The 115,343-nt window shown below is 66.5% G+C and carries 89 protein-coding genes, 1 tRNA gene and 1 pseudogene (1 of these 91 running past the window's edge); 44 read left to right on the forward strand and 47 right to left on the reverse strand.

Annotated features, from left to right (window positions below; all coding sequences use genetic code 11):
* Positions 1-256: 256 nt before the first annotated feature.
* The 3 genes from D7S86_RS23815 to D7S86_RS23825 form a co-directional block, all read right to left on the reverse strand.
* A complete protein-coding gene (locus D7S86_RS23815) occupies positions 257-610 on the reverse strand; it encodes a hypothetical protein (protein WP_147432449.1) in 354 nt (117 codons plus the stop codon).
* A 328-nt stretch (positions 611-938) separates the two neighbouring features.
* Positions 939-1,418, reverse strand: coding sequence for a hypothetical protein (locus D7S86_RS23820; protein WP_121090100.1), 480 nt, complete (start codon positions 1,416-1,418; stop codon positions 939-941).
* 315 nt (positions 1,419-1,733) lie between these two features.
* A complete protein-coding gene (locus D7S86_RS23825) occupies positions 1,734-4,904 on the reverse strand; it encodes a bifunctional diguanylate cyclase/phosphodiesterase (protein WP_121090103.1) in 3,171 nt (1,056 codons plus the stop codon).
* Between the two features lie 566 nt (positions 4,905-5,470).
* On the opposite strand from D7S86_RS23825, the gene acuI reads away from it, so the two are divergent.
* Positions 5,471-6,454, forward strand: a complete 984-nt coding sequence (acuI, locus tag D7S86_RS23835; protein WP_121090357.1) for an acrylyl-CoA reductase (NADPH) — start codon at positions 5,471-5,473, stop codon at positions 6,452-6,454.
* 408 nt (positions 6,455-6,862) lie between these two features.
* On the forward strand, positions 6,863-7,267 hold the full coding sequence (locus D7S86_RS23840) for a DUF302 domain-containing protein (RefSeq protein ID WP_121090107.1): 405 nt from the start codon (positions 6,863-6,865) through the stop codon (positions 7,265-7,267).
* On the opposite strand, the gene D7S86_RS23845 is transcribed toward D7S86_RS23840, so the two are convergent.
* The 3 genes from D7S86_RS23845 to D7S86_RS23855 form a co-directional block, all read right to left on the reverse strand.
* Positions 7,245-8,129 (reverse strand): helix-turn-helix domain-containing protein, encoded by an 885-nt coding sequence (locus D7S86_RS23845; RefSeq protein ID WP_158602073.1) that lies wholly within the window; start codon positions 8,127-8,129, stop codon positions 7,245-7,247. The two genes, D7S86_RS23840 and D7S86_RS23845, sit on opposite strands and share 23 nt — an antisense overlap.
* Before the next feature lie 205 nt (positions 8,130-8,334).
* On the reverse strand, positions 8,335-9,060 hold the full coding sequence (locus D7S86_RS23850) for an amino acid ABC transporter ATP-binding protein (protein WP_121090111.1): 726 nt from the start codon (positions 9,058-9,060) through the stop codon (positions 8,335-8,337).
* A 130-nt stretch (positions 9,061-9,190) separates the two neighbouring features.
* Positions 9,191-11,035 carry a monovalent cation:proton antiporter-2 (CPA2) family protein gene (locus D7S86_RS23855; protein ID WP_121090113.1) on the reverse strand — a complete coding sequence of 615 codons (1,845 nt, stop codon included), beginning with the start codon at positions 11,033-11,035 and terminating at the stop codon, positions 9,191-9,193.
* A 450-nt stretch (positions 11,036-11,485) separates the two neighbouring features.
* On the opposite strand from D7S86_RS23855, the gene D7S86_RS23860 reads away from it, so the two are divergent.
* The gene (locus D7S86_RS23860) at positions 11,486-11,884 is read left to right on the forward strand and encodes a hypothetical protein (RefSeq protein ID WP_121090115.1); all 399 of its coding nucleotides are present in this window, start codon (positions 11,486-11,488) and stop codon (positions 11,882-11,884) included.
* A gap of 9 nt (positions 11,885-11,893) precedes the next feature.
* Here D7S86_RS23860 and D7S86_RS23865 read toward each other — a convergent pair whose 3' ends face one another.
* Both D7S86_RS23865 and D7S86_RS23870 read right to left on the reverse strand, forming a co-directional pair.
* Positions 11,894-12,997: a flagellar brake protein gene (locus D7S86_RS23865; RefSeq protein WP_158602074.1), complete on the reverse strand. Its 1,104-nt coding sequence runs from the start codon at positions 12,995-12,997 to the stop codon at positions 11,894-11,896.
* 132 nt (positions 12,998-13,129) lie between these two features.
* Positions 13,130-13,936, reverse strand: coding sequence for an AraC family transcriptional regulator (locus D7S86_RS23870; RefSeq protein WP_121090359.1), 807 nt, complete (start codon positions 13,934-13,936; stop codon positions 13,130-13,132).
* Positions 13,937-14,197: 261 nt separating this feature from the next.
* Here D7S86_RS23870 and melA point away from each other — a divergent pair, with 261 nt between their 5' ends.
* The 12 genes and pseudogenes from melA to dxs all read left to right on the forward strand — a co-directional run.
* Entirely contained in the window at positions 14,198-15,694 is a 1,497-nt protein-coding gene (melA, locus tag D7S86_RS23875; protein ID WP_205962886.1) for an alpha-glucosidase/alpha-galactosidase, read from the forward strand.
* A 179-nt stretch (positions 15,695-15,873) separates the two neighbouring features.
* Entirely contained in the window at positions 15,874-17,130 is a 1,257-nt protein-coding gene (locus D7S86_RS23880; RefSeq protein ID WP_121090361.1) for an ABC transporter substrate-binding protein, read from the forward strand.
* 44 nt (positions 17,131-17,174) lie between these two features.
* Positions 17,175-18,140: a carbohydrate ABC transporter permease gene (locus D7S86_RS23885; protein WP_121090121.1), complete on the forward strand. Its 966-nt coding sequence runs from the start codon at positions 17,175-17,177 to the stop codon at positions 18,138-18,140.
* A complete protein-coding gene (locus tag D7S86_RS23890; RefSeq protein ID WP_121090123.1) occupies positions 18,137-18,982 on the forward strand; it encodes a carbohydrate ABC transporter permease in 846 nt (281 codons plus the stop codon). The genes D7S86_RS23885 and D7S86_RS23890 overlap by 4 nt, the downstream gene beginning before the upstream one ends.
* A 294-nt stretch (positions 18,983-19,276) precedes the next feature.
* Positions 19,277-19,993, forward strand: a complete 717-nt coding sequence (locus D7S86_RS23895) for a CDP-alcohol phosphatidyltransferase family protein (protein WP_121090125.1) — start codon at positions 19,277-19,279, stop codon at positions 19,991-19,993.
* Complete coding sequence (locus tag D7S86_RS23900; protein WP_121090127.1) at positions 19,990-20,757, forward strand: HalD/BesD family halogenase; 768 nt, start codon at positions 19,990-19,992, stop codon at positions 20,755-20,757. Before D7S86_RS23895 ends, D7S86_RS23900 begins: the two co-directional genes overlap by 4 nt.
* A complete protein-coding gene (locus D7S86_RS23905) occupies positions 20,754-21,746 on the forward strand; it encodes a lysylphosphatidylglycerol synthase domain-containing protein (protein ID WP_121090129.1) in 993 nt (330 codons plus the stop codon). Before D7S86_RS23900 ends, D7S86_RS23905 begins: the two co-directional genes overlap by 4 nt.
* 34 nt (positions 21,747-21,780) lie before the next feature.
* On the forward strand, positions 21,781-22,557 hold the full coding sequence (locus D7S86_RS23910; protein ID WP_121090131.1) for a phosphocholine cytidylyltransferase family protein: 777 nt from the start codon (positions 21,781-21,783) through the stop codon (positions 22,555-22,557).
* Positions 22,554-24,272, forward strand: a complete 1,719-nt coding sequence (gene aepX, locus D7S86_RS23915) for a phosphoenolpyruvate mutase (protein WP_166444159.1) — start codon at positions 22,554-22,556, stop codon at positions 24,270-24,272. The genes D7S86_RS23910 and aepX overlap by 4 nt, the downstream gene beginning before the upstream one ends.
* On the forward strand, positions 24,265-25,467 hold the full coding sequence (aepY, locus tag D7S86_RS23920) for a phosphonopyruvate decarboxylase (RefSeq protein WP_121090133.1): 1,203 nt from the start codon (positions 24,265-24,267) through the stop codon (positions 25,465-25,467). The genes aepX and aepY overlap by 8 nt, the downstream gene beginning before the upstream one ends.
* 14 nt (positions 25,468-25,481) lie before the next feature.
* On the forward strand, positions 25,482-26,573 hold the full coding sequence (locus tag D7S86_RS23925) for a 2-aminoethylphosphonate aminotransferase (protein ID WP_121090135.1): 1,092 nt from the start codon (positions 25,482-25,484) through the stop codon (positions 26,571-26,573).
* A gap of 363 nt (positions 26,574-26,936) precedes the next feature.
* A pseudogene (dxs, locus tag D7S86_RS23930) lies at positions 26,937-28,784 on the forward strand (1-deoxy-D-xylulose-5-phosphate synthase); the annotation flags it as partial.
* A gap of 266 nt (positions 28,785-29,050) precedes the next feature.
* Here the strand turns inward: dxs and hpnN are convergent.
* Entirely contained in the window at positions 29,051-31,705 is a 2,655-nt protein-coding gene (gene hpnN / locus D7S86_RS23935; RefSeq protein WP_121090137.1) for a hopanoid transporter HpnN, read from the reverse strand.
* 287 nt (positions 31,706-31,992) lie between these two features.
* Here hpnN and D7S86_RS23940 point away from each other — a divergent pair, with 287 nt between their 5' ends.
* The 5 genes from D7S86_RS23940 to D7S86_RS23960 all read left to right on the forward strand — a co-directional run bounded on the left by D7S86_RS23940 (position 31,993) and on the right by D7S86_RS23960 (position 37,552).
* Positions 31,993-32,604, forward strand: coding sequence for an MlaC/ttg2D family ABC transporter substrate-binding protein (locus tag D7S86_RS23940; protein WP_121090139.1), 612 nt, complete (start codon positions 31,993-31,995; stop codon positions 32,602-32,604).
* A gap of 437 nt (positions 32,605-33,041) precedes the next feature.
* Positions 33,042-33,980 (forward strand): 4-hydroxy-3-methylbut-2-enyl diphosphate reductase, encoded by a 939-nt coding sequence (gene ispH, locus D7S86_RS23945; protein ID WP_121090141.1) that lies wholly within the window; start codon positions 33,042-33,044, stop codon positions 33,978-33,980.
* Between the two features lie 56 nt (positions 33,981-34,036).
* The gene (gene hpnH / locus D7S86_RS23950; RefSeq protein WP_121090143.1) at positions 34,037-35,194 is read left to right on the forward strand and encodes an adenosyl-hopene transferase HpnH; all 1,158 of its coding nucleotides are present in this window, start codon (positions 34,037-34,039) and stop codon (positions 35,192-35,194) included.
* Between the two features lie 191 nt (positions 35,195-35,385).
* Entirely contained in the window at positions 35,386-36,384 is a 999-nt protein-coding gene (hpnA, locus tag D7S86_RS23955) for a hopanoid-associated sugar epimerase (protein ID WP_121090145.1), read from the forward strand.
* Positions 36,385-36,394: 10 nt separating this feature from the next.
* A complete protein-coding gene (locus tag D7S86_RS23960; protein ID WP_121090147.1) occupies positions 36,395-37,552 on the forward strand; it encodes a glycosyltransferase in 1,158 nt (385 codons plus the stop codon).
* Positions 37,553-37,554: 2 nt separating this feature from the next.
* On the opposite strand, the gene D7S86_RS23965 is transcribed toward D7S86_RS23960, so the two are convergent.
* The 4 genes from D7S86_RS23965 to D7S86_RS23980 form a co-directional block, all read right to left on the reverse strand.
* Positions 37,555-38,259 (reverse strand): phosphorylase, encoded by a 705-nt coding sequence (locus tag D7S86_RS23965; RefSeq protein ID WP_121090149.1) that lies wholly within the window; start codon positions 38,257-38,259, stop codon positions 37,555-37,557.
* Between the two features lie 4 nt (positions 38,260-38,263).
* Complete coding sequence (gene shc, locus D7S86_RS23970) at positions 38,264-40,255, reverse strand: squalene--hopene cyclase (RefSeq protein WP_121090151.1); 1,992 nt, start codon at positions 40,253-40,255, stop codon at positions 38,264-38,266.
* Between the two features lie 104 nt (positions 40,256-40,359).
* On the reverse strand, positions 40,360-41,217 hold the full coding sequence (hpnD, locus tag D7S86_RS23975; RefSeq protein WP_420813303.1) for a presqualene diphosphate synthase HpnD: 858 nt from the start codon (positions 41,215-41,217) through the stop codon (positions 40,360-40,362).
* A gap of 89 nt (positions 41,218-41,306) precedes the next feature.
* On the reverse strand, positions 41,307-41,801 hold the full coding sequence (locus tag D7S86_RS23980) for a hypothetical protein (protein WP_147432450.1): 495 nt from the start codon (positions 41,799-41,801) through the stop codon (positions 41,307-41,309).
* Between the two features lie 94 nt (positions 41,802-41,895).
* Here D7S86_RS23980 and D7S86_RS23985 point away from each other — a divergent pair, with 94 nt between their 5' ends.
* Positions 41,896-43,476: a UxaA family hydrolase gene (locus D7S86_RS23985; RefSeq protein WP_121090155.1), complete on the forward strand. Its 1,581-nt coding sequence runs from the start codon at positions 41,896-41,898 to the stop codon at positions 43,474-43,476.
* A 35-nt stretch (positions 43,477-43,511) separates the two neighbouring features.
* Positions 43,512-44,270: an SDR family NAD(P)-dependent oxidoreductase gene (locus tag D7S86_RS23990; protein WP_121090157.1), complete on the forward strand. Its 759-nt coding sequence runs from the start codon at positions 43,512-43,514 to the stop codon at positions 44,268-44,270.
* A 92-nt stretch (positions 44,271-44,362) separates the two neighbouring features.
* Here D7S86_RS23990 and D7S86_RS23995 read toward each other — a convergent pair whose 3' ends face one another.
* The 3 genes from D7S86_RS23995 to selD all read right to left on the reverse strand — a co-directional run bounded on the left by D7S86_RS23995 (position 44,363) and on the right by selD (position 48,205).
* Positions 44,363-45,793 carry an MDR family MFS transporter gene (locus tag D7S86_RS23995; protein ID WP_121090159.1) on the reverse strand — a complete coding sequence of 477 codons (1,431 nt, stop codon included), beginning with the start codon at positions 45,791-45,793 and terminating at the stop codon, positions 44,363-44,365.
* Between the two features lie 95 nt (positions 45,794-45,888).
* Positions 45,889-46,863: a ketopantoate/pantoate/pantothenate transporter PanS gene (gene panS / locus D7S86_RS24000; protein ID WP_121090161.1), complete on the reverse strand. Its 975-nt coding sequence runs from the start codon at positions 46,861-46,863 to the stop codon at positions 45,889-45,891.
* 274 nt (positions 46,864-47,137) lie between these two features.
* Entirely contained in the window at positions 47,138-48,205 is a 1,068-nt protein-coding gene (gene selD / locus D7S86_RS24005; protein WP_121090163.1) for a selenide, water dikinase SelD, read from the reverse strand.
* A 502-nt stretch (positions 48,206-48,707) separates the two neighbouring features.
* Here selD and D7S86_RS24010 point away from each other — a divergent pair.
* Complete coding sequence (locus D7S86_RS24010; RefSeq protein WP_158602075.1) at positions 48,708-50,066, forward strand: DUF3443 family protein; 1,359 nt, start codon at positions 48,708-48,710, stop codon at positions 50,064-50,066.
* 122 nt (positions 50,067-50,188) lie between these two features.
* On the opposite strand, the gene D7S86_RS24015 is transcribed toward D7S86_RS24010, so the two are convergent.
* The 8 genes from D7S86_RS24015 to D7S86_RS24055 form a co-directional block, all read right to left on the reverse strand.
* Positions 50,189-50,281, reverse strand: a tRNA-Sec gene (locus D7S86_RS24015).
* A gap of 5 nt (positions 50,282-50,286) precedes the next feature.
* Positions 50,287-52,239, reverse strand: a complete 1,953-nt coding sequence (gene selB / locus D7S86_RS24020; protein WP_121090167.1) for a selenocysteine-specific translation elongation factor — start codon at positions 52,237-52,239, stop codon at positions 50,287-50,289.
* Positions 52,236-53,693 (reverse strand): L-seryl-tRNA(Sec) selenium transferase, encoded by a 1,458-nt coding sequence (gene selA / locus D7S86_RS24025; protein ID WP_121090169.1) that lies wholly within the window; start codon positions 53,691-53,693, stop codon positions 52,236-52,238. The genes selB and selA overlap by 4 nt, the downstream gene beginning before the upstream one ends.
* A complete protein-coding gene (locus tag D7S86_RS24030; protein ID WP_121090171.1) occupies positions 53,690-54,826 on the reverse strand; it encodes a formate dehydrogenase accessory protein FdhE in 1,137 nt (378 codons plus the stop codon). Before D7S86_RS24030 ends, selA begins: the two co-directional genes overlap by 4 nt.
* Before the next feature lie 230 nt (positions 54,827-55,056).
* Positions 55,057-55,794: a formate dehydrogenase subunit gamma gene (locus D7S86_RS24035; protein ID WP_121090173.1), complete on the reverse strand. Its 738-nt coding sequence runs from the start codon at positions 55,792-55,794 to the stop codon at positions 55,057-55,059.
* Complete coding sequence (fdxH, locus tag D7S86_RS24040; protein WP_121090175.1) at positions 55,787-56,746, reverse strand: formate dehydrogenase subunit beta; 960 nt, start codon at positions 56,744-56,746, stop codon at positions 55,787-55,789. The genes D7S86_RS24035 and fdxH overlap by 8 nt, the downstream gene beginning before the upstream one ends.
* Positions 56,747-56,757: 11 nt before the next feature.
* Positions 56,758-59,829 (reverse strand): formate dehydrogenase-N subunit alpha, encoded by a 3,072-nt coding sequence (fdnG, locus tag D7S86_RS24045; RefSeq protein WP_147432451.1) that lies wholly within the window; start codon positions 59,827-59,829, stop codon positions 56,758-56,760.
* A 155-nt stretch (positions 59,830-59,984) separates the two neighbouring features.
* Entirely contained in the window at positions 59,985-60,467 is a 483-nt protein-coding gene (locus D7S86_RS24055) for an Lrp/AsnC family transcriptional regulator (RefSeq protein ID WP_121090182.1), read from the reverse strand.
* A 229-nt stretch (positions 60,468-60,696) separates the two neighbouring features.
* On the opposite strand from D7S86_RS24055, the gene D7S86_RS24060 reads away from it, so the two are divergent.
* Entirely contained in the window at positions 60,697-61,326 is a 630-nt protein-coding gene (locus tag D7S86_RS24060; RefSeq protein WP_121090369.1) for a LysE family translocator, read from the forward strand.
* A 115-nt stretch (positions 61,327-61,441) separates the two neighbouring features.
* Here the strand turns inward: D7S86_RS24060 and D7S86_RS29275 are convergent, their stop codons facing one another.
* A complete protein-coding gene (locus D7S86_RS29275) occupies positions 61,442-61,903 on the reverse strand; it encodes a TonB family protein (RefSeq protein ID WP_147432452.1) in 462 nt (153 codons plus the stop codon).
* Here D7S86_RS29275 and D7S86_RS29280 point away from each other — a divergent pair.
* Positions 61,902-62,219 (forward strand): hypothetical protein, encoded by a 318-nt coding sequence (locus D7S86_RS29280; RefSeq protein WP_147432453.1) that lies wholly within the window; start codon positions 61,902-61,904, stop codon positions 62,217-62,219. The genes D7S86_RS29275 and D7S86_RS29280 overlap by 2 nt on opposite strands.
* Before the next feature lie 183 nt (positions 62,220-62,402).
* Here the strand turns inward: D7S86_RS29280 and D7S86_RS24070 are convergent, their stop codons facing one another.
* From D7S86_RS24070 to D7S86_RS24080, 3 genes are read right to left on the reverse strand one after another with little or no spacing between them, the layout of a single operon-like run.
* Positions 62,403-62,804, reverse strand: a complete 402-nt coding sequence (locus tag D7S86_RS24070; RefSeq protein ID WP_121090186.1) for an ExbD/TolR family protein — start codon at positions 62,802-62,804, stop codon at positions 62,403-62,405.
* Positions 62,801-63,646: a MotA/TolQ/ExbB proton channel family protein gene (locus D7S86_RS29855; protein WP_121090188.1), complete on the reverse strand. Its 846-nt coding sequence runs from the start codon at positions 63,644-63,646 to the stop codon at positions 62,801-62,803. The genes D7S86_RS24070 and D7S86_RS29855 overlap by 4 nt, the downstream gene beginning before the upstream one ends.
* 22 nt (positions 63,647-63,668) lie before the next feature.
* Positions 63,669-65,915, reverse strand: coding sequence for a TonB-dependent receptor (locus D7S86_RS24080; protein WP_121090190.1), 2,247 nt, complete (start codon positions 65,913-65,915; stop codon positions 63,669-63,671).
* Between the two features lie 514 nt (positions 65,916-66,429).
* Between D7S86_RS24080 and D7S86_RS24085 the strand changes: the two genes are divergently transcribed.
* The 12 genes from D7S86_RS24085 to D7S86_RS24145 all read left to right on the forward strand — a co-directional run bounded on the left by D7S86_RS24085 (position 66,430) and on the right by D7S86_RS24145 (position 82,036).
* A complete protein-coding gene (locus D7S86_RS24085) occupies positions 66,430-66,960 on the forward strand; it encodes a MaoC family dehydratase (RefSeq protein WP_121090371.1) in 531 nt (176 codons plus the stop codon).
* Positions 66,961-67,642: 682 nt separating this feature from the next.
* Positions 67,643-68,596 (forward strand): sugar ABC transporter substrate-binding protein, encoded by a 954-nt coding sequence (locus tag D7S86_RS24095; RefSeq protein WP_121090193.1) that lies wholly within the window; start codon positions 67,643-67,645, stop codon positions 68,594-68,596.
* Between the two features lie 251 nt (positions 68,597-68,847).
* A complete protein-coding gene (locus D7S86_RS24100; protein ID WP_121090195.1) occupies positions 68,848-70,419 on the forward strand; it encodes a sugar ABC transporter ATP-binding protein in 1,572 nt (523 codons plus the stop codon).
* Entirely contained in the window at positions 70,416-71,426 is a 1,011-nt protein-coding gene (locus tag D7S86_RS24105) for an ABC transporter permease (protein ID WP_121090197.1), read from the forward strand. Before D7S86_RS24100 ends, D7S86_RS24105 begins: the two co-directional genes overlap by 4 nt.
* Before the next feature lie 40 nt (positions 71,427-71,466).
* The gene (locus D7S86_RS24110) at positions 71,467-72,510 is read left to right on the forward strand and encodes a LacI family DNA-binding transcriptional regulator (protein ID WP_121090199.1); all 1,044 of its coding nucleotides are present in this window, start codon (positions 71,467-71,469) and stop codon (positions 72,508-72,510) included.
* Positions 72,511-72,512: 2 nt separating this feature from the next.
* A complete protein-coding gene (gene rbsK / locus D7S86_RS24115) occupies positions 72,513-73,454 on the forward strand; it encodes a ribokinase (protein ID WP_276313558.1) in 942 nt (313 codons plus the stop codon).
* A gap of 151 nt (positions 73,455-73,605) precedes the next feature.
* Positions 73,606-74,004, forward strand: coding sequence for a D-ribose pyranase (rbsD, locus tag D7S86_RS24120; protein WP_121090374.1), 399 nt, complete (start codon positions 73,606-73,608; stop codon positions 74,002-74,004).
* A gap of 228 nt (positions 74,005-74,232) precedes the next feature.
* The gene (locus tag D7S86_RS24125; RefSeq protein WP_121090201.1) at positions 74,233-78,123 is read left to right on the forward strand and encodes a DUF748 domain-containing protein; all 3,891 of its coding nucleotides are present in this window, start codon (positions 74,233-74,235) and stop codon (positions 78,121-78,123) included.
* 323 nt (positions 78,124-78,446) lie between these two features.
* Positions 78,447-78,722: a phosphopantetheine-binding protein gene (locus tag D7S86_RS24130; RefSeq protein ID WP_240648385.1), complete on the forward strand. Its 276-nt coding sequence runs from the start codon at positions 78,447-78,449 to the stop codon at positions 78,720-78,722.
* Positions 78,723-78,837: 115 nt separating this feature from the next.
* Positions 78,838-80,211, forward strand: a complete 1,374-nt coding sequence (locus D7S86_RS24135; protein WP_121090205.1) for an NAD(P)/FAD-dependent oxidoreductase — start codon at positions 78,838-78,840, stop codon at positions 80,209-80,211.
* Positions 80,211-81,221, forward strand: a complete 1,011-nt coding sequence (locus D7S86_RS24140) for a chorismate transformation FkbO/Hyg5 family protein (protein WP_158602076.1) — start codon at positions 80,211-80,213, stop codon at positions 81,219-81,221. The genes D7S86_RS24135 and D7S86_RS24140 overlap by 1 nt, the downstream gene beginning before the upstream one ends.
* Positions 81,221-82,036, forward strand: coding sequence for a glycosyltransferase family 2 protein (locus tag D7S86_RS24145; protein ID WP_121090376.1), 816 nt, complete (start codon positions 81,221-81,223; stop codon positions 82,034-82,036). Before D7S86_RS24140 ends, D7S86_RS24145 begins: the two co-directional genes overlap by 1 nt.
* Here D7S86_RS24145 and D7S86_RS24150 read toward each other — a convergent pair.
* The 15 genes from D7S86_RS24150 to D7S86_RS24225 form a co-directional block, all read right to left on the reverse strand.
* On the reverse strand, positions 82,033-83,382 hold the full coding sequence (locus D7S86_RS24150; protein ID WP_166444158.1) for a cation:proton antiporter: 1,350 nt from the start codon (positions 83,380-83,382) through the stop codon (positions 82,033-82,035). The two genes, D7S86_RS24145 and D7S86_RS24150, sit on opposite strands and share 4 nt — an antisense overlap.
* A gap of 28 nt (positions 83,383-83,410) precedes the next feature.
* Positions 83,411-83,881, reverse strand: coding sequence for a hotdog family protein (locus tag D7S86_RS24155; protein WP_121090378.1), 471 nt, complete (start codon positions 83,879-83,881; stop codon positions 83,411-83,413).
* A gap of 146 nt (positions 83,882-84,027) precedes the next feature.
* Positions 84,028-84,846: a beta-ketoacyl synthase chain length factor gene (locus D7S86_RS24160; RefSeq protein ID WP_121090211.1), complete on the reverse strand. Its 819-nt coding sequence runs from the start codon at positions 84,844-84,846 to the stop codon at positions 84,028-84,030.
* On the reverse strand, positions 84,843-86,096 hold the full coding sequence (locus D7S86_RS24165; RefSeq protein WP_121090213.1) for a beta-ketoacyl-[acyl-carrier-protein] synthase family protein: 1,254 nt from the start codon (positions 86,094-86,096) through the stop codon (positions 84,843-84,845). Before D7S86_RS24165 ends, D7S86_RS24160 begins: the two co-directional genes overlap by 4 nt.
* Before the next feature lie 10 nt (positions 86,097-86,106).
* Entirely contained in the window at positions 86,107-86,934 is an 828-nt protein-coding gene (locus D7S86_RS24170) for a polysaccharide deacetylase family protein (protein WP_205962888.1), read from the reverse strand.
* On the reverse strand, positions 86,934-89,405 hold the full coding sequence (locus D7S86_RS24175) for an MMPL family transporter (RefSeq protein ID WP_121090217.1): 2,472 nt from the start codon (positions 89,403-89,405) through the stop codon (positions 86,934-86,936). Before D7S86_RS24175 ends, D7S86_RS24170 begins: the two co-directional genes overlap by 1 nt.
* Complete coding sequence (locus D7S86_RS24180; RefSeq protein ID WP_158602077.1) at positions 89,402-90,064, reverse strand: outer membrane lipoprotein carrier protein LolA; 663 nt, start codon at positions 90,062-90,064, stop codon at positions 89,402-89,404. Before D7S86_RS24180 ends, D7S86_RS24175 begins: the two co-directional genes overlap by 4 nt.
* A gap of 155 nt (positions 90,065-90,219) precedes the next feature.
* Positions 90,220-91,218 (reverse strand): LpxL/LpxP family acyltransferase, encoded by a 999-nt coding sequence (locus D7S86_RS24185; protein WP_121090221.1) that lies wholly within the window; start codon positions 91,216-91,218, stop codon positions 90,220-90,222.
* An 88-nt stretch (positions 91,219-91,306) separates the two neighbouring features.
* A complete protein-coding gene (locus D7S86_RS24190; protein ID WP_121090223.1) occupies positions 91,307-93,118 on the reverse strand; it encodes an AMP-binding protein in 1,812 nt (603 codons plus the stop codon).
* Positions 93,119-93,134: 16 nt separating this feature from the next.
* Positions 93,135-93,812: a COG4648 family protein gene (locus D7S86_RS24195; RefSeq protein WP_147432455.1), complete on the reverse strand. Its 678-nt coding sequence runs from the start codon at positions 93,810-93,812 to the stop codon at positions 93,135-93,137.
* A 593-nt stretch (positions 93,813-94,405) separates the two neighbouring features.
* Entirely contained in the window at positions 94,406-94,783 is a 378-nt protein-coding gene (locus D7S86_RS24200; RefSeq protein ID WP_121090227.1) for a hypothetical protein, read from the reverse strand.
* A gap of 409 nt (positions 94,784-95,192) precedes the next feature.
* Complete coding sequence (locus D7S86_RS24205; RefSeq protein WP_121090230.1) at positions 95,193-96,722, reverse strand: methyl-accepting chemotaxis protein; 1,530 nt, start codon at positions 96,720-96,722, stop codon at positions 95,193-95,195.
* Positions 96,723-97,258: 536 nt separating this feature from the next.
* Entirely contained in the window at positions 97,259-97,681 is a 423-nt protein-coding gene (locus D7S86_RS24215; protein WP_121090234.1) for an ExbD/TolR family protein, read from the reverse strand.
* Positions 97,682-97,698: 17 nt separating this feature from the next.
* Positions 97,699-98,472 carry a MotA/TolQ/ExbB proton channel family protein gene (locus D7S86_RS24220; protein WP_121090236.1) on the reverse strand — a complete coding sequence of 258 codons (774 nt, stop codon included), beginning with the start codon at positions 98,470-98,472 and terminating at the stop codon, positions 97,699-97,701.
* Between the two features lie 39 nt (positions 98,473-98,511).
* Positions 98,512-99,312, reverse strand: coding sequence for an energy transducer TonB (locus D7S86_RS24225; protein ID WP_121090237.1), 801 nt, complete (start codon positions 99,310-99,312; stop codon positions 98,512-98,514).
* 477 nt (positions 99,313-99,789) lie between these two features.
* Here D7S86_RS24225 and D7S86_RS24230 point away from each other — a divergent pair, with 477 nt between their 5' ends.
* The 6 genes from D7S86_RS24230 (at position 99,790) to D7S86_RS24255 (ending at position 107,431) form a co-directional block, all read left to right on the forward strand.
* Complete coding sequence (locus D7S86_RS24230; RefSeq protein WP_121090239.1) at positions 99,790-100,842, forward strand: sugar phosphate isomerase/epimerase family protein; 1,053 nt, start codon at positions 99,790-99,792, stop codon at positions 100,840-100,842.
* 141 nt (positions 100,843-100,983) lie between these two features.
* Positions 100,984-102,192, forward strand: coding sequence for a Gfo/Idh/MocA family protein (locus D7S86_RS24235; protein WP_121090241.1), 1,209 nt, complete (start codon positions 100,984-100,986; stop codon positions 102,190-102,192).
* A gap of 295 nt (positions 102,193-102,487) precedes the next feature.
* Entirely contained in the window at positions 102,488-104,110 is a 1,623-nt protein-coding gene (locus tag D7S86_RS24240; protein ID WP_121090380.1) for a sugar ABC transporter ATP-binding protein, read from the forward strand.
* Positions 104,070-105,128: an ABC transporter permease gene (locus tag D7S86_RS24245; RefSeq protein WP_240648386.1), complete on the forward strand. Its 1,059-nt coding sequence runs from the start codon at positions 104,070-104,072 to the stop codon at positions 105,126-105,128. The genes D7S86_RS24240 and D7S86_RS24245 overlap by 41 nt, the downstream gene beginning before the upstream one ends.
* Before the next feature lie 77 nt (positions 105,129-105,205).
* Positions 105,206-106,171, forward strand: coding sequence for a substrate-binding domain-containing protein (locus D7S86_RS24250; RefSeq protein ID WP_121090245.1), 966 nt, complete (start codon positions 105,206-105,208; stop codon positions 106,169-106,171).
* Positions 106,172-106,351: 180 nt separating this feature from the next.
* The gene (locus D7S86_RS24255) at positions 106,352-107,431 is read left to right on the forward strand and encodes a hypothetical protein (RefSeq protein ID WP_147432456.1); all 1,080 of its coding nucleotides are present in this window, start codon (positions 106,352-106,354) and stop codon (positions 107,429-107,431) included.
* 106 nt (positions 107,432-107,537) lie between these two features.
* Here D7S86_RS24255 and D7S86_RS24260 read toward each other — a convergent pair whose 3' ends face one another.
* Both D7S86_RS24260 and D7S86_RS24265 read right to left on the reverse strand, forming a co-directional pair.
* Positions 107,538-108,458, reverse strand: a complete 921-nt coding sequence (locus D7S86_RS24260; RefSeq protein WP_240648387.1) for an aldo/keto reductase — start codon at positions 108,456-108,458, stop codon at positions 107,538-107,540.
* Positions 108,459-110,299: 1,841 nt separating this feature from the next.
* Entirely contained in the window at positions 110,300-110,644 is a 345-nt protein-coding gene (locus tag D7S86_RS24265) for a hypothetical protein (RefSeq protein WP_147432457.1), read from the reverse strand.
* A gap of 280 nt (positions 110,645-110,924) precedes the next feature.
* Here D7S86_RS24265 and D7S86_RS29640 point away from each other — a divergent pair, with 280 nt between their 5' ends.
* On the forward strand, positions 110,925-111,701 hold the full coding sequence (locus tag D7S86_RS29640) for a hypothetical protein (protein ID WP_158602078.1): 777 nt from the start codon (positions 110,925-110,927) through the stop codon (positions 111,699-111,701).
* Here the strand turns inward: D7S86_RS29640 and D7S86_RS24280 are convergent.
* Positions 111,683-115,042, reverse strand: coding sequence for an efflux RND transporter permease subunit (locus tag D7S86_RS24280; RefSeq protein WP_121090256.1), 3,360 nt, complete (start codon positions 115,040-115,042; stop codon positions 111,683-111,685). The genes D7S86_RS29640 and D7S86_RS24280 overlap by 19 nt on opposite strands.
* Positions 115,043-115,051: 9 nt before the next feature.
* A protein-coding gene (locus D7S86_RS24285; RefSeq protein WP_121090258.1) for an MdtB/MuxB family multidrug efflux RND transporter permease subunit crosses the window boundary here: on the reverse strand, positions 115,052-115,343 show its final stretch. The gene runs 2,828 nt beyond the window's last position; only the last 292 of its 3,120 coding nucleotides appear in the window; its start codon lies beyond the right edge, outside the window; the stop codon is at positions 115,052-115,054.

A 115,343-nucleotide genomic window follows, 5' to 3' on the forward strand; every position in this document is an offset into this window, starting at 1 on the left:
CGAACAGGACCGTGAAACGACTCCACGCCGATGATAGTGCGGGTTCCCGTGTGAAAGTAGGTAATCGTCAGGCTGTTTAACACCAGAAAGCCCTGCCCAATCGAGCAGGGCTTTTTGCTTTTAAGCGCCGTTTTGCGCACCTGAGTCGCGCGCGCCACCTCGCTCAATGAGCCGCAGTGGTCCTACGTCGCATCACGCGCACGACAAACCGCTCGCGCGCTAAACCGCTAAACCCCAAGCGCCTCGCGATTCTCCATCACGCACGCGGGAACGCATACGCGATGCCCGCCGCGATCGGACCGGCGATCGAACCGAATACGGCTCCGACTTGCGCACCCGTCACCGCAGCGAGAGCGTGCAAGACACCGATCTCGACGCGATCCCTTTCCTGCGCATCCCATGTCGAAAAGCGTGCGAGGCTGCCGGCCAATCCGCACAATGCGCCGCCCAATGCCCCTTTGCACGCACCGATGAACGCAGCGGTCACGATACCCTCAGGACCCTTGGCCGACATGGCTTCTCCCGTTCGGATCGTCCACACGACCGTGCTTGCCGCGATCGCGATCGACGCCGCGGCGAATCCCACCACACACGCCGTCTTGAAGTTCAACCCGCTCCGCACTGTTGACGCCCGTACGTTGCTGATGCGTCTCGGGCCCAACGGCGGCGGACGTGTGGCATAAGCTCGACGCGGTGCTCCGTGTGCTCTCTTGAGGTGCCGCTGTTGACTCGATCGCTCGAGCTGAATGATGTTGTGCATGCTTGAATAAGGCCCGTGTTGCGTGATCCGGCGATCGGCGTCGCATGTCGCCGGACACAAAGGAACGGAGACCGGGTCGAGCGCCGCGTATAGGCATACCTCGTCGCAACGCGCCATGCCGCAGATCGATCCGGTGAGACTCCGTGATTCGACGCGCCGCAGGGTGTCGGGCGCGCGCTCAAGTCTCGCTCGTGTGCGAGCCGTTGTCCGCGAACGAGAGCGAGACCGCGTCGCGCTGCGATTCCCATCCCGAACGCGCGAGCAAGGGGCCTGCGATCATGCCGGTCGCAATGCCCGCGGCGCCGCCGGCCGCCAGTACCGCATACGCCACCTGAGGCGAGCGCATGCGCACGGCCAATGCGCTCGCGCCGATCAACGTGAATGCAATCAGGCCGCCGGCACCGCCGATGGCCGCGCCGGCGCTCATCGCGTGATGCAGCGACACGCGGCCTGGCGATCCGAACCGCATGCCGAATGCCGTTGACGTCTCGACCGCGATCCAGAGTGTGGTCGCCGCGAGACCGTTCAGCGCTGCGGCGGCGAGATTACGTACGCTCAGCAATCTCCGCCAACACGGCTGCGGTGCGGGCGCCGCGCGCTCGACGCGCGACCGCGAACGGCCCGATAGCGGGCGCAACTCGATTGCAATTTGATCCATGGCGACTCCGGCTTCGAAAGGGAAGCGCCAGCATGGATGCCCGGCTCTGAACGGCGCTTGCCGATTTCGCGTCGCCACTCGCGTTGCGCGCCGGGCGAATCCTCGCAATAGGGATCAAGCGCCGATGTCCTGCGCGAGATCACGCGCACAAGGGCGATGTCTTCTTAGCCGCACGTCCCCTTCGAGATCGGATCGTGCCGCGTGCGTGGACGGCATGCGTCTCGAGCGCGTGAGCCAAGGCCTTGCATCGAGATCGCATGCCTGCTGACCCGGTCCGTTGAGCGGTATCCGCGGATACGTGCGAGCTCGCGCGTGTCACGCAAGCGATTGCGCATTGACCCATGCCGCGAGTTGCGCGGCGTGCAGCGGCTTGGCAAAGAAATACCCCTGCAGTTCATCGCAGCCGGCGTCGCGCAAAATACTGACTTCCTGCTGCGTCTCGACGCCCTCGGCTACGACACGGAGTCCGAGCGTGTGACCGAGGCCGATGATGGCCCGCGTGATCGCGAGATCCGTCGGATCGTCGAGCATGTCATGCACGAAGGACCGATCGATCTTGAGCCGATCGATCGGGAATCGATTCAGATAATTGAGACTCGAATAGCCGGTGCCGAAATCGTCGATCGATAACTTGACGCCGAGCGCCCGAATTGCCACGAGCTTCGGCAAATAACTCTCGACACTATGCATGAGCGTCGATTCCGTGATCTCGAGTTCGAGCTTCCCCGGTTCGATCCGATGGGTTTCGATGCTCGTGCGCAAGGCCTCGACGAGTCCGCTGTCGCGAAGCTGTACGGCCGACAGATTGATCGATACCTGCACATCCCCGAGCCCATCCTCACGCCACTGCGCCATTTGGCGGCATGCGCGATCGATCACCCAGGCGCCGATCGGAATGATGAGCCGCGTTTCCTCGGCAATCGGAATGAAGCGGCCCGGCGGCACGTCGCCGAGCTCGGCGTTATGCCAGCGCAACAGGCCTTCGACGCCGACCAGCTGACCCGTCTGCGCATCGACGTACGGCTGATAGACGAGTTCGAAGGCGTCGTCATCGAGCGCTTCGCGCAGATGCGCTTCGAGCGTCATGCGGCTGCGCACGCGCTCGGTCATGTCGGCCGAAAAGAATTGCGACACATTGCCGCCGCTTTCTTTCGCGACATACATCGCGACGTCCGCATGCTGAAGCAGATCGTCGATATCGCGGCCGTCGTCGGGATACATGGCAATTCCGACGCTGCACGACACATGGATCGCGGACCCGTCAACATCGTGCGGTTCGCGGATCCAGGGGATCAGCGTCTGGTCGACCATCCTCGATACGTCTTCGCGATGCGCGACGCCATCGAGGATCACGATGAATTCGTCGCCGCCGAGCCGGCTAACTGTATCGTTCGCGCGTACGGATCGCGAGAGCCGGCCGGCCACGGATCGCAGCAACGCGTCGCCGACATGATGTCCGAGCGAATCGTTGATGTTCTTGAAACGGTCGAGATCGATGAAGAGCAGGGCGACGCGTTCTCCCGTTTCCTGCGCGCGCGCCATCGCGACACCCAAGCGTTCCGTGCACAATGCGCGGTTCGGCAGTTCGGTCAGCACGTCGTGATGCGCGAGAAATTCGATGCGCGCTTCGCTCTTCTTGCGATCGCTGATGTCGATCGACGTGCAGATGTAGTACGAGACGTCGCCCTGTTTTTCGCGCACGAGGCTGACCATGAGCCAGGCCGGATATGTCTCGCCGTTGCGCTTGCGGATTCGCGTCTCGCCTTGCCATGCGCCGCGTCGCGTCGCGCTCGCGGCGAGCGTGTCGAACGTATCGCCGCCCGGCGGATTCGCGGCGAGAAACTGAGGCGACTTGCCGAGCACGTCGGCCGCGTCGTAGCCCGTGGCGCGATAGAACGCGGGATTCACGGTCAACACGCGACGGTCGCTATCGACGATGAGGATCGCCTCGGACGACCCTTCGAACACCTTGGCCCACAGTTCGAGCCGTTGTTCGAGGACCTTGAGGTGATTGATCGGCGCAAAGGCGGTCAGGATCGCATCGCGGCCCTGGAACTGAAGCCTTCGCGCCGACAGCACGGCCCAGGCGGGCTCGCCGCCGGCTTTCCAGCGGACTTCGAACTCGTCGACCGCACCACGATCGGATAGCTGCTGAAAGAAGCGTGCGCGCACGGACGAGTCGAGTCCGACGCCCCACGGATCGGTCTCGAGGCCGTCGAGCCAGCGCGCCGCGGGCTGGTTCGCGTGCAGCACTTCGTGGCCCGGAATCGCGGTGACAACCATCGGAAACGGTGTCGCTTCGACGAGCGCGTGCTGGGCCTCGGATGCCCGCGCGCTTGCCGCGCGTTCCTTCTGGGCTTCGCGTTCGCGATCGAGTTGTTCGAGCATGCCGTTGAAGCCGAGCACGAGCCGGCCGATCTCGTCCTGACTGTTCCAGATCGCGCGTCGTGAATGATCGCCCGTGCGACGCACGGTTTCCATGACGCGCGCGAGCGTGCGCAGCGGTCGCGCGATCTGGCCGGCGACGAAATAGACCATGCAGAGAATGCCGCAGAGGAGCGACAGCGCGGTGCCGAGATGCAGCCACATGCGCATATACAGTTCGTGGACGCGCGCGTGCAGCAGGCCGTCGAGCGAGACGGCCGAGGCTTGCCAGCCGGCTTCGATCGCATCGACGAGGGCCCGTTGCGCGTCGTCGACTTGCGCGAGCGCGCGCGGATCGTCGTAGCTCGTGTCGACGGTCGTGCGCGCCGCTTCGCGATACGCATCGACGGCCGCGAACATGCGCCGCTTGGCCGGGCCGAGCGCGCGCTCAAGTCCGGGATTCGCGGCGACGGCTTCGTTGAAGTCGGATTGGAATCCTTGCGTCGTCGCGTCGAGCTGGCCTTCAAGGATCAGATAACGCGTGCGTGCTTCGTTGCGTTCGGTGCGCCGGAGCGCGGACGCGTGAAGCCGCTCGCCGATGCCGTTCGTCACCTGGATCAAGGCCGGATAGCGCAGGATCAGCAATGACATCGTGTAGTAGCTGTCGAGGTCGGGATCGAGGATCAGATTCGACTGGTTGCCCACGCGCGTGATGAGCTCGCGGCATGCGCCGATCGCGGCGTCGACCTTGGTTTGCAGCAAGCCGCCGGGTTCGACGAGCGCCGATACGGATGCGATCGCGCCCGCACTGACGTCGTCGCTATGCATGTCGGCGCCATGTTGTGCCTCGGCGTTCGACAATTCGGTTTCGAACGCGCGCAGGCGCGCGGTCACATCGGATTCTCCGGCGCCCACGCGCGCAATATCGATGAGACCGCCGCGCACCGCGCTTACATAGACATTCCCCGCGATTTCCTTTTGCGCGAAATCGATCGCGATGTATTTTTCGTGAATCAGAATGCCGCTGATGTAAATCACGGCAGTCAGGTCCAGCAGGTAAATCAGCAGCAGCTTTCGACCGACGCTCAGCCGCGCAAGCAGCCGTACAAATGGATTCCGCATGCTGGGTTCACCGACCGCTCAGGATTCGGCCGGCCCAATTTCTAGAAATAGGGCGCAAATACGGGTGAGGCGCTGGCGCTTGACACCGCCCGTCCTGTATTGACGTTGTAAATTAAGTATAAGGTGAAAAAAAATCGTGAAAGGTCGCAGTGCATTTTGCATACACCTGAAAATCGAATGAAAATCGCTCGCTAGAGGCTAGAGGCTAGAGGCTAGAGGCTAGAGGCTAGAGGCTAGAGGCCGAGTGCCGAGTGCCGAGTGCCGAGTGCCAAGTGCCAAGTGCCAAGTGCCAAGTGCCAAGTGCCAAGTGCCAAGTGCCAAGTGCCAAGTGCCCAACGCCAAGGGCAAGGGCAAGGGCAAGGGCAAGGGCAAGGGCAAGGGCAAGGGCAAGGGCAAGGGCAAGGGCAAGGGCGCGGCGCTAAGGCCGAGCATCTAGCGGGCCGACGCCTCATGTTCGGACGTATTCAAGGCGCCTCCTAGAACGCCGCTTTTGCGGGGCCGGAGTAACCTGTGCCTTTCGCGCGGCCACCGGCGACGGGCTGCGAATGACGACGGAGACGGATGCGATGTTTAAGGCCATTTTGCTAAACAAGACCGACACGGGCACGTCGGCACACATCGAATCGCTCGACGAAGCGGCGCTGCCCGAAGGCGACGTGACGGTCGAAGTCGATTATTCGACGCTCAACTACAAGGACGGCCTCGCGATCACGGGTGCGGGCCCCGTGGTGCGTCAATTTCCGATGGTCCCCGGCGTCGATTTCGCGGGGCGCGTGCGCAAGAGCGCCAGCCCGCGGTTCAAAGCCGGCGACGCGGTCGTCCTCAATGGCTGGGGTGTCGGCGAACTGCATTGGGGCGGGCTCGCCGAACTCGCGCGCGTGCGCAGCGAATGGCTGATGCCGTTGCCCGCGGGCATGAACGCGGCACAAGCGATGGCGATCGGGACGGCCGGTTATACGGCGATGTTGTGCGTTCAGACGCTCGAACGCCACGGCGTCCGACCCGGCGACGGCGAGATCATCGTGACGGGCGCCAACGGCGGCGTCGGCAGCATTGCGATCATGATTCTCGCGCAGCGCGGCTATCAGGTCGTCGCCTCAACCGGACGCCCGGCGGAGCGCGAACGCTTGCTCTCGCTCGGCGCGCACGAGGTGATCGACCGCGCGACGTTGTCGGGACCCGGCAAGCCGCTCGCGAAAGAACGATGGGCCGGCGCCGTCGACAGCGTCGGCAGCCATACGCTTGCGAATGTCTGCGCATCGGCGCGGCGCGGCGGTGTCGTGACCGCGTGCGGCCTTGCACAGGGTATGGATTTTCCCGCGACCGTCGCCCCGTTCATCTTGCGCGGCGTCACGCTCGCGGGCGTCGACAGCGTCTACGAGCCCATGGACACCCGCCTCAGTGCGTGGGACGCGCTCGCCGAACCGGCGCTGCTCGCACGGTTGGCCGGCAATACGCGCGAGATCGGATTGACCGAGGCCATCGACGTCGCGCGCGGCCTCTTGGCGGGACAGATCGCGGGGCGCGTGCGCGTCGACGTTCGCCGGTAGCGTGCGGCACGTGCCGCGCGCCGATTCAACGGCGGTGCGCCGACTGTATTCGAAACAGATACAGATCGGGCGCCGCATGCGCCTCGTATGCATGGATCATCCGCGATTTGCATTGCGCGCGAAGCGTACCGTCCGCCGGACACCGTGCATCTGCGCCGCATTGGTGCATCCGAGACATAAGATCAGCGCTCGTGCGATATGAACGTTGCACGTCATGGCGAACACACACGAGCCGACCTACAATCGTGGCAAGCAAGAGAGCGGACGGCCCCGAACGGCCGTTGTGAATCGAAGTCCCACTGAGGTCGTCCCACACGGGTCGTCCCACACGGGTCGTCCCACACGGGCCGTCCCGCACAAGACGCTCCACATGGACACGCCCACGCGGGCCGTGCCGAGTTCAAAGCCATGAATGACGAAGATATGTACACCTGGCCGAGCCCGCTCGGCGTGTCCGAAACCGTCGATCTGATCGTCGCGACGCTCGCGCATGTCGGTGCGAAGGTGTTCGCGGTGATCGATCAACAGGCCGAAGCGCGCGCCGTCGGTCTCGACATGCAGGCGTTGACGTTGATCCTGTTCGGCAATCCGCGCGCGGGCACGCCGCTCATGCAGGCCGATCCGACGTGCGCCTTCGATCTGCCGCTCAAACTGCTCGTGCATGCGCATGACGACGGACGCGCGCGCGTGCAGATGCTGCGCGCCGAAACGTTCGTGAGCCGCTACGACGTGCCGGCGAATGCCGCCGGCGTTTTCACGGGGGCCGCGGCGCTGCTCGAATCCGCTTTGCTCAAGGCGCCGCGCGCGCCTTGAACCACTCGGCCGTCGCGGGATCCGCGGGAAAGAACGTTTCAATCCGGAGTTCGTGAACCGTCACGTCGTGAGGCGTCCCGAGCGTCGTGATGGCCGAGAAAAGATTGAGTTCGACGCCCGCCTTGCCGATGCGCAGCGGCACGAACGGCAGCGCATTCGATTCGAGATTCGGCGTGCGCGACGCGGCCTCGATACCGGGCAATGCAAGCAGCGTGTCGAGCAGCGCCTGCGCCTCGCTTTGCGGGCCGTCGCCCATCGCTTCACGCTGAATCCAGTGCAACGCGTCGCTCGCGATCGTTTGCCAATTGAGCAGATGCCGGCGTGCTGCGGGATCGAGCGTCGCCTGAATCACATTGAATTCGCCGTCGCCGGGCAGCGGGCCATGCGCATCGATATCGAGCAGCCAGCGAAAGAATCCCGCCGCGGACGCATTGGCCATCACGAGATTCCAGAGCCGGTCGACCACGATCGCCGGGTAGGGCGTTTGTTGAGCGAGCATGAATTCGAGCGCCTGCCGGACCGCGGCCATTTCCGGATCCGACAGAGTGCGCTCCTGATACGCGGGCGCGAAGCCCGCGCAAAGCAGCATGACGTTGCGTTGCCGTAGCGGCATGTCGAGCACGGTGCCGAGGCGCAAGATCAACTCGCGGCTCGGCTGCGAACGTCCGCTTTCGAGAAAGCTGATATGCCGCTGAGAAATATCAGCCTCCGCGGAAAGCCGCAATTGACTGAGGCCGCGCTTGTCGCGCCAATATCGGAGCGCGGAACCGAAATCGCTGAAGTAGCGCTCATGCGCGAGCCGCGCGGGCGCGGTGCGCGAATCGGCCGGCTTGCGCGCGGCGTCTGCTAACGCGGAACTCATGGGCGGTCTCCTCGACGGCGATTCGCAACGACACGATGCGATCCATGTCATGCGCACGATACGGACAGTGCGGAGATTGTCGGCCCGAACGCGCGCGACGTCGATTACCTCGGACGTCATCGGCGTCAGACGCAGGATCGCACGCGCCGAACGACAGCCGGGAGGTCGCGCGCGGCCGCATGTCTTGCGACCGCGCGCTGCGCGTTCAATGCAGAATCTTGGCGAGGAATTCCTTCGCGCGGTCGGATTTCGGATGCGCAAAGAACGCGTCCTTCTGATCGTCTTCGACGATCGCGCCGCGGTCCATGAAGATCACGCGATTCGCGACCTTTCTCGCAAAGCCCATTTCATGCGTGACGCACATCATCGTCATGCCTTCCTGCGCGAGCTCGACCATCACGTCGAGGACTTCGTTGATCATCTCGGGATCGAGCGCCGACGTGGGTTCGTCGAACAACATCGCGATCGGGTCCATCGACAGTGCGCGCGCGATGGCCACGCGCTGCTGCTGCCCGCCCGAGAGCTGCGCCGGATATTTGTCCGCGTGATCCTTGAGCCCGACACGATCGAGCAACGCCAGCCCTTTTTGCGTGGCTTCGTCGCTCGAACGGCCCAGCACCTTGATTTGCGCGAGCGTCAGATTCTGCGTAATCGACAGATGCGGGAACAATTCGAAATGCTGAAACACCATGCCGACTTTCGAACGCAGCTTGGCCAGGTTCGTGCGCTTGTCGGTCAACGATAGACCGTCGATCGTGATGTCGCCCTGCTGAAACGGTTCGAGGCCGTTGACGGTCTTGATCAAGGTCGACTTGCCGGAACCCGAGGGTCCGCATACGACGACGACTTCACCCCGCTGGATATCGGTCGAGCAGTCGGTCAGCACCTGAAACTGGCCATACCACTTCGATACGTTCTTGATTGAGATCATCGAGTGACCTTTATTCCCCAGTGTCCTAACGATATTCGATGCGGTCGTAACGGCCACGGCGACACGACGTGGCGCGATGCGCAAAGGATCGAGGATACTTGAAGCCGTGGGCGGCCGCTCGCGCGTCGACTCAGTTAGGCGATCGAATGTCGGCGTGCTGTTCCTTGCGCATTTCCTCGAGATCGGCGGCGAGCAGCTCCTGCATGCGCGCGCTCGTTTCGCGCGTGGCGATCACATAGCGCTCCTCGTCTTTCCAGACGGTTTCGAGCGCGCGGAACATTTCTTCGTCGTGCAAGCGGAACAGACGGCGCGCACGCGCGGCAAGATGGTCTTCGAAACCGAGGCTCTTGAGCGCTTCCTCGCCGAGTTTCAAACCGGCTTCGAAGGTTTCGCGCTCGACGATGTCGGCGCCCTTGTCGAGCAAGCGGTACGCATGACGCCGGTCGTAGGCGCGCGCGAGAATCTTGAGATGGGGAAAGTGGCGCGTCGCGACTTCGACGAGCCTTTCGGCCGCATCGCGATCGTCGATCGCGACGACGAGCAGCTTCGCATCGGCGGCGCCCGCGGCGCGCAGCAACGCAAGACGCGTCGCATCGCCGTAGTTGACGCGCCGGCCGAAGCGCCGCATCAGCGCGACTTGTTCGGCGCTGGCTTCGAGCGTCGATGTCCGGAATCCGTTGACGATCAACAAGCGCCCGACGATTTGCCCAAAACGCCCGAAACCCGCGATCAGCGCATCGGGCCGCAGATCGAAGGCTTCGTCTTCGGGCGCGGGTCCTTGCGCCGCTTGCGGACGCGCGCTCAAACGCTCGAACGCGATCAGCGCGACAGGCGTGAGCGCCATCGACACCGCGACACCGACGGTCGCCAGCGCGGCGACGTCGCGCGTCATGATGTCCGCGGCCGATACGATGCCGAGCAGCACGAACGCGAATTCGCCGCCCTGCGACAACGCGACGCCGACATGCGCGGCGGTGCGCGTGTCGGAACCCGACGCGCGCGCGATGACGAAGATCACGACCGCCTTGACGATCATGGCGCCCGGCACGACGCACGCGAGGAGCACCGGATGATGCGCGACGAGCTGAAGATTGACGCTCGCGCCGATCGAGATAAAGAACAGCCCGAGCAACAAACCGCGGAACGGCTCGATATCCGCTTCGATTTCACGCCTGAATTCGCTTTCGGCGAGCACGACGCCCGCGAGAAAGGCGCCGAGCGCGGCGGATTGACCGACGGCCTGCATGAGCAGCGCGACCGCGACGACAAGCAGCAGCGCGGCGGCCGTGAAGATCTCGCGCTGTCGCGTGTTCGCGATGAAGCGGAACACGGGGCGCACGAGAAAGTAGCCGACCGCGATGATCAGCCCGACGGCGGCGATCACGCCGAGCGCGCGAATGCCGGCCGGATAGCCCGCGAGCACGCCGTGACGGATCGGCATCGCGCTGCCGCCATGCGATGCCGCGAGCAGCGGCACGAGCGCGAACATCGGAATGATCGACAGATCCTGAAACAACAGAATCGCAAACGAGGCGGTGCCCGTCGCGGTCTGCCGAAGATGGCGTTCTTCAAGCGTTTGCAGCACGATCGCCGTCGACGACAGCGCGAGGATGAAACCCAACGCAAACGCTTCTTGCCAGAAGAGTCCGAGCGCGAGTGCAATCGCACCGAGTACGGCGCCGCTGACGAGCACCTGTGCTCCGCCGAGCCCGAAAAACGATCGGCGCATGCTCCATAGAATCGAAGGTCGCACTTCGAGCCCGATCAGAAACAACATGATGACCACGCCGAATTCGGCGAAATGCAGCACGCTTTGCTGATCGGCGACGAGCCCCCATGCATACGGTCCGATGATCGCGCCCGCGATCAGATAGCCGAGCACCGAGCCGAGCCCGAGTCGTGTCGCGATCGGCACCGCGATCACGCCGGCGCTCAGATAGATGACTGCGTTGACGAGCAGGCTTGCGCCTTCCATGAATCGCGAATCCTTGTAACTAGGGTTGTCGATGACGCGCGGATCGTTGGATTCCTCTCACGCCGCACTGACGAACGGGTTCTGAATGCGTATGCTATCCGAACAACGCGTAACTTCTATTTCGACTCACACGCGATCGAAGCGGATCGTGCCCGGTTTTGGGCCGTGGGCCGCCGCCATGCTGAATGTCTTTCAGCGGCGGTTTCGAAAGACGGGGCGTTTCTGCCACCGGACGATATTGCAATGCGTGTGAAACAGGCTGCCCGGCGTTCGCATGATCTCGCCGGGATTCGACGGGCCTGACACACCGGCTATCAGGTGAGGACGTGTATGTGGACCTTCTCTTTCCGCGATCGGCATCCGAGCGTGCTGCGGACACGGGGCGCACACCTGCAGGACACGCGTGCGGCGGGTCGGAACGATCTTCTTGGGCGGGCGAGGACGGACGGCATGATGGTGCCGGGCCGTGCGTCGTCAAGGCTCGCTCAGGCATCGGTCGTCGCGGTCTGGCTCTGGTCGATGGTCGAACTCCCGGCCGAATTGACCGTCGATGCCTCGATTGTTCAGACGTTTGCGCTGGCCTTCTCGAAGATCTGCCTGACGATGCTCGCGTATGCGGTGCTCACGGGCCGGAGTTATGCGCGCCGGATCTTTCTGTTCGTCTGCTGGCTCAGCATTCTCGCGATCGCGCCCGATCTGACCTTGCAATTCCGCGTCGACCGCACGGGCTTTTATCTGTCCGCGATCGAATGCGCGCTCAAGGGCCTCGCGATCATCGCGTTCGCGCTGCCGAGCCTTGAATACAAGGTCCGCTTCGACGATCCCGCGCACGCCGAAGGCGGACGTTGACGCGCGATTTCAGAGCGCGTCGGCTTGCGATTGTTCGAGCACGTAATACGACAACAGCAACCGATCGTTCGCGCTGAGGTCCTGGAGCTGCAGTCCGTAGCTCACATGACCCGGCGTGTCGTCGCGCCGCACGTGACGCACGCGTCCGCGCACTTCGAGCGGTTGATCGTGCCCGATCGTATGCAGGCAGAACGACAGGCGCACGACGTCGTTGATCGCCGCGAGGCCTTCGCGCGCGGAGACGTTCATGCCCGATGCGCTGAGGTTGCGGATCACGCCGGCATCCGCGAAATCGTGCGCCGTGCGATGGCCTTGATCGGCGTGCTGACGTTCGGCGTTGTCCTGCGCGCCGGCGTGTTCGCGTGCCATCAACGCAAAGAAGCGCACGCGCGCGCGCAGCGCCGAGCGGGCGCGCAAGCGCGAAATCGGTCCGGGCGCCGACAGCAGCGCATATTCAAACGGCTGTCTGAATGTGCTCTGGACCGTGCACACGAAACCGTAGACCGCGCGACGCGACACGTAGACCGCGCTGAGCCGCTCGCCGACGACGAGATCGACGACGCGGCCGTCCGATGTCGGCGGCGTAATGAAGATCGAATGATTCGGCGCGACGCCGATCACGCGGCATCCGAGCGCGCCGATCCCGGTGTTCTTGGGCGGCTGCAGGCGGAGCAGGGCGCCGATCTCGAGGCCGAGGTCGGCGTGCGTGATGACGGATGCTTTCGCGCCGGCCCCTTCTGCGTTCGCGCTTTCCAGGCGCGCGTGTGCCGAATCGGCGCCGTCGGACGCATCGGCTGCGTCGGCGGCCACGGAGGGCGCGGCGTCATCGGCGCCCTCGGCGGCGTGGACTTCGCGTGCCGCGTCGGACGGCGCGTGCGCACGCGTGCGGATCGGCCCGAAGTGCTCGACGAGCAGCGCGCGCGCGGCGTCGGACGGGATGATCGATCCGGCCATCAGCACGATGACGCCGTGCGAATCGACAAGGTCGGCGTCGAGCGGCTCGCCGAACGGGACGCCCGGGTCGTCGTGTTCGGCGGCGTCGAGCGTTGCGTTGGATGTAGGTTCGATGACAATCCCCGGCTGCGGTCGATGGTGTGCACCACTGCGAAGCATGCAGTTAACCACGACGGGCCGATGCTCGACAAGACAGCCCCGCATCGGCACGCGACGGCCGTGCGGCGAGCGAAGCGCTTCGGCACGCGTTTCGACGACGTTTGCGACGACGTTTGCGACCGCCATCACGCGTCAAGCCGCCCCTCTCGGCGCCGAATACATGCCGGTGCTGCGGAACTGCGAGGGGCTGATCCCATACGTGCGCCGAAAGACCTTCGCGAAGTAGTTCGGATCTTCGAACCCGCAATGCGTCGAGATCGCCTTGACGCTCAACGTGCCGCTCGTGAGCAGCCGCGCGGCGAGCCGCATGCGTTCGAGCAGCACGAATTCCGCGGGTGAACTGCCTTCCGACGCGGTGAACACGCGCGTGAAATGCGCGCGCGAGAGACCGGCGAGATCGGCGAGCGCCTGCACGTCGAGATCGCGTCCGAGATTGCGGCGGATATGCGCGACGACGCGTTCGGTCGGACGATGCGCGGGCCGGCCGCGCTGCGTGTCGTGCGGCCCGAGCACGTCGTCGTAGAGCGCCATGGTCGCCGTATAGGCGAGCGCGGACGCGCGGCCCGGCGTTTCGAGCGCGACGTCGCCGAGCGCGAGGCAGCATTGCGCGAGATGATCGATCGTCGCGGGCTTGAGCCGGAACACGGGACCGACCGCGCCGAGGATCGCCTGATGCAGGCGCAGCGCCTCGCGACCCGTCATCGCGATCCAGAAGAACTCCCAGCGTCCGCCTTCGTCGACCCAGTACCGGTGAGGATGCGGGATCACGACGAGCATCGTCTCGCCGGGCCGGATACGCCAGTGGTGCCGCTCGTAGTTGAGCCGGCCTTCGCCCGCGATGCAGTGCTGGAGCACGGAGAACGGCACCGAGCCGCGCCGCCGTCCGTCCCAGTCGTAGCTCGGGCCCTCGGCGATTTCATACCCGGTGCTCGTCGGCATCACATGCAGGCGATCGCGTCGCTGCGGCAAGGAAATGGGCCGCCCGAACGGGCCGCGCTCGATCAATTTCGGTAGCACAAAATTACCCCTATCCGCACAGTTTCCCTCTGGTCAGGCACCGGGCCGCGCGCTCAGAATGACGTCAGACCCGTTTCGCGCGGACGCAGGGTCCGCACGGGCACCGCAAGCATGCATATAGCGCCAGGCGCTGATGGACCGCACCGGCGCGCTATCTGCCTCACCATTTCGAGGGAGCGTATTTTGACGGCTCGATTCAAGATTGCGATTATCGGAGCGGGAAGCGTCGGATTTACCCGCACGCTTGTCAAGGATTTACTCAGCGCACCCGCGCTGCAGGACATCGAGATCGCGCTGACCGATATCAATGAACACAATCTGTCGATGATCCGGCAGATTCTCGACCGCATCGTCGAGGTCAATCACTTTCCGACGCGCATCACGGCGACGACCGACCGGCGTCGCGCGCTCGACGGCGCGCGCTACGTGATCAATTGCGTGCGCACGGGCGGGCTCGAAGCGTTCGCCGACGATATCCGGATTCCGCTCAAGTACGGCGTCGACCAATGCGTGGGCGACACGATCTGCGCGGGCGGCATCATGTACGGCCAGCGTTCGGTTCGCGCGATTCTCGATTTCTGCGCCGATATCCGCACGATGGCCGAACCCGGCGTGCGGCTGCTCAACTATGCGAATCCGATGGCGATGAACACGTGGGCGGCGATCGACCACGGCGGCGTCGACACGATCGGCCTCTGTCATGGCGTGCAGCACGGTTGGCGCCAGATCGGCGAGGTGCTCGGCGCCGAGAACCCGAACGACGTCGAGTACATTTGCTCGGGCATCAATCACCAGACCTGGTATGTCGACGTTCGCTACAAGGGCCGCCGGGTCACGCGCGACGAACTCATCGAGGGGTTCGAGCGTCACCCCGTCTATTCGCAGCAGGAAAAGGTCCGCATCGACGTGCTCAAGCGTTTCGGCGTGTACTCGACCGAAAGCAACGGCCACCTTTCGGAATACTTGCCGTGGTATCGCAAGCGCCCCGAGGAAACGAAGCGCTGGATCGATCTGTCCGAGTGGATCCATGGCGAGACGGGCGGCTATCTGCGCGTCTGCACCGAAGGGCGCAACTGGTTCGAGGAAGAGTTCCCGCGCTATCTCGCGGAAGCCGAAACGCCGCTCGATCCGTCCAAGCGCAGCGACGAACATGCGAGCCACATCATCGAGGCGCTTGAAACGGGCAAGGTCTATCGCGGGCATTTCAACGTCAAGAATCGCGGTCTCGTCACGAATCTCGCGCAGGATGCGATCGTCGAGACGACGGGCTTCGTCGATCGATTCGGCCTGAACATGGTCGCGGGCATCACGCTGCCCGATCCGTGCGCGACGATTTGCGAGGCGTCGATCAACGTCCAGCGCATGGCGGTCAAGGCAGCGGTCAACGGCGACGTCGACCTGCTCAAGCTCGCGATGCTCAACGATCCGCTGACGGGGGCGATCTGCACGCCCGATGAAGTCTGGCAAATGGCGGACGAAATGCTCGTCGCTCAGGCTAAATGGCTGCCGCAGTATGCGCATGCGATCGATGCGGCCAAGGCGCGGCTCGCGAAGCATTCGGTCGCGACGCGCGACTGGCAGGGCGCCGCGAGTCTGCCCGTGCGTTCGGTCGAGCAGATGCGCGAGGATCGCGCGAAACGGCATGGCGGCGTCGCGCCGGATCAGCAAGTGGTGGCCTGAGAGGGCGGCCGGAACACGATGCGGTCGTTCACGCGCGGTCCCCGCGTGCGAACGACCGCATGACATCGCATCGTGCGGATGCGATCGCATCGAAGCAGACGGCATCGCGCGGGCTCGCCGCCTCGAACGGCGCCGGCCGGCACGGTGTCACGACACGACAAAAACACGGAGACAACACAATGAGACTGTTCAAGATCGGGCTGCTCGTCGGCTCGTTGCTCGCTTCCTTGCTCGCGACCCGGGTCTACGCGGATCCGGTCACGCTGCGCTTCTGGGTGGCGTGGGACCCGCAGCAGGCCGACGCGATCGCGGCGACCAAGCAGATCGAGGCGTACGAGCAGGCTCATCCGAACATCAAGATCGATATCCAGAACATCGCGTTCGGCGCGCTCCACGACAAGCTCATCACGTCGATCGCGGGCGGCGATGCGCCCGACGTGAGCTGGGGGCTCATCGAGTGGCTCGGCGAACTCAACCGCATGAACGCGCTCGCGGACCTCACGCCGTACGCGGCCAAGTGGCCCGACCGCGCGCAGATCTATCCGAACGCGCTCGACGCGGTCACGATCGACGGCAAGCTCATGGCGCTGCCGCATTATCTGGGCATTCGCGGTCTGCTCTATCACGAGGACATGCTGCAGAAGGCCGGCATCGCCACGCCGCCGAAGACGTGGGACGAACTCGTCACCGACAGCCAGAAGATCAAGCAGGCGACCGGCAAATACGGTTTCGGTATCGCGGGCACGGGCGTGCGCGCGCCGCAGGAACTGTTGATGTATCTCGCACAGAACAACGCGACGCTCGCCAAGCGCATGCCCGACGGCAAATACCGCAATACATGGGGCGAGGATCCGAAGGAGCTCGCGAACGCGGCGCAGGTGTTCGCGTTCTACAAGACGCTGCAGGACAAGCAGGTCATCGCGCCCGAGGCGAGCAGCTGGGGCTGGGAGGAGGAAGACACGAACTTCTCGCTGGGCCAGTATGCGATGGTCGTCGACGGGTCGTGGATGAAGAATCGCGCCGAGCAGAACCCCGACACGATGAAGGACGTCAAGATCGTCGCGCCGCCGTATGGTCAGAAGCCCGCGACGTTCTTCGAGATCAATCCGTTCTTCGTCTACAAGGGCAAACATCAGCAGGAAGCCTGGGACTTCGCGTCGTTCATGCTGAGCAAGGGATATCAGAGCGCGGTCCACGGCGAGCGTTCGCCGCGCATGGACGTCGTGAGCCAGACGAAGTGGGGCAAGGACTTCACGGGGCTCGCGCCGACCGGCGTCGGCTTTCCGCCGGTGGCGCTCGGTTCGATCACGCGCGCGATGGAAGAATCGATCGGACGCGTCCTGCTCAAGAAGGAAGATCCGCAGTCGGTCGCGACGTGGCTCTCGAAGGCCGTCAATCGCGCGTTGCGGCAATCGGGTGAGTTGAGCGGCAACTAAATGGCGAACACGGTCGGATCGTCTGTCGTAAGGAACGAGATGTCATGAGACGCGTTACCCTCGATGTTCAGGTCGGCCTGCCCGCGCGCGAGGCGAGCGCGCCGCGGCGGCCGGCGCCGAGCCGCACGGCGCGCATGCGCCGCGCGGCCTGGTTGTTCGTGAGCCCGGCCGCACTGTTCTTTCTGGTGCTGATCGCGTTTCCGCTCGTCAGCGTGCTCTGGCGCAGCGTGCATTTCGCGAGTTTGACGAACCCGACCGTGACGGGCTTCGCGGGTCTCGAGAACTACCGCACGATTCTCGACGACGACACGTTCTGGCCCGCGCTGCGTAACACGACGGTCTGGACCGTGCTGTCGGTGGCGGGCGAATATCTGCTCGGCATCGTGTCGGCCGTCGCGCTCGCGCAGCCCCTGCGTGGCCGCGCGCTGTTCCGCGGCGCGATCATCATCCCGTGGGTCATTCCGATCGTCGTCGCCGGGCTCGACTGGACCTGGATGCTGACGCCCGACTACGGCGTCATCAATCTCTGGCTGGTCAAGATCGGCGTGCTCGATCACGCGCGCTTCTGGCTCGGCGATATGAGCACGGCGCTGCTGACGGTCACGTTCGTCAATATCTGGCGCAGTTTTCCGTTCTATACGATCAGCTTGCTGGCCGCGCTTCAGGCTGTGCCGCAGGAACTCCACGAAGCCGCGGCGATCGACGGCGCGGGACCCGTGCGCCGTTTCGTCTCGATCACGCTGCCGCATGTGAAGACGGTCTCGCTGACGCTGATCTTCATTCACGTGATCTGGACCGCGATCAATTTCGACTTCATCTGGGTCATGACCGAAGGCGGACCGCTCAATGCATCGGTGACCGTGCCGATCATGATCTATCGCTACGCGATGCAGGATTACGACATCGGCGCCGCATGCGCGCTCGCGAGTCTGTCGATGGCGTTCATGGCGAGCGCGTTCTTCGTCTACTACTACGGCGCGCTGCGACGCGCGAAAGGAGCCGCGCGATGATCGTCGGAAAGACCGAACGGATTGCGCAGACGTCGATCACGTACACGACATTGGTCGCGCTCGCGATCTTCTGCCTGTTTCCGTTTCTCTGGATGCTCGATACGGCGTTCAAGCCCGTCGAGGAAATCCGCAGCGTCGCGCCGAGTTTCTGGATCGTGCATCCGACGCTCGAAAACTTCAGGCACGTCGTCGTCGACAGTCCGTTCGTCGCGTACTTCCGCAATAGCGCGATCGTCGCCGTGTTCGCGACGCTGCTCACGCTGCTCGTCTCGACGTTCTCGAGTTATGCATTGAGCCGTTGGCCGCGTCTGCCCGCGTCGCGCACGGTCGGCGCGGCGCTGCTCGTGTCGCAGATGATTCCCGGCGTGCTGCTGCTCGTGCCGATCTACGTGCTCATGCGCACGCTCGATTTGCTGAGCACCTATGCGTCGCTGATCATCGTCTATTGCACGTTCATGATTCCGCTCGCGACATTCATGCTCAAGGGTTTCTTCGACGACGTACCCGGCGAAATCGAGGAAGCGGCCGAGATCGACGGCTGCAGCCGCCTCGGTTTTATCTGGCGCGTGCTGCTGCCGCTGTCGTTGCCGGGCATCGTCGCGACGGGCGCGTTCGCATTCGTCGCGGCCTGGAACGAATTCATGTTCGGTTACGTGCTGATCAATGACGATGCGCGCCGCACGTTGACGCCCGGCATCATGATCTTCAAAGGCTCGCACGTGACGGATTGGGGCTCGCTGATGGCGGCTTCGGTACTGGCCGTGGTCCCCGTCGCATTGTGCTTCGTCTATATCCAGCGTTTTCTGGCGGGCGGTCTGTCGGCCGGCGCCGTCAAGGGATAATCGTTCGAAAGGGGCCGTTCTTTAGGGCGTGCTTAAGCACGGTTCAAGCGACGCGGCGCGACTTCTTAATGCTTTCAATTGTCTTTCCAAGCATCGCCAAATCCGAGGCGCGCGCATGCCAAGCGCATGCAAAGCGCCTGCCATGCCGCGTGTAACACGTCCGTAAAACGGCGAAAATCTTTTGTAAATCCAAGGTGTTGCCCAATTCGTTCCGATTAAAACTAGATGCCTAACGGCGTGCCTTCTGGCACCATTCGGTCTGCAAGAAATTTTCCAAGGGTATATATTCCCGGGATGAAAAACCTACCGGATCCGTTGTCCTCTACCGCAGTAGCTGCAGCCGCCACCGCCCGGCCCTGGGATGCGCGCCTTGCGCGGTGGCTCGTGACACCCCTCATCGATACCCGTATCACGCCGAATCATCTGACCACGCTGCGTTTGCTGATCGGCGTGCTGTGTGCGATCGCGTTCGGCGTCGGCGGTTATCGCTATGCCAATCTCGGCGCCGCCTTGCTCGTGCTGTCGAATTTCGTCGATCACACGGACGGCGAACTCGCGCGCATCAGCGGCAAGACGAGCCGCTTCGGTCATTTTTACGACCTCGCGTGCGATGCGCTCGTGACGATCGCGCTGTTCGTCGGGATCGGCGTGGGAGTGGCGACGATGCAAGGCGCGACGCATGGCGCGTTCGCGCTCGCGGGCGTGACGATCGCGCCGCAGGCGCTCGGATGGCTCGCGGGCATCGCGGTCGCGCTGATTTTCTTTCTGCGCATGCAGATCGAGGAACGCGAAGGCAAGGCCGGCACCAAGCAGGCCTCGGTCGCGGGCTTCGAAACCGAAGACGTGCTCTATCTGATGCCGCTCGTCACGCTGTTCGACGGGACGCAGGGCTTTCTCGTCGCCGCGTCGATCGGCGCGCCGCTGTTTGCGCTATGGGTCGTCTGGGACTATGTGCGCATGCTGCGCCGCGCGTCGTCGGCCCAGGCAAGCGGTTATGAGGGCGCGCGATGAACGCCGCGCTCGACGATACGCGCGTCGCGCCGCGCGACCGCGCCGCGCCGATTCTGGCGTCCTTGCCCGAGCCGGTCCCGGTCGATGCGTTCCGCGAGCAGGGTGCGTTCCTTTATCTCGACACGTTTCTGCCGCGCGACGTGACCGATGCGCTGATCGCGGGCGTGCGCGCCGTGCAGGGCTCGGTCAATCGCAACTATCTGCCGGGTCACAAGCAGGGCGGCAGCGTCAGCCGCTACACGATCGATGAGCTCGCGCCCGCGATCGCCGAACTGTATCGTTCGCCGGTACTGATCCGCTGGCTCGAGACGCTCTGCGGCGAAGCGCTGCAGCCGTCGCCCGACGACGATCCGCATGCGTACGCGCTCTACTTCTATACGAAGCCGGGCGACCATATCGGCTGGCACTACGACACCTCGTATTACGAGGGGCGCCGCTATACGCTGCTGCTCGGCGTGATCGACGATTCGTCGTGCTTTCTCGAATACCGGCTGCATACGCGCGAGCCGAACGTGCCGATCGTCGAGGACGCCGTGCAGATCCCGCCCGGCGGTCTCGTGTTTTTCGACGGCGACAAACTCCATCACCGGATCACGCCGCTCGGCGAGAACGAGGAGCGCGTGTCGCTGACGTTCGAATACGTGACGAACCCGCATATGCGGCCGTTCCAGCGGTTTATCTCGAACATGAAGGACGCCGTCGCGTACTTCGGATTCCGCCAGGTGTTCCGGCAACTGCTCGGCAAGCGGACAGGGCGGGCATGACACGCGCCGCGCTGGTTTCGCTGTCCATCGGCCTCGCGCTGTTTATCGGCCTGCTCGTCTGGCAGGGCGCGGGTCCGCTCGTCTCCGCGCTCTCGCTCGCGGGTTTCGGCGTCATCGCCGTCGCGGTGTTCCACCTCGTGCCGCTCGTGCTCGACGCGGGAGCCATCCATGTGCTCGCGCCGCGCGGACTGTCGCTGTCGAACGCGATTCTCGCGCGCTGGTCCGGCGAGTCGGTCAACAGCCTGCTGCCGGCCGGGCAGATCGGCGGACCCGTGCTGATGGTCCGGCGTCTCGCGCAGCTCGGCGCGTCGACGGTCGAAAGCGCATCGGTCATCACCGTCAGCACGACGTTGCAGACGGGCGCGCAGGTCGTGTTTTCGCTGATCGGGCTCGTCGTGCTCGGCGCGCATGCGGTATCGCACGCGTCCGACGTGCTCTGGATCGCGGGCGCGGCCGTGACCGCGGTGCTCGCCGCGATGATCTACGGGTTCTACCATGCGCAGCGGCGCGGCCTGTTCGGCTGGCTCTCGCGGCGTGTCGCGAAGTTCGGCGCGGGCCGCGACTGGTCGACGCTGCTCAACGGCGCCGACGCGGTCGATGCGCGCGTGCACGCGATCTACCGCGAGCGCGCGCAGGTCGTCGCGAGTTTCGCATTGAGTCTCGTCGGCTGGATCGTCGGCACGGCCGAAGTCTGGATGGCGCTGCGCCTGATCGGCCATCCGGTCGGCTGGAGCGACGCGCTGATGCTCGAAAGCCTCGGGCAGGCGATTCGCGGCGCGGCCTTCGCGATTCCCGGCGCGCTCGGCGTTCAGGAAGGCGGGTACCTGCTGCTCGCGCCGCTCGTCGGGTTGCCGCCCGACGCCGCGCTTGCGCTCTCGCTGATCAAGCGCGCGCGCGAACTGATACTCGGCATTCCGGGCCTCGTCTTCCTGCATTTTTCGGAGCGCGGCTCGCGACGCGGCGCCGCGCGCCTGCAGACGACCGACTAGCGGCTCACACCCAACGAATCAAGAGGACATACCAATGCGCGCGATTATTCTCGCGGCGGGTCGGGGTTCACGCCTGTTGCAGACCGACGATCGCATCAGCCCGAAATGCCTGCTGCGTTTCGACGGCGTGACGCTGCTCGAACGCCATCTGCGCTTGTTGCGCACGCTCGGGGTCGAGGAGGTCGTGCTCGCACTGGGCTTCGAGCATCAGCAGATCGAAGCCGAACTCGACCGGATCCAGGGCTTTGCGCGTCCGTCGATCGTGATCAACCCGCAATACACGCTGGGCAGCGTGCTGACCGTGCATACGGTCGCCGACGCGCTCGTCGCGGGCGGCGACGTGCTGCTCATGGACGCCGACGTGCTTTACGACGAACGCGTGCTCGCGCCGCTCGTCGTCGATGCGTCGGCCAATCGTCTGCTGATCGACCGCGCCTTCGAAGAAGGCGACGAGCCCGTCAAGCTCTGCGTGCGCGACGGCGTGCCCGTCGAACTGCGCAAGCAGGTCGCGGCGAACCTCGCGTTCGACACGATCGGCGAATCCGTCGGTTTTTTCCGCTTCACCGAATCCGCCGCGCGCCGCCTGGCCGACATCGTCGCCGACTATGTCGAGGGCGGCCGCGCGAACCTGCCTCATGAAGAGGCCGTGCGCGATCTGCTGCTCGAGCAGCTCGACGATCCGCGCCACCCGTTCGACGTCGCCGACGTCACGGGCGCGCCGTGGATCGAGATCGACTTCCCGAACGACGTCGTCCGCGCCGCCGACGAGGTCCTTCCCCAACTTGAACCGCTTCCGCTGGTGACTCCATGAACGCTCCCGATACCTTCAAGCCTGTTCCCGCGACGCGCGCCCGCCGGCTGCGCGAGATGCTCGTCAGCCCGCAGCTCGAATTCCTGATGGAAGCCCATAACGGCCTGTCGGCCCGTATCGTCAAGGAGGCGGGTTTCAAGGGGATTTGGGGCTCGGGTCTCGCGATCTCCGCGCAGTTCGGCGTGCGCGACAACAACGAGGCGAGCTGGACGCAGGTCGTCGACAACCTCGAATTCATGGCCGACGCGAGCGATCTGCCGATCCTGCTCGACGGCGACACGGGCTATGGCAACTTCAACAATATGCGCCGCCTCGTGCGCAAGCTCGAGCAGCGCGGCATCGCGGGCGTGTGCATCGAAGACAAGGTGTTCCCGAAGACGAACAGCTTCATCGGCGGCGAACGCCAGCCGCTCGCCGAGATCGACGAGTTCTGCGGCAAGATCAAGGCCGGCAAGGATTCGCAGGGCGACGACGATTTCTCGATCGTCGCGCGCGTCGAGGCGCTGATCGCGGGCTGGGGCATGGAAGAAGCGCTCAAGCGCGCCGAGGCCTATCGTCAGGCCGGCGCCGACGCGATCCTGATCCACAGCAAGCTTTCGCGGCCCGACGAGATCCTGACGTTCGCGCGCGAGTGGGGCGGCCGCGCCCCGATCGTCATCGTGCCGACGAAGTACTACAGCACGCCGACCGAAGCGTTCCGCAAGGCGGGCATCAGCACGGTCATCTGGGCGAACCATCTGATCCGCGGCGCGGCGTCGGCGATGCAGTCGGTCGCGAAGGAAATCCACGACAGCCAGACGCTCGTCAATATCGAAGACCGCGTCGCGTCCGTCGACGAAATCTTCCGTCTGCAGGACGCCGACGAGTACACCGAAGCCGAGCGCGTCTATCTGACGTCGTCGCAGGCGCCACGCTCGGCTGTCGTGCTCGCGGCGAGCCGCGGCAAGGGCCTCGAAGCGCTGACCGAAGACAAGCCGAAGGTCATGCTGCCCGTCGCGGGCAAGCCGCTGCTGCGCTGGATCGTCGACGGCTTCAAGAAGCAGGGCGTCAACGACATCACCGTCGTCGGCGGCTATCGCGCCGACGCGATCGACACGGCGGGCATCAAGCTCGCGGTCAACGAACGTCATGCGGAAACGGGCGAACTCGCATCGCTCGCGTGCGCGATCGACAGACTGCGCGACGACACGGTCATCTCGTACGGCGACTTGCTGTTTCGCAGCTATATCCTGCGCGATCTGCTCGACTCGGAAGCCGACTTCTGCGTCGTCGTCGATTCGTCGGCCACGCAACCCGGCGGCGAAGGCCTCGCACAGACGAGCAGCGCGACGCGCGATCTCGCATTCTGTTCGAGCCCCGACACGCGCGATCTGTTCGGTCAGCGCGCGACGCTGCAGCGTGTCGCGCCGGCGGTCAATCCGATGGAGCCGCAGCGCGTCGACGGTCAGTGGGTCGGTCTGCTGAGCGTGCGCGGCACGGGTCTCGCGCGCATGCAGGCGATGGTCGCGAAGCTGCGCGAACGCAAGGACTTCGACAAACTCGACGTGCCGGCGCTGCTCAACGCGCTCGTCGCCGCGGGCGAGCAGGTCGACGTGATCTATGTCCACGGTCACTGGCGCAACGTCAACGATCTCGACGACTTCCGCCGCGCGGGCGATTTCGCGCACGCGCAGACACCGTTCTCGGATACCGCGGCGGGGCAACGCAATGATTGAGGCGCATGAATTCGTCGACGCCGCGCGCGAGCGCGGATTCGACTGGTATGCGGGCGTGCCGTGCTCGTACCTGACGCCGTTCATCAACTACGTGCTGCAGGATCCGAAGCTGCACTACTACTCGGCGGCGAACGAGGGCGATGCGGTCGCGCTGATCGCGGGCGTCGCGCTCGCGGGCAAGCGCGGCGTGACGATGATGCAGAACTCGGGTCTCGGTAATGCCGTGAGCCCGCTGACGTCGCTGACCTGGACGTTCCGCCTGCCGCAGTTGCTGATCGTCACGTGGCGCGGCCAGCCCGGCGTGCCCGACGAGCCCCAGCACCAGCTCATGGGGCCGATCACGCCGCAGATGCTCGAGACCATGGAGATTCCCTGGGAGACGTTCCCGACCGACGCCGCGGAGATCGGCCCGGCGCTCGATCGCGCGACCGCGCATATGGACGCGACGGGCCGGCCTTACGCGCTCGTCATGCAGAAGGGCAGCGTCGCGCCGTATGCGTTGAAGTCCGAGGGCAATCGTACGCGTCCCGCGCACACACCCGCCGTGACGACGTTGACGGGTGCGGCGCCCTCGGCGCTGCCGACGCGCACCGACGTGCTCGCGCGCGTGATCGAACGTACGCCGCTCGAGAACACGGTCGTGCTCGCGTCGACCGGTTTCTGCGGGCGTGAACTCTACGCGCTCGACGACCGCGCGAACCAGTTGTATCTCGTCGGTTCGATGGGCTGCGTGACGACGATCGCGCTCGGTCTCGCGCTCGCGCGTCCGGATCTGCGCGTCGTCGCGCTCGACGGCGACGGCGCGGCGCTCATGCGTCTCGGCGCGATGGCGACGCTCGGCGCCTACGGGCCGCGCAATCTCGTGCACCTGTTGCTCGACAACGCCGCGCACGATTCGACGGGCGGTCAGGCGACGGTGTCGCCGAACGTCTCGTTCGCGGGCGTCGCGGCCGCGTGCGGCTATGCGTTCTCGATCGAAGGCGATGCGCTGTCGGTCGTCGACCGGCTGTTCGATGCCGAGTCGGTCGACGGCGTACGCTTTGGCTGCGTGCTCACGCGCCCGGGCTCGCCCGACGGACTGCCGCGTCCGAAGGTCACGCCCGTCGACGTGCAGAAACGCCTGGGCCGCCATATCGACGATACCGGCGCCCGTCCCGATGTCACGCCGCAGGCGAGCGCGCCTGCGGTTTCCTAGTCTGGAGCGTCTCGATGCTGTTATTGAATCCCGGTCCCGTCACGCTGTCCGAACGCGTGCGCCAGAGCCTGCTCCGGCCGGATCTGTGCCATCGCGAAGACGAGTTCTTCGATCTGCAGGATGAAGCGCGCGCGCGTCTGCTCGGCGTCTACGGTCTCGATGCGCAGGATTGGGCCGCCGTGCTCATGACGGGCTCGGGCACGGCCGCCGTCGAAAGCATGATCGCGTCGCTCGTGCCCGAGAACGGCCGTCTGCTCGTCGTCGAGAACGGGGTCTACGGCGAACGCATCGCGCAGATCGCGAAGCAGTACCGGATCGACTACGAAGTCATGCGTCACGACTGGATGAGCGCGCCCGATTTCCATGCGATCGTGGGGCGTCTGGACCGCGCCGAGCGTCCGTTTACGCATATCGCCGTGATTCATCACGAGACGACGACGGGACGTCTGAACGATCTCGCGAGGCTCGCCGATGCGTGCGCCGAACGCGGCGCCGGTCTGCTCGTCGATGCGGTCAGCAGCTTCGGCGCCGAAGCGATTCCGTTCGCGCACGCGGGCCTCGCGGCCGTCGCGGCGACCGCGAACAAATGCCTGCACGCCGTGCCCGGCGCCGCCTTCGTGATCGCGCGGCAGGCCTCGATCGCGCGCGCCGCAAGCCGCACGTATTACCTCGATCTCGCGCGGCTCGCGAAGCTGCAGGCGCAACGCAACACGCCGTTTACGCCGTCGGTCCATGCGTACTACGCGCTCGTCGAGGGCTTGCGCGAGCTCGAAGATCAGGGCGGCTGGGAAGCGAGGCATGCGCACTATCGCGCGCTGGCCGAACGCGCCGCGAGCGGCTTCGCGACGCTCGGCATCGAGGCGGCGGTCCCCGCCGCGCAGAGCTCGGTCGTGCTGCGCGCCTACCGCCTGCCCGCGAACCTCGACTATGTGCAGCTGCACGACGGTCTCAAGGCGCGCGGCTTCGTCATCTATGCGGGCCAGGGCGGTCTCGCGTCGGAGATCTTCCGGATCTCGACGATGGGCAGCATCGCCGCCGCGGATATCGACCGTCTCGTCGACTCGGTCGCGCAACTCGTCGGGAAGAACGCGTCCGCGATCGCGTGAGTCTCGCGTTCGCGCGCGGGGTCTGCGCGGGCGCCGCGTATCGAAGACCGGATGTTCGGATTTCGTAACGATTGATTCGGGATGTGACGCGCGGGCGTTGTCCGAACACAACGCTCGCTGCGTCGCCGATGCCCGCACGCCGCGGCGCCGCATGGGCCCCGGCGCGATGCCGCGACGATTCGCCGCGATCGGGCGCGCGCGGCGCGTCACAGCCGTGTCATCAAGATGGAGCACGCGGGGCTGGGCATGCGCGCTTTGGACGTATAGGCTTGGGGTCATCGAGCGAGGCGCCGACGTCTCGCCTCGATCCAATGGGCTCGCGGCGGTCTGCTCGGCGCCGCCTTGCAAGGGATGAATAAGACCATGCACAAGGTGCTTCCCACGATCGACGACCCGGCTCAGCTTCACGGGCTTTCGCGCCCGGAACTCAAGCAACTCGCCGGCGAACTCCGTGATTTCGTGCTCGACAGCGTGTCCCGAACCGGCGGACATCTGTCCTCGAATCTCGGTACCGTCGAGCTGACGATTGCCTTACATCATGTCTTCAGCGCGCCCTATGACCGCATCGTCTGGGACGTCGGGCACCAGACCTATCCCCACAAGATCCTGACGGGCCGGCGCGAGCGGATGTCGACGCTGCGGCAACGCGGCGGCATCTCGGGCTTCCCGCGGCGCTGCGAATCGGAGTTCGACGCGTTCGGCACGGCCCATTCGAGCACGTCGATCTCGGCGGCGCTCGGCATGGCGGTCGCGGCCAAGCTCAACGGCGAGGCGCGCCGCGCGGTCGCGGTCATCGGCGATGGCGCCCTGACGGCCGGCGAGGCGTTCGAGGCGCTCAACAACGCGGGCGTCAGCGACGTACCGCTGCTCGTGATTCTCAACGACAACGAGATGTCGATTTCGCCGCCGGTCGGCGCGCTCAATCGCTATCTCGTGCGTCTCGTCTCGGGACGTTTCTATACGGGCGCGAAGGAAGGCGTGCGCAAGATGCTGCGCAAGTCGCCCCCGATGCTCGAACTCGCGCACAAGCTCGAGGAACATGCGAAAGGGCTCGTGACGCCCGCGACGATGTTCGAGGAATTCGGCTTCAATTACGTCGGACCGATCGACGGGCACGATCTCGATTCGCTGATCCCCGCGCTCGAGAATCTCAAGCGTCTCGACGGCCCGCAGTTTCTTCACGTGATCACGCGCAAGGGGCAGGGCTACAAGCTCGCCGAGGCCGACCCCGTGCTCTATCACGGACCCGGTAAATTCAACCCGCTCGAAGGCATCCAGCCCGCCGCGCCGCGCCGGACCTATACGGCCGTCTTTGGCGAGTGGCTCTGCGACGAAGCCGAGCGCGATGCGCGCGTGATCGGCGTGACGCCCGCGATGCGCGAAGGATCGGGGCTCGTCGAATTCGAACGACGCTTTCCCGATCGCTATTTCGACGTCGGCATCGCCGAGCAGCATGCGGTGACGTTCGCGGGCGGCCTCGCGACCGAGGGGCTGCGGCCCGTCGTCGCGATCTATTCGACGTTTCTGCAGCGCGCCTACGATCAACTGATCCACGACATCGCACTGCAGAATCTGCCGGTGCTGTTCGCGATCGACCGCGCGGGACTCGTCGGCGCAGACGGCGCGACGCATGCGGGCGCCTACGATCTGCCGTACCTGCGCTGCATCCCGAACATGACGGTCATGGCGCCGGCCGACGAGAACGAATGCCGGCAGATGCTGCATACGGGCTTGCAGATCAGCGGCCCGTCGGCCGTGCGCTATCCGCGCGGGGTCGGCCCCGGCGTGGCCGTCTCGGCCGCGTTGACCGCGCTGCCGGTCGGCAAGGGCGAGGTGCGTCGCGAATCGGGGGCGGCGGGCGGTGCGGGCGGCGCGCGGATCGCGATCCTCTCGTTCGGCTCGATGCTCGCGCCGAGTCTCGCGGCCGCCGCGCATTTCGACGCGACGGTCGCGAACATGCGGTTCGTCAAACCGATCGACGCGGCGCTGATCAAGCGGCTGGCGCAGACGCACGATCTCGTCGTGACGGTCGAAGAGGGGGCCGTCATGGGCGGCGCGGGATCGGCGTGCCTCGAAGTGCTCGCCGCCGAAGGCATCCGTGTGCCGGTCGTGCAGCTCGGTTTGCCCGATACGTTCGTCGATCACGGCGACCCGGCCGAGCAGCTCGCGTCGTGCGGACTCGACGCGGACGGCATCGCGGCGTCGCTCCGGCGCGCGATCCGCGACAAGCTTGCGAACGCCGTTGTCGCGAATGTCGCCCCGGTTGCGCCCGTCGCTCCGGTTGCCCCTGTTGCATCTGCACGGCAGGCGACCGCGAAGAGCGTGTCGCCGCGCGTCAAAGCCGGCTGACGTAGACGTTCAGACGCGCGACCGTCTCCTGGCACGGACTCCATCCATGCGGACGATCCTCGCGTATGGCCTTGTCGCGAGCGTGCCGATACGCGCACGCGGCAGCCGGAGCGCGGCTTTTTTGCCGCTTATTTGCTGACCGAACTTTCGCGCTGTTGACGCAGACGTTCGCGCTGCAGGCGTTTGCTGCGCGCGGCCTTGCGCGGCTTGCCCATGAGCACGGGCTGGAAGAACACCGCGCCGATCAGCGTACAAAGCAGCGCGAGCGCGAGCAGCTTGCCCATGCTCGACGTGCCCGGATGGTGCGAGAGCCAGAGGCTGCCGAACGCGACCGCCGTCGTGCCCGCGGACAGGATCACGGCCTGCGTGAGGCTCGACTGGAGCAGCTTCGTCTGGCCCGCGCGCCACGCCATCACGTAGTAGATCTTGAACGCGACGCCGACGCCGAGCAGCAGCGGCAGCGCGATGATGTTCGCGAAGTTCAGCCGCAGGCCGATAAGCTCCGAAATCTCGAGCGTCACGGCCGCGGAGACGAGCAGCGGCACCAGCGTGCGCAACACGTCGCCGAAGCGCCGCAGCGCGATCCAGAGCAGGATCGTGATCGACACGAGCGCGAGCAGCGCGGCCTGGATAAACGCATGCACGATGACGTCGGCCGAATGCAGGATCGAGATCGGACCGCCGATCACGCTCGGCTCGGCCTTGAGGACCGCCTTGCTGAAGCGGCGCAGCATCTCGGTATCGTTCGGGTTCGCGCCCGGCGCGACGCGCGGCGCGATGTCGACGAGCGCATGCCCGTCCTTCGTGATCCAGAGCGCGGCGAGGTCGGGCGGCAGCGTGTCGATCGTGATCGACGCCTGCGGCGTCAGCGCCGCGCGCAGTTGCGCGAGCGCGGTCTGCAGCGGCAGCGCGATCGCGCGGTCGGCGCGGTCGCGCGTCGCCGGGTCGCTTTTCGCCAGCTTGCGCAATGCGTCGGCGAGGTGGGTCGCTTGTTGCGCGCCCGGGCCCGGATGATCGAGCGCCGCGTTTTCGAGCTGACCGGCCGCGAGCCGCAGCGCCGACACGCGCGCGGGGTCGCTCATCGGCTGCGCGCGCGGCTGGTCGAGCACAGGCAGCAACTGCGACGCCGCATCGGCGATCGCGGCGCGCTTCGCATCCTGATCGGCGGGCACGAAGTCGCTGAGCGTCATCACGCGGCCGACCTCGGGCACGCCGCGCAGCCTCTGCGCATCGGCATCGGCCGCCGCGAGCGACGGCGCGAGCACCTGTACGTTGTTGACGCCGGCCTCGGGCGAATCGGCGAGACGCTGCAACGTGCGCATCGACTCCGTATGCGGGTCCTTGAGGTCGAGCGGATTGAAGTCGAAGTGCAGATGCGTGAGCAGCGGCAAGCCTGCCGCGACGAGCACGAGCGTGCCGATCAGCAGCGGATTGCGGTAATGCGCCGTGAACTTGTCGACGGGCGCGAGCCAGTGGAAGCCCGGGGCCGCGCGTTCGCCGCTCGGCTTGAACACGCAGATCAAGGCGGGCAGCAGCGTCACGCTCGACGGGAAGGCGACGAACAGGATGCCGACGCCCGCGATCTGTCCGAGTTCGGACACGCCGCGATAGGCCGTCGGCAGGAACGAGAAGAAGCTCGCGGCCGTGGCGGACGCCGCGAGTGCGAGCGGCATCGCAATCGAACGCGCCGCCGCGAGCAGCGCCTGATCGAGCGCGCCGTGGTGATGACGTTCCTCGCGATAACGCACGCCGAACTGAATGCCGAAATCGACGCCGATGCCGATGAACAGCACGGCGAACGCGACCGAGATCATGTTGAGCGCGCCGACCATGAGCAGGCCCGCCGCCGCCGTGATCACGAGCCCGACGATCAGCGTCGCGAACACGGCGATGACCATGCGCCGCGAGCGCACGGCAAGCCAGAGGATCACGAGCACGCAGAGCAGGGTGCCGATCGCGTTCGGGATCGCGCCTTCGCGGACCGAACCGAACTCTTCGTCGGCGAGCGGGCGCGGACCCGTGAGGTTGACGCTCGCGCCATAGCGTTCCTTCAGATGGAGGGCCTCGGCTGTCGCGCGGATCCGGTCGGAACTCGCGGCGCCCGCTTCGAGCGCGCTGAAATCGAGTACGGGCTGGACTTCGACGAAGCTGCGCGCCTTCGTGTCGGGATCGACGAGCGCGCGCCACGACATCGCGGCGGGGCGGCCCGCGAGCACGGCGTCGATCGTGTCGGCGCTCGTGCCGAGCAGCTTCGACATGTCGCCGAGCTGGACCTGGCCCGTCGTGAGCGGGATCTGCAGCGTGACCGACAGCAGACTCGCGAGGCCGCCGAGCGTCGGATCGCGCGCGAGGCGGTTGACGAGCGGCTTCGAGTCCTTGAGTTTCGAGGTCAGCGTGTCCACGTCCTTCGCGGACGCGAAGAGCAGTCCGTTGTGCTCGAAGAACGCGCCGGCGCCGGGCTCGCTGACGCTGCTGAATGCCTGGGTATCGGCGGCGAGCTTCTGCGCGAGCTCATGCGCGGCGAGGCTCGCGAATTCGGCCGCGGGCGCTTCGACGACCGCGAGCGTGATATCGGAGCGTTGCGGGAACGCGGCGTCGATGGCCTTGCCGCGCGCGCTCCACTCGGGGCTCGAATCGATCAGCGAACTGACGTCGGTGTTGATCGCGAAGTGGGTGGCGGCATACCAGCCGCTCAGTAGGGCGAGCAGCAGCCACGTCGCGATGACCAGGTAAGCGTGACGCATCGAAATACGGACGACGCGCACGATCAACGAAGTCAGCATGCAAGAGATCCTGGGTTAATGAGGTTAATGGGCTTAAAGGCAAGGGGCTTAAAGGCGCCAAAGCGCTTAAAGGAGCCGAAGACGTTCAAGGGCGCGGCACGGCGCGTGCGCATTGTACGGGGGGCGCCGGGTTGGTCCGCGGCTGTTAAAATGGCGGCCCCGCCTTCGCCGGGAACCGGTGTCGCCGCCTCGGCATCGATCGATGCGCGCCGCCATCCGGCCGACGCCGCGATCGAGACGCGCACCGGCTCCGCGAAGGCCGACCGTATTGTGCAGGGAAGGACGTAATGAAGAAACTCCTCGTAGCAGTGCTCGCGTTGTGCGTGATGACCGTCGCTTACGGTCAGTCGGCCAAGTCCGGTCCCAACGACGTCGTCAAGGACGCCGTCGAGGCGACGGTCAAGGCCGCGAAGGCCGATCCGGCCGCGCGCGACGGCGATCTCAAGGCGACGATCAAGGTCGTCGAGACGAACTTCCTGCCGTACACGGACTTCCGCCGTACGACGCGCATCGCGGTCGGCCAGGCCTGGAACACCGCGACGCCCGACCAGCAGAAACAACTGTTCGAACAGTTCCAGCAGTTGCTCGTCAACACGTACGCGCTGCAGCTGACCCAGGTCCGCGGCCAGGCGGTCAAGTTCAAGATCGATCCCGCGCAGCTCGGCGCCAACGGCAAGGACGCGGTCGTGCAGAGCGACGTCAGCGGCATCAACGACGATCTGCAGGTCGGCTATCGGCTCGGGCTGACCGACGACGGCTGGAAGATCTACGACATCGACATGGGCGGCGCGTGGCTGATCCGCGTGTATCAGCAGCAGTTCGCGGGCCAGCTCGCCCAGGGCGGCGTCGACGCGCTCATCAAGTTCCTCGTCGATCACAATGCGCGCGTGGCTCAATAGCGTCTCGCTCCGGTTGGACCGTCGAATCGGTTTCGCGGCCGGCATGTCGGGCTTTTGATTACGTTTTCATTGCACATGCGGCCGAAACGGCGCGGCGCGGATCATGGCGTTCGAATATCGACACGATGATCGCCGCGCTGTCATCCTGCAAGGTGGGTCGTGCGCTAATAGCAACAGGCGTGATTCGCGAATCCGGCGCGCGGCATGCGCGCTCGACGCGGCGGGCCCTTGCGGCGCATGTGCCACGCCAATATTGACGTGACCACGGAATGCCGAGCGCGCGAATCAATATCCCCGCGAATCACCATACGACCGGCAACATTTGACGCCGGGCGTTACAATCGCGGTTATTTCTGAAAACCGGGTTCCAAATGAAACGCGCATTTCACGCGCGCCGCCGGTGTATCGGGCTTTAATGAATTTCAGCGGAGACCTTAATGCAGGTTATTCTTGCTCAACCTCGTGGCTTTTGTGCGGGAGTCGTGCGCGCCATCGAGATTGTCGAGCGCGCGCTCCAGAAGTTTGGCGCGCCGGTCTATGTGCGGCACGAGATCGTTCACAATCGCCACGTGGTCGAGTCGCTGAAAGCAAAGGGCGCCGTCTTCATTGAAGAGCTGTCCGAGGCGCCGGCCGGCGCGGTGACGATCTTCAGCGCGCACGGCGTCGCGAAGGCCGTCGAGCAGGAGGCCGAGGAGCGCGGGCTCAAGGTGCTCAACGCGACGTGTCCGCTCGTGACCAAGGTCCATATCCAGGGCAAGAACTATCTCGCCAACGGCCGCCAGGTCATTCTCATCGGCCACGCGGGACACCCCGAAATTCTCGGCACGATGGGCCAGATCGACGGTCCCGTGCATCTCGTGCAGACCGAGGACGACGTCGAAACGCTCGGACTCAAGGTCGACGAACCCGTGTCGTATGTGACGCAGACGACGCTGTCGGTCGACGAGACGAAGGGCATCATCGGCAAGCTCCAGAACCGCTTCACGAATATCGTCGGCCCCGACACGAAGGACATCTGCTACGCGACGCAAAATCGCCAGACGGCGGTGCGCAGTCTCTGCGAGCGCGCGGACGTCGTGCTCGTCGTCGGTTCGCCGAACAGCTCGAATTCGAACCGCCTGCGCGAGATCGGCGAGGAAGTCGGCGTGCCGAGCTACCTGCTCGCCGACGGCAGCGAACTCAATCCCGAATGGGTCAAGGGCGCGAAGACGGTCGGCATCACGGCCGGCGCGTCGGCGCCCGAAAGCATGGTCGAAAACGTGATCGATGCGCTGCGCCGGCTGGGTCCGGTCGACCTGTCGATCATGGACGGCATCGAAGAAACCATTCAGTTCCGCCTACCGGCCGAATTGATCGAGGTGGCCCCGGCTGCCTGAGGCGGGACGCGGTCCGACCGGGCCGCGAAACGCGAACTGAAACACAAGGAGTCTCTGTGGGTATTCCCTTTCTGCAACAAGCCTATGTCGGCGCGTATCTGATGAAGCAGCGCCTGACGGGCGTCAAGCGCTATCCGCTCGTGCTCATGCTCGAGCCGCTGTTTCGCTGCAACCTCGCCTGTAACGGCTGCGGCAAGATCGACTATCCCGACGAGATCCTCAATCAGCGGATTTCGTACGAGGACTCGATGGCGGCGGTCGACGAATGCGGCGCGCCGGTCGTCTCGATCGCGGGCGGCGAGCCGCTGTTGCACCGGGACATGCCCCGGATCGTCAAGGGCATCATCGAACGCAAGAAGTTCGTCTATCTCTGCACGAACGCGCTGCTGCTCGAAAAGAAGATCGACGACTACGAGCCGAGCCCGTTCTTCGTCTGGTCGATCCACCTCGACGGCGACAAGGAGATGCACGATCACTCGGTGAGCCAGGAAGGCGTCTACGAGCGCGCGGTGTCGGCGATCAAGCTCGCGAAGGCGCGCGGCTTCCGCGTCAACATCAACTGCACGTTGTTCAACGATGCCGAGCCCGCGCGCGTCGCGGCGTTCTTCGATACGGTCAAGGAGATCGGCGTCGACGGCATCACGGTGTCGCCCGGCTATGCATACGAACGCGCGCCGGATCAGCAGCACTTCCTGAACCGCGAAAAGACCAAGCATCTGTTCCGCGACATCCTGCGCCGCGGTCATGGCGGCAAGGACTGGGCGTTCAGCCAGTCGGGCCTGTTCCTCGACTTCCTCGCGGGCAACCGGAGCTACCACTGCACGCCGTGGGGCAACCCGACGCGGACCGTGTTCGGCTGGCAGCGTCCGTGCTATCTGCTCGGCGAAGGCTATGCGAAGACGTACACGGAACTCATGGAGACGACCGACTGGGACAAGTACGGTGTCGGCAACTACGAGAAGTGCGCGGACTGCATGGTCCATAGCGGCTTCGAGGCGTCGGCCGTCAACGAGACGATCTCGCATCCGCTGCGCGCGCTCGGCGTCGCGTTGCGCGGCGTGAAGACCGAAGGCGCGTTCGTCGAGGACGTCAAGCTCGACGGCGCACGGCCGGCCGAGTACGTGTTCTCGAAGCACGTCGAGATCAAGCTGTCCGAAATCAAGAACCGCAAGGCGGCCGCGAAGCAGGCCGTCGAGGAAGCGGTCGAGGGCTGATCCGCCTCCGGCCCGCTTTCCGGTTCAACCGCTGCGGTGCGGCGCTTCGAGCGCCGCACCGGTTCCGATACGGCCGCATCTGCGGCCGTATTGCCGTCCGAGCCGTCCCGCCGTCTGACTCGTCTGACCTGCTTGACTCGTCTCACCGTGCCATTCATCCCCCTCATTCGCCCATCTCACTTCGCACACCCATGACAGGCCCTCGTGTACTGGTGACCGGTGCGTCCGGTTTTGTCGGCTCGGCCGTCGTACAGGCCGCGCTCGCGCGCGGCTATCGCGTGCGCGCGATGGTGCGCGCGACGAGCCCGCGCGAGAATCTGCGCGGCCTCGATATCGAGGTCGTCGAAGGCGATATGCGCGATCCCGCGTCGATGGACCGCGCGCTCGACGGCGTCGAGGTGCTGTTCCATGTCGCGGCCGACTATCGCCTCTGGGCGCGCAACCCGGCCGATATCATGCGCGCGAACGCCGACGGCACGCGCGTGACGATGGAGGCCGCACTGCGCCGCAAGGTCGAACGCATCGTCTATACGAGCAGCGTCGCGACGCTGCGCGTCAAGGGCGCGACCGCGCCCGTCGACGAAACCTCGCCGAGCGACGAACATCAGACGATCGGCGTCTACAAGCGCAGCAAGGTCGCGGCCGAACGCATCGTCGAGCGGCTCGTCGCCGAGCAGGGCCTGCCGGCCGTCATCGTGAATCCGTCGACGCCGATCGGGCCGCGCGACATCCGCCCGACGCCGACGGGGCGCATCATCGTCGAAGCCGCGCAGGGCAAGATCCCGGCCTTCGTCGATACGGGCCTGAACCTCGTGCACGTCGACGACTGCGCGCAAGGGCATCTGCTCGCGCTCGATCGCGGCCGTGTCGGCGAACGCTATATCCTCGGTGGCGACGACGTGCCGTTGCGCGATATGCTCGCCACGATCGCGCGTCTGTGCGGACGCAAGGCGCCGACGATATCGTTGCCGCGCTGGCCGCTGTATCCGGTCGCGCTCGCGGCGCAGGGCATCGCGTCGTTGACGGGCAAGGAGCCGTTCGTGACCGTCGACGGTCTGCGCATGTCGCAGTACCGGATGTTCTTTTCGTCGGCGAAGGCGCGGGCCGAGCTCGGCTATGCGGCGCGTCCGTTCGCCGAAGGGTTGCGCGATGCGGTCGAGTGGTTCCGCGTCGCCGGTTATCTCGATTGAGTCGACGACTATGGCAGGCGTGATCGCATTCGTTTCCCTCGTCATCTGGGTCTATCTGCTGACCGCGCGCGGCGGCTTCTGGCATGCCGCCGAGCGCGACGACACCCCCGAGGACGAAGCCCGGCTCGGCGCACTCGCGTCCTGGCCGTCGGTCGCCGTCGTGATTCCCGCGCGCAATGAAGCCGATTCGATCGCGCAGACGGTCGGCAGCCTCTGCCGGCAAGACTATCCGGGCGAATTCCGGATCGTCGTCGTCGACGATCAAAGCACCGACGGGACGGCCGAACGCGCGCGCGCCGCGGCCGCCGAGGCGGGCACGCCGGACCGGCTGACCGTCGTGACGGGGGCCCCGTTGCCCGAGGGCTGGACCGGCAAGCTCTGGGCGCTCAAGCAAGGCGATGCGATCGCCTGCACGCCCTCGAAACCGGACTGGCTGCTCCATACCGACGCCGATATCGCGCATACGCCCGACAACCTGCGCAAGCTCGTCGCACGCGGCGTGCACGACTCGCTCACGCTCGTGTCGCTGATGGCGAAGCTGCGCTGCGACGCGTGGTTCGAACGGGCGCTGATTCCCGCGTTCGTGCTGTTTTTCCAGATGTTGTATCCGTTCCGCTGGGTCAATCAGCGCGGTCATCCGCTGGCCGCGGGCGCGGGCGGTTGCATGCTGATCCGCCGCGCGGCGCTCGAAGCGGCCGGCGGCATCGATTCGATTCGCGACGAGATCATCGACGATTGCGCGCTCGGGCGGCAGCTCAAGCTTCAGGGACCGATCTGGCTCGGACTCACGAATCGCGCGCACAGCGTGCGGCCGTATGACGATCTCGGCGAAATCCGCCGCATGGTGTCGCGCACGGCGTATGCGCAGCTCCAGTACTCGCCGTGGCTGCTCGCGGGCACGCTCGTGTCGCTCTGCCTGACGTTCCTCGCGCCGCCGCTGATGGTGCTGTTCGCGCACGGCTGGGGACGGTTCTTCGGTCTGCTTGCGTGGATCGGGATGAGTCTTGCGTATCTGCCGATGTTACGGTTCTACGGGCGCGCGGGGTGGTGGGCGCCCGTGTTGCCCGCGATCGCCGCGCTCTATACGGCGTTCACGCTCGATTCCGCGATCCAGCATTGGCAGGGGCGCGGCGGCATGTGGAAGGGGCGGGCGCAGGCAAAGAAGTAACGCTACCGCGCATCGAATCCGAAGCGCGCGCCGACGGCCTTGCGGCCGCGCGCAAGCGCCTTCTGCGCATGCGCCGCGTCGCGCGCGACGCGCAGCAGTGCACCCAATTGCATCGGCCGTCGGAGCAGCGACCGGATCACCGCGCCGACGTCGGTCGAACCGTCGGGCCGCATGCCGGCCAGCGCGGCATCGGGCAGCGAGCGCTCGGCCGGATCGATGACGACGCGGCAGCAGACGAACGGAATCTCGCGCGCCGTCGCGAGGCGCGCGACGACCTGCGACTCCATATCGGCCGCGATCGCGTGCGTCGCGCGATGCAGCGCGGCCTTGTCCGATGCGGTCACGACAGGCTCGGGCACGCCCGCGATGTCGCCGTACATCGCGCCTTGTGCCGCACCTTGCCTCGCATCCCGGGTCGCTTCCGGCGTCGCGCCGGACAATGCGGCGCGCAGCGCGGCCGACCAGCGCGCGTCGGCTTCGAAGCGGCGCGGGCCCGCGATCACGTCGCGCGCGACGACCCAGTCTCCGGGACGCAGCCGCGCGTCGAGACCGCCGGCCGTGCCGAAGCTCACGACGCCTTCGCATCCTTCGGCAATCGCGGGCACGAGCACGTCGGCGAGCGTCGCGTTCTGCTGGCAGATCACGCGCACGCCGTCGCCGGCCGCGATGCGCGCCTCGAACGCGAGCCCCGTGACGACGATGATCACGCGTCTACATCCCGCACGGAATCGGACACGCGTTGCGCACCGTCAGGTTCCGGTACCGCGCGAGCGCCCAGAGCGGGAAGAACTTCCGATAGCCGTGGTAGCGCAGATAGAACACGCGCGGGAAGCCCGTCGCCGTGTAGAGCGCTTCGTCCCAGAGGCCGTCGGCATTCTGCGTGTCGAGCAGATACCGGACGCCGCGCGCGAGCGCCGGATGGTCCGCGTAGCCGGCCGCCATGAGGCCGAGCAGCGCCCAGGCCGTTTGCGACGAGGTGCTCGGAAACGCTTCGTAGCCGTGATAGTCGAGCTTGTAGCTTTCGCAGTCCTCGCCCCAGCCGCCGTCGGCGTTCTGGATCGAGAGCAGCCACTGCGCGCCGCGTTCGAGGATCGGCGAACCCGGCTCGATGCCGCCCGCGCGCAGACCGCAAAGCGCCGACCACGTGCCGTAGACGTAGTTGAGGCCCCATCGGCCGTACCAGCTGCCGTCCTTCTCCTGATCGTCGATCAGGTACTTGAGCGCCAGTTCGGCCGACGCATCGCGTTCCTTGTGCTTGGGCAACTGCGCGAGCATCGACAGGCAGCGCGCCGAGACGTCGACCGTCGGCGGGTCGAGCAGCGCGCCGTGGTCCGAGAACGGAATGTTGTTCAGGTACAGATGCGTGTTCTCGGGCTCGAACGCGCCCCAGCCGCCGTTGCTGCTCTGCATGCCGATGACCCATTCGCAGGCGCGGTCGATCGCGGCGTCGTAGCGCGTGTCGCCGTGAATGCGCTGCGCGCGGTCCATCGCCATCGCGACGACGGCCGTGTCGTCGACGTCGGGGTAGTGCGGGTTCGCGAACTGGAACGCCCAGCCGCCGGGCCGTACGTCGGGACGCCGCGAGATCCAGTCGCCGCGCACGTCGAGGATCTGCAGCGGCACGAGCCAGTCGAGGCCGCGCGTCGCGTGCTCGATCGCGCGGGCGTCGCCGGTCTCGATCAGCGCGTGCGCGGTCAGCGCCGTGTCCCAGACGGGCGACAGACAGGGCTGGCAATAGGCCTCGTCGTCCTGGATCGCGAGCAGCTTGTCGACGGACCGTCGCGCGATTGCGCGGTTCGGATGGTCGGCCGGATAGCCGAGCAGGTCGTACATCATGACCGAGTTGACCATCGCCGGGAAAATCGCGCCGAGGCCGTCCTCGCCGTTGAGCCGTTCGTCGACGAAGGCGACGGCCGCATCGATCGCTTTCTTGCGCGAGCGCTTCGGGAACAGCGATTCGGTTGCGCGCAGCACCGTGTCGGCGATGTTGAAGAACGTGAACCACGCGCGGCTCTGGTGCCCGGCGCGCGGCGTCGGGCCGACGTCGCGCGGCGAGCCGATAAACAGCTCGTCGATCGTGACGCCCTTCGGATTGCGCGCACGCGCGCGCAGCGTCTGAAGCACGAGCAGCGGCACGATGACCGTGCGCGCCCAGTACGAGACCTTCGACAGATGGAACGGGAACCAGGTCGGCAGCAGCATGATCTCGACCGGCATCATCGGGACCGCTTTCCAGTCGACGACGCCGAACATCGCGAGCATCGCGCGCGTGAAGACGTTGCTCATGTTCGCGCCGCCGTGCGCGAGGATCGCCTCGCGCGCGCGCCGCATATGCGGCGCGTCGGGCGATTCGCCGGCCATCTTGAGCGCGAAATACGCCTTGACGCTCGCGCTGACGTCGAGCCTGCCGTCGTGGAACAGCGGCCAGCCGCCGTGCTTGCCCTGGATGCGCTTGAGATACGCGACGATCTTCGCTTCGAGTGCGAGGTCCGGCGTTTCGCCGAGGAAGTGGACGAACAGGATGTACTCGGCCGGAATCGTCGCATCGGCTTCGAGTTCGAACAGCCAGTAGCCGTCGTCGTGCTGCAGATCGATCAGCGCGTCGCGCGCGGCCGCGATGCCGCGTTCGAGATCCGCGTGCGCGGGTGCGGCGGCGTCGGGGGGCTGCGCGGCGGCGCCGGCGGGCGGGGTGCCGAACGGCATATCAAGCGAGGTCCCAAGCGAGGTCCCAAGCGGGGCGTCAGGCGGCGTCGCCAGGTCGGAAGTCATGGTCATCTTCAATCTTTGAAACGGTGAATCTTCGCGCGTCAAAAGTATTTGTTCTTGATGAGCAGCGCGATCAGGCGAAGCTTCGAGACACGTACGCGCGCGCGCGGCGTGTCGAAGCCGCGTGCGATGAGTTTGTCGAGGATCGCGCCATAGGCTTCGGCCATGATCTTCGGTGCGATGACGACGCCGCGCGGATAGCGCTTCATGATCGTCGTCGATACGGCGAAGTGTTCCTTCGCCTGCGCAATCAGCGGCGCGCACGCGAGATCGAGGCGGCTTGCGCGCACGGCTTCGGGCGTCAGCGTCGTGACGCCCGCGGCGAGCAGCGATTCGCGCGGCAGATAGACGCGGCCGATGTCCGCGTCTTCGTCGATGTCGCGCAGGATATTCGTCAACTGGAGCGCGCGCCCGAGATGGTGCGACAGCGCGATGCCGTCGTCATGCGCCATGCCGAAGATGCGCACGCACAAGCGGCCGACCGCGCTCGCGACGCGGTCGCAATAGAGATCGAGCGTTGCGAGGTCGGGGGCGACGATCGTCGAAACGACGTCCATTTCCATGCCGTCGACGACCGCGAGGAAGTCGGCCTTGTCGAGCGCGAACGTCGTGATCGTGCGCGCAAGCGGACGCAGCCGCTCGGGCGGCAGCCCCGCGTAGACGTCGTCGAGATCCCGGCGCCATTGTTCGAGCGCGGCCTGGCGGCCGTCGCGCGGGCCTTCGGCGTCGGCGATATCGTCGACCTGGCGGCAGAACGAATAGATCTCGAACATGCCGTCGCGCTGCGCGGGCGGCAGGATCCGCATCGCGGCGTAAAACGAGCTGCCGGCGGCCACGCGTTCGCTGCTGGTCTCCGGGGATGGGTTCGACATGGATCGGCGTGCCGCGCTGTCGAGCATGACGGGGGCCTCGGCCGACGCGGCGGCGGGGACCTCATGCTCGGGGGACTGACGTTTCGTATTTTGGGTTTCGATGGGTTCGGCGACGCTCACGGAGCTCCTTCATGCGCAATGAACGTGACAGGCGGCGTTTGAGGCGCGCGAAACCGCTTCGACAAGCGCGCGCCCTGAAGGCGCCGGCCGGAGCGGCGCCCGATGCGCCCGGCACCCTTGGCAAAAACAGCGCAAAGGTAGCACAGATCGGCCCTGAAGGCATCGGCGAGGCGGGTCGCGGGCCGGCTGTCCGATCGCGAATCGGAGAAGGAAACGCGCGTGTTGGGTGCGACATTCGAAATAATCGACTCAAACGGGCGGCCTGTGCACGGCATGTCCTTCGGGCGTTCGCGCCCGCCGGCGCCGACGCTCGCCGGAACGATCCCCGATGCGGGATTCGCCGACTCGAAGCCGATGCCGACACGTTTGACAATATGTGCGCGGCGGCGCTTCGCAGCGGGCGAATTGATTAGTATATTAGTCGCCATCGCCCGAGACAGGCGTTCAGGCGGCACGTGCCTGCGTGATGCGACCGGTTGCGATACCCGCATCCGATACGCGTGCCGAGGGTGCGCGCCGCACGCGCCGGATTTTCCGACGCGCGCGCGACGCGGGCTTGCGCCGCATTCCAACTAGAGATTCCCCATGAATTCGACCCTGCTTCATTCCGGTACCGAGACGGCCCGCGCGCCGATCGAAGGGCTCTCGCCGCAGTTGATCCTGCTGCACGCGCGCGACGACGTCGCGATCGCGCGCCAGCAATTGTTGCCCGGTGCGCCGCTGATGGCGGGCGCGGTCGTCGGCGGCTTGATCCCCGCGGGTCACAAGGTCGCCGTACGGGCCGTCGCCGCGAATCAGGCCGTGCGCCGCTATGGGCAGATCATCGGCTTCGCGAAGCGCGATATCCGCGTCGGCGAGCACATTCACACGCACAACATGGCGATGGGCGATTTCGAGCGCGACTACGCGTACGGCGTCGACGCGCATCCGACGCCGCGTGTCGACGCGCCGCGCACGTTTCTCGGCATCCGTCGCGCCGACGGCCGCATCGCGACGCGCAATTACATCGGCATCCTGACGTCGGTCAATTGTTCGGCGACGGTCGCGCGCGCGATCGCCGACCATTTCCGCCGCGACATCCATCCCGAGGCGCTCGCCGACTATCCGAACGTCGACGGCGTCGTCGCGCTCACGCACGGGCAAGGGTGCGCGCTCGACTCGGAAGGCGAGGCGATCGGCCTGATCCGGCGCACGCTCGCGGGCTATGCGCGGCATGCGAATTTTTCGGCCGTGCTCATGATCGGTCTCGGCTGCGAGACGAACCAGATCGATGGTCTCGTCGAGTCGCAGGGCCTCAAGCGCAGCGAGACGCTGCGCACGATGACGATCCAGCAAACGGGCGGCACGGCGCGTACCGTCGCCTCGGGCATCGAACAGGTCAAGGCGCTGTTGCCCGAAGCGAATCGCGTGACGCGCGAGCCCGTGTCGGCCGAGCATCTGATCGTCGGCCTGCAGTGCGGCGGCTCCGACGGGTATTCGGGCATCACGGCCAATCCCGCGCTCGGCGCGGCGGTCGATCGGCTCGTCGCGCACGGCGGTACGGCGATCCTGTCCGAGACGCCCGAAGTCTATGGCGCCGAGCACTTGCTCACGCGACGCGCCGTGTCGCGCGACGTCGGCGAAAAGCTCGTGGCGCGGATCCGCTGGTGGGAAGACCATTGCGCGCGCATGAACGCCGACATGAACAACAATCCGTCGGCGGGCAACAAGGCCGGCGGCCTGACGACGATCCTCGAAAAATCGCTCGGCGCGGTCGCCAAGGGCGGCACGACGAACCTCGTCGACGCGTACGAGTATGCGCAGCCGGTCACGGCGCACGGGCTCGTGTTCATGGACACGCCGGGCTACGATCCCGTCTCGGCGACCGGACAGGTCGCGGGCGGCGCGAATCTGATCTGCTTCACGACGGGGCGCGGTTCGGCCTACGGATGCGCGCCGTCGCCGTCGCTGAAGCTCGGCACGAACACCGCGCTCTGGATCCGGCAGGAAGAGGACATCGACCTCAACTGCGGACGCATCGTCGAAGGCGAGCAGAGCATCGACGAAGTCGGTGCGCAGATTTTCGAGCTGATGCTTGCGACCGCGTCGGGCGCCGCGACGAAGAGCGAACTGCACGGGTATGGGCAGAACGAGTTCGTGCCCTGGCATATCGGCGCGACGATGTGACGTCGGGCCATCCATTCATCGAAGAGGACAGACGCATGCAGGATCTGAAGGGCAAGGTCGTGTTGATCACGGGAAGCGGCTCGGGCATCGGCGCCGCGGCGGCGCGCGCGTTCGGCGCGGCCGGGTCGCGTGTCGCGATCCACTACCGGAGCCGCAAGGCGGAAGCCGAGCAGCTCGTCGAATCGATCGAGGCGGCCGGCGGCGAGGCGCGCGCTTTCGCCGCGGATCTGACGATCACGTCCGACGTCGATCGGCTCGTCGCGGACGCGCACGCGCATTTCGGCCGCATCGACGTGCTGATCAACAACGCGGGCGGTATGGTCCGGCGCTCGCCGGTCGTCGATATCGACGACGCGTTGATCGACGAGGTCTTCCAGCTCAACGCGCGCTCGGTGATCGCCGTGAGCCGGCGCGTGATCCCGCTGATGGCCGCGCACGGCGGCAGCATCATCAACGTGACGTCGCAAGCCGCGCGCACGGGCGGCGGTCCGGGCGCGAGCCTTTATGCGGGCTGCAAGGGCTTCGTCTCGACCGTCACGCGCACGATGGCCAAGGAACTGGTCCCGCAGAAGATTCGCGTCAATGCGGTCGCGCCGGGCGTCATCGAGACGCCGTTCCACGACGGCATCTCGAGTCCCGAGATCATGCGCACGTTCACGCAGTCGATCCCGATGGGCCGGCTCGGCACGGCCGACGAGTGCGCGGGCGCGTTTCTGTTCCTCGCGAGCGAGACGTTGAGCGGCTATGTGACGGGGCAGGTGCTCGAGGTCAACGGCGGGCAGATCATGCCCTGAGCATGCCCTGAACATGTCTTGCGCATGCCCCGAGCCGGGCGGCCATGTGCGGCCGCCGCGGCGTATGCGGTCAGGCGGGTGATCGATGCGGCTTATTTCGCCGCGTCCGTGCCGCGCGTGACCGCGTGGCCGGCATTGCGCGCCATGCGCAGATAGCCGGGCAGCGAAAGCAGCGTCAGGATGCCGCAGACGACGAACGCCCAGCGGAATTCGACGACCGTGTGCGGATGCGCGGGGCCGCCGTGGCCGTTATGGAACCACGTCGCGCCGCGCAGCGCGAGCGCGCCGAATGCGATGCCCATGCCGATCGTCATCTGCTGGGCCGCGCTCCAGAGCGTGCTGGCCGCGCCCATGCGCGGCTTCTCGATATCGACGTAGGCGAGTGTCGCGAGCGTCGAAAAGAGCAGCGACCGCATCGCCCCATAGACGAACACGACGACGAGCGTCCAGATCAGCAGGACGCCGGGATCCATCCATCCGCACGCGAGCGTCGCGATGCCCGCGCCGCCGACGCTGATCAAGCACGTGGGCCGAAAACCGAAGCGTTGCATGATCGGCGTCGTGAGCGCCTTCATGCCGAAGTTGCCGATCGCGCTGACGAGCAGCAGCAGACCCGAATTGAACGCCGATAGCCCGAAGCCGATCTGGAACATCAGCGGCATCAGATAAGGCACGGCGTTGATGCCGATGCGGCTCAGCGTGCCGCTGACGACCGTCACCGAGAACGTCGGCACCTTGAGCAGCGCATAGTCGATCAGCGGGTGCGCATGATGCCGCGCGTGCCGGAACGATACGACGCCGACAAGCAGCCCGGCGGCCATCAACGCGAGCGGCCACGCGAGCCCCGTCGATTCGCGGCTCGCGAGTTCGGTGCCGTACATGAGGCAGATCAGCGAGGCGCCGCTGAGCACGAAGCCGACGACATCGAGTCCGCGATGCGCGGGGTCGCGTTCGTTCTTGACGAGCATGATCACGCAGACGATCGCCGCGATGCCGAACGGGACGTTGAGCAGAAAGATCCAGCGCCACGATGCGACGTCGGTGATGAAGCCGCCGAGCGGCGGTCCGACGACGGGCGCGAAGATCGCCGGCCATGTGATCGTCGAGATTGCCTGCATGAGGCGGCTTTTGTCGGTATTGCGCACGACGATCATGCGTCCGACGGGCACCATCATCGCGCCGCCGATGCCCTGGAGCAGGCGCGCGCCGGTGAACGTCTCGACGCCGTTCGACAGCCCGCAGAGGATCGACGCGATCGTGAAGACGCCGATGGCGCCGCCGAACACGGTGCGCGCGCCGAAGCGGTCGGCGATCCACCCGCTGACCGGGATGAACACGGCGAGCGCGAGCATATAGGCCGCCATGCCGAAGCTCAGATCGTTCGGGCCGACGTGGAACGACGTGGCCATCTGCGGCAGCGCGGTCGCGACGACCGTCGTGTCGAGATACTCCATGAAGAACGTGGCGGCGACGAGCAGCGCGAGATGGTGGGCGCGGCGGTCGTGGGCATTGAGCTTCGTCATCGATGCAAACTCGTACTCGTATTCATACTCGTATTACGTGCGGCCGGGTGCCGGACATGCGCCGCGCGGGCGGGCGCGCTGTCCGCAGGCGCGCCCTAGGCGGTGCGGTCGTTGCGCGGATCGGCCGAGCCGAGACCCGCGGCCCGCCGGCCGCCGGCCGGATTGACGGGACGCCCGGCCCAGACGCCGGCGAGCAGCGATCCCGACAGGTTGTGCCAGACCGAGAACAAGGCGCCGGGCAACGCGGCGAGCGGCGAAAAATAGAGCTTGCCGAGCGTCGCCGCGAGGCCCGAGTTCTGCATGCCGACCTCGATCGCGAGCGTCCGGCAGACCGATTCGTCGAAGCCGAGCAGACGGCCGCCCCAATATCCGCCGAGCAGGCCGGTCGCGTTGTGGAGGATCACGCCGACCAGCACGATGGGCCCGACTGTCGCGATGCTGTGCGCGGTGCCCGCGACGACCGACGCGATGATCAGCACGATCGCGATCATCGAGAGCAGGGGCAGAAAGCGTTCGATACGCGCGATCGTGCGATGGAAGAAGTGATGGAGGAGCAGACCGGCCGCGATGGGCAAGCCGACGATCTGCACGATGCTCAGCAGCATGCCGCGCACGTCGACCGCGATCGACGCATCGATATAGAGCCGCGTGAGCAGCGGCGTCGCGACGATGCCGACCACCGTCGACAGCGCGCTGATCGTGACCGACAGCGCGACGTCGCCGCGCGCGAGGTAGATCATGACGTTCGATGCCGTGCCGCTCGCGACGCTGCCCACGAGCACCATGCCGGCGACGAGGTCGGGCGGCATCCGCAGCGCGTGCGCGATGACCCAGGCGGCGAGCGGCATCACGAGATAGTGGAGGCCGATGCCCGCGATCACGGGAGCCGGACGCGTGATCACGCGTTTGAAGTCGTCGAGCGAGAGCGTGACGCCCATCGACAGCATGACGAGTGCGAGCAGCGTGGTCACGTGGGGCGCGATCGGGCCGAACGTGGCGGGGCGCGCGTAGGCGGCGAACGAGATCAGGACCGCCCAGAGCGGGAACAGACGGGTGATGCGCGCGAGCATGTGCCTTCCTGTAAGAGAACGGAGCGCGACGGCGCGAGGGGCGTCGCGTGTGCGTGTCGGGAACGCGGGCCCAGGGTGGAGGGGCCGACCGGAACGGCGCGCTGTCCGGGGTGTCGTCGACGCGCTCGAGGTCCCGCAGCGAGGTGCCGATGCGGTGCAGAGGTGCGGGCGATTATAACGTGCGCGGGTCGGCGCCCGCTGCGCCCGAGTCGTGGCGCGGTCGTCGTCGTGATCGATGCCGTCGCCTCGATCGATGCCGATGCCGCGCGTTCGATCAGCGTACGTGGATGCGCGGTGGGCCGTCCGTGATGGCGCCGATGACGGCCGCATCGCCGAAGCCTTCGCCGCGCAGCACCTCGAGCACGCGCTCGGCCGCGTGCCGATCGCAGGCCACGAGCAGGCCGCCCGAGGTCTGCGGATCGGTCAGCAGCGTCTGCGCGCTGCGCGGCAACGACGCGGCCAGATCGACGGCGTCGCCGTACGACGCCCAGTTGCGCGTCGACGCGCCGGTCAGGATGCCCGCGTCGGCATGCGCGACGGCGCCGTCGATCCAGCGCAGCGCCGCATAGTCGATCGACGCGCCGAGCTTTGCGCCGCGGCACATTTCGAGCGTGTGGCCGAGCAGGCCGAAGCCCGTCACGTCGGTCATCGCGTGGACGCCGTCGAGGGTCGCGAGCGCGGCGCCGGGCCGGTTCAGGCGCGTCGTCGTCGCGATCAGCGCGCGATAGCCCGCGTCGTCGAGCCGCTGTTTCTTGAACGCCGCCGACAGGATGCCGACGCCGAGCGGCTTGCCGAGGATCAGGACGTCGCCTGCGAGCGCGCCGCTGTTGCGCATCACGCGGTCGGGATCGACGAGGCCGAGCGCGGCGAGGCCGTAGATCGGTTCGACCGAATCGATCGAGTGGCCGCCCGCGACGGGAATGCCCGCGTCGGCGCAGACGGCTTCACCGCCTTCGAGAATGCGCGCGATCGTCGCGTGCGGCAGGACGTTGACCGGCATGCCGACGATCGCGAGCGCGAGGATCGGCGTACCGCCCATCGCATAGACATCGGAGAGCGCATTGGTCGCCGCGATGCGGCCGAAGTCGAACGGGTCGTCGACGATCGGCATGAAGAAGTCGGTTGTCGCGACGATGGCCTGCCGGTCGTTGAGCCGATAGACGGCCGCGTCATCGGCGGTTTCGGTGCCGACGAGCAGATCCGCGAAGGGGCGCGCGACGCGCGCATCGCGTTTGAGCAGATCCGCGAGCACGCCGGGCGCGATCTTGCAGCCGCAGCCGCAGCCGCCGCCGTGCGCGAGCGAGGTGAGGGTCGGGACGGCGGCGTGGGCGATGGGTTCCATTTGGGTTCCATTGTCGTGACCGTGGGCGTGTCTGACGTCTGCGCTGCTTGGACGTCCTTTGTGCGTCCAAGCAGCATACACAGTGGATACGCTCGGCACTCACGATTTCATCCGCACGTGTCGATGGATTCATGCGGGCGCCGCCGGCAGCGAAGCACGTGGGTCGGGCAGAGCCCCCTATGCGATGCGTTTTCTCAACCTTCCCGATCCAGGCGGACGCGCTGTACGCGCTTATCCACGCGCCGCGCACGGCCTTCCATGTCCCGCGTATGCAGCGTGCCCATGTCGTGAACATTACATTTCCTATGCATTTAAATCATTCCCGTTACAATTCACGCCGATGCGCGTGTCAGCGATAGGAGGGGCGCGCGCCGTCGTGCGCGTTCGTGACGCGTCCTCCTGTTGCGATTGCCTGGGTGTAGTGCGCGTTTGTTGCCGTTCTCTTCGACACGGTTTGCCGATGACAATCCCAATTGCAGTCCTGATGACGCTGGCAGTGCTGATGACACTGACACTCGGCGTCCTGTTTGCGATGCTTGCCACGCCCATTGCCGCCGATCGCGCGCGATTGCGCGTTCACGCCACCCCGCGCACGTCAGGCCGCGCCGCGGCCTCGGCGGTCGCATGCACGCTGATGCTCGCGCTCGCCGGCTGCGGCGGCGATTCGTCGAGCACCGCATCAAGCACCACGACCTCGGGCGGCGGCACCACGAGCACGGCGCCGACGGTGCCGCAGTCGACCGCAGCCAATTCGGTGTCGTTGGCCGTCGACTCGACGCTCGGTACGTCCACGTTCAATCAGGCCTATGTCACCGTGACGGTCTGCGCGCCCGGCACGACGAGCAACTGCACGACCGTCGACCACATCATGATCGACACGCATTCGACAGGACTGCGCGTGCTCAACACGGCGCTCAGCCTATCGTTCATCAATGCCCTGACGCCGGTTCTCCAACCGTCGACGAGCGATCCCATCGACGAATGCGCGCCGATCAATGGGGGGTATCTATGGGGTTCGGTGCGTGCGGCCGACGTCTATATGTCCGGTGAAATGGCGCCGGCTCAGTCGGTCGAGATTGTCGGCGATACGACGGCGGGCAACGCGCCCACGACATGCACGACGCAAGGGGGCAGTCTCGGCAGCCAGACCGCGCTCGGCGCCAACGGCGTGCTCGGTATCGGGCCTGCGATCTATGACTGCGGAGTCACCTGCACGACGAGCACGAGTGCGAGCTCGCAGCGCTACTACGTCTGCGCCGATGCGTCGTCATGCTCGACGCCGGGCACCGTACCCGAAGACCAGCAGGTCAAGAACCTCGCGAGCGGATTCGGCAGCGATGCCAACGGCACGGTGATCGAATTGCCGAGTATCTCGAGCAGCGGCGCGTCGAGTGCAACGGGCTTGCTGCTCTTCGGTGTCGGCTCGCAATCGGATAACACCTTCAGTTCGGTCACGACGATCCCGCTCGATGCGAACGGCGAATTCACGGCGACGTACAAAGGTGTCGCCTATCCGTCGAGCTTCCTCGCCTTGGGCTTGCCCGCGACGTATCTGCCCGACTCGACGATCACGCCCTGCGGCACGCCTTATACGGGGTATTTTTGCGCGTCGCCGACGCAGACCGCCGCCTTGACGCTCACGTCGAACACGAGCACGCACAGCACGGCCACGATCGATCTGAACGTCGGTGATGCGCAAACAGACATCTCGTCGGGCTACGCGGCCTTTGACGACTTGACCTACGACGGCGTCGTCAATTCGGGGATCGCGCTCGGTATGCCGTTCGCCTTCGGCCGCACCATCGTGATCAAGAACGAAAGTTCGAGCGGCGCGGGCGATGCTTCGATCGCGTTCTTATGATGTAGGCGATCGATTGACGGAAGAGGGGGCTGCCCGATTCATGAATCGGGCAGCATGCCACGCCCCTTCATATGAAATCGCCCGCGATACGGACACGCGATCACGGGCCGGGAAGCCGAGGGCGGAAGGCAGCAGGAGTCGAACCTACCCGGGAGCGTCTGACGCCCCCCACTGGATTTGAAGTCCAGCCGCACCACCGGATGCGGATGCCTTCCGTGCGTCATGATCGAAACGACGGCTGCGCCGCCTGCGCGCGCTCCGGCTGCTCGAACGGATGTACGCCGCGGGGCGCGCGAATCCAGTGCGCATCGCGGTGAAAGCGAGTATAGCCAAGCCGGTCGAAGAACTCCAAAACCTGAATCGCGCGCTTGCGCCCGAGCCCCGTCGCATCGCGAAACGCCGCCGCGGTGACGCGGTCGCCGGGCGATGTCGCGACGCTGCGCGCGAGCGCGGCGAGTTCCGCGATGGCCGCCGGGTCATAGAACAGATCGCGCACGATCTGATGGAGTTCGGCGCGCTGCGCGAGCCGCTGCATGATCCGGCGCGCACGGTCCTCGCCTAGGCCGCTCGCCGTGCCGATCTCGCGCACCCACGGCGGATCGAAACGCCCCGCTCGCACGCGTGCAAGTACATCGTCGCCCTGCGTGCGTTCCGCGTCGTCGAGCGCCGGCACGTGATCGGGCAGATGCAGCCACGGGCCCGAGCGCCGGATGCCGCCGGCCTGCGCGAGGGCGTCGAGCAACGCGCGCCAGACGCCGTCGGGCCAGGTCTGCGCGACGATGCGCCGCAGCCGCGCGGCGTCCGGACCGATCTCATCGGGCGCGCGCGTATGGAATGCGCGCAGCGCCGCGAGCACGCGTTCCGCCAACGCGTCCCAATGTCCGCCGAGGATCAGCACGCGTTCGTCGGCGTCCGATACGAGACGCACACCCGGCGGCAGCGCGAGTCGCTCGACCGCTCGACCCGTCAAATGACTGGCGAGCCGGCTCGGCAATCCGAACGGCGACGCGTCGAGCAGCGGTTCGATCCGTTGCGCGTCGAGCCACGCGGCTATCGCGTCGAGCCAGACGCGTCGTTGCGCGCCGCGCCGCTTGCGCGCGGGGCCGAACGGATCGAGTACCCGCCCGCCGCCGATCGTCGCGCTCGCCTGCGCGTTGCGAATCACGAAGCGCATGCCGGGCACGACGCAGACGGGCGTCTCGAACACGAGTTGCGCGCGCGCCGTCTTGCCCGGTGCAAGCGGCGCATCGTCAAGCAGCGCGACGTGCGCGAGCGCATGCAAGGTGCCGATATGCACGTGCACGGGACTCCAGTGCGTGAGCGGCGACGCCGCGTCGCCGAGCAACGACAGATCCGTATCGACCCGCGCGGACAACGCCGCGAGCCGATCGTCGACCATCGCATCGCCGCGGCGCATCCGATCCTTGTCGATCGATGCGAGATTGAGCGCGCAGCGTTGGCCCGCGTGCCCATGTTCGGCAGCGCGGTTCTGCGCATGGATGCCGCGCACGCGGACCGCGGCGCCGTCGGGCACGAGGCGAAGTGTGTCGCCGACGCGCACGGATCCCGAGAACACGGTGCCCGTCACGATCGTGCCGTGCCCGGCGAGCGTGAAGACGCGATCGATCGCGAGCCGGAACAAGGCATCGTCGCGCCGCGCCCGCGACTCGGTCGCCCGCGCGCGTAGCGCGCGATCGAGCGCGGCGACACCCGGATCGCCGGGCGCCGTCGCCTGAACCGCGAACACGGGCGCATGCGCGAACGGCGTCGGCGCCAGCAGCGCCGCAATCTCGTGCCGGACCGCGTCGCATCGCGCGTCGTCGACGCGATCGATCTTCGTCAGCGCGACAAAGCCTTGCGTGACGCCGAGCAGTTCGAGAATCGCCAGATGCTCGCGCGTCTGCGGCATGACCCCGTCGTCGGCCGCCACGACGATCAACGCATGGTCGATGCCGCATGCGCCCGCGGCCATCGTATGGATAAAGCGTTCGTGCCCGGGCACGTCGATAAAGCCGAGCACGTCGCCGTTTTCGAGCGGCGCATACGCGTATCCGAGCTCGATCGAAATGCCGCGCGCCTTTTCTTCCTTGAGCCGGTCCGTATCGACGCCGGTCAGCGCGCGCACGAGCGTGGTTTTGCCGTGATCGATATGTCCCGCCGTGCCGACGATCATGACGATCGAAGCGCGCCCGCGAGCTGCGCGACAAAGACGGCTTCGTCGTCATGTTCGAGACACCGGAGATCGAGCCGCAACGCGTGATCGGCAAGGCGGCCGATCACGGGACGCGGCAGCGCGCGCAGCGCGCGTTCGAGCGCCAACAGCACACGTCCGCCGGGTTTCCCGTCCGCACGCCGCACGACGAGGCCCGCGCTCGGCAGGACATCGACGGGCAGCGCGCCGCTGCCGATCTGGCTCAACATCGGCTCGACCGCGACGGCGAACTCGGCGCCGGCCCATCGCGCGAGCACGGGCGCGAGACGTGCTGCCGCTTCATGCATCTGAGCGGGCGCGCGCGTCAACAGGCGCAAGGTCGTCAATTGCTCCGTCAGCGTCTCGGGATGGCGATAGAGCGCGAGCACGGGTTCGAGCGCCGCGAGCGTGAGCTTGCTCACGCGCAGCGCGCGTTTGAGCGGATGCTTCTTGATGCGCTGAATCAGATCGGCGCGACCCACGATGAGCCCGGCCTGGGGGCCGCCGAGCAATTTGTCGCCGCTGAACGTCACGATGTCCGCGCCGGCTTCGACGGTTTGTCTGACCGTGGTTTCATGCGGCAGGCCGTATTGCGCGAGTTCGACGAACGAGCCGCTGCCGAGATCGACGGCAACGGGCAGGTTGTGCGTGCGCGCGAGCGTCGCGAGCGCATCCAGTTCGACTGCATGCGTGAAGCCCTCGATCGCGTAATTGCTCGCGTGGACTTTCATGAGCATCGCCGTGCGCGGTCCGATCGCGTTCGCGTAGTCATGAAGATGCGTGCGATTGGTCGTGCCGACTTCGTGCAGTTTCGCACCGGCGCGCGCCATGATGTCGGGAATCCGGAACGCGCCGCCGATCTCGACGAGCTCGCCGCGCGAGACGATGACCTCCTTGCGCGGCGCGAGCGCGGCGAGCACGAGAAGCACGGCCGCGGCATTGTTGTTGACGACGGTCGCGGCTTCGGCCCCCGTGAGCTCGCGCAGCAGCGGCGCGACGAGATCGTCGCGATCGCCGCGCGCGCCCGAGGCGAGATCGAATTCGAGGTTCGCGGGCCGTGTCATCGCTTCGACGACCGCACGGATCGCCGACTCGGGCAGCAAGGCGCGGCCGAGATTCGTATGCAGGACCGTGCCGGTCAGATTGAATACGGTCCGCAAGCGCGGCGCGGCGTCGGCTTCGAGGCGTTCGAGCGTTTGCGCCGCGAGCGTATCGGCGTCGAGCCGCGGGGCGAGGTCGTCGTTGGCCCGCGCGCGCTGCGCGGCCTCGTTGCGCAACGCCTGACGATGCGTGTCGAGCAGCGCGCGCAGCGTGTCGAGCGTGCGGTGGCGGCCGTACCGCGCGATCGCGGGGGCAAACGCGTCCGATGCGAGCAGGCGTTCGATCGAAGGGATGCGCGCGAGCGCGCCACGGTCCGTGCCGCCGTCTTCACTCATGTGTCGGGCACATCCGGCTCGTTCGGCGCATTCCGCGCGCCGGATGCGTCAGATACGTCGGGTACGTCAGACGCGGCAGGCCACAGAAACGGATGCGGATACGCACGCGTGTAGCCGGCCTCGTTCATGAGCAGATCGAGCCCGATGCTTGCGAGATCGTCGGCGAACGGTTCGGCGTCGAGCAGCGTGGCCTGCGCAAAGATCTTGACGTAGTGGCGGCACGCATCGCACGACTCGGCGCGTGTGCCCGGTACGCGTCCCGGCGCGGCCGGGCGCGCGCCGGCATCGACGGCGCGCGGCGTTGCGCTGTCGTCGTTTTCATCAACGCTGTAGTAGGCGATGCCCTTGGTCGAGTCGCAATACGCGCACTTGACGCGCACGAGATGGAACTCGGTCGCGCAGAGGCCGCACTGCAGATAGCGATAGCCATCGTGCGCGCCGCCGATGCGCACGATGCTCGCGACGGGCGGCGACCCGCATGTCGGACAGAGACCCGGCGTGTCGAGATAGGGCAGTTCGGACGTATCGAGCGCGCACGCATACTGCGTCCACGCGATTTCGAGCGCCGCATGGATGAACGGCGCGAGCGCGATGTCGACCCGCGCGAGATCGTGTTCGAGCACGGCGGCCGCGAGCCGGTCGAGATCGTCGGGCGTCATCGCGTCGAGTCGGGCGAGGATCGTCTCGACCGCGTGTGTGCCGTCCGCGGCCGATGTGTCGCGCGATATGTCGTGCGATACGTTGTGCGATACGTCGTGCGGTATGTCGCGCGATACGTCGGCCCGAAGCGCGTCGCGCAGACACACGCTCAGCGCACGCAGGATGTCGCGCCATGCCGGATCGAGCGTCGCCCCGGCGGCGGGCCGCACCGGCATGCCGTTGCGCTGCGCGAGCGCGAGCGCGAGCGCGGCGCGGTCGATCGACGCGGGCGGCAGGGCGCCGAGGACCGTGTGCTGGGCATCGGCGACCGAGGCCATGAGGCGCAGATAGCCGCCGATCGCGCTCTCGTGCGCGAGCGCGCGAAGCCGCTGCGCGCGCGCGGAAAAGATCGTCGCGCGCGCCGGCAGTCTGATCCGCGGCAGCGCGGACGCGTCGAGCGTCGCGATCTCGCCAGGTTCGAGGATTCTTGGCATGGGTGTCGATGTCGTGGACAGTCGAGGGGGCCGGCATGCACATCGGTACGCGCGCTGATTTCAGCGACGGCGAGGCCGCCCGTGCCGCGTGACCGAGCGCCATCGCTGAAAACCGCGCGGTCTGCTGCACTCTACGTCAAGACGTCGGGGTTTGCCATCCGGGGACGAGCGGTGCCGGCGCGCCGGCGGGGCCCCCGTCTTCGGCCGAAAACCGCGCCTCAGTCCGCGCCTCAGTCCGCGCGCCGGTCCGAATGGATCACTTCGCGAAACCAGCGCGGATGATGCTTGCGCGCCCAGCCGAGCGTCACCGTGCCGCGCACCATGGCCCCAATCGAGCCTTTGATCCAGAGCGCCGCGTAGATATGAACGATGATCCCCATGATCAGCACGAACGCGGCGAATGCATGCACGACGGCGGCGATCCGGATCACGTCGATCGGGAAATAGAACGCGAAATAGCGCCGCCAGATCACCACGCCGCTGACGAGCAGCAACAGCAGGCACACGACCATCGCGACGAACAGCAGCTTTTGCCCCGCGTTGTAGCGGCCGATTTCAGGCAGCGTCTCCTCGCGGTTCGCGAGCACGTCGCCGATCTGGCGCAGCCATTGCCAATCCTCGCGTTGCATGAGGTTGTGGTGCCAGAAGCGCAGCGCGAGGACCGCGAACGACACGAACATCACGATGCCGATGAACGGATGCAGGATCCGCATCCATTGGCCGCCGCCGAACAGCGCCGAGAGCCAGAACATCGCCGGATGGAACATCGCGAGCCCGGATAGCGCGAGCAGGATAAAGCTGATCGCCGTGATCCAGTGGTTCGTCCGATCGTTGGGCGTGTAGCGCACGATCAGGTCCTCGCCGTCGAGCGCGGCGCCGGGCAGGATCGAATCGTCCTCGATGCGCGTGCGCGCGCCGTGCGGCGCGTGGGTAGGGCGGGCGCCGGGCGTCGTCAGGGGATCAGGCATCGTAAGACTCCTCGCCGAGGCCGGCATCGCGGCGTCGTTCGTCTGCGGCCGCGCGGATACGCGATGCTTCCTCGCGCGCGGCGAGTTCATCGTCGTCCGTGACTTCGTTCGGGCCGATGCGCGTGTAGTGGAAGAAACCGCCGAGCGCGGCGAGCGCGAGGCCCGCGAGCGCGATCGGTTTCGCGACGCCTTTCCAGAGGCGCACCATCGGACTGATCCGCGGGCGGTCGGGCAGGCCGTGATAGAGACTCGGCTGGTCCGCATGATGGAGCACGTACATGACATGCGTGCCGCCGACGCCGGCCGGGTCGTAAAGCCCCGCGTGGTCGAAGCCGCGTTCCTTGAGATCGACGACGCGCTCGGCGGCCTGCTGTTTCATGTCCTCCTTCGTGCCGAACATGATCGCGCCCGTGGGGCAGGTCTTCACGCATGCGGGTTCCTGGCCGACCGCGACGCGGTCCGAACACAGCGTGCATTTATAGACGCGGTGATCCTTCTTCGAGAGGCGCGGGACATTGAACGGGCAGCCCGCGATACAGTAACCGCAACCGATACAGTTCTCTTCGTGGAAATCGACGATGCCGTTCGTGTACTGGATGATCGCGCCCGGCGACGGGCACGCCTTCAGACAGCCGGGATCTTCGCAATGCATGCAGCCGTCCTTGCGGATCAGCCATTCGAGATCGCCTTTCGGATTCTCGTATTCGGCAAAGCGCATGACGGTCCACGAGTGCTCGCTGAGGTCGCGCGGATTGTCGTAGATGCCGGTCGTCGTGCCGATCTCGTCGCGCAGATCGTTCCATTCCATGCAGGCGGTCTGGCACGCCTTGCAGCCGATGCACTTCGAGACGTCGATGAGCTTCGCGACGGTGCCCGTGGCGGGTTCGCGGATCTGCGTCTCGGGCACCGTCGTGGCCGACATGCGTTTGACATCGAGCGATTGCAACGCCATGGCGGTCTCCTTCAGGCCTTTTCGACTTTGACGAGGAACGACTTGAACTCGGGCGTCTGCGTGTTCGCGTCGCCGACCGCGGGCGTCAGCGTATTCGCGAGATAGCCCGGCCGCGTCAGTCCCTTGAACCCCCAATGCAGCGGAATGCCGACGGTCTGCACTTTCTTGCCCTCGATCATCAGCGGCTTGATCCGTTTGGTCACGACCGCGACCGCGACGATATGTCCGCGGCTCGATGACACTTTGACGCGATCGCCCGCGACCACACCGACCTCGCGGGCCAGATCCTCGCCGATCTCGACGAACTGCTCGGGCTGCACGATCGCGTTGAGGCGCGCGTGCTTGGTCCAGTAGTGGAAGTGCTCGGTGAGCCGATACGTCGTCGCCGTGTGCGGATAGTCGGGCGACTTGCCGAGACCGGCTTTGTCGGCCGGGAAGATCCGCGCTGCGGGGTTGTTCGTCGCAAGCGGATTGTGCGGATGCATCGGGTTATAGCCGAGCGGCGTTTCGAACGGCTCGTAATGTTCGGGGAACGGGCCCTCGGCCATGCCGTCGCGCGCGAAGAAACGCGCGACGCCCTCCGCGTTCATGATGAACGGGCCCATGCCGTTTTCGGGCGGCTCGTCGGCCTTGTAGTCGGGGATGTCGGAGCCGGTCCACCCCTTGCCGTTCCAGGCGATGAGCGCGCGCCGCGCGTCGAACGGCTTGCCGCTCGGATCGCACGACGCGCGGTTGTACAGCACGCGCCGGTTCGCGGGCCAGGCCCAGGCCCAGTTCAAGGTCTGTCCGATGCCGGTCGGATCGCTGTTGTCGCGCCGGCCCATCTGATTGCCCTCGGGGGTCCACGCGCCGCAGAAGATCCAGCATCCGCTCGCGGTCGAACCGTCGTCCTTGAGCTGGGCGAACGCCGAGAGCTGCGTGCCCGCCTTGACGAGCACCTTCGACGGATCCTTCGGATCGGTCAGGTCTTCGAGGGCCTTGCCGTTGTATTCCATCGCGAGTTCCTCGGGCGTCGGGCTCAAGGGGTTCGCGTACGGCCAGGTCAGATTCACGATCGGGTCGGGGTAGGCGCCGCCGTCCTTCTGATACAGCGTGCGCATGCGCGTGAAGATCTCGGCCATGATCTCGAGATCGCTGCGCGATTCGCCGGGGCCGTCCGCGCCTTGCCAGTGCCATTGGAGCACGCGGCTCGAACTCACGAGCGAGCCGAATTCCTCGGCGAAGCACGTGGTCGGCAAGCGGAACACTTCAGTCTGGATATCGGCGCTGCGCACGTCGTTGTATTCGCCGTAGTTCTTCCAGAACTCGGACGTCTCGGTCGCGAGCGGATCCATGACGACGAGCCACTTGAGCTTCGCGAGCGCGCGGATGTTCTTGCCCTTGTTCGCGACGGCCGCGAGCGGGTTGAAGCCCTGCGCGAGATAGCCGTTCATCTTGCCCTCGAGCATGAGCTCCATCGCATAGAGCACGTCGTAGAGCTTGTCGTACTTCGGCAGGTAATCGTAGGCCCAGTTGTTGTCGGCGCTCGCGTGATCGCCCCACCAGCTCTTCATCATGCTGACGAAGAAGGCCTTGTAGTTCTTCCAGTAGCTGAGCTGGTTCGGACGCTGCGGTTGCGGCGCGCGTTTCTTGATGTAGCCGTCGAAGTCCTGCTCGCCGTCGAGCGCGAGCGACATATAGCCGGGCAGCGAATTCGACAGCAGGCCGAGGTCGGTCAGGCCCTGGATGTTCGAGTGTCCGCGCAGCGCGTTCATGCCGCCGCCCGCGACGCCGATATTGCCGAGCAGCAACTGGACCATCGCACCCGTGCGCAACATCTGCGCGCCGACCGAGTGCTGCGTCCAGCCGAGCGCGTAGAGGATCGTCGAGGCGCGATCGGGCGTCGAGCAACTCGCGAGCGTTTCGCAGACGACGAGGAATTTCTCCTTCGGCGTGCCGCAGATCGATTCGACGACTTCGGGCGTATAGCGCGCGTAGTGCGCCTTCATGAGCTGATAGACGCACCGCGGGTCCTGCAAGGTCGGATCGACTTTCGCATAGCCGTCGTCGCCGATTTCATAGTTCCACGTGCTCTTGTCTGCGTACGTATGCTTGCTCCCGTCGTAGCCCGAGTAGAGGCCGTCGTTGAACGCGAAGTCCTCGCGCACGATGAAGCTCATGTCCGTGTAGTTGCGGACATAGTCGTGCTGGATCTTGTCGTTCGACAGCAGATAGTGGATCACGCCGCCGAGGAACGCGATGTCGGTCCCCGTGCGGATCGGCGCATAGAAATCGGCGACCGACGCCGTGCGCGTAAAACGCGGATCGACGACGATGAGCTTCGCCTTGCGGTGCGCTTTCGCCTCGACGACCCATTTGAACCCGCACGGGTGCGCTTCGGCGGAGTTGCCGCCCATCACGAGAATCACGTCGGCATTCTTGATGTCGACCCAGTGATTCGTCATCGCTCCACGGCCAAACGTCGGGGCAAGACCTGCCACCGTCGGGCCGTGTCAGACACGCGCCTGGTTGTCGAACGGCAGCATTCCCATGCTGCGGATGGCCTTGTGCGTCAGATAGCCGACTTCATTGCTGCTCGCGGAAGCCGCGAGCATGCCCGTGCTGAGCCAGCGGTTGACGGTCTGGCCGGCGTCGTTTTTCGCGATGAAATTCGCGTCTCGGTCGGCTTTCATCTTCTTTGCGATCCGATCGAGCGCGTCGTCCCAGGTGATGCGTTGCCAGGTGTCGGACCCCGGCGCCCGATATTCGGGGTAGAGCAGCCGGCTCGGACTATGGACGAAGTCGAGCAGACTCGCGCCTTTCGGACAGAGCGTGCCGCGATTGACCGGATGGTCGGGGTCGCCCTCGATATGCATGATGCTCGCCTTCGCGTTCTTCGCGTGGTCGCCGAGCCCGTACATGAGGATCCCGCAGCCGACGGAGCAGTACGGACACGTGTTACGCGTCTCCGTCATGCGCGCGAGTTTGTATTGCCTGACTTCCGCGAGCGCGGGCTCCGGTGAAAACCCCATCAAGGCGAGGCTCGAACCGGCCAGCGTGGTCGCGGACACTTTCAGGAACTGGCGTCGATTCATGGTCACCATGGTCGCGAAGCCTCGCTGAATGCGTCGGATCGGGAAACTGCGTGGATTCAGTATATGCATCGCGCACAAACTTTGCCGGGCGGAACTGCGTGGCCGCCGCGCGGACCGCGCCGCCACGGACTGAAACGACCGTTTGAGCCGCCCGAACCGCTTGGTCAGCGCGGCGTACGCGGTTTGCTGCGCCGCGGCGGCGCGCCGGATTCGGCCGGCTTGCGCACGGGGCGCGCGGGGATCGTCGTCGACATCACGATCGACGTACGGGTTTCACCGTAGAGATTGATCCGCGAGATCAGATGTTCGAGATGCTCGACGCTCGTCGCGACGACCTTCATGACATAGGAGTCCGCGCCGGTCACATGAAAGCATTCGAGCACTTCGGGAATGCCTTCGAGAAACTTCGTGAAGCGCGTTTTCGCCGGCTGCGCGACCGTGATGCCGATCAGCGCCGTCACGCCGTAGCCGGCCGCGCGCGGATCGACGCGCGCGACGACGCCGGCGATCACGCCGCTGTCTTCGAGCCGTCGCACGCGCTCGGTCACGGCCGGTACCGATAGGCCCACGTGCTTCGCAAGGGCCGTCAGCGTCGCGCGTCCGTCGAGCTGGAGCGCATCGACGAGTTGCCAATCGATCGTATCCATGGTGTCGGCTTTCGGTTTTTAAGGTTGATCGTACGTCATACCTTAAATGCCGCGTGTCCGGCAAGTTTCGGATTCTTTACGATGGCCGGATGTCCCGGCAGTGTCGCCCCGCGATTCGCGCGTGCGTGCGTCTGTGCGTTTTGATGCGATGTCCGATGCGTGAGCCTCGCGTGTGGCGGCGGCGCGCGGCCGCGACGGGGAAGTGGACGTCTACCCGAGTGAGGATCGAATGCTTTTTATGAACGCCTGGACCATCGGGTTTTGCATCGCGGCGCCGGTCGGGCCGATCGGCATGCTTTGCATCGAACGCAGCCTGAGCGACGGATTCGAGCGCGGCTTGGCGACGGGTCTCGGCGCGGCATGCGCGGATGCGGTCTACGGGCTGCTCGGCGCGGTCGGCGTCGCCGGCATCGTGACGGGTTTTCCGGCCGTGACGCGGGTTTTGCAAATCGGCGGCGGTCTGTTCCTGCTCTGGCTCGCGGCGGCGATGTTCCGCACGCGCGCACGTGCGGGCATCTCGCGTGGCGCGACCGTCAGCGTACGCCGCGCGTTCGCGACGACGTTTGCGCTGACCCTCTCGAATCCGACGACGATTCTATCGTTCGTCGCGATGTTCGCTGCGCTCGGCTCGAGTGTCGCGGCATCGGACGGCGGCCCGTGGCGCGCCACGGCGCTGATGGTCGCGGGGGTGTTCACGGGATCGGCATGCTGGTGGCTTGCATTGAGCGGCGTGAGCGCGCATCTCGGCGCGCGGATGCCCGACCGATGGCTTGCGCGTGTTGCGCAGGTCTCGGCCTGCGTGATCGCCGCGATGGGGTGCGTGCAGGTCGTGTCGGGCCTCCGGCACGGGTTGGCTTGATCCGAGCGCGCGTGATCGTGTGTCGACCGGTTCGATCGATCGAGGCGGCGCGGCGAAGCGACCGTGCGATCTGTGCACGTGTTGGCGCACGCATCGACACCTCTCAGCGCACGTGTCAGCGCACGTTGAAGTGCACGCGGAGATCGAGGGTCGTTTCGACCGCATGGCCGTCTTCGGTCGCGGCGGCAAAGCGCCATTGACGCAGGCTCGCGAGCAACAAGCGATTCAAGGTCGGATTCGGCGTCGGCTCGACGAGCGTGACGTCGCAACGGCCATCCGGGTGAACGGTGAAGCGCGCGACCGCGACAGCGCTGAAGGCGTCTTCGCGCGCGTCGTCGGGTACGTCGGGGAGCGGTGAATAGAGCGCGTGCGCGGTCGTGCCGCGCGGTCCGGCATCGGAGGGTGCCGTCGGCGATGCGCGGGATTCCGACGAGGCTTGCGGGCGGCTGGCGTCGGGGTTCGATGCATGGGTCGCGTTCGGTTCATTCGGCGCATTCGGGGCACTCGGCGCGTCGCTTGTCGGTTTGGCAGGGGCAGCGCCCGGCGTAACGGGCGAGGGCGAAGTCGCGGGAGGCATGTCGGCGGTCGAGGGCGGCGGCGTCGCCCGCGTCGCCCGCGTCGTGTGCGAGGGCGCGTCGACGGCATGCGCGGCGGTCATCGGCACGCGGGTTTTCGGGCCGGTCGTCGGGGGCGAAAGAGGCTTCGACATGGATGTCGCCGTTGCTGTCGCGGTCGCCATGGACGTAGGCGCGGATGTGGCGGTGTGCGTCGGCATCGGTGCAGCGGCCGGAAGACGTGGCGTTGTGCGTGCGGGATCCGGCGGCGCCGTATCGATCGCGACTGGCGGTGTGACGACGATATTGAGCGGCACGCTCACATCGTGCTCGGCCTGATCGTGGCGGGATAGCCCGAGCACACGAAGCAGCCCGGCGAGCAGCGCGAGCCAGACGATCGCGCCGAGGGTCGCGGCGACCGGGGCGCTGAGGTGTGCGTCGACGCGTGTGCCTCTCGCCGCCGACGGAGAACGCGCGCCGCGCGTCGGCGCACCGTGTGCGCTCCCGTTGCCGCCGTCGCGATCATTGCGCATGCCGGATCACGATCGACAGCGAGCGCGCGCCTGCGTGTTGCGCTTCGAGCATCGCGCGCGTGACGGTGCCTTGCGTGGCCTTGTCGTCGGCCGCGACGACCAGCGTGCCGTCGCGATGCAGGCGGGCCCGCACGGCGGGGCCGACTTCGGCCAGCGTCACGCGTTGGCCCGCGACCTCGATCCGATCGTTTCGATCGATGCTCAGCGTCAACGGCGCGGCGCTGTTGAACGCGGAAGCCGTGCCGTCGGGCAGGGCGATCGAGAGTGCGTCGAGCCGTTGCATCGAGAGCGACGTCAACAGATACGACGCGAGCAGAAAGAACATCACGTCGATCATCGGGATGATTTCGATGCGGCCGCGACGCGAACGGCGAGCGCGTTTGAGCTTCATGACGTGTGTCGCGCCGACGTATGCGCGGCGGTGGATGCGGCAGTAGCCGGCGCATGGATTTGCGCGTGTGCCGACGCTGCCCTTGTCGTTGCCGCACCCGCACCCGCACCCGCACCCGCACCCGCACCCGCACCCGCACCCGCACCCGCACCCGCACCCGCACCCGCCGCACCCGCATCCACGGTCCGCGTATCGCGCATGTACCGCAGCGTCGCGAGCCATTGCGTGCCGAACGCCTGCAGATCGTCGAGCGTTGCGTCGACGCGTTGCGTCAGCGCGTTGAAGGCGATCAGCGACACCACGGCGATCACGAGGCCGATCGCGGTCGCGATCAATGCCTGCGCGACGCCGCCGCTGACGCCCGAAGGATTCACGAGCCCCTGGGCGCCGATCAGGTGGAACGCATCCATCATGCCCGTCACGGTGCCGAACAGGCCGACGAGCGGTGCGGTCGTGACGATCGTATCGAGCAGCCAGAGTCCGCGATTCAACGACTTTTCGATGCGTGGCGCGCGCGCTTCGAGCTGGGCCTCGATCCACCAGAGCGGCGCGTGGTCGAGCACGTCATGCGCGACGACGGGGGCCATCCATCGATGAATCACGTGGCGACGCGGCATCGCCGCGAGCGCGGACGTGAGCCGGTGCCGGAATGCGTCGGATGCTTGCGTCGAGGCGTCGCCCGAATGCAAGGGTTCGAACTGCGCAATCGGCGAAGCCATAAGCCGCAGCGCGACGATGCGCTCGGCAATCAACGCGAACGCGACGCCGCCGAGCAGCGCGAGCGGCACGAGAATCCAGCCGACGGTTCCGGCGGCGACGATCAGTGACTGAGGCGATAACATATCGATCGATTTCCGTCAGATATCAGAACGACTTCGACAGACCCGCGTAAAACGCGCGTTGAGGTCCGTACTGGGGCGCCTCGACGCCGATGCCCGACCCGTCGCGCAACTCATAGACGCGATTGAACAGATTGATGACGGCGAGGCGGATCGTCACGGGGCCGACATACGGCTCGTTGAACTGTTGGATCACACCGAGATTGACTTGCGTGTAGAACGGCAGATGGTCCGTGTTCGCGAACCCCGAGCGCAGACCGCTGCCGAACAGCAGATCGCTCGTGAAGGTCGTGTGATTCCATCGATATCGCGCGCCGGCCGACCCCGTGAACATCTGGTCGTGATCGAGATTGATCCAGTTATTCGCCGCGTAGGCGAGCGTGGCCGCGTCGATATTGAATTGCGCGCTTTCGATATCGGTGCCCTGGGCGTGGCTGTACGTGAGGTTCACATAGGCCGAGAACGGATCGTCGTGGTAATTCGCCGTCAATTCGGCGCCCATGACGCGTCCGCGCGCGTAATTGAACGGCGTATAGATCAACGCGGTGCCGAATTGGCCTTCATCGAGCAGGTCGGTGACGATCTTGTAGTACGCATCGAGTCCGACGCTCAGATGCGGGCCGAATTGCTGCGTGACGCCGAGATCGAACGTATGCGACCGCTCGGGTTTGACGGCGTCGTTGAGCGTGTTCGGCTGCTGATTCGTCGTGCCCTCGAACTGCGCGATCGTGCCCGAGTTCACGAGTTCGAACGCGGGCGGCGTGAAGTAGCGCGCATAGCCCGCATGGAGGATCGTCGTCGGCGTGAGGTCGAACACGAGGCCGAGACGCGGACTCAACTGGCTCGCCGACACATATTCGTCCATGCGGTCGTAGCGCAGACCGTAGTTGATCGTCAGCCGCTCGACGGGCTTCCATTCGTCCTGCACGTAGAGGCTGTAGAGATGGCCGGTCTGACCGCTTTCGTTCTGAATCGAGAACGGGACGTCGCTGGTCTGATTGCCCGCGCTGTCGGCCGGAAATACGGAGACCGCATCGCGGAACGTCGCATGTTCCTGTTCGACATATCCGCCGAAGCGCAGCGTATGCGTCGGCGTGAGCCGATAGGTGAGGTCGGTCTGCGCGCCGGTCGCGACATTGTTGTGATAGTCCTGCGAGGCGACGCCGTTGAAGATCAGATCGCCGATCGGGTCGGGATTGAATTGCGTGCGCGTATAGCGCGTGAACAGCGCGATCTGGTAGTCGAGCGCATCGCCGTTCGTGCCCTGCAGCGAGACGGCGGCGAATTCGTTGAGTTCGTACTGGTTCTCGTCGAGATTCGCTGAATCGAAGTCCGGGTGTCCGGCCAGCGCGTATTGCGGCGTGAGCCCCGGCGTGTTCGGCAATTCGAAGTGCGCGGTGCTCGTGCCGAACATCAGGTTGACGCGCGTCAGCGGGTTCAGCAAGTACGACAGGTAACCGAAGCCCGACGCCTGGCGCGTGAAATCGTGGAGCGGCGAACCGTCGGAGGTCGGCGCTTCGATGCCGAGGTTGTTCTGATTCAGCGAACCCGTGAAGAAATAGGTCAGCGCGCCGCGCGTGCCGTAGACGGTCGCATCGTAATCGAGCGTGCCGTGACTTCCGCCGTAGACGCCGATATCGCCGCCGTCTCCGGCGCTCGCGCCCTTGGTCTGGATATCGACGACGCCGGCGGTCCGGTAGCCGTATTGCGCGGGCAGCGCGCCGGTCAGCAGGCTGACCGAATTCGCGATATGCGTGTCGATCGCTTGTCCGAAGCCGCTGATCGCTTCGGGAATCAGGATGCCGTCGATCCGGTACTGGAGATCGGCGTGATCGCCGCGCACATGGAGTTGGCCATACGAGTCCTGCACGACGCCCGGCGCCTGAAGCAGCACTTGATTCAACGAGGTGTTCTGCCCGGCGGGCATGGTGTCGATCGCTTGGGCGTCGATCGTGTAGACGCTGCTGCCGGTGTCCGGCGAGAGGCCGTTGCGCGCGCGATCGAGTTTCGTCGCGTTGATTTCGACGTCGAGGGGCGCGTTCGCCGTGTTCGCGACGCTCGCGGGACGGCCCGCGCTCGCGGCGTCCGCAGCGCTCTGCGTGTTTGCACCTGGGGCGGCCCAGCCATCGGGGCTCGCGGCGGGCGTGGCATTCGAGGTGTCGCCGGTCGCGGCGGTGATGGCGGGCGACTCGGCACGGGCGGCGGCCGCGGTCAGCGCGGACATCGAAACGAGCAGGGCAACGGCGCGGCGGACGGGATCGGGTGTGCGCATGATGGTGTTGAGGCGTCGTGGTCCACGACGCCTGATAGATTGTTATAACGTATCAAAACGGAGCGTTACTTTATAACAAAGAAAATCAAATGCAAGCGCGATGTGGATATGGCGGTCGACGAGGGGATGGGCGATCGCTCGGGCGAGGGTGGCGTCGCATCGCTCATTGATCGCGAACGATCGTGCATTTTTCAGGGGATCGTGCAATCCCGGAATGTCCGGTCCCGCCGCGCCTTGTCGCTGCCGCGCGATGCTGGCAAGGTGGGGTAGACGCGTCGGTGTCGGTATCGGAGTTGGTGTCGGTGTTGACGTTGACGTTGACGTTGACGTTGACGTTGACGTCGGCGTCAGGCGTCAGGCGTCAGGCGTCAGGCGTGCGGCGTTGAGTGTCCGCGTCGCACGGTGCCGCGCAGCGTCTTCGGCACGTTCGGACTGCGCGTCGGCCAGGTGGTGCGCATGGACGCGCGATGTCGACGCATCCCTTTTGCCGTCAACGTTGAACATGGAGAACGCCGTGCGCGAGATTGCTTTCGACGAGATTGCGTCGCTGGTCGGACAGGAGCTGGCCGTGACGGAGTGGCAGACCGTCACGCAGGAGCAGGTCGATCTGTTCGCGGATGCGACGGGCGATCATCAATGGATCCATGTCGACGTCGAGCGCGCGAAACGCGAGTCGCCGTTCGGCGGCCCGGTCGCGCACGGGTTTCTGACGCTTTCGCTCGTGCCGATGCTGCTCGGAAAGTCGGTGCGGATCGTCGGCGCGGTCATGGGCATCAATTACGGGCTCAATCGCGTGCGGTTCACGGCGCCGGTTCCGGTCGGCGCCCAGGTGCGGGGGCGCGTCGCGATTCAGTCGGTCGAACCCCTTGCCGCTTCGGATACGCTGACGCGCGGCCCCGGCTGGCAAATCGTCTGGAACGTCACGATCGAGTTGCAGGGCAATGCGCGCCCCGCGTGCGTCGCGGAGATGGTGTCGCGCAGTCTCGCGGCCCCGGCCGAACAGCCGGCTTCACCATCGACGGCATCATCGAGCGCCGGTCGCTAAAGCCGCGTCGAACGCCGGACAGGCGTCAAAGCGTGAAGCCCGATATCCGGGCCTTAGAACGCAATCGGACGGGGTCAAGGCGCGCGATGCTCATGCGTTCGGCGCGAAGCCCAAGGTCTGAGGTCCAAAGTCCGACGCGCACCGTGGTGTGCATGAGCGGCTCGGCACGTTCGCGTCTCGCTCGCGGGTGCCGTGTGCGCGAACATCCGTTGAAACCCTCCCGAAAGAGCGGGTTTATGTGCCCCGCGGCGGGCAGTCAGTACGCGGCAAGCCCCTCAAAACGGCTAGGGAAAACACCTAACGCCCCTGCATTGCAAGGCGTGATCCGAGGCCCCGCGGCGTGCGCGCTCGCCCTTTACGCCACGCCGCTCTCCAGGCGATCGAACGATCGACGCACGCGGTCGATCGCGCGGATTCGACGAAGGCTTCTGGTGCACCGCAAAACGTCGCGCGATTGACATCGCGGAGCGTTCGCAAGATCATCCAATTCGCAAACGTTTGCGATATTTTCGACACGATGTATTGCCGTTATACGGACGTATACGGCCGTTAACGTGCGCGATATCTATCGCATCACGGACAATGCAAGGCCGACACGAAGCCGAACCGGCCCGCGCGCGACTCACTGTCCTCACTGCCATGAGGCCGCCGCACCGTAGTTAACACACACAGGAGACGTTCCATGACGCACCTCATTCGCCGCCGTATTCTTGCCGCCGGTGTTGCTTTGGCCGCAGCCACGATGCTTCCCCTCGGCGCGCACGCGCAGGACCACAAGCCGAAGGTCGCACTGGTCATGAAATCGCTGGCCAACGAGTTCTTCCTCACGATGGAAGACGGCGCGAAGGACTATCAGAAGCAGCACTCGGCGGACTTCGATCTGATCAGCAACGGCATCAAGAACGAAACCGACACGAGCGCGCAAATCCGCATCGTCGAACAGATGATCGTCTCGAAGGTCGATGCGATCGTGATCGCGCCGGCCGATTCGAAGGCCATGGTGCCGGTCATCAAGAAGGCGATCGATGCGGGCATCATCGTCGTCAACATCGACAACCGTCTCGACCCGGACGTCGTCAAGTCGAAGGGCATCAACGTGCCGTTCGTCGGACCGGACAATCGCAAGGGCGCGAAGCTCGTCGGCGACTATCTCGCGAAGCAGCTGAAGGCGGGCGACGAAGTCGGCATCATCGAAGGCGTGTCGACGACGACCAACGCGCAGCAGCGCACGGCCGGCTTCAAGGACTCGATGACCGCGATCAACGCGAAGATCGATTCGGTGCAGTCGGGTGAATGGGAAATCGACAAGGGCAATGAAATCGCGTCGGCGATGCTCAACGAGTACCCGAACATCAAGGCGCTGCTGTGCGGCAACGACAATATGGCCGTCGGCGCCGTCTCGGCGGTTCGCGCCGCGGGCCGCGCGGGCAAGGTCCAGGTCGTCGGCTACGACAACATCGCCGCGATCAAGCCGATGCTCGCCGACGGCCGCGTCCTCGCGACGGCCGACCAGTTCGCCGCGAAGCAGGCCGTCTACGGCATCGACACGGCGCTCAAGGCCCTGCACGACCACAAGAAGCAAAGCGATCTGTCCGACATCGTCGAGACGCCGGTCGAACTCGTGACGAAGAAGTAAGCCCGCGCATCGGGTGGCCGGACGCCGCACGCGGGGTCCGGCCGATCTGATCGAAGCCGGTCGGCCGTCGGTCCCGCGGGATCGATGGCCCTGACGACCCGCAACGCAGTCAAGCGGGACGCAGTACGCGGCAAGCAGCAAGCAGCAAGCGGCGCAAGCAGCAAGCAGCGGCCTGGGGCGGACGCCGGCGATACGCGTGCCTCCCTGCACGCGGCCGCACGCACGACATCGGCAACAACGAAGGAGACGGCATGACTGGAGCAGCACACACGCCCGACGAACGGCCCGCGGCCACGCCCGTGCTGAGCGTCACCGGCATCGGCAAGACGTATGCCGAGCCGGTGCTGGCGGGTGTCGACCTCGAGCTGATTCCCGGTGAGGTTCTCGCGCTGACCGGCGAGAACGGCGCGGGCAAAAGCACGTTGTCGAAAATCATCGGCGGGCTCGTCACGCCGACCCACGGCACGATGACCTACCGCGGCCAGCCGTACGCGCCGACGAGCCGCACGGAGGCCGAAAGGCTCGGCGTGCGCATGGTCATGCAGGAACTCAATCTGCTGCCGACGCTGACGATCGCCGAGAACCTGTTTCTGAACCAGCTGCCGCGCATCAAGGGGCTCGGCTGGATCTCGCGTCGCACGCTGCGCGAAGACGCGCGCGTCGCGATGGCGCGCGTGGGGCTCGATACGCTCGATCCCGATACGCCCGTCGAGGCGCTCGGCATCGGCCATCAGCAGATGGTCGAGATCGCGCGCAATCTGATCGGCGACTGCCGCGTCCTGATTCTCGACGAACCGACGGCGATGCTCACCGGCCGCGAGGTCGACTTGCTGTTCGAGCAAGTCGAGCGGCTCAAGCGCGCGGGCGTCTCGATCATCTATATCTCTCACCGGCTCGAAGAACTCGCGCGGATCTCGAACCGGATCGCGGTGCTGCGCGACGGCAAGCTCGTCAGCGTGGGCCGCATGGCCGACTACACGACGGACCGTATCGTGACCCAGATGGTCGGCCGCGAGATCGGCGAGCAGATCGATCTCGGCGAGCGCGCGATCGGTGCGCCGATGTTCCGCGTCGACCATCTCACGCGCGGCACGGTCGTCCAGGACGTCTCGTTCGAAGTCCGCAGCGGCGAGATCTTCGGCATCAGCGGCCTGATCGGCGCGGGCCGCACGGAACTCATGCGCATGATCTTCGGCGCCGATCCGACCGACAGCGGCACCGTCTCGCTCGGCATTCCGCCGCAGCCGCTCAAGATCAAATCGCCCGTCGACGCGGTCGAGCAGGGCATCGCGCTGATCACCGAAGACCGCAAGGGCGAGGGCTTGCTGCTGACGCAATCGATTGGCGCCAACCTTTCGCTCGGCAACTTCGACGCGGTGTCGCGCCTGGGCGTCGTCGACGGCCAACGCGAAGAAGCGCTCTCGCATCGGCAGATCGGCGCGATGCGGATCCGTTCGTCGAGCTGGCAACAGCCGGTCGGCGAACTCTCGGGCGGTAACCAGCAGAAGGTCGTGATCGGCCGCTGGCTCGAACACGATTGCGACGTGATGCTCTTCGACGAGCCGACGCGCGGCATCGACGTCGGCGCGAAGTTCGATATCTATGCATTGCTCGGCGCGCAGGCGCGCAAGGGCAAGGCGATCGTGGTCGTATCGAGCGATCTGCGCGAACTCATGCTGATCTGCGACCGGATCGGCGTGATGTCGGCCGGCCGGCTCGTCCAGACTTTCAAGCGTGACGAATGGACGCAGGACAGCCTGCTGGCCGCCGCGTTCTCGGGCTACGCGAAGCGTGAAGAACTATTGAACAGAGATACACCATGACGACTTCCTCGAACAAGCCGGCCGACACGACGCCGCCCGCGCCGGCGCGCTCCGCCAACGCGGGCACGCGCATGGGGCTCAACAGCTATCTCGGCCTCGCGGGCGCACTGATCGCGATGATCGCGCTGTTCTCGGTGCTGAGCTCGCACTTCCTCACGTACGACACGTTCATCACGATCGCGAATCAGATTCCCGATCTCGTCGTCATGGCCGTCGGCATGACGTTCGTGCTGATCATCGCCGGCATCGACCTGTCGGTCGGCTCGGTGCTTGCGCTTGCCGCATCGGCCGTCAGCGTCGCGTCGCTCCAGTGGCATCTGAACCCGATCGTCTCGGGTCTGTTCGGACTTGTGGTCGCGGCGGTCGCGGGCACGCTGACGGGCGCCGTGACGGTCGCCTGGCGCATCCCGTCGTTCATCGTCTCGCTCGGCGTGCTCGAAATGGCGCGCGGCTTCGCGTATCAGCTCACGAACTCGCGCACGTCGTATATCGGCGACGCGTTCGACTGGCTCGCGAATCCGATCGCGGTCGGCATTTCGCCCGCGTTCGTGATCGCCGTCGTCGTCATGATCGTCGCGCAGCTCGTGCTCACGCGCACGGTGTTCGGCCGCTATCTGATCGGCATCGGCACGAACGAGGAAGCCGTGCGTCTCGCGGGTATCGATCCGCGGCCCTACAAGATCCTCGTGTTCGCGCTCATGGGCGCGTTCGCGGGACTCGCGGCGCTGTTCCAGATCTCGCGGCTCGAAGCGGCCGATCCGAATGCGGGGTCGGGCGCCGAGCTCCAGGTCATCGCGGCGGTCGTGATCGGCGGCACGAGTCTCATGGGCGGACGCGGTTCGGTGATCAGCACGTTCTTCGGCGTGCTCATCATCTCCGTGCTCGCGGCCGGGCTCGCGCAGATCGGCGCGAACGAGCCGACCAAGCGGATCATCACGGGCGCGGTCATCGTCGTGGCCGTCGTGCTCGATACGTATCGCAGCCATCGCGCGAAGCGCCGCGCCTGAACGCGTCGCGCCGGAGCCACCACCAGAAGGGTAGCGAACCATGTCGACCATCAAGGACGTTGCCGCGCTCGCGGGCGTGTCGTACACGACGGTATCGCACGTCGTGAACAACTCACGCCCGGTGAGCGACGACAAACGCGCCCGGGTGCTCGCCGCGATCGCCGAACTCAACTACGTGCCCTCGGCGGTCGCACGTTCGCTCAAAGCGAATGCGACCGCGACGATCGGCCTGATCGTGCCGAACAACACGAACCCGTACTTCGCGGAAATCGCACGCGGTATCGAGGGCTATTTCCGGCGCAACGGATATTGCGTGTTTCTCTGCAACTCCGATAACGACATCGAAACGCAGCGTGAATACCTGCGCGTGCTTCACGAAAAGCGCATCGACGGTCTGATCGTCGCGTCCGCGGGCGACGACGCGAAGGCCGCGCATGCGCTCAATCACGCGGGCGTGCCGGTCGTCATCGTCGATCGTCCGATCCCCGGGCTGCGCGCCGATCTCGTGCAGATCGACCATGAGACCGGCGCCGCGATGGCGACGCGTCATCTGCTCGATCTCGGTCATCGCCGTATCGGGTGTATCGCGGGCCCGGCGACGACCGCGGTCAGCGTCATGCGTGTCGCGGGTTTCAAGCAGGCCATGGCCGAGCACGGCATCGAGGTGTTGCCCGATGCCATCGTGGCAGGCGACTTTTCGAGCCCGGGCGGATATGCTGCGGCCTCCGCGTTATTCGATGCGCTCGCACCGACGGCGATCTTCGCGGGCAACGACCTCATGGGCATCGGCGCGCTGCGCGCGGCGGCCGAACGCGGTATCCGCGTGCCCGAGGATTGTTCGATCGTCGGCTTCGACGACGTCGAACTGAGCCGCTATGTCTATCCGTCGCTGACGACGGTCGGTCAGGCGATCCTGCGGCTCGGCGAGACGGCGGCGAGCGCGTTGCTCGATCGGATCAACGGCGTCGTCAGCGGTCCGACGCGCAAGCTCACGGTCGAGCCGAAACTGCTCGTGCGCGAGTCGAGCGCGCCGCCGTCGCTCCCGGCATCCGTTTCTTCTTCATCCCATCAACAAAAGGTCTAGCAGTGGAAGCGAAAAAAGATCAGCGGCAAGGCCGTGTCGTCGTGGTCGGCAGCCTCAATATGGATCTCGTGGTTCGCTCGCCGCGCATGCCTCAGCCCGGAGAAACGCTCGTCGGCCGTACGTTTGCTCAGGTGCCCGGCGGCAAGGGCGGCAACCAGGCCGTCGCGGCCGCGCGCCTGGGCGCCGCGGTGTCGATGATCGGCCGCATCGGCGCCGACGCGAACGGCGCGCAGCTCAAGCAGGGCCTCGAAGTCGAAGGCATCGATTGCAGCGGCGTGTCGTCGGACGCGGCGTTGCCGACCGGCGTCGCGTTGATCACCGTCGACGACGCGAGCCAGAACTCGATCGTCATCGTCGCCGGCAGCAACGGCGCGCTGACGCCCGAAGGGATCGCCGCGCGCGAGCCGGCGATCGCGGCGGCGGATGTCGTCGTCTGCCAGCTCGAAACGCCGCGCGAGACCGTGTTCGCGGCGATGCAGACGGCGCGCCGCGACGGACGCACCGTGGTGCTGAACCCGGCCCCCGTGACGGCGCCGTTGCCGCGCGACTGGCTCGAACTCGCGGACTTCGTGATTCCGAACGAAATCGAGGCGGCCGCGCTGTCGGGCGTGACCGTCGACTCGCCCGAGGCCGCGTATCGAGCCGCCGCCGCCTTGCGCGAGCAGGGCGCGCGCACGGTCATCGTGACGCTCGGCGGGCAGGGCGTGTTCGTGCTCGGCGACCACAACGCGCAGACGCACGGCACGCACTATCCGGCGCGGCGTGTCGACGCGGTCGATACGACGGCGGCCGGCGATACGTTCGTCGGCGGCTTCGCGGCCACGCTCGCCTCGGGGCGTTCGATCGACGAAGCCGTGCGCTTCGGTCTGGCGGCCGCCGCGCTGTCGGTCACGCGCGCGGGCGCGCAGCCGTCGATTCCGCGACTCGCCGAGGTCGCGCTTTAGTCGCCTGCAACCGGCGCGGCTCGACGCGGCATGCCGCGTCGAGCATGCCGTCGAGATCGAACGCCGAGCCGTACGCGGCGTCGTGCGCGAGCCGGTATGTCATGCCGCGTCCGGCGCGCGCCGCATCCATCCTTATCGTTTCAGTACGTCCATGAAAAAAACACGTTTGCTCCATGCCGATCTGTCGCGCCTGATCGCGACGCTGGGTCACGGCGACATGGTCCTCGTGACCGATGCGGGCATGCCCGCGCCGCACGACAGCCCGGCGCAGATCATCGATCTCGCGCTGACGCCCGGCGTACCGACGCTCGCGGCGACGATCGACGTGCTGCTCGACGAGATGCAGGTCGAGTCGCATATCGTGGCGACCGAAACGCTCGAACGGCTCGACCCGTGGTTCACGGGTTTGTCGCTCGACGCGATCGGCGCGCGGCGCGTCGTCAGTCACGAAGAACTCAAGGCGCTGTCGCGTCGCGCGCGCGCGGTGGTGCGCACGGGCGAATGCACGCCGTATGCGAATCTGATGCTCGTAGCGGGCGTCACGTTCTAGTTCGAAGTAGGGATAGACCCAAGAGGGATAAACCCAAGAGGGATAAACCCAGGATTCGGGAAAAGACGATTCGCGCGCTTGCGAAACCGCCGATCCCGCGCGCTTGGACGCGATTACCGCTTTCGCTTGAATCGGCTTGCATGAGGCCATGCCCGGCGGATTACTGAGACGTGTCGGGTTGATATACTCGTAGCGCCCCATGAAATTCGATCAGCCCACGAGCCCGCCATGTCGACGTCGCACAAGCTGTCGCCCTCCGAAGTCAAACAACGCCTGATTCGAGTAGGGCGGGCACGCACGACGCACCGATGGTTGATCGGAATCGTGATCGCGCTCGTCGTGTTCGGCTTATTGGGGTTTTTCGCGGCGCCGCCGCTGATTCGCCATGTCGCGGAACAACAGCTCGGCGCGGCGCTCGATCGGCCGGTCTCGATCGGCCGCGTCGCGCTGAATCCCTATACGCTGAATCTCGAAGTCGACCAGCTCGCCATTGCCGAGCGCGGCAATACCGGACCGTTTGTTTCGCTCGATAAACTCGTCGTGCGGACCTCGTGGGGATCGATATTCCGATTTGCACCGGTCGTCGATGAATTGACGCTTCAGGCGCCGCATTTTCATCTCGTCCGGACCGCCGCGCAGCGCTTTAATTTCTCCGATATCGTCGATAAATTTTCCGCGCCGTCGCCCAAGCCGCCGTCGAAAGGATTGCCGCGGTTTTCGATTTCGAATATCAAGCTCGTCGACGGCCGCGTCGATTTCGACGATCAGGTGCTGTCGGCCAAGCACGTGATCGACGATTGGCAGATCGGCATTCCCTTTGTCGCGACGTTGAAATCGAAGACGGATATCTTCGTCGAGCCGTTGCTCAAGATGCGCATCGACGGCAGTCCGCTCGAAGTGTCGGGCAAGACCAAGCCGTTCAAGGATTCGCGCGAATCCGATATCGCCTTGCGTTTCGACAAGCTCGATATTCCGAAGCTGCTGTCGTACTCGCCGGCCGCGCTGCCGGTCGTCGTGACGCAGGGCGCGTTGTCGTCGAATCTCGACCTCCGGTTCATCATGGCCGAGGACAAGCCGAGCCTGATCGTCGCGGGCACGGTCGACGTCGCGGGTCTCGCGGCGACGGATCACACGGGCGCGCCGCTCACGCAGGTCGACGCGATTCACGTGGCGACGTCGTCGCTCGAACCGTTGCAGAGGCAGTTTCATTTTGACGAGATCCGCCTCACGAAGCCCGTCGTCCAGCTCGTGCGGGATGCACAAGGCAAACTCAACCTGCTGACGCTGCCGCCCGCGCCGACCGCAGCGAATGCCAATGCCGCGAACGCCGATTCTCAAGCCGCCGCGGCCGCCAGCGCGCCCGCGGTCGCCGCCGCGCCGGCCAGCGCGGCGAACCCGGCGTCGGCGCCCGATCAGGCGCAGGCGCAATCGTCGTCCTCGGCCTCGGCCGAAGCCCCCGCGCCGCTCGATCTCGCGATCCAGAAGTTCGCGATCGACCATGCGGACATCAATATCGTCGATCATCTGCCGTCGGCCGCGCAGCCGATCCATATCGACGTCAACGACCTCAACGTCACGCTCGATCGCTTCTCGACGCTGTCGAACGATCCCGCGCACTACACGCTCGCGAGCAGCGATACGGGCGGCGGCGTGTTCAATGCCGACGGCGACCTCTGGCTCAAGCAGAGCCGCACGAGCGTCAAGCTCGATATCCATTCGGTGCCGCTCGCGCCGCGCCAGCCGTATCTCGCGCAGTTCGTCGCCGGCGTCGTCACGAAGGGCACGCTCGACGTCAACGGGCCGCTCGACGCGGACTGGTCGAAGACACCGTTCGCGATGCATATCGGCAATCTCGCGATCGGGCTCGACGGCGTCGAACTCGTCTACGAGCAGACGAAGCAGCCCGTGCTGTCGCTGGGTCACGCGCTCGCGCAGATCGATCATGTCGATCTCGGCGAGCGCGAGGCCGTCGTCAAGTCGATCGAGCTCGACCATCTCGCGCTCAAGGGGCAGCGCCTGCGCGACGGGTCGATCGATCTCGCGAAGCTGCAGCGCGGCGGCGCGGCCGGGCCGGACCTCTCGCATGCGCCGACGGTTCGCGCGGCGGCCAAGGCCGTCAAGGGCGAGCCGAGCTCGGCGGATTGGCACTACGAGATCCAGTCGGTCTCGCTCAAGCAATCGAGCGTCGATTTCGCCGATCGCACGACGCCGCAGCCGGTCTCGGTGTCGATCGATCCGCTCGACGTCACGGTCGAAGGTCTCAGCGACGACCTGTCGAAGCCGATCAAGGTTCGCACGGCGGGCACGCTGAACAAGAGCGGCACGTTCGACGCCGACGGCCGCGTGACGCCCAAGCCGCTCGGCGTCGCGCTGCGCCTCAACGGCAAGAAGCTCGATATCGCGTCGGTCGAGCCGTACTTCGCCCAATACCTGAACGTGACGCTCGCGAGCGCGCGGCTCAGCGCGAGCGGCGACGTCGCGGTGTCGGGCAGCGGGTCCGAGATGAAGGCCGGCTACAAGGGCGATGTGTCGATGACCGACGTGCGCATGCTCGACAAGGTCACGGCCGAGCCGTTCGCGGGCTGGACCACGCTGTCGCTCTCGAAACTCGTCGTCAATCGCGATGCGAACAACACGGACGTGTCGGCGGGCGTCGTGACGTTCGCGGGCTTCTACGGAAGCGTCGTGCTCGACAAACAGGGCAAGCTGAACCTCAAGGACATCGCGGCCAAGCCCGGCGCGCCGCCCGAGTCGATGGCGGGCGAGGCGAACGCGGCGGCGGCCGAGACGGCCGCGCATCCGCTGGCGTCGAACAAGGCGAAGCCCGCGCCCGAGCCCGCCTCCGCACCGGTCGCGCAAGCCGCGCCCGCGAGTACGGCGCAGGCCGCGAACGCGGCGTCCGCGCCGCCCGCGACGCTCGCGAAGTCGGGCATGGATCTGCGCTTCGGCCAGCTCGTGCTGCGTAACGGCCGCGCGGTCTACACGGACAACTTCGTGCAGCCGAACTACACGGCGAAGCTCATCGACATCAACGGCACGATCGGCGCGTTCGGCACGAAGTCGACGACGCCGGCCCCGGTCGATATCAAGGCGAACCTGTCGGCGAACGGTCCGGTCACGATCAAGGGATCGATCAATCCGCTCACGAAGATTCCGACGCTCGACCTCACGGCGGCCGCGCACGACGTCGAACTCACGAATCTCACGCCGTATTCGACCAAGTACGCGGGTTATCCGATCACGAAGGGCAAGCTCAACGTCGATCTGCACTATGTGCTCGACAACGACCATCTGTCCGCGGACAACCACATCTTCATCGATCAGCTCACGTTCGGCGATCACGTCGATAACGACACCGCGACGAAGCTCCCGGTCAAGCTCGCGCTCGCGCTGCTGACGAATTCGCGCGGCGAGATCGACGTCGATATTCCGGTGTCGGGCTCGCTCTCGAATCCGCAATTCAGCATCGGCGGGCTGATCTGGCAGGCCGTGCTCAATCTGCTTCAGAAGGCGGTCACGGCGCCGTTCACGCTGCTTGCGAACGCATTCGGCGGGCATTCCGAGGAACTCGGGTATATCGAGTTCGAGCCGGGCTCGGCGAAGCTGTCCGATGCGCAGCAGAAGAAGCTCGACACCGTCGCGAAGATGCTGACCGAGAAGACGAGCATCAAGCTCGACGTCATCGGCCGTGTCGATCCGAAGGTCGACGAACCCGCGCTGCGCGAGGCGGCCGTCGATCGCGCGGTCAAGGAAGAGAAGATCAAGGACACGGTCGGCAAGGGCGAGAGCGTCGACACGGATTCGATCACGATCGCGCCCGACGAGTACGACAAATATCTGAAGCGCGCGTACAAGGACACCGACTTCAAGAAAGACACGAATCTGGTCGGCATGACGAAGACTTTGCCCGACGATCAGATGAAGCAGCTCATGCTCGATCACACGACGGTCGGCGACGAGCAACTGCGCGAACTCGCCCAGGATCGCGCGGCGGCGGTGCTCCATTATTTCGAGGGCAAGACCGATCTGCAGCGTGTGTTCGTCGTCGCGCCGAAGCTCAACGCGGACGGTATCCAGGACAAGGGCCCGGCGACGCGCGTCGACTTCAATCTCAAATAGGCCGCGTTTTCACCGCCGCGCGCGGGACGGTCGCCCGATGAACCGTCTGCCCCGCACATCGGACGATCGCTTCCGATGTGCGGCGCGGTTCTTGCATCGTGCCCACGCCGTCCTTGCGCGGTCCCGGCGTTCCTGCCCACGCCTCCCGGCCGTGCGCGAGACGTCGGCCGAGCGGGCCCGCGCCCGGCCGGTTTCCAGCCTTGTGCCGGCCGGGCACGCCGTTTGCTGAAAGCACTGACAGTTTTACCGAACGTATCCAAATGCTTCCGGGATTGCCGGGTCATGTCGCGCCCGTATAATCGCGTCCAGCATGTTTTTTAGCGATGACACTATCCATCATGACGGAACTCGAAACCGAGCTCGCGAACCTGATTATCGACGAGCTGAATCTGCAGGATCTGAAGCTCGCCGACGTCAGCGCGGACACCCCGCTGTACGGCGAAGGCTTTGGACTGGATTCGATCGATATTCTCGAAATCGCCCTGATTATTTCGAAGCGCTATGGCTTCGAATTGCGTTCCGACAATCCGGATAACAAGGTCATTTTCAGCTCGCTCGGCCAGCTTGCCGCGCACGTCGGCGCGCATCGGACGAAGTGACGCGAGCGCGCGGCATGCGATATGCATGCGGGTGTGCGGGGCTCTGTGCATACCGGGTGCGGCCCGGTGCATCGGTCGACGAATTCAGAGGTCGGGCATGACGGATTCGATGCGAATGACAGCGAGCGGCGCGACGTCATCCGACGCGCGGCGCGACGTGCCGGCGCGGCTCGAATGCGACGTGCTCGTGATCGGCGGCGGCCCGGCGGGTTCGACCGCCGCGATCCGGCTCGCCGAGCAGGGCCACCGCGTCGCCGTGCTCGATAAGGCGCGGCATCCGCGTTTTCATATCGGCGAATCGCTGCTGCCCGCGAATCTGCCGCTGTTCGACGCGCTCGGCGTCGGCGACGCGGTCCGCGCGATCGGCATGCACAAGCCGGGCGCCGAGTTCGTGTCGCCGTGGCACGATCGCGCGCAGACGTTCTATTTTGCCGATGCGTGGAGCAAATCGATGCCGTCGGCGTATCAGGTCCGGCGGGCCGATTTCGACGCGATTTTATTCGAGCGCGCGGCCGAGGTCGGCGCGATCGCGCTCGACGGCTGCCGCGTGACCGACGTCCGGTTCGACGACGCGGGGCGAGGCGCGCGCGCGACCGCGTGGCGAGACGGGCACGGTTCGGACGAACGCGAACGCATCGAGATCGACGCGCGCTTCGTGATCGACGCGTCGGGGCGCGACACGTTTCTCGCGAACCGCTTCAAGTCCAAGGTCCGCAACGCGCGGCACAACAGCTCGGCGCTCTACGGGCATTTTCGTCACGCGCGCCTGAACCCGGGGCAGGATGCCGGCAATATTACGGTGTTCTGGTTCGAGCACGGCTGGTTCTGGTTCATCCCGCTGGCCGACGGCACGACGAGCGTCGGCGCGGTCGTCTGGCCGTATTACCTGCAATCGCGCACGACGTCGCTCGAGACGTTCTTCCGCGACACGATCGCGCTGTGTCCCCCGCTGGCCGAGCGGCTCGGCGACGCGACGCTCGTCTCGGGCCCCGAGGCGACGGGCAATTTCGCGTACGCGAGCAATCATGTGCGCGGCCCGAATTACCTGATGGTCGGCGACGCGTACACGTTCATCGATCCCGTGTTCTCGTCGGGCGTCATGCTCGCGATGAACGGCGCGTTCGAGGCGGCCGACGCCGTGCATGCGTGGCTCGAATCGCCCGCGCAGGCCGAACCCGCGATGCGGCGCTTCGAACGCGCGATGCGACACGGACCGCGCGCGTTCTCGTGGTTTATCTATCGCGTGACGAACCCGACGATGCGCGATCTGTTCATGGCGCCGCGCAATACCTTGCGGATGAAGGAGGCGCTGTTGTCGTTGCTCGCGGGCGATATCTTCGGCGAGACGCCGATCTGGCGCTCGATCTTCGCGCTCAAGGTCGTCTATTACGTCTGGTCGGCGCTGCATCCGCTGAGGACATGGCGCGCGACGATGCGCCGCCGGAACAATATCCGCGTCGTCGGACAGCCCATGAGCGGGAGCGCATGATGGACGCGGCCCACGTACACTCCGCGCGCCGCGTGCGCGACGCGGACCACCCGAATCACCCAAGTCCCTCGGGCCGTGCAAGCCGCGCAAATCACGCGGGCTGGGTCGCGCCGGGCGCGCTCGACGCGTTCGCGGCGAGCCTGCCCGCGCGGCTCGGTGCGACGATCTCGGGCGTGCATGGCTGCGTGACGTGGCTGCGCGGCGACGAGGCCTTGTTCGGCTCGATCGAACTCGCCGAACCCGCGATGCCCGCGCACGGCGCGCAGACGATCAGCGCGCGCCCGCTGCCGATCGAGATCGCGACGATCGAAGCGTACGACGCCTTGTTCGGGTGTCTCGAAGCCTATGGCTATCCGTATCTCGCGCGCGTCTGGAACTTCGTGCCCGACATCATCGGCGAGCAGGACGGGCATGAGCGCTATCGTCTGTTCAATAGCGCGCGCCAGGCGGCGTTCGCGGCCGCGCGGCGCGTCGTGACCGGCGACGTGCCGGCCGCGACGGGCATCGGTCTCGACGAGCGCACGTTGCGCATCCATTTCATCGCGACGCGTGTGCGTCCGATGCCGATCGAGAACCCGCGCCAGGTCAGCGCCTTCCACTATCCCGTGCAATACGGCCCGAAGAGCCCGACGTTCGCGCGCGCGGTCGTCGTGCCGTTTCGCTCGGGGCCCGTGTTGCTCGTGTCGGGCACGGCGAGCATCGTCGGCCACGAAACCGTGCACCGCGGCGATGTCGTCGCGCAGACGCGCGAGACGCTCGAGAATCTGCGCGCGGTCGTCGCCGAAGCGAACCGGCGCATCGGCGGCGCGGCGTTCTCGCTCGCCGCGCTCGCGAAGCGCATCTATATTCGAAATGCATCGGACTTCGACGCCGTGCGCGGCGTCGTCGACGGATGCGCCGGCGAGGAGGACGCGCCGCGGCATGCGGTGCGCGCCGATATCTGCAGGCCGGACCTGCTGGTCGAAATCGAGGCGAGCGGAGACGGGCGGACCGTCGCCGCCGGATCATGATGAGTGCAACGGCTGAACGGATTTTCAGCGACGCGTGCGACGTCTGTTCGACGACGCATCTCGTGCTGATCCCGAGTTACAACCCCGGGCCCAAGGTCTTCGACACGGTGCGCGAGGCGCGCCGCCGATGGCATCCGGTCTGGGTCGTCGTCGACGGCAGCACGGACGGCACCGCCGCGCAACTCGAAGCGATGGCGCGCGAGGACGACGGATTGCGCGTGGTCGTGCTGCCGCGCAACGGCGGCAAGGGCGCGGCCGTGCTGCATGGCGCCGACCTCGCCGCCGCGGCCGGCTATACGCATGTGCTGACGATGGACTCGGACGGCCAGCATCCGGCCGCGCTGATCCCCGACTTCATGCGCGCCTCGGGCCACGCGCCCGACACGATGGTGCTCGGACGTCCGGTCTTCGACCGGAGCGCGCCGCTCGAGCGCGTGCTGTTTCGCAAGCTCTCGAACGGGATGACCGATCTCGAAACGCTCTGGGCCGGCATCGGCGATTCGCTCTATGGTTTTCGCGTCTATCCGGTCGAACCGCTGCGGCGCGTGATGCGCGAGAGCCGCGCGATGCGCCGCTTCGATTTCGATCCCGAGGTCGCCGTGCGGCTCTGCTGGCGGGGTGTCAAGCCGATTCAGATTGCCGCGCCCGTGCGTTACTTCCGCGCCGACGAGGGCGGGGTCTCCCATTTCCGCTATGTCCGCGACAACTGGCTGCTGCTGCGCATGCATCTGCGTCTCGTCGGCGGCTTCGTGATCCGCTTGCCGCAGTTGCTCGAACGCCGGCACGCGCAAAGACAGACGCGCGCGACGCCCTAGCGCGCCTCGCGCATGGTCTTGCCGTGACGCCGCGCGGCACGCGCGAGCGCATGGCGGATCAACGGCATGGGCACGATCGTCGTGGCGATCGCCATGATGACAAGCATCGTGAACACGTTCGGCGAGATCACGCCGAGGTCGTAGCCGACGTTGATGACGATGAGCTCCATGAGCGCGCGCGTATTCATGAGCACGCCGAGGATATGCGACGCGTTCGCGTCGAATCCGCAGGCGCGCGCGGCGAGCCACGCGCCGCCGTATTTGCCGATCGTCGCGAGCGCGATCGTCAGTGCGCACCATCCCCAGAGCGCGGCCGAGTCGAGTCCGCCGACATTCGTGCGCAGCCCCGTGTACGTGAAGAAGATCGGCAGGAAGAACACGAGCACGAACCGGCCGACCGACGCGCGCCAGGCCTCGACGAACGCACGTTCCTGGTGGAGCACGACGCCCATCAGAAAGCCGCCGAAGATCGCGAAGATGCCGAGCGCATAGGTCGCCATCGCCGAGACGAAGATCGCGGCGAGGACTACGCCGAGCAGCGTGGGATCGAGCTGCCCCGTGCGTTCGAGGTCCGGCGCATGGCGGCCCACGTAGCGCCGGAACAGCGGACGGATGACGATCAGGCTGACGAGCGCGAAGGCGATCACGCCCGCGATGCGCAATACGAACGCGCGCCATTCGAACGCGGCCGAGACGAGCGTCGTCACGAGCGCGAGCAGCAGCCAGCCGACGACGTCGTTGATGGCCGCGGCGCTGATCGCGATGACGCCGAGCGGATGGCGCGTCATGTCGAGTTCGATGAGGATGCGACCGAGGATCGGCAGCGCGGTGATCGACAACGCGACCGCGACGAACAAGGCGGCGGCGAGCGGCGGCGCGGACGGCGACAGGATCGGCGCGCTCGCGTAGCCGAGTCCGAGTCCGAGCGCGAACGGCAGGGCAATGCAGGCGATCGCGACGGCGACGGTCGTCGTGCGGTTGCGCGCGGAGCCCAGATGCCCGAAGTCGAATTCGAGGCCGATCTGGAACATCAGCAGGATGAGTCCGATTTGCGAGAGGATCTGCATCGGTCCCGGCGGCGCGCTGCGAAACACGAAGTCGAATGCGTGCGGCGCGAGCGCGCCGAACAGCGAGGGGCCGAGCAGGAGTCCGACGACGATTTCGCCGACGGCCGCCGATTGTCCGATGCGTTGCGCGGCGAGGCTGCCCGCGCGCCCCGCCAGCACGATGATCGTCAACTGAAGCAGGATCAGGAACAGGATCGCTTCGGTCTGGTGGACGCCCGTCTGCGCGACGTGAGCGACGGGCGCGATCTGCGATGCGGCGGCCTGTACGGTGGGGAGCACGATCGACCCTCCTGGTCGGGCTGGCGTGTCAGGTCGCCGCGTTCGCGAGCCCGAGCGTATCGTCCGCGTCGAGCATGACGGTCGCGCGGCCCTCGGCGACCCTCTGCTCGCCCGCGCGGACCTCGAATGCGTAGAGAATGTTGCGCGCATCGCCGGACAGCCGGTGCGCTTCGCAGCGCAAGGGCGCGTCGAGCGTATCGAGGCGATCGACGCCGAAGCGCACGCCGCGAACCGCGGTCAGGAAGCCGACGGCGGGCGCTTCGGTGCGCGCGGCGATCGCGGCGCCGTGGGCGGCCATCGCCTGCGCCGCGTATTCGATCGCGACCGCCGCGCTGAGCCGGCCGCGAAAGCGCAGCGGGTGGTCGTCGCGCCGATGGCTCGTCGCGATGCAGACGATATGCTCGGCGTCCCACTCGATGACGTGATCGAGCAGACACATCGCGCCTTGATGCGGGATATGGCGCGCGATCCACGCGTGATCGAAGACCGGCGCGTCGATGGCGGACGCGTCGACGGCTCGTGCGTCGTGCTTGGCCGGCACGGGGTGCGTCTCGTGTGCCGCAACGGTCGCGCGGGGCGATGCGTCCGATGCGGCAGACACATCAGGCGTATCAGGCGTATCAGGCACGTCGGGGATGGGTGAGCTCAGCATGGGCTCACCCGCATCCTGAGCGCGGCGCCCGATTGATACTCGATCAGACACGTATGCGATGCGTCGTCCGGCGCTGCCCCGTTCGTTGCGGCGAGCGCCGCGAGCAGCGGCAGGCAGCGCGCCGACGGCACCGTGCCGCGCAGCGATTCGAGCCCCGCGTCGGCGAGGCGGTCGTGGGGCGCGTCGATCAGCGAGACGTCGAGGCGCGCGAGCGCCTGGTTCGACGGCGTCGGCGACAGGATCAGCGCCACGCTGAACGCGAACGGTATCGGGCGCACGCTGCGCAGCGGTTCGGGATAGTCGGATTCGTAGGCGACGAGCATGACGGGCACGCCGTCGCAGACGATCTGCGCGAGCGCTTCGAGCAGCCCCGCGCCGAAACTCGCGTCGTGCGCGCAGAGCACGTTCGACGTCGACATATCGCGCGTCGCGATGCTCCAGTAGCCCGAGGGCGCGTTGTGGACCGAGTTATGGAAACGCGTCGGCGAGATCGAACGGTCGTCGGACGCGAGCGTCTCGCAGATGGCGTGATAGTTCGGCCCGTCGCCGCCCGACGAGCTGAACACCGTCGGCAGTTCCGTCATATCGGGCCGCGCGCGCGTGGCCTGCTCGGCGGCCGCGAACGCGATGCGCACGACCGGTACCGCGCGCCGGCGTTCGGCGCTCGGCAGACGCTCGGGCGTCGGCAGCTCGGTCGGCGCCGCGGCATAGGGCACATCGCCGCGCAGCACGGCCGCGCACGCGGGCCAGTCGGCGAGGCCCGGGCCGCGCACGCCGACCGCTTCGACGTAGGCCGAGAGTGTCGTGGTCATGGCGCCTCCTGGTCGCGCGCGCGGAGCAGGTCCGAGACGCCCGCGACGTTCGCGAAGATCAAACTGCAGTTGGTCCCGCCGAAGCCGAACGAATTCGAGAGCACATAGCGCATTTCGGCCGCGCGATTCTCAAGCAGATAGTGGACGTTGAGCGCCGGGTCGACCCGCTTCGAGTTGATGCCGGCGGGCATCTCGTGATGGCGCAGCGCGAGGATCGAGATCACCGCTTCGAGCGCGCCGGCCGCGCCGAGCGTGTGTCCGGTCGCACCCTTGGTCGAGCTGCACGGCGTCGCGCCGAACACGGCGCTCACGGCGAGGCCCTCGGCCGCGTCGTTGCTCGGCGTCGCCGTGCCGTGCAGATTGATGTAGTCGATATCGCCCGCATCGAGACCGGCCGACGTCAGCGCCGCGCGCATGGCGATTTGCGCGCCGAGGCCTTCGGGGTGCGGCGACGACATATGGTGCGCATCGCTCGATTCGCCGTAGCCGACGAGCGCGATCGCGTCGTCGTCGGGCCGGCCGGGCCAGCGTTCGAGCAAGGCGAACGCGGCGCCTTCGCTGATCGAGATGCCGTTGCGATCAGGATCGTAGGGCCGGCACGGATCGGACGACAGCAGCTCGAGCGAGTTGAAGCCGTAGAGCGTCGTCTGGCACAGCGAATCGACGCCGCCGACGATCGCCGCGTCGATCAGCCCTGTCGCGATCAGCCGCGCGGCCGACGCGAAGACCTTCGCGCTCGACGAGCACGCCGACGACACGGCCGTGCTCGGTCCGCGCGCGCCCGTCAGCGCGCGGACGTATTCGACGACCGAGTAGGGGCTGTGCGTCGCGCTGTAGTCGAAGCCGGGCGGCAGCGCGCCGCTCGGCAAGCGGCGCCGGTAGGCGAGTTCGGTTTCGAGTACGCCGCCCGTGCTCGTGCCGAGGATCACGCCGACGCGATGCGCGCCATGCCGGCGCACGGCGTCGCGCGCGTCGTCGAGAAAACCGTCGGCCGCGAGGCCGATCCGCGCGAGCCGGTTGTTGCGGCAGTCGAAGGGCGCGAGCTCGCCGTCGATGCGCTCGGTGTCGGCGTTCGCGACGGGGCCGAGCCAGGTATCGAGATCGGACTCGGCGAAGCCGTCGCGCACGAGGCCGCCGCGCCGTTCGTGCAGCGCCGCGCGCAACGCGTCGTTGCCCTCGCCGACGCAGCTCGTCGCCGTGAAGCGCGAGACCCGCAACGGCAGGGTGACGGGGCGAAAGATGCCGCTCATGGACGAACCCTCATAGCATGTCGCGTAGCAGGACGGGTTGAAGGGCGGCGTGCGCGATCGCGTCGAGCACACGCGGCAGCGCATCGAGCACGACGGGCCGGCCGTCGCGCGCGCCGGCCGCGTGGCCGTCGTGCAGCAGCAGGATGTCGCGCGCGGCGAGACCGCGCAGCAGGCGCGCGCAGACGCGCATCGGGTCGGCCTCGCGCGTGTCGAAGCCGCGCCGCGTCCAGCTCGTGAGCTGAAGCCCGAGCTGCTGGAGCAACGGATCGAGAAACGGGTTGCGCAGTCCCGCGGGCGCGCGGAAGCAGCGGGGCGCGACACCGGTCGTATCGGCGATCACACGCTGCGCTTCGACGATCTCGCGGCGCATCGCGCGCGGGCCGCTGACCGAAAACGTGTGCACATGACGCCATGAATGGTTTTCGAGCGCATGGCCGCGTTCGACGATCTCGCGCGCCAGCGCCGGGTGCGCGCTCACGCGCGTGCCGATCGCGAAGAACGTCGCCTTGACGCCCGCGGCGTCGAGCAGATCGAGCACGCGTGGCGTGACGTTGGGGTCCGGGCCGTCGTCGAAACTCAGCGCGACCGCCGTGCGTGCGCGCGGCGTGTCGGGCAGGCGGATCCAGTTGCTGCCCATCCATTGCGAGCGAGGCCAGAGGCCGCCCGTCGCGAGCACCGCATGATTCGCGACGATCGCGCCGAGCGTCCAGGGCCAGAGATGCGGCGCGGCGAGCGTGATCGCGCCCGCGCCGAGATGCAGGCCGGCGGAGCCGCGCACGATGGCCGGCCAACGCACGCGTGCGCGGGCGATCGGGGTCGAGGTCGGAGCGGCGGGCATCAGGACAAGGGGGCCTCGCGGGCCGGTTCGGGTGAAGGATCGGGGCGGCGTGGCGCGTGCCGCGAGAACAGGGCCGACAAACATAACGCAAGGATCGCGCCCGGGCCGACGGTTTCGCCGAAAGCCTTGAGCAACGGCACCGACGATAGCGCGAGCACGCCGAAACCCGCAACCGTCGTGAGGTTCGCGACCGCGAGCGATGCGTAGGTGATGGCCTCGGGCATGTCCTGCTCGGCGTGGCGCGCGAAGAACAGCGCGTAATTCGAACCGACCGCGACGATCAGCAGCAAGCCGACCACATGGAGCAGCGTCAGCGAGACGCCCGCGATGCCGAGGCCCGCGACAACGGTCACGACCGCCGCGAGCAAGGGTCCGAGCACGCGCACGAGACGCGTGAGCGAGCGCAGCGCGAGCGCGAGCAACGCGACGATGACCGCGAGTCCCGCGAGCGCGAGCCGCAGTGCTTCGCGCATATATCGGTCGTACATCGAATCGCTGGCCTGCTTGAGATCGACGAAGCTCACGCGCGCGGGACCGTCGTCGACACCGGCGAGCGCCGCGCGCACGGCGTTCGCGTCGATCTCGACCGACGCCGACGGCGCGCGCAGCGGCAGCAGCGCATGGCAGCGTCCGGGCGAGCAATCGGTCATCGCGCGCACGCCGAGCCCGAGCGACGAGCCGCGCAACCACGAGGCCGTCAACAGCGGCTGGGTGCGCGCGCTGTCGACGTCGGCGATAAACGGCTCGAGCGCCTGGGGATCGAACGGGGTGCCGTCGGCCGCTTGCGCGAGCCGCGCGCGCAGCTCGGCTGCCGGCGGCAGCGATTCCTGGCGTTGCCGTTGCGTCGCTTCGCTCGGCAGATAGCGCGCCGGGCTTTCGTAGCCGCCGATCGCATGCGAAGCGCTCAGACGGTCGAGCACGGGCGCCGCGCGTTCGGCGCCTTCGAGCACGGCGTCGAGCGTCGGCGCCGAGACGACGACCATATAGCGCGCATCGGGCGCGCCGATCTGCGCGCGCAGGGCCTGATCCTCGGCGATCGCCTGGGGCGGCACCGGACTCAGCGCGCTGAGTTCGTCGTTGAGCCACGCGCGCGGATGCGTGAGCCACGCGGCCGCGATCCAGGCCGCGATCAGCACGAGCGCGAGCACGCGGTGGCGGCGCGCCGCGTCCGCGACGCGCATGAGCCGCGCGCCGACGGCGCTCATATCGCGCACGGTCAGCGTCAACGGCGTCAGCACGGGCAGCACCCAGCGCGTGACGGTCGCCGCCGCGACGAGCCCGGCGATCGAATAGACGCCGAGTTGCGCGAGCCCCGGAAAGCTCGACAACGTCAGCGCCGAGAACCCGCAGACCGACGTCAGCATGCCGAGCCGCACGGTCGGCCAGGCGCGCGCGACCCAGCGGCGCACGCGCGCATCGCGCGCCGCGCGCCGTCCGGCGCGATCGTCGGAGCCCAGGCCGGTCCCGCGCCGCGTGCGGTCGCTCGACTGAATGAACAGGTAGATCGAGTAGTCGACGGCTTCGCCGATCAGCGTCGTGCCGAAACCGAGCGTGATGCCGTGGACACTGCCGAACGCGAGGCTCACGGCCGCGACGCCGACGAGCGCGCCCGTCAGCACGGGCAGCAGGCCGAGCCCGAGCATCGGCGCCGAGCGGAACGCGAACAGCAGGATCACGACAATCAGCACGGCGCTGACGAGCGAGAGTCGCGTGACCTCGTGCTTGATCGTCGCGCGGCTGTCGACCGCGAACTTCGGCGAGCCGGTGATCTCGATCGCGAGCGGGGTATGCAGCGCGGCGAAACGATCGCGCACGGTCGCGATCGCGTGTTCCTGCGCGTCGGTGTCGGAGCCGCTCGCGGCCGTCGTCAGCACGAGCATCGCGCGCTGTCCGTCCTTCGACGACCACGCGCCGTATTGGATCGGCGGATGACCGCCCGCGTCGAGCTGATCGGCGAGATGCAGCGTCTCGCCGGTCGGATCGCGATTGACGAGCGGCTTGAGCGAGAGGCCCGCGGGCGAGCTCAGCAGGTCGAGCGTGTCGTTGAGCGCGGCGCGCAGGCCCGCGACGCTGAATCGGTCGGCGTTGACGTCGGGACTCAGCAGATAGCGATAGCGAAACAGCAGCGCGGCATCGTGCTCGCGCTGCTCGGGATCGAGCGCGCCGTTGACGACCGATTCGAATGCGGGATCCGTGCGCAGCGCGCTCGCGAGCGCGATCGACGCTTGCGCGCGTTGCTCGGCCGTCCCGCCCGAGAGTCCGACGAGCAAGGTGCGGGACAGCGCGCCGTTCTTGAGCTGGTCGACGAGGACGCGCTGCTCGGTGTTCGGATTGCGCGGCAGGAACGCCGACAGGTCCGTCGTGAACGTGGTGCGTGAGACGACGAACACGCAGGCGAGCAGCAGCAAGGCCCAGAGCGTCACCGCCACCTGGCCGGGGCGGCCGGGCGGGCGCGGCGCACGGACGTTCATGAAGGGCGTGTCTCGATCGTGAGCACCGAGCGATCGCCATCGGTCTGGATGGTTTCGATCGTGCGGATCTGCAGTTGGCCGTTGGCGTCTTGCGCGCCGCTGACGACGATGTGGTGGATCGCGCGCGTGAGCGAGGTGTCGATCGGCGTCAGCGTCAGATGCCAGTCGGACGCCGACCCCTCGGCCGCGAGCTTATATGCTTGTTCGAGCCGCGCGCGGTCGCCCGTCAGCGTGCCGCGCACGCTGTCGACGACCGTCGCGATCTCGGGGTATTGCGTGAGCGACACGACGCGTTCGCGGCCGTCGCGCGACATCGTGACGGTGTCGCCGTCGACGACGAGCGATTGCTCGCGCGGCTTCAAGGTGTGCTGCTCGAAATGATCGGGCGCGCGAAACGCGAGCGTGCCCGACGACTCGACGGGGCCGCGCAGATTCGACAGGTATTTGACTTCGCTGAAGCGCGCCTCGCCGGACTTGCGTTGCGCGAACGCATGCATGAGCGCGTCGATCGTGATCGGACCGGTCTGCGCCGCCGCGCTCGGCGGCTCGCTTGCCGCGCTCTGCGGCGCGTGGCCTTGCGCCGGGGCGGGGACTTGTGTCTGTGTTTGCGCCTGCGCGGGGATTGCGAACGCCGCGCCGAGCACGTACGACGTCAGCACGGCGATCGCGACGACGGTGACGTACGTCGTGACGCGCGTGGCGACGCATGTGGCGGCACGCTTAATGGCACGCGCCGCGCTCGGCATCGCGTCGGCAAACGACCGACGGCATCGCGGTTGGGCCCGGGCACTCGCATCGTGCGGCACGCTGCGCATCAGAGGTTCTCGCAAAATAGATCGTTATCGGATTGTTCCGACCAGAACGGGAAGAAGTTGAACCAGTTGTACGGCGCGCGCCGGCAGTGCTTTTCGAGCAATTCGACGTAGCGCCGCATGGCCGCGTCGATTCGCTCGGCGCGGCGGCGCCCGCCGTCGGCCGCATCCGAGAAGTCGGCGAGCTGTTCGAAGTAGACGTCGTAGGCGTTGCCGCCCGCGTAGGTCGCCGTCATGAAGACGACGGGGCGCCGCATCAGCGCGGCAACCCGGAACGGCCCGACCGGGAACGGCGCGGGCGCGCCGAGGAACGGCAATTCGACCGTCGTTTCGTCGGCCGGCGTGCGGTCCGCGAGCAGACCGACCATTTCGCCGGCGTCGAGCCGCTCGCCCGCGCGCAGCATCGAGTCGACGCGGCCCATCGGGATGATGTCGAGCAAGGCCTTCGGATTGATCGCGGCGATCGTCGCATTGATCTTCTGCGCGTTTTCTTCGTACATCAGCATCGATGCACGCAACCCCGCGAACTGGCGTCCGACGGACGACAGCACTTCGAAGCTGCCGAGATGCGCGCCGATCAGGAAGGCGCCGCGCTCCTGTTCAAGCAGATCGCGCATCAGGTCGCCGCCGTGCACGCGGATATCGAACAGATCGAAGCGGTCGTTGATCAGGAAGATCCGGTCGTGAATCGTCGTCGCGAACGTGTAGACCTGGCGGAAACCGTCGATCGGCGAGGCTTTGCGGCCCAGCACGCGGCGCAGATAGTCGAGCGACGCGCGGCGCGCCGACGGCGCGAAGAGCATGAAGTACGCGGTGATCGGGAACAGCGCGATACGCGACAGCGGACGGCCGATCGCGAGCGACAGGCGCGCCATGCTGCGCAACGCCCAGAGCGAGCTGCGTTCGGGATTGCGCGTCCATTGCGCGGCCCGGCGTTTGCGCGGCGCGCGAGCGGAGGCGGCCGAGGCCGACGTTTCGTTGGTTGAAGGTGTTGAACTCATGGCGTCAACATACCGTGGTCGTTGCGGGGCGGGTGTAACAAGTTCTTGCGGAATGTTCGTGCGCGCGGCGCGCCGTCGCGGGTCGTCGTCATGAGGCGACCGTCCCGCGCGCGACGATGCGCTCGCTTGCCCGGATCGTGAATTCGATCGCGCCCGACGGGCTCGCCTTGCGTTCGAGCGTCAGCGTTTCGCCGGGCGTCACCGGGCTCAGGAACTTGACCGATGCGAGCGCGCACGCGCTGACGGCGCGTCCGGTGTCGTGTGCGATCGCATCGAGCGCCGCGTCGAGCAGGACGACGCCGGGCAGGACGGGCCGGCCCGGGAAATGGCCCGCATAGGCCGGATGGTCGTGCGGAATCGGCAAGACGAGGGGCGCGTCGTTCGTCTGCGCGGGCGCTCGGGCGTGCTTCTGCGCGGCGACGTGCCGTTCATAGAGCGACTTGAGCGTCGCGCGCACGAGCTTGCCCGTTTCGTTGCGCGGCAATGCATCGACGAGCACGAGCGGGCGCGGCAGGAAGGCGGGGTCGACGCGCTGGCGCAATGCGGTCAGGATTGCATTGGCCGACAGGCCGGGCGCGACCGCGAACGCGGCGAGCCGCGTGACGATGCCCGGCGTCTCGTCATCGGGCAGATAAAACCCCGCATCCTCGACGCCGTCGATCGACGCGATCTGATGGTTCAGATAGCCGATCGACGTTCGCTTGCCCGCGATATTGACGAGATCCGCCGTGCGGCCCGTCAGCACGAAGCGGCGCACGTACCCGTCGGCGTCGGGTTCGCCGCGCGGTTCGAGCAGATCGCCGAGCGGGGTCGGCGTTTCGATATGGCCTTCGGAGGCCCACGCCTGGGTGTTCTGCCAGCTCAGCCGGATGCCCGGCATCAGCAGCCAGTCCGTATCCGTCGCGGTGCGCCGCGTCGCGATCTGGCCGGTTTCCGTGCTGCCGTAGATTTCCTTGAGCGGTCCCGCGAAGCGCTGCTCGGCTTGTTCGGCGAGCGTCTGCGAGAGCGGCGCCGTCGCGGACAGGATCAGGCCGAGCGCGGGCCACGCGGCGGGTGTTTCGGGCGTGCTCAGCAGTGAACGCAGATGCACGGGCGTCGTCACGAGCAGGCGCGGCTCGGGTGCCGACGCGAGCGTGTCGATGACGTCGGCCGGGTAGAACGGCCGGCCCGTTTCGAAGATCTGCGCGCCGATCAGCGCGAGCAGGACGGTCGATTCGAAGCCGAACATATGCTGCGGCGGCACCGTGCCGACGAGCGTATGCGGGCGCGTGTCGTCGAGGCCGAGCGCGGTCTTCGCGACGTGCACGCTGTGCACGAGGCGGCCCCAGGTCTTCGGATGCGGGACGGGCACGCCCGTCGAGCCCGACGTGAAGACATAGGCGACGACGCGATCGGCATGGATACGCGGCACCTCGAACGCGGTCGATCCTGCCCGCGGTCCGGCGTCAGCTCCGACTCCGGTCTCGGCTCCGGCTTGACGTTCGACGCTGGCTTCGCCATCGCCATCGCCATTGGCATCGATCTCGGTCTCCGATCGATCCGCCTGCGCGGCTTCCCACGGCAACGCGATCGGATAGCGAAACGTGGGCAGCGCGACGTGCTCGGTATGGGAGTCGGCGACGCAGAACGTGTCGGGCGCGAACTCCTTGAGCCGTTCGACGGCCTCGGGCGTGTACGTCGACGGCAGCAAGGTGATCCGATGATCGAGCATCGCCGCGGCGAGCGTGACCGCGAACGCATACCGGTCGCCGCACGCATTGAGCAGATGCGTGCCCGCGGGCAGCGTGGCGGCCACGGTGCGGACGTCTGCGATAAACCGCGCCGCGGTGATCGGCATGCCGCGATGCCGCGCGACGATCGCGTCCGCGTGCCGATGGGCGATCAGCGCAAGGTGGGTCATGATGCGTGCGCCCGTGTCAGCGCGCGTTCGCGCGCGAGCGCGTGGACGAGCCCGGCATCGGCATCGTCGCGATCGCGCGGATCATGTCGACCGCCGTCGTGCGCTCGTGCGCGGGAATCACGATGCAGCGCACCGCGTATTCGACGATGAACACGCCGATCGTCAGCGGCGCCGCCGACCACCAGACGAAGTGCAGCCACGTTTCGAACGCCTCGGCCGCATAGACGAGCGGCGAGGTCGCGGCGACGAGCGCGAACACGCAGGCCCATGCGAGCGTGACCTTGCGCGTATAGCGCGCGACGCGGTCCGAGACGGTGCGGTGCACGCGCCGCGCCACCTGCGTGCAGAACGGCACGATGCCGGGCCGCAAGGTGCGGCCGAACCAGTGCGCGAGCATCAGGTTCGCGACGACGTGATCGACGAGATAGGCGAAGCGGATCATGCGCAGCGAGTGATCGGTATGACCGATCCAGACCGCGGACGCCGCCGCGGCGACGACCCCCGTGACGATGAGCGCGCGCCAGCGGGCGGACAACCGGCAGGCCGCGATCAGCATGAAGGCGACGGGCGGCGCGATCGCGACGAGCATCGAGGCGATACCGGGCATCGCGTCGCGATGAGGCGCGAGGGGGCCGCGGATCAACGAGTAGAGCGCGCAGCCGGCCAGGACGAGCGCCAGCGCGATCAAGGGCACCGATATCCGGGCCGGAGGCCGGAATCTCGTCGAGCGACGCTCCGGTGCGCGACGCGTTCTGTGGGCGTTCACATTCAATATGGGGCACCGAACATCTGCGACCGCGCGGCGCCGGGGCGTCCGACGGCGGTCATGCATTCATAGGGAGCGGCTCGCCGCACCGGCCGTCGGATCGTCCGATCCGCCCGCTGTGCGTCGACAACGGGGCGGAGCGGCGAGGCTTCGAGCCGGCCGCTGCTGCCTCGGGCGCGCGGCGGCGATCGAGTCGCGACCGGGCGTCGGGGTGCCGCAAGCCAGCGCGCATCTTACAAGCCGGTCATAGTGACCGGCAAGGCTGGCGATTCCCGATCGGTGTCAGTCTCGAACAGGGGGGCCGACACCGAACGGCGCTTCGCCGTTACGCGCTTATCGGGAAATGAGCAAGCCATGTGCCCGGCGGGGCGCGCAAGCGCCGATCGTGCGGATTGCGCGGAGCGCGCATATCGCGCGTGCGGGCCGCACGGGGCGGGCGAAATGGGGGTGTCGTGCGCATGCTTGCGCATCCGGGCACGATTTTTCACTCGATCCGGCGGAGAACTGCCGATGGCGCTGCGCTACGCGGCGCCGTCGTCGCCGAGCAGGCCCGCGTCGCGTAGGCGCGCATCGCAATCGTTCATGACGTCGATTGCGATCGCCGACTGGTAGTCGGGATCGAGCGCCTGCATGAGCTCGTGCGAGATGAACAGACCCGCTTCACGCGAGACGGCGTCGGCGAGTTCGCGCGCGAAGCGGTCGCTGAGTTCGGCGAACGCGCGTTTTTCGCCGAGCGTCAGCATGACGCGCGTGCGCGTGAGCCAGATATTGGTCAACTGGACGGCCTGCGCGTCGGTCATCCAGGCCGCGTATTCGTAATAGGCCGACAGGCGCTCGGCGGTCAGCGCGAAGAGCAGCCGCGTGCGGGGAAGATGTTCGTCGGGGGGCAGGTGGGGCATCGACAGCGGGGGGCGTTAGCAAGACGGGGCAGGGACGGGGCGCGCGGGCCGCGACGGCGCGCGGCGGCCGGCAGCGCGAGATAGGCGCGAGCGTACCACGCCGCGGGCGGGGATTCGACGTCGGGTCCGGCGCGAGATGAGCGCCTGGGCGGCGACGGGCGCACGGGCCAGACTGGCCCGCCGAACCGCCGAACCGCCGAACCGCCGAACCGCCGAACCGCCGAACCGCCGAACTGCCGAACTGCCGAACTGCCGAACTGCCGAACTGCCGAACTGCCGAACTGCCGAACTGCCGAACTGCCGAACTGCCGAACTGCCGAACTGCCGAACCGCTAGGCGGCCAGGCGGCCAGGCGGCGAAACGGCCAAAAGGCCAAAAGGCCAAAAGGCCAAAAGGCCAAACGCGCGTTCTACATCGAAAACGCCGCTACGGCCTCGCGCAGATCGTTCGCCTGTTCGCTGAGCGAATGCGCGTTCGCGGCGGCTTGTTCGACGAGCGCCGCGTTCTGCTGCGTGACCTCGTCCATCTGATTGACCGCGCGATTGACCTGCTCGATGCCGTTCGACTGCTCGCTCGACGCGGAAGCGATCTCGGCCAGCAGATCGTCGACGCGTTTGACCGAGGCGAGCACGTCGGCCATCGTGCGGCCCGCCGACTCCGCTTGCTCGACGCCCGCATTCACGCGATCGACCGAGCCCGTGATCAGTTCCTTGATTTCCTTCGCCGCGACGGACGAACGCTGTGCGAGCGTGCGGACCTCGCCCGCGACGACCGCGAAGCCGCGGCCTTGCTCGCCGGCGCGCGCCGCTTCGACCGCCGCGTTGAGCGCGAGGATATTCGTCTGGAACGCGATGCCTTCGATGACCCCGATGATCTCGGAGATCTTGCTCGACGAGCGCGCGATTTCACCCATCGTGTCGACCATGGCCCGCACCGAATCGCTGCTGCGCTGCGCGACGCCCGACGTCCCGATCGCGAGCTGGCTGGCTTGCTTCGCGTTGTCGGCGTTCTGGCGCACGGTGCCCGCGAGCTCTTCCATGGACGACGCCGTTTCCTCGAGCGACGCGGCTTGCTGTTCCGTGCGTTGCGAGAGGTCCGTGTTGCCCGCGGCGATTTCGTGCGATGCCGTGTCGATCGTCGACGACGCGGTCTGGATCCGCGAGACGAGCGCGGACAGATTGCCGATCGCGACCGACAAGCCGGTCATGACGCGGCCGACTTCGTCGGACGCATGAGCCTCGACCCGGACCGAGAGCTCGCCGCGCGCGAGCGCGGCGACCGCGCCCTCGGCCGCGGCGAGCGGTCGCGTGATCGAGCGCGCGATGCCGGCCGCGAACACGATGCCGATCGCGACGGCCAGTGCGGTCAGGCCCGCGAGCACCGCGAGTCCGGTCCGGTAGGTCAGGCTCGCATTCGCCGTCGAGACGCGATTGAGCTTGAGTTCATAGTCGACGAGCCCGTCGATCGCGGAGAAATAGGCGCGCTGCGCGGGCAGGATGTCTTCGGTCAATTTGGGCTTGGCCTGGAACAGACGCCCTTCATCGATCAAGGGAATCACGGTCTCGAGTTTGCCGTCGTAGGTCTTGCGCGCCGCTTCGACCGCGTCGAGCAAGGCGCGGCCTTCGGTGCTGACGATCGCCGGGCGTAATGCGGCGAACCGGTCTTCGATTTCCTTGCGGCGCCGGGTGACTTCGGCGACATCGATATCGCCGGTAATCAGCGAATTACGCATGACGATGGCCATTGCGTTGATTTTGTCGCGCGTGGTCTGCAGATCGATAATCTTGACGACACGGTCGTCCGTGACTTCCGAAATATCGCGTTGCAGACGGGACATCATGACGAGCGCGGATGCCGAAACGATCACGAGCAAAACGAGGCAAGTACCGAAACCCGCCGACAGGCGGGTGCCGACTTTGAGATTCGTTAAGAAGTTCATGGCGTGCGTTGGTTATCGATCTACTTTTCAGGACAGATCGGATATCGGCATGCGTTCCGCGAAAATGAAAACGATTATGCGCGAAGGCATTATGTTTTTTAGGGCGGCGGAAGCGTCGAGCGCGAACGGCGCATGACGGCTTTGGGATGGATCAAAAACGGATGCCGATTCGTGATATCCCTGTTCGATATATTGACGTTGAATTCGGGTTTGCGCCGATTGCGAATAACGTGTTGATTGGCGTGCCGGCTATATTTAATGCGGTGCAATATCGCTTGAATGGCGATGCGCGTTATAGGAACGTCAAACGAGACGTTCAACAGATCAATGCGAGATCGATCGGCACGAGAACGGAAGCAGATCGCAGGCGGAAACGGCCAATCGGCGTCAGGCGTGGGGCGGGCGAGGACTGGGCGAGAAGCCGACGATAAGCCGACGAGCCATCGACCAGAAAGAAGCGGGCGAGGCGGGGACGAAAGGCGGGCGGGGGGAAGCGATGCAAGGTCGGACCCGGCGTGCGGCCGGGTCCGAATCGATTACGGCTGGGTCGCGGGCTGCGTCACGAAGCCGATCTTCGACAGACCGTTCGCCTGGATCTCCGACATCAGATCGGCGACCGCCTCGTAGCGGACCGCGCGATCCGCGTACAGATGGATTTCCGGCTGCGGCGCCTGCGACGCGGCCGTCGCGATGGCCGCCTTGACCTGCTCGGGCGTCATCGGCTGCTTGTTCCAGAACACCGTGCCGTCGGCCTGCACGCTGACGTCGATATGCGTGGGCTGGAGATCCTGCGGCTGGCTCGTCGCCTGCGGCAGATTGACCTTGACGGCATGGTTGAGCACCGGAATCGTGACCATGAACACGATGAGCAGCACGAGCATGACGTCGACGAGCGGCGTCATGTTGATTTCGGTCATCAGACCGTCGTCGTCGTCATTCGAGAAACTGGAGGTGGCCATCTCGGATGCCTCGCCGCTTAGTGGACCGCCGCGTGCGTCGCCGCGCGTGACGCGGTGTTCGCATGCGTGCCCGTGTTCTGGCCGAAGCCGAGGTTCGCGGTCACGCTGAAGCTTTCGCTGCTCAGATGGCCGCCCGTGACGAGCAGCGCATGCAGGGCGTGCGCGAAGCGGTTCAGGCGCGTGACGAAGGCCTTGTTGCCGCGGCTCAGCGCGTTGAAGCCGAGCACGGCCGGGATCGCGACGAACAGACCGAACGCGGTCATGATCAGCGCTTCGCCGACGGGACCCGCGACGTGTTCGAGCGAGGCCTGGCCGCTCGCGCCGATCGACAGCAGCGCGTGGTAAATCCCCCAGACCGTGCCGAACAGCCCGACGAACGGCGCGACGCTGCCGATCGACCCGAGCACGGCGAGGCCGCCTTGCAGGCGCACGATCGTGTCGTCGATCGAGTTCTTGAGCGCGCGCGTGATCCACTCGCTGATGTCGAGCCGGTCGCGCAGTTGCGGCGCGCTGGCCGCGTGATGCGCGGCGGCTTCGTGACCGCTCGCGGCGAGCGCCGCATACGGATTGCGCGCGACGCTGTTCAGGGCCTGCAGGCCGCTCGCGTAGTCCGATGCGTTCCAGAACTGCGCTTCCGTGCGTTGCGTGATGCGTTGCACGCGCCAGAGCTGCGTGAGCTTGAGCACGATCACGGTCCACGAAATGATCGACATCGCGGCCAGCACGACGCCGATAGCGTGCGTGACGAAGTCACCCTCTGCCCAGACGTGGGCGATTCCATACGATTGCATCGGTACTCCAGAGATCCAGGAAAGTGAAATGGGAGGTGATCAGCCTTGCAGCCGGAACGCGAACGGCAGCAGCGCGGTCGCCGAGACCGGCGTGCCGTTCTCGAGATACGGCTGGCATGAGCGTTCGCGCGCAGCCTGCAGGGCGGCGTCATCGAGGCGCTCGAAACCGCTGCTCGTGCGGATCGTCGCCGCGCGCACGACGCCCTGCGTGTCGACCGTGATCGCGACGACGACCGTGCCGGTTTCGCCGCGGCGTTTCGACAGCACCGGATATTCAGGCGGCTCGCCGTCGCAGGTCAGGTGCGCGACGTTGACGGGCGCGCCGTTCGATGCGTGAGAAGGCGCCGCGCTCGGCGTCGCCTGGGCGGCCGGCGCCGCGGGTGCGGGAGGCGCGGGCGGCGGCGGGGCGGGCGCGGCGGCCGTGTCGGGCGAGGGCGCCTGCGTGGTCATGATCGGGGTCGGCGGCGTGATCGGCTTCGGCACCGGCACATGATGGACGACGGGCTTCGGCTTGGGCTGCTCGACGGGTTTTTCGGGCGGCGCCACAGGCACCGCGACGGGCGCCGGCGGCGCGATCAGCGAGACCGTCAGTTCGCGCTCGGGCACGGGCGGCGGCGGGACATGATCGATCAGCCGCAGGACGAACACGCCGCCGATCACGTGCGCGACGAGCATCGCAGCGGCCGCGGGCGCCCAGCGCCGCACGGCTTGCAGACGCGGCGCGTGGGTGTTCGATTGCAGGCTTGCGAGGATCGTGACCGGCGACGCCGTCGCCAGCGTGGCGCCGGGCGCCGCGGGATCGCGTCGTTCGTAGGTCGGATGGCGTAGCGTCAGGTCCACGATGGTGTTCCGGGCGGCATTCCCGTTTGCGCGGTCCGTCGCGGACGACGGGCCTCGGCAGAGGCGGGAAGGCGGGGTAAGGAGATATGAAAGGATGCCTTAAAAGATGCTCAAATGCAAACCATTCTCATTTCTGAGGTAAGGGTTTTCGCGAGCTTTTGCGAGATGCGACACGTATGTGAATGATATCGGCGCGTCGCGCGCGCCGCAGTGCCGTCATGACGGTATTGCGCGACGTCTCTGCGCGACGTCCCGGCGCGGCGGCAAGCTTTTTGCGAAAATCGCGTCCGCTGCCTGCGATTTTTCGGATCGGCCGATGTCCGGCCGACGACGGGCCGGTGGGGCGGTAAGATCGTCCGCAGCGCGATGGACGCCGGCCGGTCATGCCGTATGACGCATCGCCCGGCGCCGCGCTCATCCCCATAATTTGAGACACCGCGCGCATCGCGCGTCCGTGTCGGAGGAGACGAAGTGGCTTTGAAAACCATGAAGGGCCCCGCGATTTTCCTCGCCCAGTTCGCGGGCGACGAGACCCCGTTCAATTCGCTCGACGCGATCGGCGCGTGGGCGTCGAAGCTCGGCTACAAGGGCGTGCAGATCCCGAGCTGGGACGGACGTCTGTTCGACCTCAAGAAGGCCGCCGAAAGCCAGACCTACGCGGACGAAGTCAAGGGCACGCTCGCCGCGCACGGTGTCGAGATCACCGAGTTGTCGACCCATCTGCAAGGTCAGCTCGTCGCCGTCCATCCGGCGTATGACGAGGCGTTCGACGGCTTCGCGCCCGAGAGCGTGCGCAAGAATCCGCAAGCGCGCCAGCAATGGGCCGTCGAGCAGCTCCACTACGCCGCGAAGGCGAGCCGCCGGCTCGGCTTGCGCGCGCACGCGAGCTTTTCGGGCGCGCTCGCATGGCCGTATCTGTATCCGTGGCCGCAACGGCCGGCCGGCCTCGTCGAAGCCGCGTTCGAAGAACTCGCGAAGCGCTGGAAGCCGATTCTCGATGCGTTCGACGAAGCGGGCGTCGATATCTGCTATGAAATCCATCCGGGCGAAGACCTGCACGACGGCGTGAGCTACGAGATGTTTCTCGAACGCGTCGGCGGCCATCCGCGCGCGCGCCTGCTCTACGATCCGAGCCACTTCGTCCTTCAGCAGCTCGATTACCTCGAATACATCGACATCTATCACGAGCGCATCGGCATCTTCCACGTGAAAGACGCCGAGTTTCGTCCGACGGGCCGCCAGGGCGTCTACGGCGGCTATCAGGGCTGGGTCGATCGCGCGGGCCGGTTCCGTTCGCTCGGCGACGGCCAGGTCGATTTCCGCTCGATCTTCTCGAAGTTCACGCAATACGGGTATGACGGCTGGGCTGTGCTCGAATGGGAGTGCGCGCTCAAGCATCCCGAAGACGGCGCGGCCGAGGGCGCACGCTTTATCGCCGATCACATCATTCGCGTGGCGGAGCGCGCGTTCGACGACTTCGCGGCGTCGGGCGTCGACGACGCGGCCAACCGCCGCATGCTCGGCATCTGATCGATCGGGACCGCGGCGCGTGCGCGGGCTTTGCGCGAGCGCGCCGCGCGCGCATCCCGCGTGCGCTGCGCGCTAACCCCTATTGGCGAGTCAGCGCGCCGAAAGCTAAAACAACGTAATCCCCCTGGGGAAGGAGTCAGCATGACGATTGAATCGGGCGGCACCGTCAAACGCGAGCGCAAGATCCGTCTGGGCATGGTCGGCGGCGGCGAAGGCGCGTTTATCGGCGCGGTTCACCGGATTGCCGCGCGGCTCGACGACGAATATGAATTCGTCGCGGGTGCATTGTCCTCGACGCCCGCCAAGGCCAAGGCCTCGGGCCTCGCGCTGGGTCTCGACGCGGACCGCATCTATACGGACTTCGAAGCGATGGCGAAGGCCGAGAGCCAACGCGACGACGGCATCGAAGCCGTTGCGATCGTGACGCCGAACCATATGCATGCGCCCGCCGCGCAGGCGTTTCTGAAGGCGGGCATCCACGTCATCTGCGACAAGCCGCTGACCACCACGCTCGCCGACGCGAAGAAGCTCAAGCGGCTCGTCGAATCGACGGGCCTCGTGTTCGGCGTCACGCATAACTACACGGGCTATCCGATGGTCCGGCATGCGCGCGAGCTCGTGCAGCGCGGCGTGCTCGGCGATCTGCGCGTGGTGCAGGTTCAGTATGCGCAGGACTGGCTGACCGAGTCGCTCGAAAAGTCGGGGCAGAAGCAGGCCGCGTGGCGCGTCGATCCGAAGCGTTCGGGCGCCGGCGGCTGCATCGGCGACGTCGGTACGCATGCCTTCAATCTCGTGGACTTCATTACGGGCCTCGAAGTCGAGACGCTGCTCGCCGATCTGCACGCTTTCGGACCGGGCCGCACACTCGACGACAACACCCAGATTCTGCTGCGCTACAAGAACGGCGCGCGCGGCATGCTCTGGGCGAGCCAGGTCGCGCCGGGCAACGAGAACAATCTGTCGATCCGCGTGTACGGCAGCAAGGGCGGTCTCGAGTGGCGGCAGGAGGAACCGAATCATCTGCTGTACACGCCGTTCGGCCAGCCGACGCAGATCATCGGACGCGGCACGGGCGCGGCGCTCGCTTCGGCGGCGCGCGTCTCGCGGGTGCCGGCCGGTCATCCGGAGGGCTATCTCGAGGGCTTCGCGAACATTTATACCGAGGTCGCGCGCGCGATTCGCGCGTATCGGAACGAGGGCGCGAAGAAGGGCAAGACCGGTCGCGACAAGCCGGTCAAGCTCGATCCGGCCATTGCGTTTCCGACGATCGACGACGGTCTCAAGGGGGTCGCGTTTATCGAGGCGGCCGTCAAGTCGTCGAGCAAGGGCGGGACGTGGGTCAAGCTCTGAGCGGTGTTCGGAGCGCGATCCGCTGAGGGGCGGTTGAATGGGCCGGCGAATGTGCGCTTGAACTGCTCTCGGGCACGCGCCCGATGACGCGCGCGTTGGACGGTCGCCGCCGTAGCGGGTCGCGGTGTCACGCATGAGGCCGTGTCCCGGACAGGTTCCGGGGCATGTGCCGTGTAGGTCGCGGTAGCGGATACGTAACAGCAATCGGCACGGATCGAATGGGCGGCGCCCGCTCGATCCGAGATGAGCGAGGCGGCACGCATCGCCTCGCCCGGCGGGCATCAGTGGAGACATGATGAGCGACGGCGAGCTTGCGCAGGCCCAGGCGCCCGCGCGCACGGCACTGTTTCGTGCCGAACGCGTGGGTAAATCGTTCGGCCCGGTCACGGTGCTTCGCGAGATCGACCTCGATGTGCGCGCGGGCGAAGTTCACGCGGTGCTTGGCGAGAACGGCGCGGGCAAGTCGACGCTGATGCGCATCCTCTCGGGGCACTACCGTCCCGATGCGGGCCAGATCTGGCTCGACGGCAAGCCCGTCGCATTTCGCACACCGGTCGAAGCCGAGGCGGCCGGCGTCGTGCTGATTCACCAGGAGATTCTGCTTGCCGACAGCCTGACGGTCTCGCAGAGTCTGTTTCTCGGCCGCGAATTGCGCCGCGGACCCTTGGTCGACGACCGGCGCATGCGCGCGATCGCGACGGCGCGTCTGGCCGAGCTCGGCTGCCGCGCGTCGCCCGATGCGCGTATCCGCGACCTGCCGATCGCCGACCGCGCGCTCGTGCAGATTGCGCGCGCGCTGCTCGAACCGCATCGCGTCGTCATCTTCGACGAGCCGACCGCGGTCTTCACGCCTCACGAAGCTCATGCGCTGTTCGACATCATCGCGAAGCTCAAGGCCGCGGGCACGGCCGTCGTCTACATCTCGCACCGGCTCCACGAAATCGAGCAGATCGCCGACACGGTCACGGTGCTGCGCGACGGACGCCATGTCGTCACGCGCGCTGCGGCCGGCATGACCCAGCTCGACATGGCGCGCTGGATGGTCGGACGCGATATGTCGACGCTCTATCCGCCGAAGCCGCCGTCGCCGGGCGCCGATGCGCCGGTCGTGCTCGGCGTGCGCGACGCCCGTGTGCCCGGCCATGTCGAGCAGGCCTCGTTCGCGCTGCGCAAGGGCGAGGTGCTGGGTTTCGCGGGCCTGATCGGCGCGGGCCGCACCGAATTGTTCGAAGGGGTGCTCGGGCTGCGGCCCGCGCGTATCGGCGCCGTCGAGATCGATGGCGAGCCGCGCGCGCTCGGCGGCGCGCGCGATGCGTTCGAGGCGGGCGTCGCGTATCTGACCGAGGATCGCAAGGGCAAGGGGCTGCTGCTCAACCAGCCGCTCGTGCCGAATCTGACGCTCGCGGCATTGGCCGATTTCTGCCGGGGTCCCATGCTCGATCGCGCGAAGGAGCAGCGCGGATTCGCGCAGGCGCAGGCGCGCTTCGACATCCGTGCCGGACGCCGCGATTTGCTCGTGCGGCAGTTGTCGGGCGGCAATCAGCAAAAGCTCTTGCTCGCGAAGATGCTGCTCGTCGAACCGTCGATCGTCGTGATCGACGAACCGACGCGCGGCATCGATATCGGTACGAAAAGCCAGATCTATGCGTTTATCGCCGCGCTCGCGGCGAGCGGCAAGGCGTGCGTCGTCATCTCGTCGGAAATGCAGGAGCTCATCGGGCTCTGTCATCGCGTGCTCGTGATGCGCGCGGGCCGCATCGTCGGCGAGGTCGCGGGCGATGCGCTGACCGAGGACCGGATCGTCGTGCTCGCGACCGGCGCGACGCACGCCTCCGTAGCGGCCGCGCATGCCGGTGCCGCTTCCGATGCCGCTTCCGATGCCGCTTCCGACGCCGCTGCTGCCCGGCACCCGACCTGAAGAGTACGAGACGATGACGACACCGACGACCGCCGCCCCCGCCACGCCGCGACGCTGGCGTCCCGACCTCGCGACGCTGGCGCCATTCGTCGCGCTCCTGTTGCTGCTCGGGGTCGGCACGCTCGTGAATCCGAATTTCATGAGCGCCGACAATTTGCTCAATGTCGTCACGCGGTGCGTGTTCGTCGCGCTGATCGGCATCGGCGCGACGTTCGTGATCGGCGCGGGCGGCCTCGACCTGTCCGTCGGATCGATGACCGCCTTCGTCGCGGGCGTCATGATCATGACGATCAACGCGGGCAGCGGCGCACCGGGCATCGCGTCGCTCGCCGTGCCGTTTCTCGTCGCCGTCGCGCTCGCGTCGGCATGCGGGCTCGCGAACGGACTCATCACGACGTTCGGCCGCATCGAGCCGTTCATCGTGACGCTCGGCACGATGGGCGTGTTTCGCGCGCTGATCACGTATCTCGGCGACGGCGGCACGATTTCGATCCATTCGAGCGATCTGCGCGACTTCTATCGGCCCGTGTATTTCGGCAGCGTGCTCGGCGTGCCGATTCCGGTGCTCGTGTTCGTGATTGCCGCACTGGCCGCGTCGCTGCTCATGTATCGGACGCCGTTCGGCCGCCATGTGACCGCGATCGGTTCGAACGAAGAGGTCGCGCGGTATTCGGGCGTGTCGATCTGGCGCGTGCGTACGCTGACCTATGTGATCCAGGGGTTGTGCGTCGGTGTCGCGACGATCATCTACGTGCCGCGCCTGGGCTCGGCGACGCCGACGACCGGGCTGCTCTGGGAGCTTCAGGCGATCACGGCCGTCGTGATCGGGGGCACCGCGTTGCGCGGCGGTTCCGCGCGAATCTGGGGCACCGTGCTCGGCGCGATCATTCTCGAAGTCATCGGCAACATCATGGTGCTGTCGAACCATATCAGCGAGTACCTGATCGGCGCCGTGCAAGGCGCGATCATCATCGTCGCGATGCTCGCGCAGCGCGCGCTGCGCAGCCGGCAGTCGTGACGCGCGGCGTTTGACCGCCGGGGGTCCGCGGTCGCTCGAAAGAGGGGACCCCGCTCACAACTCTCAGCGAGGGGACTATGAACAAACGCTTCAGCAAACGGTTGACCGGCGCCGCGCTCGGCGCGGGCCTGTGTGTCGGGCTCGTGTTGGGCGACGCGCCGGCCGCGTCGGCCCAGACGATGGCGGTCTCGATCCCGGCCGCGGATCACGGCTGGACAGGCGGCGTCGTCTACTTCACGAACCGAGAGGCGGACAATCTGCGCAAGGCGTACCCGAATCTCAAGATCATCGTGAAGACGTCGCCGTCGGGCGCCGAGCAGGCGAGCGCGATCGAGGACATGACGTCGACGCAGAAGATCGATGCGCTCGTCGTGCTGCCGCAGAATTCGGATGAACTGACCTCGACGCTCGCGAACGTCAAAAAGAAGGGGGTGTTCATCACGGTCGTCGATCGCGGCCTCAAGGACCCGACGATTCAGGATCTCTATGTCGCGGGCAACAACCCGGAACTTGGCCGCATCGCGGGCGAGTACTTCAAGAAGAACTTGCCCGAGGGCGATATCGTCGTGCTGCGCGGCATCCCGACCGTCATCGACGATCAGCGCGTGAAGGCGTTCCAGGAAGCGATCAAGGGCACGAAGATCAATGTGCTCGACATGCAGTATGCGAACTGGAATCGCGACGACGGTTTCAAGGTCATGCAGGACTTTCTCGCGAAGCACAAGCATATCGATGCCGTCTGGTGTCAGGACGACGATATCGCGGTCGGCGTGCTCGAAGCGATCAAGCAGGCCAACCGGACGGACATCAAGTTCGTCGTCGGCGGGGCCGGCATGAAGGACATGATCAAGCGCGTCGCCGACGGCGACAAGATGATTCCCGTGGACGTGCTGTATCCGCCCGGCATGGTCGCGACCGCGATGAACATCACGGCGGCGAACCTGACGGCAAAGCTGCCGGTGCGCGGGACCTTCATCATCGGCGCGCCGCTCGTCACGAAGGAGAACGCGAAGGAGTATTACTTCCCCGATTCGCCGTTCTAAGCGCGCGGGGGGACGCACGCGGGATCGAGTCCGTTTCATGCAAGTCGGAAGCATCACGCCGGGCGCAATCTGCCGCGATTGCTGCACGTCGCCGATACGCGGTTATCGCGCATCGGCGACGTGCGTGTCTGAATTCGACTGTCGATCGATGATCGTCGGCCGCGTGCGTGGAGTGTTCCGATGCCAATGGAAGCCGGCTGTTTTGGAGGGGTGTTCGCGGGTTTGTCGAAGGCGTGCTGGCCGTCGTCGCGTCGCGAGGGCGGGAGTCGCAAGGTCGAGGCGGATCCCGTCGCGACAGGAACGGCGATGCGCGAAGATTTCCTTGCGCAGGCGGCTCGTCTCGCGATCGAGCATGGGGCCGTCTCGACGAACGGCGAACGGGTGGTTCAGATGTTCGAGCGGTTTCGCGATGCGCTTCAGTCCGGCGAGGTCATGCCGGATGCCGATTTCGCGGCGCGCGTGATTCGGCCGTTCGTGACCTGGTTGAGCGCGCTGACGCATGTGCCCGACGAAGGCGCCTATGGGCAGGTCGCGCAATGCGCGGGGAGGCTGCTCAAGCATATCGTCGTGCCCGAATCGGGGACGCGGCGCACACTCCAGCAATTTGGCTCGACCGAACAACTCGACGTGCGCGACAGCGCGCCAGAGATCGCGCAGAGCTTCGTCGAATGGACGATTCCGTTGTTGCACCGCTTTGTGACGATTCTCGCGGCGCTCGCGCTCGGCGCGCCTTGCGTCGATTCGATTCCGAAATTGCTCAAGTCGATCGAGCGCCATGAACAACCCGACCGCGGCGATGAGGCCGAGACGCCGTCCGACGCGACTCGGCGCGAGTCTGCCGCCGCATTGCCCGAGCCGCTTGCCGGCGATCGTTGGGAAAGACGGCACACGCTGTTCGAGCCGCGTATGAACACGCGATGGGTGCCGCACAGCCGTGCGAGTTGGCACGCGACGCGCGATGCGATCTCGACGCGAACGCGATCGAGCGCGCCTTCGAGTTTGCACGAGGGCCTGAACATGAGCCTCGCATCCGGTCGGCTGTCGTCGACATTCGACGTCGATTCCATCGGCAGTTGGACGCCGATCAAGCGTTCACAAAGTCTTCAGACGGCGCGATCGATGAGTTTGACGAGTGCGGCCGGGCTTGAGCGGCGGAGCGTGATCCGCGATGGATGGCCGCGCGACGTGGCCATCCATGCTCGTGCCGCTCCGGAGCGGGCCGACGACGACTCGGACGTGCTCGAATCGACACGGCTCTGATGATGGGATCGTGCCGCGCCACGTGCCGATCGGCGTCGGAGCGTGTCGACCGCGGTCGGCGGCCGGTGGAGGACGCGCTTCGGGGTGCGCGTCCGCGGCCGCTCGATCAGCGGACTTCGTGACCGAGCGCGGCCTCGTAGATCGAGAACCATTGCTGAATCGACAAGGTCACGTTCGTGGCGGCAACCGCCTCGTCGAGTACGCTGAGGCGCTGCGAGCCGGTCAGCACGAGGGGTTTGCTCGGGAGTCGCAGAATCCAGGCGTAGACGATCGTCGCCGGGCTGACGCCGAGCGTCTGGGCGAGCACGTCGATCGCCTTGCGGATGCGTGCGGTGCGCGCCGGGTCCGGATCGTTCGGGTCCGATGCGAAGAGTCGCCCGCCGCCGAGCGCCGACCAGATCATCGGCGATGCGCCGAGCGACTGCAATTGATCGAACGTGCCGTCCGTGATCGGGTCGAGCCGCAGTGGAGAGAACTCGACCTGATTCGTGACGAGCCGTATGGCGCTCGACAACGACTGGTATTGCCACGGGCTGAAATTCGACACGCCGAAATGCAGGACTTTGCCTTCGGTGTGGAGCCGATCGAAGGCTTCGGCCACATCGTCGAGATTGAGCAGCGGGTCAGGGCGGTGAATCAGCAGCAGATCGATCCGGTCGGTGCGCAACTCGGTCAACGAGCGCTCGACCGACGACACGATATGCGCGGTGCTCGTGTTGTAGTGCTTGAGCGTGTGCGCGGGACGATTGGACGTCGTCAGCGCGATCCCGCATTTGGTCACGATCTCGATGCGCTCGCGAATCGACGGTTCGAGCGCAAGGGCTTCGCCGAACAACGCTTCGACGGTATAGCCGCCGTAGATGTCGGCATGATCGAACGTCGTCACGCCGCGCTCGATGGCGTGATGGATCCAGGCGAGGCGCTGGGCCGGGCTCATGTTCCATTCGCCGAGACGCCACATGCCGGCGGTGACCCGCGAAAGGGTGGGCCCCTGGGGGGCGATTTCGATGCGGGGACTCTGGCTCAACGGAAGGCTCCGGCCACGATGGGCAATCGGGTTGCAAACGGACCGCGTTCGCATAGGACGTGCGCGTGCGCGAAGCCTGCATTCTACGAGATTCGGTGATGCCTCCGCCACCGCGATCGCAACGTGCAAATGTGTGCCGACGATCGCGCGCATTGTCCCGAATTGATCGTCGCGCAAGCGCGTGACGCCGTATGTGTCACACCGTGTGCGACACCCATGACACCGATTCCTGTCCACTTCCATTGACGACGCATCATGACCCTTCTTTCCTACACGAAGCCTCCGATCGGGCGTGTGATCGAACGCGCGAAGCCGATTTCGATTCGACTGGGCGACACGCGACGGGACCCGTCGAACACCAAACCCGAACTTGTCGTCAGGCTGTATCAACCCGCTGAATCGGCACGGGCGCACGCGCTGTCGGGATGGGGCGCGCAGGCGGGAGCGGCGGCGCGCGATCATGGGGACGCGCGAAGCATCGAGGCGCGACCGACGCCCCGCACCGCACACGACTTTGCACGAAGCCAGGCGGCCACGCAGGGTCAAGGTGCCGCGCACGGGACGGCCCGCAGTCCGGACCACGGCGGCACGCGGGACCCTGCCGCTGTGCGGGGCGGATCGATCGAAGATCGAGGTGAGCGAGGCCGCGCCGCTCGTCATGGCAATCGCGCTGAATCCAATTCGAGCACGCGTCGTTCGGCGTCGCCGTCGACGCCGACCTACGTGGTGCCCGATGCGCCCGAGGCGCCCGAGGCGAACGAGAGCCGGCGCGGCGCCCGGATGCATCGGCGCGATGCGCGGTCCGCGGTCGCCGTGCCGGATGAAGGTGCGTCGGCGACGTCGAGCCCGACATCGAGGCGCTCGCCGTTCCGAGGCATGCTGCGTGCGGTGTCGAATCGATTTTCGGCGCTCCGCCTGCGCTGGACGCGCGAGTGCACGGACCATTCAACGCGGATGCTCGCGGATCCGAATCTGTCGAAGAACGTCGTATTGCTCAGTTATAGGCGCTTTTCGGATCCCGACAATATGGTGCATGACGGCACCGCCGCGCCGCGGCTCGGCGAGATCCCGTATGCGAATCCCACGCGGCGCATTTACGATGTGCCCGGATTGCCCGCCGTCCCGCCGCCCGACTATACCGAGCGCGCGCGGATCGCATCGCAGCGCTTCGCGAAACGTATCGACGTGCCCCGAGCGGGATCGAGTCAGCCCGTCTACGCAACCGTGCATCGTGCCGATCGCGTGCCGAACGCACGCGGCGAGTCATCGGCGAGCGGTGCGCATGATGACGCGGCACGTCGCGCGCAGGAGCGCGCGTCGAGATGGGCGACCGGATCCGCGGACGTGGCCGATCGTTCCGATTCTCCGCCGCCGCTTCCGCCTCGCGCGTTTCGCGATCCGGGCGATACGAGCAGTGTCAGCGATGTCGACGACAGGACGAGCCCTTCGACGTCGGGCTGGAATCGCTACCGCGGGTCGCGGCTCGGGACGGCCCCCGTCGAAACGCTGCCTTTGACGTCGCCTTACTCGCCGATTGCGGCCGTTCCCTCCGAGGCGCGTGATCGTTCGGTCTCGGACGCGCCGCGCGCAGCCTCACAGGCATCCGCTTCGGCGTTTCCGGCTCCGGTGCATCATGCGGCGAGCGCCAAACCGCCGCCGAGGCCGCAGCAAGCCTTCGCCGATACACGCTCGTCTGCATCGTCTTCGTCTCCGGCATCGATCCGTGACGCATCATCGGGGTCGCGTGATCGATCGGTGTCCGATGCTTCGCCCGAGCCGATCGACGAGCCGACTCACCAGCCAATTTACGCGCCGGTGCTCGCCATGTCATCGGAGCCGCTCTACGCATCCTTGACCGGGATTCGATCCGGATCGGCTACGACATCGTCATCGATGTCATCGATGTCGTCGACGTCATCAAAGAGGTCGACGTCATCCAGAACATCGGCGCAGGACGGGGCGCGGTTCGATTGGCTGCCGAGGGAGATCGATCCCGCCGAAGCCCCAGGCCCGCTGCGGATGCGCGGCGCAGCGTCGATCGCCGACGACACGGCGCGGATGGCGGGCGCGTATCGCGTGACGGCGCTTAGGGCGCCGACACCGGGCATGCCGCGGAAACTCGCGGTGGAGAGGCAAAGAAGCGACGCGCCGCAGCCGGTGCGTTCAGAGACGCAGGGGCGTGGCATGGCGCGACAACCGGCTTCGGGCAGGTCGGCACACGACGCGATGCGCGGCCCGGTTTCGGGCGTTCAGTCCCGTCGCGTGACATGGGCGACGGACGCGCGTGCGAGGGACGACCGCGCGGTGCGCAAGACCCTATCGGACGGACCACGGCCTGGCATGACCCTGGAGCACGGTTTCGACATGCAAACACGGACGATCCCACGCATGAAAGCGGCGCAGTCGCAGATGCGACCGATGCCGCGCCCACAAGACGCACAGACGCAGGTGCGTCCGATACTGCGCATGCAAGACGCACAGACGCAGATGCGACCGATGCCGCGCCCACAAGACGCACAGACGCAGGTGCGTTCGATGCTGCGCATGCAAGACGCACAGTCGCAGACGCGTCCGATTCCACGCATGCAAGACGCGCAGACTCAGACGCTTCCGATGCCGCGCATGAAGGATGCGGAGACGCAGACGGAGATGCGCGGGATGCGATCCATGCGGGACGCGCAGACGCAAACGCCGACCGAATGGAAACTTGCTGACCTCGAGGCGCGCGCGGCGCAGCGTGCCGATCGCTTGGATGTCGAGCTGCGTGCGGCGCGTGCCGATCGCATCGATTTCGAGGCGCGACGCGCACGGGTGTTCGAAGGTTTGCGCGGCGCCGTCACGCAGCCGCGGAGTCTGTCTGCCGACCGGCACGTCACGCGCATTCAGGTCGGCGGGCCGGCGACCGAAGCGGTCGTGCGCGATGCGCGTTCGCCGAGCGGTAGCGCTGAGCATTCCGGCAGCCCCAAGCGATTCGGCAGCCCCGAGCATTCCGGCAGCCCCGAGCGATTCGGCAGCCCCGAGCGATTCGGCAGCCCCGAGCAATCCGACAGCTCCGAGCGATTCGGCGGCGCACGTGTGGTCGGCGCCATCTACAAACCCGGATACGGCCCTGAAACTGACGATGCGTCACCGCCGGGCACATTCGAGCGGCAACCTTCGACGCCGAGCAAGCCCTGTTGGGAAATCTTGCGAGAGATCACGCGTCTGCGGCCCGCCGATCCGTCTCAGGGATTCGTGATCTGACGCCGCCCGCGCCGCTGATCGACCCAGTGATGCAAGCGATCGAGGTATAGATAGACGACGGGCGTCGTATACAGCGTCAAGGCCTGGCTGACGATCAGGCCGCCGACGATCGAAATCCCGAGCGGCTCGCGGAGTTCCGAGCCTTCGCCGTGGCCGAACGCGAGCGGGAGTGCGCCGAGCAGCGCCGCGCACGTCGTCATCATGATCGGCCGGAAGCGCAACATGCAGGCTTCGAAGATCGCGTCGCGGGAATGCATGCCGCGGCGCGATGCGTCGATCGCGAAGTCGATCATCATGATTGCGTTCTTTTTGACGATCCCGATCAGCAGGAACACGCCGATCAACGCGATGATGCTGAATTCGACATGGAAGGCCAGCAAGGCGAGCAGTGCGCCGACGCCGGCCGACGGTAGCGTCGAGAGGATCGTGATCGGATGGATGTAACTCTCGTAGAGCACGCCGAGCACGATATAGATCGCGGCAAGCGCGGCAAGGATCAGCAGCGGCTCGTCGCTCAGCGATTGCTGGAAAGCCTGGGCCGTGCCGCTGAACGATCCGTTGATCGTCGCGGGCACGCCGATTTCGTTCATCGTCTCTTCGATCGCGTGCGTGGCATCGGACAGCGATGTGCCCGGCGGCAGGTTGAACGAGATCGTCGTCGCGACGAATTGTCCCTGATGATTGACCGACAACGGCGTGTTGCCCGGTCCGTATGACGCGATCGCCGAGAGCGGCACCATCGTTTCCTGGGCCGTACTGACCGGTGCGCCGCTCGATCCGCTCGATTTGCCGCTCGTCGCGATCGCATTGATCGTCGCGTTCCGCGCGGAATCCGCCGCAATCGTCGCGGCCGACGGGCCGGTCGAGGTCGATGAAGTCGTCGATGAGGTCGGCGCGGTTGCGGCACTCTGCGTCGCCTGCGCCGTGACCGTGCCTGTCGGCGCGTTGGTCGTCTGGCTGCCCGTCGCGGTGCCGCCCGACGTGCTGATCCAGATGTCCTTGAGGGTCTGCGGGTCCTGCCAGTATTGCGGCGCGACCTCCATGACCACGTGGTACTGATTCAGCGGGTTATAGATCGTCGAGACCTGGCGCTGGCCGAACGCGTCGTAGAGCGTGTTGTCGATCTGGCTCGGCGTGATGTTGAGCCGCGCCGCGGTCGCGCGATCGATATTGAGCTGAACGTCGAGCCCCTTTTGCTGCTGGTCCGAATTGACGTCGACGAGCACGGGATTCTTCTGGAGCGCCTGCACGAGCTTGTTCGACCACTCGTAGAGTTCGGTGCTCGAATCGCCGAGCAGCGTGAATTGATATTGCGCGTTGGTCTGCCGGCCGCCCACGCGAATATCCTGCACGGGCACGAGAAACGTCTGTCCGCCCGCGACGCGCGCGAGCTTCGGCCGCAGGCGCTGGTTGACCTCGTCGGCGCTGAGCTTGCGTTCGGCAAGCGGCTTGAGCGTGATGAACATGAAGCCCGCGTTCGTTGCGCGCCCGCCCGTGAAGCCGACCACGCTTTCGACCGCGGGATCCGACTTGACGAGCCGCGTGAGTTCCGTGAACTTCGTCTTCATCGCCTGGAACGAGGTCGCCTGATCGGCCTGAATGCCGCCGATCATATTGCCCGTGTCCTGCTGCGGGAAGAAGCCCTTCGGCACAATGATGTACAGATAGACGTTGAGCGCGATCGTGCCGAGCAGGATCAGCATGACGACGAGCGGCATGCGCAACGCGACTTCGAGCGAGCGGCGATAGCCGCGCTGGAGCAGATCGAACCCCGCTTCGAATGCGCGCGCAATGCGGCCCGGGGGCTTTTCATCGACTTCGCCGTCGAGGTTGTCGGACGCGCGCTCGGCGCCGTGCTTGCGCGGCACGCGCAACAGCAATGCGCACATCATCGGCGTCGTCGTCAGCGAGACGAGCAGCGAGACGCCGATCGCGAGCGACAGCGTGACCGCGAATTCACGGAACAGACGCCCGACGATGCCGCCCATGAGCAGAATCGGCAGAAACACGGCGACGAGCGACAGCGACATCGAAACGACGGTGAAACCGACCTCCTTCGCCCCGAGCAGTGCGGCCTGCATGCGCGACATCCCGTTCTCGAGATGGCGCGAGATGTTCTCGAGCACGACGATCGCGTCGTCGACGACGAAGCCGGTCGCGATCGTGAGCGCCATCAACGACAGGTTGTCGATGCTGTAGCCGAGCAGGTACATCGCGCCGAAGGTGCCGATGATCGAAATCGGCACGGCGACACTCGGAATCAGCGTGGCGCGCGCGCTGCGCAGGAACGCGAAGACGGTCAGGATCACGAGCACGATCGCGATGATCAGCGTGTAACCGGTGTCGCGCAGCGACGCGCGGATCGTGATCGAGCGGTCGGCGCTCGGCGTGATGTCGACGTCGGCCGGCATCGAACGCTGGAGTTGCGGCAGCATCGCCTTGACGCGATCGATCGTGTCGATGATGTTCGCGCCGGGTTGGCGATAGAGGATCACGAGCACCGCGGGCTCGCTGTTGAACAGACCGAGATTGCGCAGATCCTCGACGGAGTCGACGACTTCGCCGACATCGGCCAGCTTGATCGGCGCGTTATTGCGGTAGCCGACGATCAGATCCTTGTATTGGCTCGCCTGACGCGCCTGGTCGTTCGTGTAGATCTGAAAATGACGATCGCCCTGATCGTACGATCCCTTGGGCGCATTCGCGTTGGCCGAGGCGAGGGCGGCGCGCACGTCCTCGAGTCCGACGCCGTAGTGAAACAGCGCGTGAGGTTCGAGCTCGACGCGCACGGCCGGATTCGCCGAACCGCTGACGTCGACCTCGCCGACGCCCTCGACCTGCGAAAGCGCCTGCTGAAGCACCGTCGCGGCCGAGTCGTAGAGCTGGCCCCGCGTGAGTGTTCTCGACGTCATCGCGAGCACCATGATCGGCGCATCGGCGGGGTTGACCTTGTGATACGACGGATTCTGGCGCAGCGCGGCCGGCAGGTCGGCGCGCGCGGCGTTGATCGCCGCTTCGACATCGCGCGCGGCGCCGTCGATATTGCGGTCGAGTCCGAACTGCAGCGTGATGCGCGTCGAGCCGAGCGAGCTCATCGATGTCATCTCGGTCACGTCGGCAATCTGGCCGAGGTGCCGTTCGAGCGGACTCGCGACGCTCGTCGCAACGGTGTCGGGGCTCGCGCCGGGCAGGTTCGCCTGAACCGAGATCGTCGGGAAGTCGACCTGCGGCAGCGGCGACACCGGCAGCTTCACGAATGCGAACGCGCCGGCGAGCGCGATGCCGATCGAGAGCAGCGTCGTCGCGACCGGACGGCTGATGAAGAGCTTCGAGATGTTCATCGAAGCGCCTCAGACGTCCGTGCCGGCACGGCCCGCGTCGCCGTGATGACCGAAGCGTGCGCGCATGCGCTGCGCGAGGCGGTCGAAGCCCAGATAGATGACGGGTGTCGTAAACAGCGTGAGCAGCTGACTCACGATCAGGCCGCCCGCGATCGCGATGCCGAGCGGCTGGCGCAGCTCGGAGCCCGCGCCCCAGCCGAGCATCAGCGGCAGCGCGCCGAGCAGGGCCGCCATCGTCGTCATCAGAATCGGGCGGAAACGCAGCAGGCACGCCTGATAGATCGCTTCGCGCGGCGACTTG

Origin of the sequence: Pararobbsia silviterrae (assembly GCF_003628125.1) — a bacterium.
Lineage (GTDB): Bacteria > Pseudomonadota > Gammaproteobacteria > Burkholderiales > Burkholderiaceae > Pararobbsia > Pararobbsia silviterrae.

Coding starts and splice junctions, on each gene's coding strand:
- D7S86_RS23825 (WP_121090103.1), bottom strand. CDS start 4,904: ATGCGGAATCCATTTGTACGGCTGCTTGCGCGGCTGAGCGTCGGTCGA.
- acuI (WP_121090357.1), top strand. CDS start 5,471: ATGTTTAAGGCCATTTTGCTAAACAAGACCGACACGGGCACGTCGGCA.
- D7S86_RS23910 (WP_121090131.1), top strand. CDS start 21,781: ATGCGCGCGATTATTCTCGCGGCGGGTCGGGGTTCACGCCTGTTGCAG.
- D7S86_RS29855 (WP_121090188.1), bottom strand. CDS start 63,646: ATGTTATCGCCTCAGTCACTGATCGTCGCCGCCGGAACCGTCGGCTGG.
- D7S86_RS24165 (WP_121090213.1), bottom strand. CDS start 86,096: ATGAGCGGCATCTTTCGCCCCGTCACCCTGCCGTTGCGGGTCTCGCGC.
- D7S86_RS24105 (WP_121090197.1), top strand. CDS start 70,416: ATGACGACTTCCTCGAACAAGCCGGCCGACACGACGCCGCCCGCGCCG.
- hpnA (WP_121090145.1), top strand. CDS start 35,386: ATGACAGGCCCTCGTGTACTGGTGACCGGTGCGTCCGGTTTTGTCGGC.
- D7S86_RS23880 (WP_121090361.1), top strand. CDS start 15,874: ATGAGACTGTTCAAGATCGGGCTGCTCGTCGGCTCGTTGCTCGCTTCC.
- D7S86_RS23940 (WP_121090139.1), top strand. CDS start 31,993: ATGAAGAAACTCCTCGTAGCAGTGCTCGCGTTGTGCGTGATGACCGTC.
- D7S86_RS24240 (WP_121090380.1), top strand. CDS start 102,488: ATGAGCGACGGCGAGCTTGCGCAGGCCCAGGCGCCCGCGCGCACGGCA.
- selD (WP_121090163.1), bottom strand. CDS start 48,205: ATGGAACCCATCGCCCACGCCGCCGTCCCGACCCTCACCTCGCTCGCG.
- D7S86_RS23860 (WP_121090115.1), top strand. CDS start 11,486: ATGATGGTGCCGGGCCGTGCGTCGTCAAGGCTCGCTCAGGCATCGGTC.
- D7S86_RS23990 (WP_121090157.1), top strand. CDS start 43,512: ATGCAGGATCTGAAGGGCAAGGTCGTGTTGATCACGGGAAGCGGCTCG.
- D7S86_RS24080 (WP_121090190.1), bottom strand. CDS start 65,915: ATGCGCACACCCGATCCCGTCCGCCGCGCCGTTGCCCTGCTCGTTTCG.
- D7S86_RS24125 (WP_121090201.1), top strand. CDS start 74,233: ATGTCGACGTCGCACAAGCTGTCGCCCTCCGAAGTCAAACAACGCCTG.
- D7S86_RS23980 (WP_147432450.1), bottom strand. CDS start 41,801: ATGCGGGTATCGCAACCGGTCGCATCACGCAGGCACGTGCCGCCTGAA.
- selB (WP_121090167.1), bottom strand. CDS start 52,239: ATGATCGTCGGCACGGCGGGACATATCGATCACGGCAAAACCACGCTC.
- D7S86_RS29640 (WP_158602078.1), top strand. CDS start 110,925: ATGCAAGACGCACAGACGCAGATGCGACCGATGCCGCGCCCACAAGAC.
- D7S86_RS24055 (WP_121090182.1), bottom strand. CDS start 60,467: ATGGATACGATCGATTGGCAACTCGTCGATGCGCTCCAGCTCGACGGA.
- D7S86_RS24160 (WP_121090211.1), bottom strand. CDS start 84,846: ATGACCACGACACTCTCGGCCTACGTCGAAGCGGTCGGCGTGCGCGGC.
- D7S86_RS24170 (WP_205962888.1), bottom strand. CDS start 86,934: ATGCCCGCCGCTCCGACCTCGACCCCGATCGCCCGCGCACGCGTGCGT.
- D7S86_RS24130 (WP_240648385.1), top strand. CDS start 78,447: ATGACACTATCCATCATGACGGAACTCGAAACCGAGCTCGCGAACCTG.
- D7S86_RS24245 (WP_240648386.1), top strand. CDS start 104,070: ATGCCGCTTCCGACGCCGCTGCTGCCCGGCACCCGACCTGAAGAGTAC.
- D7S86_RS23855 (WP_121090113.1), bottom strand. CDS start 11,035: ATGGAAGGCGCAAGCCTGCTCGTCAACGCAGTCATCTATCTGAGCGCC.
- D7S86_RS24205 (WP_121090230.1), bottom strand. CDS start 96,722: ATGAACTTCTTAACGAATCTCAAAGTCGGCACCCGCCTGTCGGCGGGT.
- D7S86_RS24145 (WP_121090376.1), top strand. CDS start 81,221: ATGAGTGCAACGGCTGAACGGATTTTCAGCGACGCGTGCGACGTCTGT.
- D7S86_RS23840 (WP_121090107.1), top strand. CDS start 6,863: ATGAATGACGAAGATATGTACACCTGGCCGAGCCCGCTCGGCGTGTCC.
- D7S86_RS23865 (WP_158602074.1), bottom strand. CDS start 12,997: ATGCTTCGCAGTGGTGCACACCATCGACCGCAGCCGGGGATTGTCATC.
- D7S86_RS24220 (WP_121090236.1), bottom strand. CDS start 98,472: ATGCAATCGTATGGAATCGCCCACGTCTGGGCAGAGGGTGACTTCGTC.
- panS (WP_121090161.1), bottom strand. CDS start 46,863: ATGCTCGCGCGCATCACCCGTCTGTTCCCGCTCTGGGCGGTCCTGATC.
- D7S86_RS23895 (WP_121090125.1), top strand. CDS start 19,277: ATGAAAAACCTACCGGATCCGTTGTCCTCTACCGCAGTAGCTGCAGCC.
- aepY (WP_121090133.1), top strand. CDS start 24,265: ATGATTGAGGCGCATGAATTCGTCGACGCCGCGCGCGAGCGCGGATTC.
- D7S86_RS29280 (WP_147432453.1), top strand. CDS start 61,902: ATGTCGGCGGTCGAGGGCGGCGGCGTCGCCCGCGTCGCCCGCGTCGTG.
- D7S86_RS23995 (WP_121090159.1), bottom strand. CDS start 45,793: ATGACGAAGCTCAATGCCCACGACCGCCGCGCCCACCATCTCGCGCTG.
- hpnD (WP_420813303.1), bottom strand. CDS start 41,217: ATGCTCGACAGCGCGGCACGCCGATCCATGTCGAACCCATCCCCGGAG.
- D7S86_RS24030 (WP_121090171.1), bottom strand. CDS start 54,826: ATGCCAAGAATCCTCGAACCTGGCGAGATCGCGACGCTCGACGCGTCC.
- D7S86_RS24110 (WP_121090199.1), top strand. CDS start 71,467: ATGTCGACCATCAAGGACGTTGCCGCGCTCGCGGGCGTGTCGTACACG.
- selA (WP_121090169.1), bottom strand. CDS start 53,693: ATGAGTGAAGACGGCGGCACGGACCGTGGCGCGCTCGCGCGCATCCCT.
- D7S86_RS23960 (WP_121090147.1), top strand. CDS start 36,395: ATGGCAGGCGTGATCGCATTCGTTTCCCTCGTCATCTGGGTCTATCTG.
- D7S86_RS23850 (WP_121090111.1), bottom strand. CDS start 9,060: ATGATCTCAATCAAGAACGTATCGAAGTGGTATGGCCAGTTTCAGGTG.
- D7S86_RS29275 (WP_147432452.1), bottom strand. CDS start 61,903: ATGCCTCCCGCGACTTCGCCCTCGCCCGTTACGCCGGGCGCTGCCCCT.
- D7S86_RS24060 (WP_121090369.1), top strand. CDS start 60,697: ATGCTTTTTATGAACGCCTGGACCATCGGGTTTTGCATCGCGGCGCCG.
- D7S86_RS24215 (WP_121090234.1), bottom strand. CDS start 97,681: ATGGCCACCTCCAGTTTCTCGAATGACGACGACGACGGTCTGATGACC.
- ispH (WP_121090141.1), top strand. CDS start 33,042: ATGCAGGTTATTCTTGCTCAACCTCGTGGCTTTTGTGCGGGAGTCGTG.
- D7S86_RS24280 (WP_121090256.1), bottom strand. CDS start 115,042: ATGAACATCTCGAAGCTCTTCATCAGCCGTCCGGTCGCGACGACGCTG.
- D7S86_RS23845 (WP_158602073.1), bottom strand. CDS start 8,129: ATGAGTTCCGCGTTAGCAGACGCCGCGCGCAAGCCGGCCGATTCGCGC.
- D7S86_RS24265 (WP_147432457.1), bottom strand. CDS start 110,644: ATGCCACGCCCCTGCGTCTCTGAACGCACCGGCTGCGGCGCGTCGCTT.
- D7S86_RS23820 (WP_121090100.1), bottom strand. CDS start 1,418: ATGGATCAAATTGCAATCGAGTTGCGCCCGCTATCGGGCCGTTCGCGG.
- D7S86_RS23925 (WP_121090135.1), top strand. CDS start 25,482: ATGCTGTTATTGAATCCCGGTCCCGTCACGCTGTCCGAACGCGTGCGC.
- D7S86_RS23890 (WP_121090123.1), top strand. CDS start 18,137: ATGATCGTCGGAAAGACCGAACGGATTGCGCAGACGTCGATCACGTAC.
- rbsD (WP_121090374.1), top strand. CDS start 73,606: ATGAAAAAAACACGTTTGCTCCATGCCGATCTGTCGCGCCTGATCGCG.
- D7S86_RS24190 (WP_121090223.1), bottom strand. CDS start 93,118: ATGACCCACCTTGCGCTGATCGCCCATCGGCACGCGGACGCGATCGTC.
- fdxH (WP_121090175.1), bottom strand. CDS start 56,746: ATGGCGTTGCAATCGCTCGATGTCAAACGCATGTCGGCCACGACGGTG.
- D7S86_RS24095 (WP_121090193.1), top strand. CDS start 67,643: ATGACGCACCTCATTCGCCGCCGTATTCTTGCCGCCGGTGTTGCTTTG.
- D7S86_RS23985 (WP_121090155.1), top strand. CDS start 41,896: ATGAATTCGACCCTGCTTCATTCCGGTACCGAGACGGCCCGCGCGCCG.
- D7S86_RS24250 (WP_121090245.1), top strand. CDS start 105,206: ATGAACAAACGCTTCAGCAAACGGTTGACCGGCGCCGCGCTCGGCGCG.
- D7S86_RS24255 (WP_147432456.1), top strand. CDS start 106,352: ATGCCAATGGAAGCCGGCTGTTTTGGAGGGGTGTTCGCGGGTTTGTCG.
- hpnN (WP_121090137.1), bottom strand. CDS start 31,705: ATGCTGACTTCGTTGATCGTGCGCGTCGTCCGTATTTCGATGCGTCAC.
- D7S86_RS24100 (WP_121090195.1), top strand. CDS start 68,848: ATGACTGGAGCAGCACACACGCCCGACGAACGGCCCGCGGCCACGCCC.
- D7S86_RS24135 (WP_121090205.1), top strand. CDS start 78,838: ATGACAGCGAGCGGCGCGACGTCATCCGACGCGCGGCGCGACGTGCCG.
- D7S86_RS24235 (WP_121090241.1), top strand. CDS start 100,984: ATGACGATTGAATCGGGCGGCACCGTCAAACGCGAGCGCAAGATCCGT.
- D7S86_RS24175 (WP_121090217.1), bottom strand. CDS start 89,405: ATGAACGTCCGTGCGCCGCGCCCGCCCGGCCGCCCCGGCCAGGTGGCG.
- D7S86_RS23870 (WP_121090359.1), bottom strand. CDS start 13,936: ATGCCGACGAGCACCGGGTATGAAATCGCCGAGGGCCCGAGCTACGAC.
- D7S86_RS23905 (WP_121090129.1), top strand. CDS start 20,754: ATGACACGCGCCGCGCTGGTTTCGCTGTCCATCGGCCTCGCGCTGTTT.
- D7S86_RS24140 (WP_158602076.1), top strand. CDS start 80,211: ATGGACGCGGCCCACGTACACTCCGCGCGCCGCGTGCGCGACGCGGAC.
- D7S86_RS24070 (WP_121090186.1), bottom strand. CDS start 62,804: ATGAAGCTCAAACGCGCTCGCCGTTCGCGTCGCGGCCGCATCGAAATC.
- D7S86_RS24035 (WP_121090173.1), bottom strand. CDS start 55,794: ATGCCTGATCCCCTGACGACGCCCGGCGCCCGCCCTACCCACGCGCCG.
- D7S86_RS24200 (WP_121090227.1), bottom strand. CDS start 94,783: ATGCCCCACCTGCCCCCCGACGAACATCTTCCCCGCACGCGGCTGCTC.
- D7S86_RS23885 (WP_121090121.1), top strand. CDS start 17,175: ATGAGACGCGTTACCCTCGATGTTCAGGTCGGCCTGCCCGCGCGCGAG.
- shc (WP_121090151.1), bottom strand. CDS start 40,255: ATGCCGTTCGGCACCCCGCCCGCCGGCGCCGCCGCGCAGCCCCCCGAC.
- D7S86_RS23900 (WP_121090127.1), top strand. CDS start 19,990: ATGAACGCCGCGCTCGACGATACGCGCGTCGCGCCGCGCGACCGCGCC.
- D7S86_RS24185 (WP_121090221.1), bottom strand. CDS start 91,218: ATGAGTTCAACACCTTCAACCAACGAAACGTCGGCCTCGGCCGCCTCC.
- D7S86_RS24010 (WP_158602075.1), top strand. CDS start 48,708: ATGACACTGACACTCGGCGTCCTGTTTGCGATGCTTGCCACGCCCATT.
- aepX (WP_166444159.1), top strand. CDS start 22,554: ATGAACGCTCCCGATACCTTCAAGCCTGTTCCCGCGACGCGCGCCCGC.